Below are 115343 nucleotides of genomic sequence, written 5' to 3'. Positions count from 1 at the left end.
TACTACCATAATTTCGTAACTCATATTTTAGAAGGAGAACTGCAAAGGAGGATATATGCTCTTGCAGATCAAGATATTCCTATCACTGCCAAAGTCCTCAGTGAACAAAAGCTTTCATTACTTTCCGATTTCTGGGGAGATGCAGTAGAACTAGATGAAGGAGCTGCATTAACATGGATGCGTCAACCACATTATTATATGGGACTTTATCCATACACATATTCAGCAGGTTTAACAGCTTCTACAGCAGCTGCAAAACAAATCGCAGTAGAAGGGAAACCAGCAGTCGAAAAATGGTTGTCAGCTCTTAAGGCAGGAAGTACCTTAACGCCACTGGAGTTAATGAAGCAAGGAGGAGTAGATATGTCTACTCCAGAACCGATAAAAACCGCTGTCGCATATGTAGGTTCATTGGTAGATGAGTTAGAAAACAGCTTTTCATAAGGTTCTTTTCGAAAAAAATCGTAACTATCAAGTTATTAAAAGTCGGTTTTGGACTTTTTTCTAGCATGTTGTTCACGAATGTTGCCATTACTTTTATTCTTCATGCAAGAAAAAAGTGGACGAGTCACGATATTTGCGAGTTTCTTGTCTCTTTCACAAACGCACATAGTTTGCAAATGTCTACCGAATAAAAAGGGGCTGGGACAAAAATGTTTTAGTCTAAGACAAAACCGAACTTATTTGAGTGATTGATCAAATATGTTCGGTTTTTTAGTATAAAAATATGCTTTTATTTTTCAGATTACACTAGCGGTTGATTGGAGGGCAAGACATAGACTCCTGCGGGAGAAGTGGCCAATGTGAGACCCCGCAGGCGAAGCCGAGGAGGCTCGGGTCACCCGCGGAAAGCGAAGTCTTGCACGGAAATCAATAGCGGTATTTATTGTCGGCCATTATATTGTTCGTCTTTTTGTTTGTGTTCTTTAGTTTTGTCCCAGCCTCTTTTTGGAGTTTTTATGATGTCGAGCATTAATTGATAGATTCGTTTTCTGTATGAAACATATTTATAAGGGGAGTTCGAAAATATTAACAAGAGAAATGTCGGGAAATCATCAATAGAAGGAAAAGCCCAAAAACGAAGTGGTATGAAACCCAAAAACAATGGAAGACAACATCGAAAATGTCTTCATTAGCCTAATGAGTCCAAAAGTCCCGGAGGCAAACTATTAGTTCTCGTAAACATAGTTATTAATATATATCCTCTTCCTGTCCAAAGCCCAAAGACAAGACTCAAGATTTTTCCAAACTAACCGATAAAACAAGGGAGATATAAGTAAAGAATGGAAGGGCGAAATGAATGGAAAATCAATCAGGTATATTACTGGACTCAGGAACAAACGAAGTGGAGTTTCTAGAGTTTTTAATAGGGAATACAAGCTTTGGTATTAATGTCTTGAAGGTCAGGGAAATAATTAAACCTTGCCCCATTACAAAAATTCCACACTCACATAAGAATGTTGAGGGAATCATCGAGTTAAGGGGGGAAGTTTTGCCTGTTATTCATTTGCGTCGAGCACTGGAAATCAAAGAAGAAAATGCGCATACTGAAGAGAAATTTATTGTGTCAGAATTTAATGGATTAAAAGTAATCCTACTGGTAGATCATGTTACACAGATTCATAGACTTACCTGGGCTGATATGGAAAAACCATCTACTTTGACCAATGGAATGGAAGACCATTTGACTGGTGTGATCAAGCAGGAAAACAACATGATTTTATTGCTTGATGTGGAGAAAGTGTTGTTTGATATTTATCCAAATATGAGTCAGCAAGCTTTTAATGGGAACGAAGATAATAAATCATTACGGGTTAAGAAGAAGATAATGATTGTGGAGGATTCCCCAATGTTAAGGAAGTTAATTGAAGAAATGTTGATATCATCGGGGTTCCAACAGTTAGTGTTTTATGAGAACGGCAAAGATGCATGGGATTATTTGTCTAGTGAAGTAAAAAACGATAAGCAAGTAGATTTAATTATTACAGACATAGAAATGCCTCAAATGGATGGGCATCATCTTACTAGAAAAATAAAAGAGGATAGTATCTTATCAAAAATTCCGGTCATTATTTTTTCTTCGTTGATTACAGAACATCTAAAGCACAAGGGAGAAATGGTCGGAGCCGACGCACAAATTAGTAAACCACAATTATCCAGTTTAATTGAGACAATGGATTTGTACCTTTTTAACAACTAAAGGAACGAATAAGGAGCACTATTTTAATCAGTGCTCCTTTTTTTATAAGTAACTTTCTCCAAGCTTTTTAAATACAGGTTTTTGGTAATGCTTCTTTTGTGAATGCCCTTGATTTGTTGTTGGATGAAAATTTGTATACCGTTGTAGTAAATTTTTTGCAATGGTTAGCGACATATTTGCCTTCGGGTTCCGATATTGATCATTTAATTCCCCTAGGTGAGGGAGATTTGCAAAGTCTTCTTTTGATGGCGGTAAGTGAAAGTAATATTCCCCAGCCAGTACTAATACATCAGATTGTTGTTGACTGTTTTTTGGATTCCTTGAAAAGTGCAATCCTTTTTTTTCTGCTTTTCCTTCCAGTATTAGCTTCTCCAATGCTTTTCTTTTAAGTGCATAAAGAAACTTTGGGTCAGATGCGGTTTTAGCATGTCTGTTTACCGTAAAGATGGCACGAGAGAGGTTTTCTATAGAAGATTCGATAGGGGAATCAGTCTTTCTTTGATTGGGATAGCTTTGTTTGTGCATAATAGGCTCCTTTCTTTTTTATTATTATAATGGTTCTCTAAGAAAAATGAAAGGAAAGTCCCATTTGTCAGCAGTTTAGTTACAGATTTTCCATAAATACTACGGTCTGATATAAACTCTCGTACCATTTGGAACGATGGAAGCAAGGTTAAGAACATCTTGATTGTACATTCTTATACATCCTTTTGATACGGCTTTGCCAATGGAACTAGGGTTATTTGTTCCATGTATACCATAAGATAGCTTGGAAAGTGAAAGCCACATTGCACCAAATGGACCACCTGGATTTGGCTCTCGGTTTACTATGACGTAATTTCCAACTGGGGTATCGAAAAGCATTCTTCCTACTGCGATGGGATAGGTTTTCACAACTGCCCCATCCTTTTTTAATGTTAGGGTTCTGTTATTAATTGAAACCTCAATCGTATAGGGGATGCTCACAGCTATTGGTAAACCTGGAATAATTATTTGCTGTCCAGGAATGATATAATCTGGATTTGGTATGGGGTTTGCTTGAAGTAACTCAGCTAAAGTCCGCCTGTAGTCAAGTGCAATTGATCGAAGTGTTTCACCCGGCCTGACAATGTGTACAGCCACTAATAACCCTTCCTTTCAGTTAGTTATATTAAAAGAAGCCGCTGCCTCAAGCATCGGCTTAAACGAAACTTAATTCATATTATCTGAAATAATATTGATTTTGATATGGTTGGTATGGTGGGTAATAGGGATACGGTGGTGGATAATATGGTCTTGGTGCTAAAAGAGAACCAACAGCCAAACCTCCAATAAATGGTAGGAAAGGAAAACCGAAACCAAATCCTCCAAATCTATTGTATAGGATATTTCGATTCATTCGGACATACGCCTCCTTTATTGGGTCTTTATAATGTATGGTAATAAAGGGAGCTATGCGCATGTACTAGAAGCCCAAATTAGAGACCAGCCATCACCATTAGCTAAAAATCTAATGATTATTGATCACTTTTTAGTGTAAAGAAAGTTATTTCAGGAGGGACGAGAAAACGATAAGGTTGTCGAGTTGTCCCAAGTCCTTTATTTACATAGAGGGTTAAATTGTTTAAATAATAAAAGTCCTCATAAAATTTAGTACCAAGAGGAGGAGTTATCAAAGGTCCTATAAATGGAAGCTGAATCTGTCCACCGTGGGAGTGTCCAGATAACTGTAAATTTACATGGAACTCTTCAGAAATGGCTTCAGCTACATCCGGTTCATGTGCAAGTAAAATGGTATAAGCATCTTCTGGAATGTTGCGCAACGTCTGACGAAAATCAGGTCGCCCAAGCATTAAATCGTCCACTCCTCCGATGTAAATTCTACTCTTATCAATTAATTCTATATAAGTATTTTCGTTTTTTAATATGGTAAAACCAGAAGCCTCCATAATTTCTTCATATGTTTCAGTACCGTACCCTCCATGATCATGATTGCCATAGATGGCAAACTTACCTAAAGGAGCATTTACTTTTTCCAAAATGTGAATCAGATTATAAGATTGATCATATTCCATTGGATTATCCATTAAGTCACCTGTGAAAAAAACAACATCAGGTTGTTCTTGATTTATTATTTTCACTGCATTTTCAAGGTCTTGCTTATCAAAAAAGTGCCCTACGTGTGTGTCGGAAAATTGAGCTATTTTAATACCGTCAAAGCTTTTCGGGATACTTTTGTGAACGATGGTATGTTTCACCTTATTCATTTGTTTTGGTTCTACATATCTAGCGTAATAATAGCCTACTCCACTAGCTATAATGGCAACAAAAAAGGAGGTGAATATCCTCTTAAAAAAACCTCTTCTAGTTATTTTAGACATACTATACTCAACCTATCTTTAGGAGTTTTCGTTTCTTTTTTCCTAAGAATTCATTATATCATCAAAACTATTAATCTTTCTTGTATTGATGACTAGAAAATTATTGAAAGGAAATCTGTGTAATATTTTTATTATTCTGCAAATTATAGTAGTATTTATATTAAATAGCTGAAAGATCCAAATTGATATAGAAACTTAATACTGGAGGTATGTAAGTTGGGAGAGAAAAAGGTTGTTATCATAACAGGCGGTTCAAGTGGCATGGGAAAATATATGGCAATAAAATTTGCCCAAGAGGGATTTAATGTCGTTATTACTGGAAGAGAGCTAGACCGATTGGAAGCGGCAAAAAAAGAAATTCAAAGAACTGATAATCAAGTTTTGACGATTCAAATGGATGTTAGGGAACCGGAGCATGTTAAGCGTATGATTAAAATGACTGATGATTCATTCAATCGTATTGATGTATTAATCAATAATGCAGCTGGTAATTTTGTTTGTCCTGCCGAAAAGCTTTCTGTTAATGGTTGGAAATCCGTTATTGACATTGTCTTGAACGGAACTTTCTACTGTAGTTCTGCAGTTGGGAATTATTGGATGGGACGTGATGTGAAAGGTAGCATGATAAATATGGTTGCCACTTATGCTTGGAATGCGGGAGCTGGGGTCGCACATTCTGCTGCTGCAAAAGCTGGTGTTCTCTCATTAACTAGGACACTAGCAGTTGAATGGGGAACGAAGTATGGCATTCGCGTAAATGCTATAGCGCCAGGTCCTATTGAAAGGACTGGAGGAGTAGACAAACTGTTGCAATCAGAAAAAGAGGCCGAAAAAATTAGGGATAGTGTTCCTTTGAAAAGGTTTGGCAGACCAGAAGAAATAGCAGAGCTGGCTTTTTTCCTCAGTTCAGAAAAAGCATCATATATTAATGGTGAATGTGTAACAATGGATGGTGGACAATGGCTTCAGCCGTTTCCATTCTAAAATAGCATTTTTCTATATTATGCATGAGATAAAAAGGGTCTGAATCGGTGTGTTTTCTACATTCTTAGGTAATTCATCCTCTGTATTCGTGATATAATAGTTGAAAAAATACAAAGGGGAGAAGAGGATGGATCCACTTGATATCATGGCTAATTTAGACAAGGTATGCCCCTATTATCAAGCTATATTCAATGCCGAGAAGCAAGAGGTGATGGGATATGAAGTATTGGGGAGGATTCAGTTGGATAATAAAGAGGTGGAAAGTTTAGGTCCCTTCTTTCATGATTACTCCATTCCCCTTGAATATCAGAGCGAAGTGGAAAAAGTGGTTATTAATAAAGCATTGACATATTACACAGAAAATAGTTGTAGCTTCAAGCTTTTTTTAAACCAAAATGTTCATTTGTTATTACAGGATCAGGGAGAGTCTTTACTTGAACTATTGCTTTCATTTGTACCGAAGGGGTTAAATCTTGAAAATATTGTAATTGAAATTGACGAGCACTCATCTAAAGAAGATATTGAGTATATTCAGCATATATTCAATTACTATAAAACATATGGAATTCAGCTGGCTATTGCAAATATTGGGGAAGCTGGTGCTAATATGGATAGGATTAGGCGCTTATCTCCCAATATCATGAAGGTGGATTTAAGAATGTTAAGGCAATCATATGAAGTGACATCTCATCAGGATGTATTATACTCCCTAGCAATTCTTTCTAGAAAGATTGGTGCTGCCTTACTGTATGAAAATATTGATGCATCTTTTCAGCTCCAATATGCATGGCGGAACGGGGGACAGTACTATCAAGGAGAGTATCTCCATCAGCCTGGACCTGATTTTATTCAAATTTTGCATGCCAAAAAAGTATTAATCGAGAAATTCCAACAATTCATCCGTTATGAAAAAAGAAAACTCCAAGCAATTCATCATTTTTCGCAGATGCTTGATGCAAAGATACATTCTCTTCCTTCAAAGGATATGCAGCATGATGAGATTGATAGTTGGTTACTTTCCTTGGCAAAACAATTTACCGACATAAGTTTTAGGATGTACGTATGTGATGAAAATGGTTTTCAACTGTCTTCCAACCTATTTAAGGAAGAAGGTATATGGAAGACAGTGGAGTCCTCTAAAGGGAAAAATTGGAGTTGGAGACCTTATTTTTTGGAAAATGTAATGAAAATGAGTATAGATCAAAAAGGGATACTATCAGATCTCTATAGTGATATTAAAACTGGGGAGTCAGTCCGTACTTATTCTTATCCCATATCACGAGGAAGGTTCCTCTATATGGATCTAGCTTATGAATTCTTGTATGAAAACCAGGACCTCTTATAAAACAAGACGTATAGAAAGAATTGTACTGTTTACCTTAAGAGTATAGATTACTCTTGAGAGGTGATACAATGGGTTCTTTTGATTTCATTTTGGCTGTTTTAGCATTAATTATTGTGGTTGGAGCAATGGGGTATACGTATAGAATTGGTAGGCAATCTAATACTCAGACCTCTACTCATGATTCTTCCATTAGTGAAAAAGTTCAAGAACATTATGTTCTGAAAAATCCGGTATTTGTGGCGTTATTGGTAGCAACAATCTTAATCTTGTTATACATTGCTTATGCTGCATTACGTTGGCAATGGTGATGAAGAAATGAACCCCTTCCAAATTGGTAGGGGTTTTTAATGTTTTGGAGGAAAGCCAAAAGGGAAAAACTAAATAAATTGAGTATTTTGTCAGATTTCGTATTTATTTTACGAACGTTTCTAATCCCAGTCAACTAAAGTTATTGATACAATAAGAGCACATCATCTGAGGAGGAGATGGAAATGCATAAGTTTTGGGCAGGTATTCTATTAATTGTATTAGTTGTAATGTTGGGTTCCCATACGGTTTCTGCGGAACAAAAACTGTCAGATGAAGAAATTTTCACTTTCTTGAATGAGGCATATAATTCTCAACTGTCATTAGGAGAAAAGCATCATTCAATGAATGAGATTAAAGAAAAATTAAATGATTATTTCTCTTCAGATTATCAGGATGCTTTTTTAGCTGAACACCTCTTTGAAGAAAAAGAAGGCTTTATTACATATGGTACTGATTTTACACCATACTATATTCCATTTTTCTCTTACAATGAAGAAACAAAAGTATTAAGAGATGAAATAAACGAAATCATTACTGTATATCAATTTTTCCCTGCTGAAGAAAATATGCCGAGCCTCTACGATGACCACTATGAATATATTGAATTAAAAGAAACAGAAACAGGATTAATTGTTACAGACTATGATTTCTCCTATCAGGAACCTGCATTTCTTAGTTATGAGATAAATCCAATTTCCGAAGTCATTAAACCTACTAATGTATCTATATTCCAAACAAATACCAATTCAGTGAGTGTACTTGGTTTTTTTTTCAAGCCGTTTTTATATAACTTCACCTTTCCAATGTTAACCTCAAATGAAATAGATCACCTTAAAAATAAAACCAATCTTGTGACAAGGTAAAAAAACAAAAAAAGAGCGGGTACGCTCTTTTTTTGTGGATAAAAATACTTTAAGTAACTCACCCTTAATGGTATGATGTACTTTCTTACAGGAAATGATGAATGGTTATTCCTCAAAACCTAGCAGTTTTTGTAATAATGCTAGATCAAATCCTTTTACAACATGTTCATCCACTGTTACAGTAGGAGTGGAATACGATTGTAATACATTGACAAGGTGATTCCTTGCCTTTAGGTTTTCTTTAATATTGACCTCATTAAATGAAACCTCGTGGTGTGTTAAAAACTGTTTAACAACCTGACAAGGTGGACAATCAGGCTGGGTATATACTGTGATATTCATAAATGTTCAGCTCCTTGTAAGAAAAAATTCATAACTTTATACATTGAATTGTTGAATTTACTTACAATAAAATAATAAAGTTGTTAGTGAAAAATAATAAATTTCATTTCTACACTCATTTTACTTGATAATTGATGGTTTTGTGTAAAAAAACAAATAAAAGTGAAAGCTAGTTGTAGGAAAGAATAGAAGGAGAGTTGTTATATGTCTTTATTGGTAGGGATAGTAAAAAGACTAAATGATTTAAAAGAAACTTCAGAAGCTGGGAACGAACCAGCACAAAGATACTTTGAAGTTAATGGGGAAAAAGTTTGTAGTGTAAAATTTTTTGATAAAACAGATACATATGAACTGGAAGTTTTTCGAAAAGGTGAAAGTTCTCAAACATACCAATTTGACAATATAGATATGATAGCTATAGAAATTTTTGATTTGATTCATTAAAAAGGTTGTTTATTTTTGGGAGGGTGTAATATGAGTAATAATATCGATGACTATATAGATAGAGGTCTTAAAGGGGATCCAGAAATTAAGCCTGCTGAAAGAAGAGAATTCCTTTCACAATTACGCGAAAGAATAATTCTAGCTTTATCAAGTGGTCAAGTGATGAACAAAATGCCATATAAACCCCTATCAGATTTAATGAAAAAACATCCTTCTTCTCGCCTATTTTTAGATGGAGATTTGAATTATAATCACTTATCCAAGTATATTAGAATGGCAAGTGAAAACGGGATACCTTTTACCATTGTAGATGACAAATCTGCTACTACGAACATTGGATTAGTTTTATCAGCCCAAACTGCTTTAGACAAAGAAGAAATCTTTGTAGCAAAAGAAGAGTTTGAACGACATCTCTAAAGGGAGTGTTCTATATGATACCCACTGTACAATGTCCAAAATGCAATAAGGAAGAAGCAATGGATAAAGTGTTGACAGCACATTCCAACCAAAATGTGTTGTACAAATGTCCGCACTGTGCCTATTCAAAACGACAGATTCAAACAAGTAAAGGTTAAAACCAAGCAACCAAGCATAGTTGCTTGGTTTTTTTGTTGTAAATTGAAGTATAAGCAAAGGAGTATCACGACCATAATGTAGGAAAGGGACATTCGATCCCATTATATAAGAAAAGATTAATTTTTTTAGGGAAAGGGTCATATAAGTATAAGGGAAAGTACGGAAAAAGGAAGTGGCTCAATGGATAATTCTAATAAATTTATTAATATCACCCACGGCTACCTTACTTTTGAACAAGCTTTTGAGAAGATCCTTTTATTTATACAAAAGGATGTGCGAGCCCCTTACCTACTATCAATTGGGACCGATTCTCACGTATATCAACGGGAAACAAAGTTTATGACTGCCATACATCTTCACCGAGTGGGGAAAGGTGCATGGGGATGTGTACGACCTTATATAGCCAAACGAGCTATTCAAAGTCTTCATGAGAAAATATCACTTGAAACGGCATTAAGTCAAGAGGTGGCCACGCTGTTTACAATGGAAAAATTGGAAAAAATAAATAACCTTTTGTTCCCTCATTTGGAGTACGGAGCAGATTTTCGCTTTGAAATACATCTTGATATAGGAAAAAAAGGAGCAACAAAAGACTTTATTCAAGAAATGACTGGAAGAATTACGGCAATGGGATTGGATGCAAAAATAAAACCAGATGCCTATACTGCCTTTTGTTATGCTAATCGCTATACGAAGTAAGTTATGGATGGAAGGGAGCAGAAGAAATGGTGCAATTAACAACAGAGGAAAAAGAATTATTAGTAAGTCTTCTCATTTCAACAGATGTAGCAAAAGAATTTGTATTAAGTGAAATAAACGATATAGAAGTAGGGCAGAAAAAGCTCGAAGCATATACTTATCAAAAATTAATTGAAATTTACGAAAAAATTTCCTGATATGTATCCGTTATAAGAGCCAGTAGGTCTGCAATAAAAAATAAATGTCTCCGACGGAAGACACTCTCGAGGTAATTTGAGGTTGTCTTCTGTTTTTTCGTTTATATATAGAAGTAGTTACTCTTAAATGAGTCTCTAGCTCCAGCGCCTAGCCGTTTCTGCTATTCTATTTCATGTCGAAGAAAGGCGAAAATTTATTTGCGGTAAAAATTCGAGTCCAAGACTAATATATGCTACAATGATATTGGTCAATTATGTCTATATGCATAAAGTATTAGAGAGTAAATAAAGAGAGGAAGAACATTAATGATCAGCCTCCAAAGTAGTAAAGTATTAGGAGCAACAATAAAAGATTTGATAATACCTGCAGAACGAGTGGCACATGTTCAAGTTAAAAACAACTTGGAACATGCACTATTAGTTCTCACAAAAACAGGCTATACGGCTGTTCCAGTCCTTGATGCAAAGTACAAGCTGCATGGACTCATTAGTATCACACATATTATGGATTCAATACTAGGTTTGGAACGAATTGAATTCGAGCGTTTGGAGCATATGGTTGTAGAAGAGGCGATGAATAAAGAGCTCGCAAGCCTATCCATATCTGATACTGTTGAAAAAGGACTCGAGTTATTAGTAGATCATCCTTTTGTTTGTGTACTGAATGATGAAAACATTTTTGAGGGTATTTTAACTAGAAGAACGATACTTGATCGTTTGCATACTCATTTTATTAATAACAATAAAGAACAAGACCTTGAAATTTAAGGTCTTTTTTTTCTTACTTGCTTTGTCCTTAGATTGCTGACTATCAGCAGTCATTTTTTATTGGGTCTTATACAACGTACTTGCCCTAATGTTCAAGATAAGGTTGCATTCCCTTAGATAAAGGGTACAATTTAGATAGACTAACGAAATAGTACATATGTAGATAGAAAGAGGGAAGGGAATGAGCACCGTTACACTAGAGAGAGAAGCGATAAGGAAGGCTTCTTCTAACAAAACAAAAAAGCCGTTTGTGCTTGCTGCTATCATGCTTGCCATGTTTATGGCTGCAATAGAAGCAACGATTGTATCGACTGCAATGCCAGCAATCGCTGCAGATTTGGGAGGTTTTTCTTTATATAGTTGGGTGTTTTCCTCCTACCTATTAATGAATGCAGTTACTGTTTTGATTTATGGGAAGCTTTCAGATTTGTTTGGAAGAAAACCAATTCTTAGTTTTGGAATCATTGTATTTTTAATTGGATCTCTGTTGTGTGGGATGGCACAATCGATTGAAATGTTAATAGTATTTCGATTTATTCAAGGTTTTGGTGCCGGGGCAGTGATGCCAATTGCATCCACAATTGTCGGGGATATGTATACAAAAGAGGAAAGGGCAAAAATTCAAGGTTATTTGTCTAGTGTATGGGGAATTTCTGCAGTTTTAGGGCCAGCCATTGGGGGGCTTATGGTTCAATATGTAAGCTGGAGATTTGTTTTTTGGGTAAATATTCCTCTAGGCATTTTAGCTATCATCGGATTGTATCTGTTTTTACATGAAAATGTAGAAAAAAAGAAGCATTCAATTGATTACGCTGGAGCAGGCTTGCTTTTTCTTTCTGTTAGTACATTCATGCTAGTGATGGTGGAAGGGGGAGTGAGATGGTCCTGGCTTTCGGCCCCAGTCCTACTTTTACTATCCATTTCACTCATAGCTTTTTACCTATTCTTCCTGCAGGAAAAACGTGCAAAAGAGCCAATGATGCCTTTTGACATATGGCAGGAGCGTTCCATTCTAATTGCTAATACAACATCTTTGACTACAGGTGTGATGTTGATTGGAATATCAAGTTTTCTACCTGCCTTTGTACAAGGAGTGATGGAACGACCGCCAATTGTCGCTGGATTTACACTAACGACAATGTCTATTGGTTGGCCAATAGCCGCAATGATAGCAGGCAGGCTTCTATTGAAAATTGGATTTAGGAAAACATCTATCATCGGAGGGGTAGCCTTAATTCTTGGTAGTATAATCTTCATGAGCCTAAGTCCAGAAGATGGACCCGTATGGGCTGCATTTGGTTCATTTATGATTGGAGTGGGTATGGGCTTTTCCACCACCTCCTTTATTGTTTCTATCCAAAGTAATGTTCCTTGGCAGAAAAGGGGAGTGGCAACTGCATCCAATATGTTTATGAGAACACTTGGAAGTACGATAGGAGCTGCCTTATTAGGAGGTATCCTAAATTCACGTATCCTTCAGTATTTACAATCGAATGGAGTGGAACAAGAATTCTCCCTTGATTCCACGACGCTCTTACTAAATGAAGACCAACGGAATATGCTTTCTGATTCAATGAGGGTTATACTACAAGACGGCCTAACCTATGCACTTCATTCTGTATATTTAGTGGTGGCAGGCTTCGCGGTTTTGAGTTTTATTCTTATTCTACTTTTACCAAAAGAAAGTATAAGCAAGCACTGAGTTTTGTAAGCTCAGTGCTTTATTTTTAGGATTTCCATAAATTCAATTCTATTTCCGAAAGGGTCTAAAAAGCTGAATCGAATAATACCTGGTATTGGAATTTCTTTTTTTACATTTATTTGGTGCGATTTAAGGAATTTTTTAACTAATTTAAGATGCTCCACTTCAAAAGCAGGGTGCCGCTTACTTTTCTCTGCTCCCATAGCTTCTGTTCCGATATGAAGTTCAATGTTACCAACACTATACCAAAGACCTCCGTTTTTCAATAAAGATTCGGGCTTTGGTATTTCTTTAAAACCGAGAATATCTGTATAAAATGAACGAGCCGTTTCTTCTTGACCTGTAGGAATACATAATTGAATGTGATGTAATCGTTGTACAGTAATATTCATACGTTTCATCCTTTACCAAAATATTTTATAGGACAAGTAAATAATGAGATAAATAGAAAAGCCGGTTAAAATATTCTTCCAAGGTAGACCATGAAGATGATCTGCTAGCCTTACAGCTGACTGTGCTCCTATCACAGAACCAATACCAAGAGCAACTCCTACTCTCCAATCGAAATGTCCCATTGAAAAATATACAAGAAACGAAACAAAACAACTTGAAAAGGTTTGTAGTCTTGTTAAACCGATACTGTTTATATAGGAGTAACCTGCATTCATAAAAGAATGCATTAAGAGTGTCGCTTGCCCTGGACCGAATAATCCATCATAAGATCCGATACCAATATAAGTCGGATAAAAAAGTTTAGTTTGTTGATCTTTAGGCGCTTTATTTATCATTTTCGACTTTAGAATATTTAAAAGTGTAGCAAAAATTAGGAGGATTAAAGCAATTTTCAAAAGTAATGGTTCATCTAAAGTAGATGCAAGAAATGCCCCTAATACCCCTCCGAGCATAGTGAAGGGAATTATTTTCAAACCGGTTTTTATATCTATTTCTCCTCTTTTCCAAACGGTGTAGAAGCTGGAAAAAGAACTAAATGTATTGGAAAATTTATTAGCAGCTATTGCGGTGTGAATAGGTACACCCAATAACAGCATCGCGGGTAAATTAATTAGACCTCCTCCCCCTCCTAAAGTTCCAATAAATGTTGCAACAAACCCAATCAATGTTAAAAAGATGAAATGTGTTTCCATGACTTTTCCTACCTCTCCTTGACGCTGTTCCCATGTATTATTTTATTATGTAAAATGTGATAATGAAATTATGAATAAATTAAGATATACTATAAGAAAAACTTATAATAAGGGGTTCAAATGAACACTTCAGAATTTCAAATTTTGTCTGTATTAGCGAAGGAAAAAAATATGCGAAAAGCTGCAGAACGACTATTCGTATCTCAACCAGCATTATCGCAAAGACTTCAATCGATTGAAAAAAATTGGAACGTTAAAATTTTCATACGTACCCAAAAGGGGTTAGTAATTACTCCAGCTGGGGAAAAGATTGTAGAGTTTGCAGAAGAAGTTCTAATGAAAGCCGATAAGGTAAAAGAGGATATTACCTCCTTGGATAAAGAAGTTTATGGAACATTAAAAATAGCGGTGGCTACCATTATAGGTCAGTATTGGCTTCCAAAAGTATTAAAGAAATTTATTCAGCAGTATCCAAATGCAAAAGTCTCTCTGATTACCGGTTGGAGTAGCGATATAGTGAAGAGCCTTTATGAAGATGAAGTTCATGTAGGCATTATAAGAGGGAATCCAGAATGGAAGGGAGTTAAGCAGCATCTACTTAGTGACAAGTTATATTTAGTAGATACTGAAATAAATGAGATTTCTGATTTGGAACATACAGAACGTCCATTCATTCAATTTAAAAGTGACTCAACCTATTATCAAGAAATACAGGTTTGGTGGCACAAAAAGTTCCAATCTCCTCCAAAAAGGACTATTGTAGTAGATCAAATTGAAACCTGTAAACAAATGGCATTGAATGGAATTGGATACGCTATTCTTCCATCTATCACTATTCAAGATGATTACGAAAAGATAAAAAAAATACCACTTGAAAAAGATGAGGTTTCTAATTTACATCGTGATACGTGGTTGATTGGATATGAATCTTCTTTTAAATTAAAACAGGTAGAAGCATTTATGGAGATTCTCTCGGCATATCAAAAGTAGCAATTGAAATGTTATTTTTGTAAAAATGCATGATTTCATTGGATAATAAACTTAAGTAGTAGTATGATATATTTTTGAATAACTAGAATGAATTAAGGTGGAAATCAGCAAATGGAATGGAAGAACATTTATCGTGGTATTTTAATTGGTATGTGTGATGTAGTACCAGGAATAAGTGGAGGCACGGTTGCCTTTATTTTAGGTATTTATGAGCGCTTAATTAATGCTATTAGTGGTTTTTTTAGTAAAGATTGGTACAAGCATCTTACATTCTTATTGCCGCTAGGAATGGGAATGGGGATTGCCATCATATCGTTTAGTCATGTGATAGAATTCCTATTGAGGACATATCCTGAGCCTACTCAATTCTTGTTTTTAGGACTTGTTGTTGGTGTACTACCATTATTGGTGAAGGAGTCTAACATTAAAGAAACTTTCAAAGCAAGGCATTATACTTTATTGGTTGTCTCCTTGTTGTTACTTGCATCTATGGCATTCTTACAAGAATCGACTAGACCAATTATTGTGGCATTAGATATGAATACGGCAATTATTTTATTTTTTGCTGGGGCACTTGCAAGTACCAGTATGTTGCTTCCAGGGATTAGTGGATCAATGGTGTTGTTAATATTAGGATTTTATACAACTGCAATTACTGCTATTAAAGATTTTAATTTCCCTATTATTATTGTCATCGGACTTGGGGTAGCAGTTGGCTTTATTTTATCAAGTAAAATGATTAAATATATCCTTGTTAAGTATCCAGTGATGACCTATGCGGCTATAATTGGGCTTGTGACGGGTTCAACTGCCATCATTTATAATGGATTTGCAGAGAGCTTTCTAGGAAACGTCATGTGTGTGATTAGTTTTATTTTCGGATTAATTATTGTACAATTTATTGCTAACACTAATAATAGATTAGTTCAGAAAAGTAGAGCATAATATTTATAGAGGGGCTAAGTCCTCTCTTTTTTTCTGCCTTCCTGGATGAATAATATTTATACTTGTCACAATTTTTGTTGTTTGATAGAGTAAAGGAATAAAGACATAAGATTTAGGAGGACATACATAATGAAAATGATGGATGCAAATGAAATTATTTCATTTATTCAAAACAGTACAAAATCTACACCTGTAAAGGTTTATGTAAAAGGTGATTTGGAGAACGTTGATTTTGGTGCATCTTCTAAAACCTTTTTAAATGGAAATAGTGGAGTTGTATTTGGTGAATGGGCAGAGATAGAAGCTGCACTTAAAGCAAATGAAGCGAATATTGAAGATTTTGTTGTGGAGAATGACAGACGTAATTCCGCCATTCCACTTTTAGATATGAAAGGTATTAAAGCTCGAATTGAGCCAGGTGCGATTATCCGTGACCAAGTCGAAATTGGAGACAATGCAGTAATCATGATGGGTGCATCTATTAATATTGGTGCAGTTGTTGGTGAAGGAACGATGATTGATATGAACGTTGTACTTGGTGGACGTGCAACAGTCGGGAAGAATTGCCATATTGGTGCAGGAACTGTCCTTGCTGGAGTAATCGAACCACCTTCTGCTAAGCCAGTAATTGTGGAAGATGATGTGGTTATTGGTGCAAATGCAGTGGTACTTGAAGGAGTAACGGTAGGAAAAGGTGCAGTTGTTGCTGCAGGTGCCATCGTCATTGATGATGTAGCCCCATATACCGTAGTAGCTGGTACGCCAGCGAAGAAAATTAAAGAAATTGATGAAAAAACAAAATCCAAGACGGAAATCAAACAAGAGCTTCGTCAGTTATAATACAGTAGTTGAAGGCGTGGGTAACAATCCACGTCTTTTTCTTAAGAAAGAACGTATCACTTTTAGAAAATTATACAATTTAGCTCATCGCCATATTCACTTAAGAGAAAGTCATAAAGGTTAAAAAAACCGTCATTCCGACTTTTTCTTATACATGTCAGGATCACCAAGGCGCTTGAACTTTACATAAGAAAGAGGGTTGCGTAAGTGTCCATTATGAATAATCCTTATGTTCAGATAAGAAGGGAACTGCATCAAATACCTGAAAGGGGATTTGATGAAACAAAAACGCAAGGTTATTTACTTCAATATATCCAAAACCTACCCAAAGAACATATTGAATTAAAAACGTGGAAAACAGGTATCTTTTTAAGAGTACAAGGAACTGCTCCGAGGAAGACGATAGGGTACAGAGCGGATATAGATGGATTACCAATTACAGAAGAAACTGGTCTTTCATTTAAGTCACTTCATGAAGGCATGATGCATGCTTGTGGTCATGATTTGCATATGAGTATTGCTCTTGGCATTTTAACACATTTTGCTACTCACCCACCTAAAGATAACTTGTTATTTATGTTCCAACCTGCTGAAGAAGGACCAGGTGGTGCATTACCTATGATACAGACAGATTTTTTTACACAATGGAAACCTGATATGATTATTGCATTGCATATAGCACCTGAATATCCGGTTGGAACGATTGCGACAAAACCTGGTCTCTTGTTTGCGAACACTTCCGAGTTATTTATTGATCTCACTGGGCTTGGTGGACATGCGGCATATCCCCACCAGACTAATGATATGGTGGTTGCTGCATGTTCTCTCGTAACACAACTACAATCCGTTGTGGCGAGAAATGTGGATCCGTTAGATAGTGCTGTTATCACAATTGGTAAAATTACAGGTGGTACAGTTCAGAATATTATTGCAGAACGGGCAAGATTAGAAGGAACGATTAGAACCTTATCTGTTGAAAGTATGAAAAAGGTAAAAGAACGAATTGAAGCGCTTGTACAAGGTGTTGAAATTGGGTACAACTGTAAAACATCGATTGATTATGGAAGTATGTATCATCAAGTAGACAATGATGTGAAACTAACAGAAGAGTTTATGCGTTTTGTTACGAATGAAACAAATGTCAATTTGATAGAAAGTAAGGAAGCGATGACAGGTGAAGACTATGGCTATATGATAGCAAACACGCCAGGTTTTATGTTTTGGTTAGGAGCTGAATCACCTTTTGGTCTTCATCATTCAAAATTAAATCCGAATGAAGATGCGATTGGTGTTGCTATAAACACCATAATTTCATATCTAAATTTTAAAGCAAATTAAGCATCTAACAATCTTTCCTCCTCGTATAATTTTAAAATAATGAGCCAAATTAAGGACGAGGAGGTGGATACATATGCCAAAAATCGGTGTGGAACAATCTTTAACAGATGTACAAGAAGCATTACAAGAAAAAGGGTATGATGTTATACAATTAACAAATGAAAATGATGCCAAAGGTTGCGATTGCTGTGTTGTTACTGGTATTGATAATAATTTAATGGGAATATCTAATAGCGTAACTGCAGGATCTGTCATTGAAGCAAGTGGAATGACTGCAGACCAAATTTGTCAACAAGTGGAGAGCAAAATTAATCATTAAAAAAGAGCCCGAGGGCTCTTTTTTATTTATACCTAATTGGATGCAGGTTCGATTTCTCCGTAAATGGCTTCTTTAATAGCCTTCCTTAATTGCCTTTCAACTGCCCATTGTTCCATATTTTTTGTCCTTGCAATTACCCGAATAACAACCTCTGAACTATCTACACTTTGAACTCCAACTACGTATGGACCTTCAATAATTGTTTCTTTGTTTTCAAGTGCAATCCGCTCACATACACCATGTAATACGTCAATGACACGGTCTAAGTTATCATTAGCAGGGATGGTTATATCTACAAGTGCACGCATAGTTCCTCGTGAGTGATTTGTTAAATTAGAAATCCCTCGATTTGGTACATAATGAAGGGAGCCGTCAAAGTCCCTTATCTTCGTTGTTCGCAGACCAACCTCTTCCACAATTCCTGAAAAGCCAGCAGTTGTGACATAATCATCCACATCAAGTTGCTTCTCTAACAATAAGAAGAATCCTGTTACTACATCGCTCACAATTCCTTGAGCTCCAAATCCGATTGCAAGTCCGACTATACCAGCACCAGCCAAAATAGCACTAGTTCGTAGATCAAACACATTTTCTAGAACCATCACAATTAAGAAAAAAATTAATACATATGTAAAAACATTAATCGATAATTTTTCAAGTGTTTTTGCTCTTCCTGGTGAAATACCTTTTCGATTTGCAGTGCGACTAAACAGACGTGTAATTAATTTTGTACCTAAAGATTTTACAATTCCATATACTATGACAATGACTAATAGTTTGAGCACAATAATACCCACTGCTGTTAAAAGTGCATAAAATTCTAAGTTAAAATTGCCTAATCCCATTTTTCCTCTCCTTTTTAGTTGAGATAATAATTTCTATTATGGAATTATAAAGTATTTTATAGGGAAATCCAAATAATTATCGTAATATCTACAAGGAATGCATTTTATTTTGTTCTCACATAAAAGAATGATAATATAAATCCTTAGGATGATTTTTTTGCAAAAAGGGCATACCAACAAAGGGATTAAAAAGAATGCAAAAACCTAAATTAAATTAATTATTATTTAACATTGACTAAAAATAAGTGGAAGTATATAATAGTCATTGTTGATTATTTTTTTAAATGAGAATTTTCTTTAATATTCTCATTGAAATTACAACTTGGAGGGATTTACAAATGGCAGAACGTATGGTAGGTAAACAAGCTCCACGTTTTGAAATGGATGCTGTTTTATCAAACAAAGAATTCGGAAAAGTAAGCTTAGAAGAAAACATGAAAAACGACAAGTGGACAGTTCTTTTCTTCTATCCAATGGATTTCACTTTCGTTTGTCCAACTGAAATCACAGCTATGTCTGATCGTTATGACGAATTTGAAGACTTAGATGCAGAAATTATCGGTGTATCCACTGATACTATCCATACCCACTTAGCATGGATTAACACAGACCGTAAAGATAATGGTCTTGGTGAATTAAAATATCCATTAGCTGCAGATACAAACCACGCTGTATCCCGTGACTATGGTGTGCTAATTGAAGACGAAGGTATTGCACTTCGTGGTCTATTCATCATCAGCCCTGAAGGTGAACTACAATACCAAACAGTTTTCCACAACAACATTGGTCGTGATGTAGAAGAGACACTACGTGTTCTTCAAGCATTACAAACTGGTGGACTTTGCCCAGCTAACTGGAAGCCTGGACAAGCTACTCTATAATTTTTGTTAACATAGAATAAGGTCTAACGTATCCGTTAGGCCTTTTCTTGCAATACATAATGCTTATATTGGAGGTAATTAGCTTATGAAACTACGCTCCCCGATGCCTGAGTTGTCAGGTGCTACAGAATGGTTAAATGGACAAGTTACAAAAGAAGAATTAGTAGGAAATAAACCAACTCTCATTCACTTTTGGTCTGTCAGTTGTCATTTATGTAAAGAGGCAATGCCACAAGTAAATGAATTTCGAGATAATTACAAAGATAAGTTAAATGTTGTAGCAGTACATATGCCTCGCTCTGAGGATGACCTTAACATGGAGTGTATTAATAAAACTGCAAGTGAACACGATATTACGCAGCCCATTTTTATTGATAACGAACATAAACTAACGGATGCCTTTGAAAATCAATATGTTCCAGCATATTATGTATTTGATGCAGAAGGAAACCTGCGTCATTTCCAAGCTGGAGGCAGTGGAATGAAAATGCTTGAAAAACGTGTTAACCGTGTTCTAGGTGAAAGTGAAAAATAATGTTAGATAAAAAAAGGATTATCCTTAAATGGGTAATTCTTTTTTTATCTAATCAATCTTACGGAAAGTGCATTTGAAAGTCCTCGACAATCTATCTGTTAACTAAAGTAGAATATAAATCGATGTAATCTTCATAGCATTATCTTTATAAGGTAATTCTTTTGTATGGTCTGGCTTCTCCGTCTAAAGACGTAGAAAATTTCCAACTTCTTATCCCATTCCAAATGTAAAATAAAGCGATACAATTAGTGTATAAATAATTTAAATTTTTCCGAAAAAGACTGGATAATTATTTCGAAAGTCGATATATTAGATACTATCTTATATTTTCCAGCATGAGTAAACAAAGGAGGGAATACATGTGGAGACATTTAAGAAGTTAAAGGACTTCTATTGGCCTTATCGTAAAAGCTTTTACTTGTCCTTAGTTTTTTTATTACTAGTAACGGTCATAACGGTCATTTACCCAGTAATATTACAATTGACAATTGATGAGGTAATTAGTAAGCAACAATTCCACTACATACCTTATATTGCAATAGGGTTTCTTGGAATAATGGCTTTAAAAGGGGTATTTACGTATTACAATCAGTTTTTAGGAGATTTATTTGGAATACGGTCGGTGTATCGACTTCGAAATGAATTGTATGAAAAACTGCAATTTTTACCATTTAGATATTATGATAATGCAAAAACAGGAGATTTGATGTCAAGACTAACTGCGGATGTAGAGGGATTCCGATTTTTCTTGTCTTTTGGTTTTGCAGAATTGATTCGATTTGTATTACTTGTGACTATTAGTTTAAGCTTAATGTTTTATTATTCAGTAGCGCTGACCTTCGTAACACTAATTGCTATGCCTTTTCTTGCATTCATTACTTACCGATTTGACAAAAGGGTGCATCCTGCATTTCGTGGTATTAGGAAGTCTTTTGGAAAATTAAACACGAATGTACAAGAAAATATTAGTGGTATTAATACAGTAAAATCACTTTCAAGAGAAGATTATCAAATAGGGAAATTTAACAATTCTAATGAGGATTATAAAGATAAGTACATCACAACAGCAAATATTTGGGCAAAGTATTTCCCTCTCATGGAATTTATCGGGAACGCCTGTGTAGTAGGGTTAATTTCATTTGGTGGTTATTTAGTCATTAACGGAACATTAACAGCTGGTGGACTAGTAGCATTTTTCTCACTAATCTGGTATATCGTATGGCCAATTGCAAACCTTGGTTTCGTTATTAACCAGTTTTCACAGGCTAAAGCATCTGGAGAAAGGCTTCTAGAAATATTAGATGCAAATGAAGATATTCAAGATCACCCAGAAGCAAAAGATGTTTCAAAACTAAACGGTCATGTAACGTTTGAAAATGTTACATTTCAATATCCTAATGAAGATAAAAAAGCACTTGAAGATGTTACGTTTGATGCACCACCAGGAAAGCAAATAGGATTAATTGGTGCAACTGGTTCTGGAAAAACAAGTATAACTCAGTTGATTACCAGATTTTATGAACCTCAATCTGGTAGAATTCTAGTGGACGGCGAAGAAGTTAAAAATTATTCATTATATACATTGCGCAATCAAATTGGCTTTGTACTTCAGGAATCGTTTTTATTCTCATCTACCATTAAATCAAATATTGCCTATGGAAGGCCGAATGCAACGATGGATGAAATTGTCCGTGCAGCCAAGATGGCTCAAGCCCATGATTTTATAATGGAGTTGCCAGATGGCTATGATACGATGCTTGGCGAAAGAGGTATGGGACTTTCTGGTGGACAAAAGCAAAGGATAGCCATAGCCCGTGCTCTTATTCTGGATCCTAGTATTCTAGTATTGGACGATGCGACGAGTGCTGTAGATATGCAAACAGAGTTTAATATTCAAAGAGAGCTTAAAGGAGCATTATCAGGAAGGACTACATTTATTATTGCTCATCGAATATCTTCCTTAAAACATGCAGATGAAATTTTAGTGTTAGAGGAAGGTAAAGTAATTGAAAGAGGAACACATGACGAACTCGTAGGGAAAAATGGCGCATATCGTCGTATATATGATATTCAGTATAAAGACCAAAAGGCGGTTTTGGCAACTCAGACTAATTAAAGGCAGGTGAGAAAACATGCGTAGAAAGCACAAAATTGAATTAAATGATAATGTAAAGAAAAGATTCTATTATTCTACTGATCAAGCAATTGAAAAGCCATTTAATTGGAAGCAGATGTGGCGTTTATTAGCATATATGAAACCATATTCAAAAACATTGCTGCCACTTGCAATAATTACGATGCTTATTGCAACAGGAGTTCGATTAGCTATTCCAATAATAATAGGGAAATATCTGTATGATGATGCAATAGCACAAAAGGATATGGATCTTTTAACGAAACTTGCTATTGTTGTAGGAGCTTTGTATCTAGTTTCCTATGTTGCTAATGCTTTTAGAATACGATGGATGAATATGCTTGGACAAAAAGTCATCTATGATTTGCGAAAACATCTGTTTTCACATGTACAAGGTCTCTCACATAGGTTTTTTGACCAGCGTTCTGCGGGCTCTATTCTTGTTAGAATAATGAATGATATTAACTCTCTGCAAGAATTATTTACGAACGGTGTCATTAATCTGTTAATGGATTTTATCTTATTAATAGGTATAGTAGTAATCTTGTTTATTTTAAGTCCAGAGCTTGCTACAGCCATCCTTATAATATTGCCACTAATGTTCTTCATTTCTACAAGTCTTCGACGAAAAATTAGAAGAGCTTGGCAAGACGTTCGCATCAAGCAAGCTATGTTAAATTCCCATTTAAATGAGAGTATTCAAGGAATTCGCGTTACACAATCTTTTACTCAAGAACGTGAAAATATGGGCTTTTTTGACCGTATTAATTCTGAGAACTTTGAGTCTTGGAAAAACGCAACAAGACAAAATGCTATCTTTAGACCGTTTGTAGAAATGACAAATGCAGTTGGTACAGTGATACTTATCTGGTTTGGTGCGTATTTAATTCAAGTAAACCTAACAGGTGGATCTAGCTCTTTAACAGTTGGGGTGTTCATCTCCTTCGCTTTTTACTTAGGGATGTTTTGGGAGCCAATTTCAAGGCTTGGACAGCTATACAATATGCTTTTAGTTGGGATGGCCTCTTCAGAACGTATCTTTGAATTTTTAGATGAGAAACCAATTGTTGACGAAAAAGAGGATGCAGTTCAAATCGAGACTATCAACGGTGAAATTGAATTTAAGGATGTAGAATTCTCATATGATAGTAAAAGAAAAGCACTGAATAAAATTTCTTTGAAGATGGAAGCTGGCCAAACAGTAGCATTAGTTGGGCATACTGGTTCAGGGAAAACAACCATTGCGAATTTAATTTCTCGTTTTTATGATGCAACTGGAGGAGAAGTATTAATTGATGGTCATAATATCAAAGATATTTCTCTAAAAAGTTTACGATCTCAAATTAGTGTTGTTTTGCAAGATACATTCATATTTTCTGGAACAATCAACGACAATATCCGCTTTGGTCGTCCAACAGCAACAGATGAAGAAGTCAAGGCTGCTGCGGAAGCGGTGGGTGCTAATGCTTTCATTGAAAGATTAAAGAACGGGTATGAAACAGAGGTAGAGGAAAGAGGAAATGTATTATCTGTTGGTGAAAGACAGTTGATTTCCTTTGCCCGCGCTCTTTTAGCAGATCCGAGCATAATTATTCTTGATGAAGCAACAGCAAGTATTGATACGGAAACCGAAATGCAAATTCAACAGGCGCTTAAACAACTTTTGAAAGGGCGAACAGCAATCATTATTGCACATCGACTTTCTACCATACGTGAAGCAGATAATATTATTGTTCTTGATCATGGGAACATTATGGAACAAGGAAACCATGACCAACTTATGAATCATGAGGGCATTTATTATCGTCTAGTAAAAGCACAATTTACGATGTTAGACGTAAGTTGACTAATAAGAAAAAGTAAAAATAAAGATCAAATCTTAGTATGATTTGGTCTTTATTTTTTGGTGAAAATTACAACATTCTTTTTGCCTTCTAGTTTAAATTGAAATTGCCGATAATATATTTACATTTATTATAGAGTAGATTATTGTGGTAAAATATATAAAAAATCTCATTAAGTCCATTCATTGGAGGAAGTATTTTGAATAGAAAAGAGTTTGCCGTAATTGGGTTAGGTCGTTTCGGAGGAAGTATGGTAAAAGCTCTAAGTGATGAGGGTGTAGAAGTACTTGCCATTGATAATGATGTAGAAAAAGTAAACCAATTTGCCCACATCGCTTCACATGCAGTAGTAGGAGATACTACAGATGAAGCTGTTCTGAAGAGTTTAGGTATTCGTAATTTTGATCATGTCATAGTGGCAATTGGTGATAATATACAAGCAAGTATACTTACCACGTTAATTTTAAAAGAATTGGGTGTAAAAAAAGTTACGGTAAAAGCTACTAATGATTATCATGAAAAGGTGCTAAAGAAAATTGGTGCAGATCAGGTTGTACATCCAGAAAGAGATATGGGAAGGCGTATTGCCCATAATATCGTTTCTAATAATGTCTTAGATTATCTGGAGTTATCTGATGAACATAGTATAGTGGAAATTGTAGCGAGCCGCAGACTTGACGGATTTACACTCATTGATTTAGATATCCGGGCTAAATATGGTATAAACATAGTAGCTATTAAGCGTGGTAGGGAAATTATCGTATCGCCACAGGCAACAGATGTTATTCTAAAGGGTGATATATTAATTGTTATTGGTGCAGATAAGGATATAAATAGGTTTGAAAAGAAGCTAGTAGAAGAGTAAAAGATTATCCAGTAAGGTTTTTTCTTACTGGGTATTTTTTTGTGTAAGGAAAGTTTAACTGACCTACAGTAGTTATTTCGTAGTGTTTAGGTCCATAAAAAAACTGTAGACAACCTTTAGGTTGACTACAGTCTGAATTCCCTAATAGTATGGGGAAGTGATTTAGACTTCCATAATGATTGGGAGAATCATTGGACGGCGCTTCGTTTTTTCATATAGGAACGGTGCTAGCGTATCTGTGATTTCATTTTTAATTTCAGACCACTGTGTTGTACGGCGCTCCATAATTTTATTTAAATGTTTGGAAATCAGAGCTTGTGCATCATTTATTAGATCACCTGATTCTCTCATATAGACGAAGCCACGTGAAATGATATCTGGTCCAGAAGCAATCTTGAAGTCCTTCATATTGATGCTTACCACCACGACTACTAGTCCTTCTTCAGAAAGAATTCGGCGGTCGCGTAATACGATATTTCCGATGTCGCCAATTCCGTTTCCATCAATATATACATTGCCAGATGGAATTTTTCCTGCTACTGAAGCTTCATCTTCACCAAGAGCTAAGACTTCTCCATTATCCATTACAAAGCAGTTTTCGACTGGAACACCGCAATCAACAGCAAGTTGCTTGTGGGTAATTTGCATACGATATTCCCCATGAATCGGCACGAAGTATTTTGGTTTGATTAGGCGTAGCATCAGCTTCTGTTCTTGTTGTCCACCGTGTCCGGAAGTGTGAATATCGCTTAATGAACCATGAATAACATCTGCACCTGCACGGAACAGCATATTGATAGTACGGTTCACACTTAAAGTGTTACCAGGAATAGGAGAGGACGAGAATACCACTGTATCTCCAGGGATTATTTGAATTTGTCGGTGTGTACCATTAGCAATTCTTGACAGTGCTGCCATTGGTTCACCCTGACTACCCGTACATAAAATGGTAACCTTATTTGCTGGTAATCGGTTAATTTGATTTGCTTCAATAAATGTATCTTTAGGAGCACTAATATACCCAAGGTCTTGTCCAATATTTATAGCAGCTTCCATGCTACGGCCAAAAACAGCGATTTTTCTTCCGTGAGCAACAGCAGCCTCTGTCACTTGTTGAAGGCGGTGAATATTGGATGCAAAAGTAGCAAAAATGACCCTTCCATCAACCTTACGGAATATATCCTGAATACTGTCACCTACTTTTCGTTCAGACATGGTGAAATCAGGAATCTCACTGTTGGTACTATCGGAAAGAAGACAAAGGACACCTTCCTTTCCTATCTCAGCCATTTTTGTTAGATTGGCAGGCTCACCTACAGGAGTAAAGTCAAACTTAAAATCACCAGTGTGTACGATATTTCCTTGTGGAGTTTTAACAACTACTCCATAGGAATCAGGGATACTGTGTGTAGTACGGAAAAAAGTAACAGATGTTTTACGGAACTTAATGATGTCATCTTCTTGAATTTCAATTAATTTAGCTTTACGTAAAAGTCCATGTTCTTCTAGTTTATTTTTTATTAGTCCAAGTGCTAATTTGCCTCCATAAACCGGTATATCCACTTCACGTAAAAGGTATGGAATTCCACCAATATGATCTTCGTGACCGTGAGTAACAAAAAGACCTTTGATTTTTTCCTGATTTTTCACTATATATGTGTAATCTGGTATAACATAGTCTATTCCCAGTAATTCGTCTTCAGGGAATTTAATACCGGCATCGATTAGGATGATTTCATCCTGAAACTGGACTGCATAGGTGTTCTTCCCGATCTCACCTAGACCGCCTAAAGCGAATACCGCAGCTTGGTTGTTTTTTACAAATTTCATTGTCTATCAAATCTCCAATACTTTAAAGTTTTCTGATTGTTTTTCATACTCATAGAAATTCCCTGAAACTTCTTGGATGAACTCAATGTTGTATGGTTTGTCATAAAGTTTTCTGCGAACTTCATAAACTGCTGAAGCTTCCACATAAAGAGCTTCCGTTTTTTCTCTTACAGGTGCTTCTGTAATGTCTTCTTGATAATAAACTTTAAAAATCATTCAAATCTCTCCTTAATAAATTCTTTCTTAATTTTCAGCTGCTCTTGGAAGCAGTGAAGTTTGTATCTATAGTTATTTGTTGAGTGGAATATGTGTTGAAGTGTCCGGCGAACCTAAAATGTTCTTGATCCTATGCACATAACCCAAACAAAAAGACAACGCATATTGAAAAAACATCCTATCAAGGTGGCTATGTATGTAAAAAGCCGTACAATGGCAATTGTGCCGTTCGTAACCTTTATTATATACGATAAGAACGAATAATTCATGTATTTTACTGGTACGAGGTTCTATTCTATATTTCCCATCGTATTCTTTTGCATACTTTACCAATATTGACCAAGGTTATATTTATTATAATTATCCTTTTTTTCTTTGTAAAATTTAGTTTATATAAATATGTAAGAGTCCTCCAAATGAAGGACTCATTAAGTGAAGTCTTAGGCTATCGTTTTTCTTTTGAGTATATCATTCATTCTCCGCAGCAGTTTCCTTCGTAGTCTTCTTAACATTAGAATTTCACTCCTTGTACGTTTAATTCGTTCTGTTTGTTATTAGTTAATATGCATCAAACAGCAAAAAACTTTACTGGAAAAAATACGAAATTAGGTACAAAGGGCATGAAAAGATACATTGAATTTGTGCATACTGCGTATGGTTAACTACAGAGTAACATATAAATGTTCTATTGGGAATAAGCCAAAGTAGTATTTGTTACGCGCTTTCAAGCAAATTTATATTGACAGTAATCCTTTCATTCATGTAGTTTAAAATAAACTTATTTCGAAACACTAAAGAATTAAGGTGGTAAACATGATGAAACGATTATATTTGGCTTTGTTGACTTTAAGCTTGATATGGGGAATGTCCTTTTTGTTTATAAAATTACTTTTGTTGGACTTAGGTGTTCTAGGGGTAGTATTTTGGAGATGTTTTTTTGGTGCAGTAACTTTGCTAATACTTCTAATTGTTCAAAAGAAGTTAAGTGGACTAAAAAAAATACCTATTACTCCGATATTTTTCATTGCACTTCTAAATAATGCACTTCCGTGGGCACTTATTGCCATAAGTGAGACAAGTATTAGTAGTAGTATGGCTTCTGTCATAAATGCTACTACTCCAATTTGGACAATAATAATCGGTTATTTTATATTCTCAAGTAAATTGGAAAGAATGCAATGGTTGGGGATTACTGTAGGCTTTTTTGGAATTCTTGTTTTGCTTGAGCTTAATATCGTTCAATTGTTTCACGACAATTTACTTGGAGTTGGGACCATGCTTGGCGCTACAATCTGTTATGGTTATGGTGCACACCTTAGCAGAAAATACCTTCAAAATATTCCTATTACCATCATTTCTTTTGCTACCCTTGCAATGGCAGGGATAATATCGGGAATAGTAATGCTTTTTTTTCAACCAGATGGATTTGTAGCCATTGGAAATTCTATCACAATTGCTTCTTTAATAGGTTTAGGTGTGTTCGGTTCAGGAATTGCCTATCTTCTATATTATTATATGGTGAAAGAAGGAAGTGCGGAGTTTGCATCACTTGTTACTTACCTTGTGCCAATTACTGCAATGGTTTGGGGGAGTTTTCTTTTACAAGAAGAAATAACATTTCATATGCTTTTTGGTTTAATTCTCATCTTTAGTGGTGTATATTTATCTTCATATAAAACAAAAGCAAAAAAACAAAATACTGTAAAAAAAATTGCAGTTTAAAAAGTAAGGTGGTAGTGATGGAAAACGAAAAGAAAATTGTGTTTTTTGATATAGATGGAACTTTGCTTAACCATGAGAAGGAATTGCCACAATCAACGAAGGACGCAATCAAGGAATTAAAAGACCAAGGTGTATATGTGGCAATTGCTACAGGAAGAGCACCATTCATGTTCGAAGATTTACGTGAAGAGTTAGACATTCAATCTTATGTAAGCTTTAATGGGCAATATGTAGTTTTTGAAGGAGAAGTAATCTATAAAAATCCACTAGACCCAAATAAAATGCGCACTCTTCTTCAATTTTCTGAAAAGATGCAACACCCTCTCGTATTCATGAATCATGAAACGATGAAGGCAAATGTAGAAAATCACTTTTATATCCATGAAAGTATGGGGAGTTTGAAATTTACACACCCTGAATTTGGTCCATCGTTCCTTGATGAAACAGAAATTTACCAAGCTTTACTGTTTATTGAAGATAATGACCAACAAACATATGTAAAAGAGTATGGAGACTTCCACTTTATACGTTGGCACCAGTATTCGACTGATATTCTCCCAAAAGGTGGCTCAAAGGCGATAGGTATTCAAAGAATGCTCGAAAAAATCCCCTTCAAAAAAGAGAATGTCTATGCATTTGGAGACGGTTTAAATGATGTGGAAATGATTAGCTTTGTCGCAAATGGTGTAGCGATGGGGAACTCCCATCCTGAACTGTTGAAAGTTGCAAAGCATGTTACTAAAGATGTTGGTGAAGATGGAATTTGGCATGGTCTTAACAGTTTCGGATTAATAAAACAAAAGGCTTGATCATTTTGATCGAGCCTTTTGTTTTATAGCGTTATTGATATGCTTAATCATTTCTCCGGGTTTTTCTCTTAAGTCTGTATTGCAAATTGTTGTTGGGCAATTAAATAAGGAACCCGGAATATGCCATGCTCTTTTCCTGCATTTAGATTAATGTAGAGGAAATAAAAAGAACTGAACCCGACTTTTAACTGGTTATTAGCAACTACCATTTAGAATAGGGGGTACGAAGTGGCTCTTATCTATTAAGAAAGGCTGCAAAAGGCCAAGGTTCGATTATTACCTTTCAATAGGTATTGCACCTTCGATTGGTTGAAATGGGTTGTTTTGATCAATATGATCGTAAAACATTACTCCATTTAAATGATCTATTTCGTGCTGGAAAACAATGGCTATCAACCCTTTTAACCGTAATTTTACCTCTTCACCTTCTGTATTTACGGCTTTGACAGTTACTCGTGCGTATCTTGGAACAAGTCCTGGTACTTCTCGATCAACGGATAGACATCCTTCACCTGTAGTAAGATAACTTCTTTCCACAGAATGACTAACTATTCTAGGGTTAAGTAATTTGTAACTATGTAGATTTCCGGATTCGTCTCTTGCGTGAATGGCAATCATTTTTTTACTAATATTGATTTGCGGCGCTGCGAGGCCTATTCCTGGACGCAAGTCATGTTGCATAGAAATCTCAGGGTTTTGACTGTTTTGTAGATATTCAAGCATCATATCCAGTGTGGCAATGTCCTCTAAAGTAGGAGGAAGCACTACATCATCAGCTACCCTTCTTAGTGTGGGATGCCCTTCCTTAATTATGTCATTAGTTGTTAACATACATGTCACTCCTATCTTAATTATGTACTTACTATACTCTATTCAACTCGTAAGATGGTAGTAAGATGTTTAAAAAGATATGATACTAATTTTATGCAAGAGATTGGATTTTAATATTGTAAAAATTAACAATAAAATTTATAGTAAAAGAGAAGAAATGTTAGGGGGATTTAAATTGCAATTTTTGAAAAAAAGTTTTAGTGTTTTAGCTCTTATGATTCTTTTATCAGGCTGTGTGAACGGGGAGTCACCAGAACAAGAGATATTCGAGACTCTTGAAAAGGTAGTAGAATTAGAAGCTAGCTTTGAGGAGCAACAAGAACCATTATTAGAATTGGAAAGAGAAGAATCCGAAATTTATGAGGAAATATTGAGTCTAGGAATGAAAGAGTTTGATCAAATTGTCAAATTGTCTCAAGAAGGACTTGTACTTGTAGAACAAAAAGAAACAGCTATACAAAATGAAAAGAAAAGTATTGAGGAAGCCCGAGAACAATTTGAAGAAGTTAAAGCTTCTATTGAAAAGCTAGAGGATGAGGATTTAAAGGAAGAGGCCCAGTCATTGTATCAACTAATGGAACAACGCTATGAAGCTTATATGGTTCTATGGGATCATTACATGGCAGCTATAGGAATTGAAAAAGACCTGTATGACCTATTCCAAACTGAAGACTTAACGTTAGAGCAACTTCAGTTACAGATTAATAACCTGAATGAAAGATATGATAAAATCAATGAAGCGAATGAATCATTTAATTCGTTTACAGAGCAATATAATGAAGCGAAAATAAACTTTTATCAAAAAGCAGGACTAAATGTATCCTATGATAATTAATTTATTTTTCTACTGAAGCGTTTAGCTATTAATGTGTAAATAGGTTTCGACTTACATGAGGCGACATAACCTTTATTTTAAACTAAATGAAGAAAAAAGCTGCGGGCCATTTCTTGTATAAACTTCAACGGCTACAAAATAAAAAAATAAATTACAGATGAAATAATCCAATGTGCGTTACGGCATTGGGTTGTTTTTTGTTTTATAACACTTTTCCCACCTCTTTGAAGTATCATATGAATTTTTCTAGTTTTATATGTCAGAATAATCTTTCTATAGGGAATGGTTAAGTTTTCATAATGCAGGGAAAGGATTAAATAGCATCGATTTGCTATTATAAAATAACGAGTATTTCTTATTGTAGAAAATAACTAATGACTTTGTGTAACAGAACACATAATTGTAATAGTACAGATTAATTATCAGAAAGTTTATTATATTTAAACGTAGTTAAAAACAAAGAAATTGACGGATAGAACTTGTGTATTATAAACTTGACCTTGGTGAATAGTTGTATTAATATTTTTTATGGGAAGATTAATACAGATAATAAAAATCACAGCAGATACAAACATATCAGCTGTGTGTGGAAAGTGCTAGATATGTTATCACATTGCAAACAGAAAAATGTCTTTTTATATATGGTTTTGGGTAACCTATTGTTTGTATGTGGAATGTATAATATAGCTCTCTTAATAGAAAGGAAGAGGTGACGTAGATGGCTGCAAAAACAAAAAATGCAAAGTTTGATCCAAAGCAGCAGTTAGCGAAAGTGGAAGAACAGTTCCAGACGTTTCAAATCTTAAATGAAGAAGGCGAAGTTGTAAATGAAGCAGCAATGCCCGATTTAAGTGATGATCAACTAAAAGAATTAATGCGTCGTATGGTATACACTCGTGTGCTTGACCAACGTTCTATTAGCTTAAACAGACAAGGGCGTTTAGGTTTCTATGCACCAACAGCTGGACAGGAAGCTTCTCAGTTAGCTTCACAATTTGCATTGGAAAGTGATGATTTCATTCTTCCTGGTTACCGTGATGTACCACAAATGATTTGGCATGGTTTACCATTATACCAAGCTTTCTTATTCTCCCGTGGCCATTTCCATGGAAACCAAATGCAAGAGAATCTTAACCTGTTGCCACCTCAAATTATTATTGGTGCTCAAATAATTCAAACAGCAGGCGTTGCATTAGGACTTAAGAAAAAAGGTAAGAAGTCTGTAGCAATTACATACACAGGAGATGGTGGTGCATCCCAAGGTGACTTCTATGAAGGTTTAAACTTCGCAGGAGCATACCAAGCACCAGCAATTTTTGTCGTTCAAAACAATCGTTTTGCAATTTCCACTCCAGTTGAAAAGCAATCTGCTGCAGGTACTATTGCACAAAAAGCTGTAGCAGCTGGAATTCCTGGTATCCAAGTAGATGGTATGGACGCATTAGCTGTTTATGCTGCAACTCGTGATGCACGTGAACGCGCTGTAAATGGAGAAGGACCGACACTTATTGAAACACTAACATACCGTTATGGTCCTCATACAATGGCAGGAGACGATCCGACTCGTTACCGTACTTCTGATCTTGATAATGAGTGGGAAAAGAAAGATCCTCTAGTTCGCTTCCGCAAGTTCTTAGAGAAGAAGGGAGTCTGGAACGAAGAAGAAGAAAATAAAGTTATCGAAGAAGCAAAAGAAGATATTAAGAATGCTATTAAGAAGGCAGACGAACAACCGAAACAAAAGGTAACCGACTTAATCTCTTTCATGTACGAAGAGCTTCCTTATAACTTAAAAGAGCAAAATGAAATTTATAAAGAGAAGGAGTCGAAGTAAGCCATGGCGCAAATGACTATGATTCAAGCAATCACTGATGCGTTACGCACAGAATTGAAAAACGACGAAAACGTCTTGCTTTTCGGTGAGGATGTTGGCCAAAATGGTGGGGTTTTCCGTGCAACAGAAGGTCTTCAAGCTGAATTCGGAGAAGATCGCGTATTTGACACGCCTCTTGCAGAGTCAGGGATTGGTGGACTTGCGATTGGCCTTGGTGTTACTGGCTTCCGCCCTGTAATGGAAATCCAATTTTTTGGTTTTGTCTATGAGGTTATGGATTCAGTGAGCGGACAGCTTGCACGTATGCGTTACCGTACTGGAGGGAAATGGTCTTCTCCTGTTACAATCCGTTCTCCATTTGGTGGGGGAGTGCATACACCAGAACTTCATGCAGATAGTTTAGAAGGACTTATGGCACAGCAACCTGGATTAAAAGTTGTCATTCCTTCCACTCCATATGATGCAAAAGGTCTTTTAATTTCTGCTATTCGTGATAATGACCCAGTTGTGTTTTTAGAGCACATGAAATTGTATCGTTCATTCCGTCAAGAGGTACCGGAAGAAGAATATACGATTGAAATTGGAAAAGCAGATGTAAAGCGTGAAGGTACAGATTTAACGATGGTAACTTACGGTGCAATGGTTCATGAGTGCTTAAAAGCTGCAGAACAATTAGAAAAAGACGGTGTTTCTGCTGAAGTTATCGATTTACGTACTGTTAGTCCACTGGATATTGATACGATTATTGCTTCTGTTGAAAAAACAGGACGTGCGATCGTAGTTCAGGAGGCACAAAAACAAGCGGGTATTGCTGCAAACGTAGTGGCAGAAATCAATGACCGTGCAATTTTAAGCTTGGAGGCTCCTGTATTACGTGTAGCTGCTCCAGACACTGTATTCCCATTCTCTCAAGCGGAAAGTGTTTGGCTACCAAATCATAAAGACGTTTTAGAAACAGCTAAAAAAGTTCTAAACTTTTAATTATTATTACTAATAATCCGGATACATGAATTAGAAAGTCCATTCTTAGCTTTGCAGAGAGTGGGCTCTCCATTTTAATTTTTAGTAGCTAGGTAATTGCTACAACATGCTATCTAATATAGGAGGTTGAATACTGTGGCATTTGAATTTAAACTGCCAGATATCGGTGAAGGTATCCATGAAGGTGAAATAGTTAAATGGTTCGTGAAACCAGGTGACGAAATCGAAGAAGATGATGTGCTAGCAGAAGTACAAAATGATAAAGCGGTTGTTGAAATTCCATCTCCTGTTAAAGGGAAAGTATTGGAACTAAAAGTTGATGAAGGAACAGTAGCAACTGTCGGACAAACTATTATCACTTTAGATGCACCAGGTTACGAAAACCTTAAATTTAAGGGAGATGACCATGGTGACGACGAAGCTGCAGAGCCTCAGAAGAACGATAAAACAGAGGGGCAAGTGCAGTCAACAGCTGAAGCTGGTCAAGATGTGAAAAAAGAAGAAGCACCAAAAGATGAGCCAAAAGGTGAAACTGGAGCAGGTGCTCAAGCACAAGTGGAAGTTGATCCTAATAAACGAGTAATTGCGATGCCATCTGTACGTAAATATGCTCGTGAAAAAGGCGTGGAAATCCGTCAGGTTCAAGGGTCTGGTGATAATGGACGTGTACTAAAAAGCGATATCGATGGATTCTTATCAGGTGGAGGAACAAAAGCTGACGAGACTTCAACAGTTGATGCTGCTCCTGCACAAGAAGAAACTAAAGAAACGAAAAAGGAAAAGCAAGCTATTCCTGCTGGTCAATATCCAGAAACCCGCGAGAAGATGAGTGGAATGCGCCGTGCAATTGCGAAAGCAATGGTTAACTCTAAGCACACTGCACCACACGTGACACTTATGGATGAAATTGATGTGACAGACCTTGTTGCTCACCGTAAGAAGTTTAAAACAGTTGCAGCTGACAAGGGTATTAAGTTAACATTCTTACCATACGTAGTTAAAGCACTTACATCTGCGTTACGTGAGTATCCGGTACTTAATACATCTCTTGATGATGCAACTGACGAAATCGTGCACAAGCATTATTACAACATCGGTATTGCTGCTGATACAGAAAAAGGTTTACTAGTACCTGTTGTGAAAGATGCAGATAGAAAATCCATCTTCTCTATTTCTAATGAAATTAACGAGCTTGCAGGTAAAGCCCGTGATGGTAAGTTGGCTTCTGAGGAAATGAAAGGTGCATCTTGTACCATTACAAATATCGGTTCCGCTGGTGGGCAATGGTTTACTCCAGTAATTAACCACCCTGAAGTTGCAATTTTAGGTATCGGCCGTATCGCTGAAAAACCTGTAGTGAAAGACGGAGAAATAGTAGTAGCTCCAGTTCTTGCATTATCACTAAGCTTTGACCATCGTATGATTGATGGAGCTACTGCTCAGAATGCGCTTAACCACATCAAGCGTCTATTGAATGATCCACAACTATTGTTAATGGAGGGGTAATAAATGGTAGTAGGAGATTTTGCAATTGAAGTAGATACGCTTGTCATCGGTTCGGGTCCTGGCGGATATGTTGCGGCAATCCGTGCGGCCCAACTGGGACAAAAAGTTACGATTGTAGAGAAAAATACTCTTGGTGGAGTATGTCTTAATGTTGGATGTATTCCTTCCAAAGCGTTAATTTCCGCAGGACACCGCTTTGAAACTGCTAAACATTCTGACGACATGGGGATTACTGCTGAAAATGTAAAAGTAGATTTCTCAAAAGTTCAAGAATGGAAAGCTGGAGTAGTTAAGAAACTAACTGGCGGTGTAGAAGGTCTACTTAAGGGGAATAAAGTAGATATAGTCTCAGGTGAAGCATACTTTGTAGACGGTAATACCGTTCGTATCATGGATGAAAATTCAGCACAAACATACAAATTTAACAATTGTATTATTGCAACAGGTTCTCGTCCAATTGAAATTCCAACTTTCAAATACTCTAAACGAGTACTTGATTCAACTGGTGCATTGGCTCTTCAAGATATTCCGAAGAAACTAGTTGTAATCGGCGGTGGATACATTGGCACGGAGCTTGGTACTGCTTATGCTAATTTTGGAACAGAAGTTGTTATCGTAGAAGCAGCAGATGAAATTTTAGCTGGCTTTGAAAAGCAAATGAGTTCACTTGTAAAACGTAACCTGAAGAAAAAAGGAAACGTGGAGATTTTCACAAAAGCTATGGCTAAAGGTGTCGAAGAGACAGAAGCTGGCGTGAAAGTAACAATTGAAGTAAAAGGTGAAGAACAAACAATTGATGCTGATTACGTACTTGTTACAGTTGGTCGTCGTCCAAATACGGATGAGCTTGGCCTTGAGCAAGTAGGTGTGGAAATGACGGATCGTGGAGTTGTGAAAATCGACAAACAATGCCGTACAAGCGTTCCAAACATCTATGCAATCGGTGATATCGTAGATGGACCACCACTTGCACACAAAGCATCTTATGAAGGTAAAATCGCTGCAGAAGCAATTGCAGGAGAGCCATCTGAGATTGATTACTTAGGTATTCCAGCTGTGGTATTCTCTGAGCCAGAACTAGCATCTGTTGGATATACAGAAGCTCAGGCAAAAGAAGAAGGACTTGAAGTAGTTGCGGCTAAATTCCCATTTGCAGCAAATGGACGTGCTCTTGCACTGAATGCTACTGACGGATTCTTAAAGCTTGTAACACGTAAAGAAGACGGTTTGATTATTGGTGCTCAAATTGCCGGTTCAAGTGCATCTGACATGATCGCTGAACTTGGATTAGCAATCGAAGCTGGTATGACCGCTGAAGATATTGCAATGACAATCCATGCTCACCCCACATTGGGCGAGATTACAATGGAAGCAGCAGAAGTTGCAATGGGTAGCCCAATTCATATCGTTAAATAAAATGTTGAAAAATAGCCTCCACAGTTGTGGGGGCTATTTATTTTTTCGAAAAAAAAAGCAGACATTACAACTAATTTCTAATAAGTTGTAATGTCTGCTTTAATAGCTTCCTCAATAGAAACAACTATTTGTTCCTTTGGCTGGGGACCTTCTATCTGAGTCAATATTTCATTCTGATGTACGACAACGATAGTTGGAGTTGATGTAACATTAAACTGCCTAAACAATTTCTTATCACCTTCAGAATGTACGACATTTATATTAGTAACATCAGTAGGAAAAGCGCTTTTTATATCAATTATCGCATCATAATAAGTACCTTCAGCTTTTGTGTCAGAATCATCTGTGAAAAAAACTAATGTATGTGATTCTTCCGGAAACTGAACATGGTTTATAGCTAGGTTTTGCTGGCAAGAAGATAAAAATAAAAAAGACAAAATAACAACGATAACAGTGCCCCTCATCATGGCAATCCTCACTTTCGATAAAAATGGGGATGGAATGTATCTATGTATAATAATTTCCCTTATTTGGTGCTATTCTACCACTAAAAATAGTGTTATTTGTACTTGTCATACATTTGTTACAAAATTGAAAAATATGGCTATCGTTAAATGCATATTTATTAAAAGCAGTTTTTGCTTCCTGTAATGTATTTGAGACCTATCCAATGTGCTTTTTTCATACAGTAAATTAAAAGAAACGGTTATTTTTAGTGGGGAATGCAAGAAAAAGGTCAGAATCCGACGTTTTACCCGTTATTAGCAACAGTCTTTTAGAAAAGAACGTCAATAAAAAGGTTTTTATTCACTTGAAAAGGGCTAAATATATACAAATACGCTTTTTAAGGAGCTACTTTTATGAAAAGCTATGTGGTATTTTTAATCCAAAATTGTTGTTGGGGAACTTACAGCATAATAGAATGGTTTTCTGTTAGAGATAAAATACAGATGAAACTAATCCTTTTAGGTATTTTTATCTATTTATGTTATACATTGGCTAGAGCGTTAATGAATAAGAAAAAGCAAGCCGTATGGACGACTGCTATTAGCTTTATTTTTTATTTTACATTTCAAAGTCTATTTTACTATTTTGTATTTAAGTAACAAAAAGTGTTACATGATATTTCCCTTTTATAGAAAACATTAGTATGATAATTAGATAAACTTACATATGGAGGAAAGAAAGATGATGAAGAAATGGATTATAACCTCGATGTTATTATTCCTCCTTTCTGCGTGTAGTCCAGCATTGGATGCGAATGAACAATCCTCTGAACAGCCATCTTCCGATCCAGCCAAGAATTCTCAGACAGATCAGGAATCGGAGAATCAATCCAATCAACTATCTGAAATCACAGAAGGAGAAGAGGAAATAAATGAAGAAATGGATGAGGGTGTTAGCGGTGATCATTCTAAAGTAACACCACAGTATTATGTAGATTCAACTAACTATTCAGTAAAACCTATTGATGATGCTGAACCATCAGTGGTTCTATTAACGATAGACGACGCTCCTGATAAGTATGCATTAGATATGGCAAAAATATTAAAAGAGCTAAATGTAAAGGCTATCTTTTTTGTGAATGGTCATTTTATAGAAACGGAAGAAAAAAAGGCTGTTCTAAAAGAAATCCATGACATGGGTTTTCCGATTGGAAATCACACTATGACACATAAATCATTAAATAGTATCACTGAAGAAGACCAATATGAAGAAATTATGACATTAAACGATCGTATTGAGGAGATTATTGGGGAAAAGCCTAGGTTTTTTCGCGCCCCGTTTGGTGGCAATACTGATTATGCTAAAGATTTAGCTGCCAAAGAAGGTATGATATTGATGAACTGGACATATGGGTATGACTGGGAGCCAGGATACATGGAGGCAAGTGCATTGAAAGACATAATGATTAATACAGAAGCACTAAGCAATGGAGCGAATTTATTAATGCATGATCGAGAATGGACGAAAGATGCTTTATCTGAAATTGTAATAGGTCTTCAAAATAAAGGTTACAAAATATTGGATCCAGACTTAATCGGTAATGAATGAAAAAATTATTAATGACTCTTTATTTTCAAAGTTTAGACACCCTGTAATAAGATTTTCCCTTTGTGGTTGATATGCAACATTAATTATTACAAAAAGAATCCCGCTTTCGATGAAAAGCGGGATTCTTTAGCGTTTATAATAATACATAATACTGCCTGTAAATAATGTTAATTGAGCATCCAATTTTTTAGCTAAAAACTTGCATAGTTCATTTGCCTTACCTTTATCTCCATGTGTGCTTTGATCATGAAGTGTAACTTGTATGTAAGATAGCGGTGGTTCATCCTCGCTTGAATTGGTATCTTGAGTCCCTACACCTATCAATATCATGCGATAACGGTCTTCAGTTCCTTTTAAATAAAACCAAACACCTTTGCCTTCTGGTTTTTCTTTAATTTCATAGGGAAAGGCTGCTTGACTATATTCCCAACCGAGTTGCTTACCGGTTTTGGAAGTAATATCTTTATAGTAGTGTAATAGCTCCTTTACACCTTCTAACGTGATCGTTTTCTGTTTAGATTTTTCCATAAGATTTATATAAGCACTACTAGCCACATTTAATCACTCCTAAGAAAAACACGATTCCATTCACTTCTATTCTAGCATTTGTAGAAATGCGCTGACAATAACTAAGTGAAAATTATTGCAAGTCAAACAACTTGTAAGTTATAATAATATTCTGAATAACCAAAAAAATCAAGGAGGGTACAATATGAACTTATTTGACAAGCTTTATGACAACAATGAAAATGTTCCTGTTCGCTTTGTTGGATTTACTACAAAAGATGTCAGGTATGATTTTGGTATTGTGTACACGAACCTTTTTTTTGGTAAACCACTAGTTATCTGTATGCAGACTGGCCTTTCCTCTCTCCTCGACTCTAAAGATATTACGGACCTAAACCACCTTCAACATGTATTCCGAATCGATTCAAAAGAGCAAGCAGAAGACCTTGCAGAATTTTTTTCCGAAGCCATTCCATCTATACCATTTCAGGAGCAGTACTAATTATGTCCAAAATCTTTCAGTGAAGCCAGCGTCCAATATAAATTGGCGCTCGTTTCTTTTTTTTTGCTGTTTCATATAGGTTTAAAGGTAATTTTATTCTATACAACATATTCTCGGGATAGATATATTCTTATAACTATGTCTTTGTTAAATATAATGTTGTTTTTACTATGACGAAAGGAATCCTTATACTTTGAAGCCCATTTCTTTGTTAATGGCTTCTTTAACCAACGTCAATAAATTGAAACTCACTTGGAATTTTTATAATCTTTTTTTTATTCCTCATCATACTTTGGATTACCAGTCCGGTTAGAGAGATAAATAATACAGTAAATACTGACTCATAGCCTATTTCCTGATTAGAAAAATTGCGGTAAGCAGATAGCGTCATTGAGATAGAACTCATTATTAAAGTAAATATTATTAACGGATGAATTTTAACTTTTCCCATTAAACTATCCCCTTTCTTTTTAATCTATCCTGCACCGTTGTGTAAAAATATCATTATTTAGTAAACTTAGATTTTCACATGTTTGGATTTTTTTGGATTAAATTCCCTTTCATATTCGTATTATTAATTGTGACTTATTTCTAAGGCAAAATAATTAAAAGGTCACAATAATAGAGAAAAAAATTAATTGTGTTATACAATTTAATTATTGACATAACACATTAACAGGTTTATCATTAATTTAATAATATAAAACGCTTTCAATAATTGCTAATGAACAACAAAATAACTTTCGAAAAGAGGTTGAAAGGGTATGGGTACAATAATTTGTCAAATTTGTAACTGCGCAGTAGATCACTTTGAGGATGAAAAGGTTACCACTTATTATGCAAAATGTGTTGATTGCCAGTGCACTGAAAAAAACGAAGAACTAGCATAACTATAAGAGGCCCATCCTAATGGATTGGGCCTCTGTTTATGTTTATCGTATAGCTCTATGTTCTTTTATGACTCTCAAGTGCTTTAGGTCGTAATCTTCAGGTCCTTGTACAGGAAGTCCGACTTCTATTGTTTTTCTTATATAAGCAAGGTTTTCTTCCGTTATTATTTCTCCTGGTGTAAAAATTGGAATGCCAGGGGGATATACCATAATAAATTCTGCAATAATTCTTCCTGCAGATTCTTCAAAAGGTACTACTTCTGTTTCTGAATAAAACGCATCTCTTGGAGCAATGGCCAACACAGGTATATCGGGAAGTAAGACTTTTACTTCATTTTCTGCATTGCCTGCTTGATGACTATATTCAGCTGAAAGCTCCTGAAGTGCTTTTAACAGGATGCCTGTTTCTACTTCGGTATCACCCGGTGTTACGATGCAGAGGATATTATATAAATCAGATAGTTCAACTTCCAGATTGTAATTTCTCCGAAGCCATTTCTCTACATCATAGCCAGTTAAGTTTAATTTCTTCACAGATATAATTAACTTGGTAGGATCGTAATCAAATGTTGCTTTTCTCCCAAGAATTTCTGGTCCAACACAATAGAGATACTCTATTGTGTTAATGGCACTTCTTGTATTTTCAGCAAGCTGAATAGTTTTGTCAATTAATTGGTGTCCCTCTGTCGCTAAACGTTTTCTTGCAACATCCAATGAGGCAAGTAAGAGGTATGATGTGGAAGTGGTTGTCAACATACTTAGAATACTTTGGATCCGATTTACGTTCACAATGCCTTCTTTAACATTTAAAATGGAGCTTTGTGTCATGGAACCACCTAGTTTGTGCACACTTGTTGCTGCCATATCAGCACCTGCTTGCATCGCAGAAAGTGGCAGTGCTTCATGAAAATGGATGTGAACGCCGTGAGCTTCATCAACAAGGACAGGTACATTGAACGAATGTGCAATCTCGACAATCTGGATTAAATCAGCAGAAACGCCAAAATAAGTAGGATTGATTACTAATACACCTTTTGCATCAGGGTGTTGTTGTAATGCTTTTTCCACTGCATCAGTTGTGATTCCATGTGAAATTCCTAATTCTTTATCTACCTCAGGGTGAATGAAAATTGGGACAGCCCCAGAAAACACGATTGCAGACATAACTGATTTATGGACATTTCTTGGAACAATAATTTTTTCTCCTGGTCCGCAAACGGCCATAACCATTGTCATAATTGCTCCGCTTGTCCCTTGTACAGAAAAGAAGGTATGGTCTGCACCGAAAGCTTTCGCCGCTAAATCTTGTGCATCTTTAATTATTCCTTTTGGATGATGTAAGTCATCAAGTGGACCTATATTAATTAAATCTATTGATAAAGCATTGTCTCCAATAAATTCACGGAATGCAGGATCTATTCCTGTTCCTTTTTTATGTCCAGGGATGTGAAATTGAACTGGATCCTTTTTTGAATGGTTTAACAGTCCAGTAAATAATGGTGTGTCATTTTGAGAATATGTCAACTTAACTTTGCACCTCTTTAAAAAGAATGGATTTAATTATAATAACGCATCTAAAAAGATAGAACAAATAAAGACGTAAAACAAATGAATTATAGCATTTATCCTGTTGGTTGCAAAGATTTTTCTTTAGTAAAAAAACAGGAGTTTTTGACTGTAAGAAGAAGTTATAAAAGGGACGACATCGTGGAGAGGTGAAGAGAAAATGAAATGGAATACTCGTGTTACAGATCTTTTAGAAATAAAGTATCCAATTATACAGGGAGGACTTGCATATTTAGCTTATGCGGAGCTAGCTGCAGCTGTATCAAATGCAGGAGGACTTGGTCAAATTACTGCTATGAGCTTGGAAACTCCAGAACTATTACGAGAAGAAATTAAAATGACTCGAAAGTTAACAGATAAACCTTTTGGAGTTAACTATGCGATTGGTCAGCATGGAAGACCCTTTGAACATATGCTCGAAGTTGCAATAGAGGAACAGGTGCCTGTTATTTCTATGACAGGCGGAAATCCCTCCCCCATATTTAAACGTTTAGAAGCGGTTCCTTGTAAAAAACTTGTTCTTGTTGCTGCTACGCGACAAGCGCAAAAGGCAGAAGAACTTGGAGCAGATGCAGTCATGGTAGTCGGACAAGAGGGTGGAGGACATCTCGGTAAGAATGACTTAGGGACAATGGTGCTTGTACCGAAAGTTGTAGACTCCCTTTCCATACCTGTCATTGCATCAGGTGGTATTGGCGACGGGAGAGGGTTAATGGCAGCCCTATCGCTCGGTGCTGATGGTGTTGAGATGGGGACAAGATTCATTGCGACACAGGAATGCCTTCATGCACATCCCGTCTATAAAGACCTTCTTATTAAGGGTACGGAGAATGATACTGTCGTAATAAAAAGATCTCTAGGTGCACCAGCAAGGGCAATTAAAAATGAGTGGACAGATCAAATATTAACAATAGAGAAAGAGGAAAGTGGATATGAAGGTCTGAAAGAGCTTATAAGTGGAATAGCAAATAAAAAATTGATCTATGAGGGTAATTCAAAGGAAGGTTTTGCATGGGCTGGGCAAGTGATGGGATTGATTCAGGATGTTCCTACAGTCGAATCGCTTATTTCCAGAATGATTGCAGAGGGGGAGAAAATTAGAGAAAGATGGACAACCTAAAGAAAAAAGGTGGTATACTGTTCTTTTCATGAAATTAAATGAGGTGGTCTAATGGAGTTTTCATACCCAATGTCATACGATTGGTCAACCGACGAGCTTATTGACGTAATTGCATTTTATGAAGCGGTTGAGAAGGCCTATACAAAAGGAGTGGAACGAGACCATATTTTGGACTTGTACCGCCGCTTTAAAGAAATTGTTCCAAGTAAAGCACAAGAAAAAAACTTGGGGATGGAATATGAGGAAATGAGCGGATTCTCGATTTATAAAGCGATGAAGAAGGCTAAAGAGATGCTGTCTGGAGAGATAGTTAAAGTGTCTTGAAGTCAGTGAAGGAAAAGCTAATGCATTTATGTGCATTGGCTTTTTTCATGTACACATTTTTATCTAATAATAGCAACTATGACAAGTTAGAAATGCTAAAGAAATAAATATAAAAGAAAACCAGATAAATTAATACCTGGTTTTAACCTTTATTTAGACCTTTTCTTTTGATAAGTTGTACAACCCACGTAATGTTTGGAATGCTTCCTCTATTCTTGCTATTGTCTCGTCACCAGAAAGTTTGATTGCTTCCTCCATCGGAATTTGGATTCCACATAAAATTTCTGCTTTTTTGACAGTTTTAAGTCGTTTAAATAATTCTTTATGTTGTTCTTCTGTCAAGTCACTTTGAGGGATCACTTCTGGTTTCGTATGGTCTTTTGACCAAACATAATTAGAGGGAATTTCCTTACGTATTTTTTTAACGTCTTTTAACAATGCTTCCCCATATTCTTCTTTCATTGGTGCCTCATAAATTACTGCGAACCAAATAAATACATGCGTTTCCCATAATCCAATCTGAAAGTGCGGAAGCATTTTATAGCCACGTTGATTATTGGCAAAAGCTACCCACGAGTCTTTTGGTGCATTTATGGTGCGCCGTGCATGTTTTGCAACATGGTAATGAATTTCATCCCCTGTCATAGCCGTTAGCGAAGGTGAAAAGTATTCTCCCAACAGCTCAAACTTAGGTTGGATTTGAACTTTTAAGGCTTCCATTCTTTCTTCAAGCCCTTTCACTTTAAACACGTCAAAATCTTTCTTTTTGAAACCATTAAATTTTTTCTTTACCATATGATATCACTCCATCAACTTGTCATTCTTGTATGTAAAAATAGTTCACTATTCAAGCTTTTATAAACATATTTTAGCACAGCACTTTTCGAGTTCCAAAGATTTAGCAACTAGATTTTGCAATTGCTATATCAAATAAAAAGTAAGCTAGGTACCTGCACATTTTAGTTACCAACTTTATATCTTTTCATATGATATAGCAACCATTTAAATAATGAATGTATTTAGAAAAGCGGAATCGCGTCGGTCAGCCCCGGATAGTGGAAGACGAGTAAGCGAGAAGATTGATAAACCTTCTTGGAGAATTGATTAATGACTTCAAAGGGCAAAGCGCTGGAGCTAGATGCTGATTTAACTCCAAAAACTTATACTTTCTTAATCTGTTACTAAGAAAAAACTGAGGGAGGGAATGATATGAAACAAGTAGCTACACCTTGGAAAAAAAGAAAAGAAGAGAATCATCGAGCGGTCTTGAAGCTGGAAATAGATTATGAACTTGCAGTGCTTTATGAAGCCATCCAAGATAGTGACCAAGATAAAATGAAAAAATCGAAATCCAAGCTGGAGCAATTACGAAAAGAAATGTTGAGTTTAGGGGTTTAGTAGCAATAGCTACAGAGCGAACCTGTACGAGGTTCGTTTTTCTATGTGTCACAATCAAATGAAAGGATTTTTCTGTAAAATAAGGATTTGAAGATATCGCAATTATCTACTGAAATATCGCATCCATAACTCTGTTTCAGATTACTTGATTTTCACTGCCTGTTTCAGTAAGCTAAAAACTACATATAAGGAAAAATTCTTTCGATCGTGATTTTTAATTTTGAAGGGCAGGGTAATTTACATGAATTGGTCGGATATAGACACGAATGCAAAAAAATGGACTAGAGAAGCAGGGGAGAGAATTCGCTCTTCTTTCAGTCAGGAATTAATGATACATACCAAAACTTCACCTGACGATCTTGTTACTAATATAGATCGTGATACAGAACAATTTTTAATTGAAAAAATAAGAGAAACCTATCCTGATCACCAAATTCTTGGAGAGGAAGGATTAGGCGATAAGCTTGATAAATTGGATGGTACGGTATGGATAATTGATCCTATCGATGGAACGATGAACTTTGTCCATCAACAAAGAAACTTTGCGATTTCAGTTGCGGTGTATGAGGATGGAATAGGAAAAATTGGGTTGATTTATGATGTAGTGCATGATGAGCTTTATCATGCTAAACCAGGGGAAGGTGCATTCTTAAATGACATCCGTCTTCCGCAATTGGAGGAAGTGGAGGTTGAAAAAGCAGTTATCGCGCTCAATGCCACATGGGTTACGGAAAATAAAAGGATTGATCCCACTATTTTAGCTCCCTTAATAAAAAGAGTGAGGGGAACAAGGTCATATGGTTCAGCTGCATTAGAAATGGCGTATGTTGCTACAGGGCGAATAGATGCATATATTACACTTAGATTATCCCCGTGGGACTTCGCAGCAGGTTTAATAATGGTTCAGGAACTAGGCGGGAAAGTCACTACCTTATTAGGCGAGCCATTAAATCTCCTCGAACAAAATAGTGTTTTTGTAAGTAAGCCAGGTTTACATGAAGAGATATCTAAGGATTATCTTTCTAAACTAAAATAACTGGTTGAACTATTCCTATGTAAGTGCGTCTTTTTATGCCAAGGGAACGAGAACCAATAGAATAAAAAAAGCCGTGGTGTTTTTTCCCCCATGGCTTTTTTTCAGACAAATGTACTTTACAACTGCCCGCTTTCTCTCATTTTCTTTTTCGTTTTAAAGCCAAAGCCCATAACTAGAGCGAATAATACAAATGCCCCAATGATGCCAAGTGTGCTTCTTTCGCCAATCGCAATTCCGACAAGCCCTAAAGAAACAGCTGCAAGGACTGCAAAAAGAATAAAAATCCATTTGATATTTTTCATGAAAACAACTCCTTTGTGTACAAATAAACATCTGTAATTTATTTTACATAAGTCCTTGCGTCTTTTCTACTATGTTTGTGGTATAATACTAAAGTTATTAAGTTGTAAAATTAGGGAGATGAAATAGTGAACATCCGCAATGATATTCGTAACATCGCAATTATTGCTCACGTTGACCATGGAAAAACAACGTTAGTAGACAAATTGCTGCATCAAGCTGGGACGTTTAGAACGAACGAACAGGTTGCAGAACGTGCCATGGACTCTAACGACTTGGAAAGAGAACGTGGGATTACTATATTAGCCAAAAATACTGCAATAAACTATAAGGAAACACGAATTAACATCATGGATACTCCAGGACATGCCGATTTCGGTGGTGAAGTAGAGCGTATCATGAAAATGGTTGATGGCGTTCTATTAGTAGTGGACGCATATGAAGGTTGTATGCCTCAAACACGTTTCGTGTTAAAAAAGGCATTAGAGCAAAACTTAACACCAATCGTTGTAGTTAATAAAATTGATCGTGATTTTGCCCGTCCAGCAGAAGTCGTAGATGAGGTAATTGATTTATTCATCGAACTTGATGCTTCTGAGGAACAATTGGAGTTTCCGGTTGTGTATGCTTCTGCAATTAATGGAACTGCAAGCACAAATCCTGAAAAGCAGGATGAAAACATGGAAGCTATCTATGAGGCAATTATTGACCATATTCCTGCGCCAGTTGACAATAGCACTGACCCATTGCAATTTCAAGTTGCACTGCTTGATTACAATGATTACGTGGGACGTATCGGAGTCGGTCGTGTATTCCGCGGAACCATGAAAGTTGGTCAACAGGTGGCACTAATGAAACTAGATGGCTCTGTAAAACAGTTCCGTGTTTCAAAGTTGTTTGGATTTATTGGGTTAAAGCGTGTGGAAATTGAAGAAGCAAAAGCAGGAGATCTTGTAGCTGTTTCTGGTATGGAAGATATCAATGTGGGGGAAACGGTATGTCCTGTAGATCAACAAGAAGCATTACCGGTACTTCGTATTGATGAACCGACGTTACAGATGACATTCCTTGTAAATAATAGTCCTTTCGCAGGTAAAGAAGGTAAATTTGTAACAGCACGAAAAATTGAGGAACGTTTGGAAGCGCAGTTGGAAACAGACGTAAGTTTACGAGTAGATCCAACAGATTCACCTGATGCATGGGTAGTATCTGGACGTGGAGAATTACACTTGTCAATCTTGATTGAAAACATGCGCCGTGAAGGATTTGAGTTACAAGTTTCAAAACCTGAAGTAATTATTAAAGAAATTGATGGGAAAAAATGCGAACCAGTTGAGCGTGTTCAAATTGACGTTCCAGAAGATTATACTGGAGCTATCATGGAATCCATTGGTGCCCGTAAAGGTGAAATGGTAGATATGATTAATAATGGAAATGGGCAAGTTCGCCTAATTTTCATGGTGCCATCTCGTGGTTTGATTGGATATACAACAGAATTCTTATCTCTAACAAGAGGATACGGAATTATTAACCATACGTTTGACAGCTATTTACCAATGACTCCTGGTCAAGTTGGTGGACGTCGTCAAGGTGTGCTAGTTTCCATGGAAGCTGGAAAAGCATCCACATATGGTATTATGGGAATTGAAGACCGTGGAGTTATTTTCGTAGAGCCTGGGACAGAAGTTTACGAGGGAATGATTGTTGGTGAGCATAATCGTGAAAACGATCTTGTCGTAAACGTATGTAAAATGAAGCAGGCAACTAACGTTCGTTCTGCAACGAAAGATCAGACTGTTAGTATGAAAAAGCCTCGTCTTATGACCTTGGAAGAATCTTTAGAGTATTTAAATGAAGATGAGTATTGTGAAATTACGCCACAATCCATCCGTCTTCGTAAGAAACTCCTTGATAAAAACGAGCGTGAAAGATTAGCGAAAAAGAAAAAGTATGCTGAAGCATAAAATTGTGAATTTGTAAGACCAATGGGAGAGAAGGTGAATACTTAATGTTCACCTTTGCCTTTCATTTAAACTATTCATGGAAATGGGGGATAGACAATGGATGTAACAGAAAGACTATCATTTTTTGCCAGTCTTTACCGTGTCGATGAAAACCCTGATGTGGGTATGTGGTACTTGTATTTTACCATTTTAGGTCTGTCTATTCTTGTTTATAAGCTAGGATTTGCATTGAAGTTACCAATACTGAAATCGGTCATCATTTATATTTTTCTTGCTTTAGGAAGTACTGTTCTGTCATTTTTGGGTATATTTCTACCCGTTGCAGAGGGCTTGGTAGTAGCGGCTTTGATCTTAATCATTTATAAAATAAGGCTTCACCGCTCCAAACAAGTGGAAAGTTCTGAAACTTAAGGGGGCATAATTTTTATGAGGTCCATTCAGGATACACTCTATAATTGGCTTACCATTAAAGTAGTTTTCGAAGCAAGGCCAGAAGACAAGTCTGCAAAGGATACGATGGAACTCTTTGAAGGAATCCTTCTGGAAGATCATAAGCTATCAAATATCATCGTAACAAAAGAAGAACCGATGTATTTTGTAGCGTATGAAAAAGATGGGGAACGACATAAAGTCAGATTTCCAATAGAATTAATTGATGTTATGCTGGAGCAGATTCAAAATGAACCAGATAAATATATTAATTATGAATAGAAAAGGATAGCTTGCATCTAGCGTTTTATCTAGATAAGAGCTATCCTTTTTTGAATAGGTTATTGATTGTGGGAAGGAAAATTGCAAATAATATGTGTCCGACTGTCCAGAGAAAAATGGCAGTTCCGTTTGTAACCGAAGGCGTCTCCTTTATTGCTAAGCTTGTTAACGGAAAATATAATAAAATGGTTGGAGTGGTAATCAAAATAGAGGTTAAATATTGCCTTGATTTTTGGTAAATATGTAACTTGCTTATTATTAAGGAGTATAAAACCCCTACAATAACAGCTATAACAAGGTGAAAACAAAACTCGGTAAACTCCGAGTACTCCTGATTTCTAAGAAAGGGTATAAAATCTACATTCAATAACAGCACATATACCTTATTTGTGGTAACAGTCTCCATCCATTTCAAAGATAAGCCCATAATAATGCCACTAATTCCCCCTGCAATAGCACCTCTTAATAACACCTTACCACTCGTCCTTGTTTTGTTTTTGTTCAAAAAGTCTGAAGTTACCTGTTGCTTTTCTTTCATTTGTTTTTTTCTCGATTCTTTCATTGCATCCATCACACATATATGTATGAATGGGTCTGTTTCGAAGCCTTTTTGCTATCAAAGTTTCGTCATCAATACTTTCAATTTTATCGCATATTACACATTTAACTCTCATATGACACCTCGTTTATTCTATCTATATAAATCAGTATAGCATAATAAAGAATAAATGAAGAAAGAATGGAAAAATCAAGAAGAACTAATCATATTGTTCAACCTGTTTCTTCTCAATCAAGAAAATGATATGATTTAAGAAAACGAAGGGGGGATGAACGGAAAATGCCCAACCTTGTAGAAAACGTATTAATTGACCCATTGATTACAGCACTGCAAAAGGAGTTACTTGTAACAATAAGTACTGTCGATCACGAAACAGGAGGACCTAACGTTTCAGCTGTTTCTTGGCTTTATGCAATGGATGCACGAACGATACTTCTAGCAGTAAATGCCTCTTCGCGAATTGTGGATAATATTCTTCATCATCATAATTTGGTCGTGAATGTAATGGCAAATGAATCGGTCTACGCAATTTATACCCAAGCAAAGGTTAAGCAAAAGCGAATGGAAAATGTACCTTTGAACTTATCACTCCTTCAACTTAATATTCAAGAGGTAAGGGATGTTATGTTCTATGGTGCGAAAATAAGTTCAACCCCAGCATTTGAAAAAACATATGATTTGGAAGCTGCCAAAAAATTGGACCAGCAAGTGATGGATTCTCTACGAAAATTCACATGAATACAGATTATTCATTAAGATAAAAGGTAGCCCTTCTGTCATAAAGGACAGAAGGGCTACCTTTTTTAATCTTGCTTTACTTTTTTGTTCCGACTTTCATCTTTGTAATGATTGGATTGTTTTTGCTGTTGTTGCTCTAATTCATTTTTTTCGTCTTGTTGAAGCTGTGGATTGTTTTGTTCTGTCGGATTCGGTGCTGTTGGTTCCTTAAGGTCTAAAGGAATTTCTGGCATTACCCGGCCAACAATTTCAGCAAGTTCTTCCAAAATTCCTGTAACAGGTCTCCCGTTTTGGATATCTCTTCCCATTTCTTGAAGTCTTACATATGAATCTGCATCAGCTAAAACAACTGCAGTTGCCCCGTAAGGATCACTTTTAAGACTTTCGGCAACCGAGTACTTGATTGTGCTGACTCTATCACGATTCAAATCAGAATTCACATCAATTCCCACCACTGCGTAAGGTCCTAGTACTACTGCTGTTGCATCGTTCACATTTGGTACTCTTGAGGCAAGCCGCACTAGATGTGCAGATACTTCTTGACCTGTTTTTCTGTCTGCTTGTACATCAGCAGAATCCTTTACGTGGATAAGTCTCGAGTTATCACCAGTGTTGGTTATGTTCCGGGGTTGATTATTCATACAACCAGTTAGAACAAATACAGTGGCTATTGTCATTATTATATATTTTCTCAAAGTATTTCACTCCTCCTGAGATTGTTTCCATTTTCAACTGACTTGATTTTATTGTTTATTTGTTCTTCTATCTTTATTCATACCAACATATATTTTATCAACGGTCCGTCCATCATATATGGCCAAGTAATTACCCATTAGTTTAGAAATGGGTCATATTATTCGAGGCGGATGCCTTAATTCAAGCCAAAAAGACAATAGAAAGGCTGAGAGTAGGAGGCGGCAGATTGGGTAAAGTATATGTTTTAGACACAAATGTATTATTACAGGATCCATACGCAATTTATTCCTTCGGAGATAACGAGGTAGTAATTCCAGCAGTAGTATTGGAAGAGGTGGATTCGAAAAAAAGATACATGGATGAAATAGGAAGAAATGCAAGACAGGTCTCCAAAATCATTGATTCTTTAAGAAATACTGGAAAGCTCCATGAAAAAATACCACTACATAATGGTGGTGCATTACGCATTGAATTAAACCATCGCAGCTTCCATGAATTGCAGGAAATTTTTGTAGAGAAAACGAACGATAATCGAATATTGGCAGTTGCAAAAAATCTCTCCCTAGAAGAACAAACAAAAGAGCATGGGCGGGTCGTTATTTTGGTAAGTAAAGATGCACTTGTAAGAGTTAAGGCAGATGCTATAGGTTTAATTTCGGAAGATTTTCTTAATGATAGAGTGGTGGAAATCGATCATATATATAAAGGCTTTTTGGAGATGTATGTCCAAACAGAATTGTTGAATACTTTTTATGTAAAAGGAGAATTAAAGGCAGGGGAACTTGCGAATCATCCATTTTATCCTAATCAATTTATTATTATGAAAGATGCATTAGGAGGTTCAGCATCCGCAATAGGTACAATTGATTCTTCTGGGGCAAAGGTAAAAAAACTGATATTTGAGCAAGAGCATATTTGGGGGATTCGCCCGAGAAATGTTCAACAAATAATGGCATTTGAGATGTTATTACGTTCTGATATTCCATTAGTTACTTTAACTGGGAAAGCAGGGACAGGAAAAACGTTACTTGCTCTTGCTGCCGGCTTAATGCAAACAGAAGATTTAAACAGGTATAAAAAGCTTCTTGTGGCCAGACCTATTGTCCCTGTTGGAAAAGATATTGGATTTCTGCCAGGAGAAAAAGAAGAGAAGTTAAGACCATGGATGCAACCTATTTATGACAACTTGGAATATCTTTTCAATACGAAAAAACCTGGGGAATTGGATGCAATTCTTGCTGGGATGGGCTCTATTGAAGTAGAGGCGCTTACCTATATAAGAGGAAGAAGTATACCGGAGCAGTATATAATTATTGATGAAGCACAAAATTTAACGAAGCATGAGGTGAAAACGATTTTGACAAGGGTTGGAGAGAGGAGCAAAATCGTTTTGATGGGGGATCCTGAACAGATTGATCATCCATACTTAGATGAATATAATAACGGCTTAACTTATGTGGTGGAAAGATTTAAGGACCAAAAGCTTGCAGGTCATGTCAAGTTGGTTAAAGGAGAGCGATCTCACCTAGCAAAATTGGCGGCAGACCTATTGTGATATTATCATTTAGGAAAAATATTGAACAAGAAAAAGAGGCTGCTAGAAACCACATTTATCATGACTTTTTAACAGCCTCTGAATACATTGATAACCCCTAAAAACCCCGACAATCTTTATTAGGACCGAGTCACCAATTGACCAACTCTTATTATCAAAATCCCAATAGTTTTTCCATTAGTTCATTAGGGGCGACAAAATTATTTAACTATAATCCTGTGCACATGAGTTAAAGGGGTGTTTCTATTTGATCCATCATTTAAATATACATGAACAGGACCTGTATCCCTTAGCGGTTTTCCTTTGATGGAAAATGCTAAAATCACTTCTTGTGCCGTAGGAATATCCACTTCCAATTCGTTTCCTTCTCCAACAAAAACTATTGAAGTCGATTCTGGCTTAGGTTCTGCATTATACAAAAATGGGGCGAATTTAATCCCGAAAGTACCGGTTAGAAGTTTTTCTTTCTCAAACTTTTTCTCCGTTTTCAAAGTTGGAGGATGAACTGCTCCTTCTCTTATTTCTCTATCCCAATGTTTTGAAACTTCTTTTGTATATGTTTCAAGTTCATCTACTTCTAATTTCTTTTCTTCTGCAAAATATGTATCAAGATCAATTCTTCTGTCATCAAAAATCCAGACACCTGGATCTAGTGTGATGGAGAAATTGACGTTTCCTTCTATTCTAATGATGCCGTCCAAAGATGTTCCCTCCCTTGTAATCCTTTTCATTATTATACTTCTTCTGTGTTTTTTTGTCATGTAATGGGGAATCTAATAACTACTTACACAAATTAATTAATCAAATTTAAAGGATGTTGTACCTATGGCTTGTAGAAGTGAAGAAGAATTACAATCTCTAGTGGATGATGCAAAGAAGGTTTATTTTGAGGGGAAAGTCGCCAATTACATACCAGCCTTACAAAGGGAAAGCCCAGATTATTTGTCTTGTGCCATCGCATATCCTGATGGAAATTGTATATCTGCTGGAGATATCAAAAAACAGTTTACACTTCAAAGTATATCAAAAATTATTACCCTCGCGCTTGTTCTTATAGATTTTGGTCCTGAACATGTCTTTCATCGGGTAGGGATGGAGCCGACTGGAGACCCTTTCAACTCGATTATCAAATTGGAAACATCCTCAAAGGCTAAGCCCTTAAATCCAATGATAAATGCTGGTGCCTTAGCTGTTACCTCCATGATAAAAGGTAGGAATGCAGGAGAGAAAGTAGAGTACATCATTGATTTTGTCAAAAAACTGACAAATGAAAGTGACATTGATTATTGTGAAGAAGTTGCTATATCTGAATTTACTACTTCCTTTTTAAATAGATCCCTTTGTTATTATATGAAGGGAGATGGAGTGATCCATGGAAACGTGGAAGAGATTATGGAAGTATATACAAAACAATGTGCAATAAGAATGAACTGTCTTCAGCTTGCAAGGGTTGGATTGATATTTTCAATGGATGGTGTGAGTCCATATACAGGGGAACAGATTATTCCAAAGGATATCGCTAGAATCTGTAAAACATTTATGGTCACATGTGGCATGTACAATGCATCTGGTGAATTTGCCATAAAAATAGGTATTCCTGCTAAGAGTGGAGTTTCAGGAGGAATTATGGGATCAGTCCCAGATCGTATGGGGATTGGAATATTCGGTCCTGCCTTAAATGAAGTAGGTAACAGTCATACGGGAATGAAATTACTTGAATTACTACAGAAAAAATTTGATTTAAGTATGTTTTAATCCTCAAAGGAGTTATCCATCTTGCATTTTTTCGAAATTAACGATAATATTTAACAATAGGATAGGTATTTGTACGTAAACGGAGGGATCGATATTGGCATCAGAAATCGTGGTCGATCATCGTGAAAAAGCTATTTCGCTTTTAAAAGCCGATTCAGATAAAATATTAAAGCTTATTCAAGTTCAAATGGACAATCTAACCATGCCACAATGTCCGCTTTACGAAGAAGTGCTTGATACACAGATGTTCGGTTTATCTCGTGAGATGGACTTTGCTGTTCGACTCGGATTAATTACGGAAAAGGAAGGGAAAGATATCCTTTCAAAATTAGAGATAGAGCTTTCTGCATTATATGAAGCATGGGAAAGAAATTAACACATAAAACGCTCAATCAGACAACGATCTGATTGGGCGTTTTTGCTAATAGAAGGGTCTCTTCCATTAAGATGGGCTTTCGTAAATTAATAAAATAATGATATTCCATCTATACTTATACGAAAAAGAGGAAAAATATCGAAACTTGATGTATAATTGCATTTATAATTGAAAAAATATTCTAAACTTTTCCAGGCGAGAAGTAGCTACTAGGGGGAGACAAAATGACGAAAAAAATCAATAAGATTCTTGTTGCCAACCGCGGCGAGATTGCAATTCGTGTTTTTCGAGCTTGTACGGAATTAAATATTCGTACAGTTGCTATTTACTCCAATGAGGATATCGGTTCCTTCCATAGATACAAGGCGGATGAAGCGTATCTTGTGGGAGAGGGAAAGAAGCCGATTGATGCATACCTTGATATCGATGGTATTGTTGAAATAGCGAAAGCTAATAATGTGGATGCCATTCATCCTGGGTATGGATTTTTATCGGAAAATATCCATTTTGCAAGGAAATGTGAAGAAGAAGGAATTATTTTTATCGGACCTTCCTCCAAACATTTAGATATGTTTGGTGATAAAGTCAAAGCAAGAACACAGGCTCAACTAGCAAACATCCCGGTCATTCCAGGGACTGATGGTCCTGTTCATTCATTGGACGAGGTCATGGATTTTGCAGCTACGTATGGATACCCATTAATGATTAAAGCCGCACTTGGTGGTGGAGGTCGCGGAATGAGGATTGTTCGTAGTAAGTCTGAGCTTAAAGACTCATTTGAACGTGCAAAGTCTGAAGCGAAAGCTGCTTTTGGTAATGATGATGTTTATGTGGAAAAATTAATAGAAAATCCAAAGCATATTGAAGTGCAGATTCTAGGTGACCATCATGGTGAAATTATCCATCTATTTGAACGTGATTGCTCGATACAAAGACGTCACCAAAAAGTGGTGGAGATTGCACCAAGTGTATCTCTTTCTGAGGATTTAAGAGAAAGAATCTGTCTCTCAGCAGTAGAATTAATGAAAAATGTTGATTATATTAATGCTGGTACAGTTGAGTATCTAGTTTCCGGTGACGAGTTTTTTTTCATAGAAGTTAACCCGCGTGTACAAGTTGAGCACACCATTACTGAAATGGTAACTGGAGTTGACATCGTTCAATCCCAAATTCTTATTGCTGAAGGACATGCTTTACATAGTAGCAAATTGGGGATACCTAGCCAAAACGAAATTAGAGTGAATGGTTATGCCATACAATCTCGTGTAACTACAGAAGACCCTCTAAATGGATTTATGCCAGACACGGGTAAAATTATGGTATACCGTTCTGGAGGAGGTTTCGGGGTTCGATTGGACGCCGGAAATGGCTTCCAAGGTGCTGTCATTACTCCTTACTATGACTCGCTTTTAGTGAAGTTATCTACTTGGGCACTGACATTTGAGCAAGCGGCAACTAAAATGGAAAGAAATCTAAAAGAATTTCGTATTCGCGGAATAAAAACAAATATTCCTTTCTTGGAAAATGTGGTAAAACATCCGAAATTCATGAATGGAGAGTATGATACGTCCTTTATTGATACAACTCCAGAGCTCTTTGTTTTTCCTAAACGAAAAGACCGAGGAACGAAAATGCTCACCTATATCGGGAATGTTACAGTTAATGGGTTTCCCGGAGTTGAGAAAAGAAAGAAACCAATTTTTACAAATCCGCGCATGCCAGATGTATCTCGTATAACTGAAATACCTAGCGGAACGAAGCAAATTTTGGACGAGCGGGGTGCAGATGGACTGGTAAGTTGGGTAAAAGATCAGAAAAAAGTATTGTTGACTGATACAACATTCAGAGATGCACATCAATCTCTGCTTGCTACCCGGGTCCGGACAAACGATTTAAAGCATATTGCAGAACCAACTGCAAAATTGATACCTAACCTATTTTCTATCGAGATGTGGGGGGGTGCGACGTTTGATGTAGCATATCGTTTTTTAAGTGAAAATCCTTGGGACCGATTGCTAATATTACGTGATAAGGCACCAAATGTATTATTCCAGATGCTACTTCGTGCTTCTAATGCTGTAGGATACAAAAACTACCCTGATAATTTAATTAAAGAATTTGTAGAAAAATCTTCTCACGCGGGAATTGATGTTTTCCGAATTTTTGACAGTTTGAATTGGGTGAAAGGTATGACCTTAGCTATTGATGCCGTCCGTAATTCAGGAAAGCTGGCAGAAGCTTCGATTTGCTATACAGGTGATATTAATGATCCGAGCAGAACAAAATATGACTTGCAATACTATCAAAAGATGGCAAAAGAATTAGAAAATAGTGGAGCTCATATTTTAGCAATTAAAGATATGGCTGGGCTGCTTAAGCCTCAATCTGCATATCGATTAATATCAACCTTGAAGGAAACTGTCGATATTCCAATTCACCTTCATACGCATGATACGAGCGGAAATGGGATTTATCTGTACGCAAAAGCGATTGAAGCTGGTGTTGATATTGTGGACGTTGCAATCAGTTCGATGGCTGGCCTGACCTCACAGCCAAGTGCCAATTCTCTTTATTATGCACTGGAAGATATGGATAGAAAACCAGATGTATCCATTGATGCACTAGAACAATTGTCCCATTATTGGGAAGATGTAAGGAAATATTATAGTGATTTTGAAAGTGGGATGAATAGTCCTCATTCAGAGATTTATATGCATGAAATGCCAGGTGGACAATATAGTAACCTGCAACAACAGGCAAAAGCTGTTGGCCTCGGCGCACGATGGGAAGAAGTAAAGGAAATGTACCGTAGAGTAAACGACATGTTTGGAGATATTGTTAAAGTGACTCCGTCCTCCAAAGTAGTTGGAGACATGGCATTGTTTATGGTACAAAACAATCTTTCTGAACAAGATGTTATCGAGAAAGGTGAAACTATAGATTTTCCTGATTCTGTAGTGGAGCTTTTTGAAGGATATTTGGGTCAACCTCATGGTGGATTTCCTAAAGAACTTCAACGTGTAATTCTGAAAGGACGTACGCCGATTACAGTCCGTCCAGGGGAACTATTAGATGATGTTGATTTTGAAGCAGTTAGAAATGAACTATTTGAAACGCTAAACCGCCAAGTGACTAGTCATGAGATGATTGCATATGCATTATATCCAAAAGTCTTTTTGGATTATCAAAAAAAATATGAGCAATATGGAAATGTTTCAGTGCTAGATACTCCGACATTTTTCTTTGGAATGAGACTTGGAGAAGAAATTCAGGTAGAGATAGAACAAGGAAAAACCTTAATGGTGAAGCTTGTTTCTATTGGTCAGCCACAGAAGGATGGAACAAGGGTTGTGTACTTTGAGTTAAACGGTCAGCCTCGTGAAGTACATATTAAAGATGAGAGTGTCAAGTCTGATGTGGTTTCCAAGACGAAGGCAGATTCAACTAACCCAACACACATTGGAGCAACCATGCCTGGGACGGTAATTAAAGTGCTTGTTGAAAAAGGGGAAAAGGTAAAAAGAGGAGATCATCTGATGATTACTGAAGCGATGAAAATGGAAACGACTGTACAAGCCCCATTTAGTGGAACAGTAAAAGAGATTCACGCTGCCCAGGGAGAAGGAATTGCTACGGGTGATTTGTTAATTGAAGTAGAACAGGTGTAAGCAAGACTTCAGATGAAAAAAGGAGAGGGTTCTATCACCCTCTCCTTTTTTGTTTACACCCTATAAAGATTTAGTTGTTTGTTTATGCATTTTCAGTTGATTAGAGTTATTTCTAGATACAAGCATAAGTAGGTAACTTAATACTCCAAATAAACAAGAAATAATTAAGGCGTGAAGAAGGGCTACAATAATATTTAAATTAGTGATAACGATTAAAGCGCCAGTTGTTGCCTGTAATAGTACTAGGATGGAAGAAACGATCCAACCATAATAGATAACCGGTTGATGCTTGTATCTTTTAATTGCAAGGACGGTAATACTCACAATCCAGATGACAATTAATCCAGCTGCAGCTCGGTGTCCCATTTGAATCCATTCATGCATTTGAGTAGGAATCCCAAGTCCATTACGTGTACAGCTGGGCCAACTTGGGCATGCTAAGCTTGCGCCAACATGTCTAACAAGTGCTCCGCTATATACGACAATATAACAATAGGAGATAATTCCGATAATATGGAAGGACATGCGACGATCAACTATCAATGTTTCTGCATCGAATTTCTTGTCCACTTCGAAAATGAGAAGGGTAAGAAGAAAAACAGATGCAAATGATACAAGTGATATTCCGAAATGAAGTGCCAATACTGCTGAAGATTGACCCCACATCACCGCTGCTGCACCAATGAGTCCTTGTAGAATAAGGACGAGAATGGATACAAGGGCTAAAAATTTTGTTTCTCTTTTATGCCCAATTGTTTTCCATGTCCAAATGGCAAGAGTTAGAACCATTATTCCTGCTAATGTTGATACAAGTCGGTGACTTAATTCTACTATTAATGCAAAGTCAATAGAGCTAGGTATTAGCTCGCCGTGGCATAGTGGCCAAGATCGTCCACAACCCATTCCAGAACCAGTTTTTGTAACAAGAGCTCCTCCAATTAAAACAAAAAGCATGACTATAGAAGTGCAAACGGCGAACCATTTTAATAATTTGTACAACAGATTCACCTTCTCAAAAAGAAATTGATTTCCCTTATATTAAAATAGATGTAGAAATGGTAAAATAATAAACGTCCTCCCAATACTACACAATACATCGATAAATGACAATATTCTGCATAGGTAAAACTACTAGAAATTATTATCGTGAAAAAGGTTGAATTATGTAGTGGAGTTTGCTAGAAATATATAAGGGTAACTAGTAAAAGCTTTTTCCATATAGGGACAAATACTAACATTACCTATTATATACCGTTTTAATTAACGTAGGTAACATTCTTAATAGGTGACACAAATTAGTCATATTTTCTTCAAATATAATTCACAAAGCGAGAAACAAATATGATTTAATATACAAAGAGAATGTTACGTTAGTATTACGTACTAACAGTATGCAAAACTATAGAAGATTTCGGTAGTGAAAACGCATTCACGAAATCTATTTCCTGTTAGTTTGCATGGAGGTTCAAAGGAGGTATATTAATGGCAAATTTGAGGACCTTGGACCAGGTAAATGCATCAGGTTCAGTATCAGATGACCGTCCTCAAGCAATGGAAGTTGCTCCATCAAGATGGAAAGACTTTTTAGCGCTAATAAAAATTGGGATAGTAAATTCAAATTTCATCACTACATTTACTGGTCTTTGGTTAGCAATATACTTTACACAAACAAATGGGTTTCTTGCTAATTTAGATATCGTACTACTTACAATGATTGGTTCTTCTCTTGTTGTCGCAGGATCTTGCAGCCTCAATAATTTTATTGATCGAGATATAGATCACCTCATGTCAAGAACGAAAAACCGGCCGACAGTAACGGGAAGAATGGATCCGAAATGGGCACTGTTTGTAGGGCTCGCATTGACTGGAATTGGAACGATAATATTGGCATTTACCACGATAACCGCAGCAGTGATTGGTTTGATTGGTACTTTCACATATGTGGTTTTATACTCAATGTGGTCGAAAAGAAAGAATACACTCAACACAGTAATTGGTAGTGTGTCGGGTGCTGTACCTCCTTTAATTGGTTGGGCAGCTGTAGATCCGAGCCTTTCACTAATTGCATGGATTTTATTTTTGATAATGTTTGTATGGCAAATCCCTCACTTTTTAGCGATTGCTATCAGACGCTGTGAGGAGTATCGCAGTGCAGGCATTCCGATGCTTCCTGTAGTCCATGGATTTGCAATTACAAGAAGACAAATGATCGTTTGGGTTGCTTGTTTATTACCCTTGCCGTTTTGGTTGTTTGACCTAGGGGCAGGTTTAATCGTTCTAGCAACCATTTTAAACGTCGGTTGGTTAGCTTTAAGTCTAGCTGGCTTTAAAATGAAAAATGAAATGAAATGGGCAACCTTGATGTTTGTCTATTCACTTAACTATCTCACCATTCTATTTGTTTCAATGATAGTTGTAACCATTTTCTAAGCATAAAGACAGCTATTCCTTTATAATGAGTAGCTGTTGATTTTCCAAAATACCAGAAATAAAGGGTGAAAGTATAAATCCTGTGGTATAGTAAACAGTGAGTGCAAAAATTGTCCTTTTTGGTAACGCTATTATAAAGATAGCTGTTATAAAAACACACTGTTTTATTGGAAAATAGTGCAATTTTTAAAGATGTTGTGCCGATAATAACGGAGAAAGATCCGAAGGGTACATAACTACATGATTAGATTCTTTCTCTAGGCTTGAAGGAATTTATCAATACATTCTACTTCACTTAATAAATATGAAAGAGGGGTTTGATTAGGCTATGAAGAAATGGCTACCTAATTGGCGTATCGTGTCACTACTTAGTGTGATGGCGCTATTCTTAGCAGGCTGTGGTAAACCGTACTTATCTACACTTCAGCCGGTTGGTGAAGTGGCAGATATGCAAAAATCACTGATTTTGTTAAGTTCCGCAATTATGATTCTTGTTGTAGTTGTGGTTTCTATCATCTTCGTATACGTTGTGGTGAAATTCCGTCAGCGTAAAGGCGAAAAAGATATCATTCCAAAACAAGTGGAAGGAAGCCACAAGCTTGAAATTACCTGGACTGTTATACCGATTTTATTACTTCTTATTTTAGCAGTTCCTACTGTGTCTTACACATTCCAACTTGCAGATGTAGCAAAAATGGATGAGGAAGATTCAGACGCACTTGTAGTTAATGTTACTGCACATCTTTACTGGTGGGAATTTGAATACCCAGGATATGGAGTAGTAACTAGTCAGGATTTGTATGTTCCAACAGATGAGAGAATTTACTTTAACTTGGAAGCAAGTCAAGTAAAACACTCTTTCTGGATTCCATCCGCAGGTGGGAAAATGGATACAAACACAGATAACACTAACCGTTTTTGGTTAAGCTTTGATTCTGAGCGTGTAGGTCAAGGAGAAGCGGAAAGCATTTTCCATGGGAAATGTGCTGAGCTTTGTGGACCATCACATGCATTGATGGATTTCAAGGTTAAGCCAGTGGCACGTGCAGACTTCGATCAGTGGATTGAAAATATGCAGGCTACAGAACATACGGCTGAAACTGAACTTGCACAAGCAGGGGAAGAGATTTTTAACCAAAGCTGTATTACTTGTCACGCAATTGGAGCAGATGCCCAGAGTGATGCAGGCGTTGCACCTAACTTAACAAACTTCGGAGACCGCGAAAGAATTGCTGGGATTTTAGAACATACCCCAGAAGAATTGGCTAGATGGCTTAAAGATCCTGAAGATGTTAAACCAGCAAACTTGATGACAAATACGTATGGTGAGCTGAATGCTCAAGAAGTGGATGCACTTGTTGAATACTTAATGTCCTTGAAAGTGGACGAAGAATAGAATTCTTTTGAAAGGGAGGTTACATTGTGAGTACGTTAGCACAGAAAAAAGGATTTGGCGCAACTGTTTGGGATTATCTTACAACAGTTGACCATAAGAAAATTGCCATCCTTTACCTTATTGCCGGCGGATTCTTCTTTATCGTCGGTGGCTTGGAAGCGATGTTTATTCGTATCCAGCTGGCTATTCCTAACAATGACTTTTTAGCTGCGGGTCTTTATAATGAAATTCTGACCATGCACGGAACAACAATGATATTCCTGGCAGCGATGCCTTTATTGTTTGCGTTTATGAATGCTGCTGTGCCATTACAAATCGGTGCTCGTGACGTAGCGTTTCCATTCCTGAATGCGTTAGGTTTTTGGTTATTCTTCTTTGGGGGAGTATTTCTTAACCTAAGTTGGTTCATGGGTGTTAATGGACCTGGAGCACCAGATGCTGGATGGACATCTTATGCATCTTTATCACTTGCTTCAGAAGGTTCTGGGATTGACTTTTATGCATTAGGTCTACAAATATCGGGTATTGGTACCTTAATTGGTGGTATTAACTTCTTAGTTACCATCATTAATATGCGTGCACCTGGAATGACTTATATGCGTATGCCATTATTTACATGGTCTACGTTTGTAGCTTCTGCACTAATTCTTTTCGCTTTCCCTCCTTTAACAGTAGGGTTGGCACTATTGATGTTTGACCGTTTATTCGGAACAGCTTTCTTTGATCCAAACCTTGGTGGTAACACGATTATTTGGGAACATCTATTCTGGATTTTTGGACACCCAGAAGTATACATATTGATCTTACCAGCATTCGGTATTTTCTCTGATGTATTTTCTACATTCTCGAAAAAACGTCTGTTCGGATATTCTTCAATGGTATTTGCAACAGTACTTATTGGTTTCTTAGGATTCATGGTATGGGCTCACCACATGTTTACAACTGGACTTGGTCCAATAGCAAATGCCATATTCGCTGTTGCTACAATGGCAATTGCAGTTCCTACAGGAATTAAAATCTTTAACTGGATGTTCACCATGTGGGGTGGACAACTGCAGATTAACACAGCAATGCTATGGTCTATTGCGTTTATTCCGAGTTTCGTTCTTGGTGGGGTTACAGGGGTAATGTTAGCATCAGCAGCAGCTGACTATCAATATCACGACTCTTACTTCGTAGTAGCTCACTTCCACTATGTAATTGTTGGTGGGGTAGTATTCGGTCTATTTGCAGGACTTCATTACTGGTGGCCGAAGATTTTTGGTAAAATCCTTGATGAGACTCTTGGAAAAATCACATTTTGGCTATTCTTTACTGGTTTCCATTTAACATTCTTTATCCAGCATTTCCTAGGCTTGATGGGGATGCCGCGTCGTGTATTCACGTTTGGAGAAGGTTTAGGATGGGATTTATCTAACTTAATTAGTTCTATTGGTGCTGCTTTCATGGCAATTGCCACAGTAGTATTGGTTATTAATATTGTGAAAACGTCTCTTAGTAAACAACAGGTTGCTGGAGATGCATGGGGTCATGGTCGTACACTTGAATGGTCCATCCCTTCGCCACCACCAGAATACAACTTTAAGCAGACTCCACTTGTACGTGGTTTAGATCCACTTTGGGTTGAAAAAATGGAAGGGAAGAAAGGTATGACACCTGCTGAGCCTGTTGGCGATATCCATATGCCAAATGGTTCTATCATCCCATTTATTATTTCACTTGGATTGTTTATTTCTGCATTTGGTATTCTGTTCAAAAATGCATTCGCATGGGGTATCCCAGTGATGATTATCGGGTTAGCCATAACATTTATTGCTATGTTCTTCCGTTCTATTATTGATGATCATGGGTACCATATTCATAAAGAAGATCTTCTTGCAGAAGATGATGACAAGGGGGCGAAGCTATAATGCATACTGAAGAGAAATTAACAGCAGAAACTTTTCCAGCTTCGCCTGAAAAGGCAACCCTTGAAGGCAAGAATAAATTCTTAGGTTTCTGGTTGTTCCTAGGCGGGGAAACCGTTCTATTTGCTTCACTTTTTGCAACGTATTTAGCACTTAGTGGACCGGATTCGATTGTAGCTGGTCCGGATAAAAAAGAATTGTTTGACCTAGGGCTTGTTTTTGCAGCAACCATGATTCTTTTAACAAGTTCTTTAACAAGTGTGTATGCAATGTATCACATGAAGAACTTTAACTTTAAAAAGATGCAGTTATGGCTTGGAATCACATGGCTTTTAGGATTCTCATTCTTACTCCTAGAGATTTATGAGTTTAATCATTATATCCACTTAGGTCATACAATCACAAGTAGTGCATTTGGTTCTGCATTCTATGTTTTAGTTGGTACTCACGGTGCCCACGTATTATTTGGTTTATTATGGATTGGAACATTAATGATTCGTAACATGAGACGTGGCTTGGATCTATACAACGCTCCAAAGTTCTATGTAGCTTCACTATACTGGCATTTTATTGACGTTGTATGGTTATTCATCTTTACTGTAGTATACTTAATGGGGATGGTGTGATGACTGATGGCAAATACTCATTCAAATACAGGTAACCCAAAAGTAGATTTAGAATATCGTCGTAAGAAAAGTAAAGAGGAAATGAAGTATCAGGTTGTATCCTTCGTACTAATGATTTTCCTTACATTATTGGCATTCTTAGCAGTTGGTGCTGAAATGTCCAAGTACTTTATCGTACCGTTCATCATTTTGATGGCGATCGTTCAATGTATATTCCAATTGTATTACTTCATGCATATGAATCATAAGGGTCATGAAGTGCCAGCGTTATTCCTATATTCTGGTTTGGCGGTTGGATTAATTACTATATTGGCATTCTCTACCATTATTTGGTGGTAATATTAAAGGCAGCCTCATTGCAGGCTGCCTTTTTTTGAAAATAAAACATATAAATAAACATCAAATTGATTTGTCACAAATTCATGTTTCCTTGTACCATTTTCCTTTGTATTTTGTCCAAATCATGACATTTCCTGAACTGTTCATAGACGCTTCCCAATCCGCATTGAAGGGGCTTGTATTTCTATAGTATAATGTTCATAAGCTAAATGGGGATGTTTATAATCTCCGTACAATTGAGGTGACTGCAAAAATGATTGGCAACTTAGATATGTTTGGATTCCAGGCATTGTGGAGTCCTTATTTATTGACATTTACGATACTTTCCATCCTTTTCTATTTCTATATTACTGGTAAAGGTAGACATCGTTTTAAAGATTCAGAAGCAATTTCTAACAAACAGCGTGCATTCTTTTTAAGCAGTATGATTTTGTTTTACTTAGTAAAGGGCTCACCAGTTGATCTATTAAGTCACTTAATGTTAAGTGCGCATATGACACAGATGGCGGTTCTTTATCTAGTGATTCCCCCTATTCTTTTGATGGGATTACCAGCTTGGATTCTTCGCAAAGTAATTCATTTTCCTGTGATAAAGCCGGTTTTTAGGTTTATTTCTAAGCCATTAATTGCATTACTGTTTTTCAATGTGCTTTTTTCGCTCTATCATATTCCAGTAGTTTTTGATACTGTAAAAGTCGATATGTTATATCATACTACCTATATGGTGGTCATGTTTATTGGCGCTTTCATCATGTGGTGGCCACTTGTTAATCCACTTCCTGAGGAACAACGTTTATCTGGTATTAAGAAAATTGGTTACATAATGGCAGATGGTATCCTGTTAACACCTGCTTGTGCGCTAATCATTTTTGCGGATCAACCACTATACGCAACTTATTCAGAACTTACCGCTTGGCTTGCGGCATTAGAGTTGTGTGTTCCAGCTGGTACGTTAAGTGGTCTTGATCTTGGAGGACCGGAAAGATTTAATGCATTACCACTTGTTGAAGATCAGCAACTTGGTGGAGTTATTATGAAGGTTATTCAAGAGATTATGTATGGTAGTATTCTTGCTTACGTATTCTTTAGTTGGGCTAGAAAAGAACGAGAAAAAGAGGAAATCGATCTTAATAAAGCAATGCACCCAAAAACTGCAGAGTAATATAGCAAAAAAATGAGGCAGCAGCAAAGCTTTGTTGCTGCTTTGTTTTTGATATGTACAGCGTTGAGAGGAGAAAAATATGGGTTATTCTATTCCTATAATGCCAACTATAAGTACTTTTTTTATTGTAATTAGTGCAATATTTGTTGCAATTGGTTGGTATTTGATCATTAAAAGAAGGCTGGAAGCACATAAAAAAGCGATGTTTTTCGCCGCAATTTTTGCCATTATGTTTTTTATCATTTATTCTTCGAGAACAGTATTTATCGGCAACACTAGTTTTGGTGGTCCAGAAGAGATAAAAGTCTATTACACGATATTTCTCCTCTTCCATATAACACTTGCAACAGTTGGTGCAGTGCTAGGTATCACGTCGCTTTTGACAGGTTACAAAAACAATCTTGCTAAACATCGTAAGCTTGGTCCAGTAACTAGTGTTGTCTGGTTTTGTACAGCAATTACTGGTGTAGCCGTTTATTTACTTTTATATGTTATTTATCAAGGTGGGGAAACTACATCAGTTTTTAGAGCTATTCTTGGTTATTAACAGTAGGTTGATTTCATGACCATCGTATTCTTTTGATGTTGACAAATCTAATTTTATTTAATTATCCTGTGAAAAGTAAGTGAATGGTATCACAAGCAATCAAAGATAGTGTTTGGATTTTGATCCAAGCACTTTTTTTATGTGGTTTTTGAGCAAGCACTAACTGAGAATGGAATGCATAAATTGAGAACAACGGTAGTGATGGAATATTCAAAGCATTAACAAATAAAGGAGGTCTATAAGTGAAAATAGCTAAAGGGGAAAAGCATGAGGTAAGCACTCTAATTCTTCAAACCATCATTTTTATATGTGTAACGGAAGAAACGAATGTGAAAATATTGCCTCCAAGGTTCATGAAGAAGTTTTATGCAATCATCAATAAAGAATTCCAACATTCTGCCGTAATACATTTTGCTGATGAGAAAGTAATTGATATAGATCTTTTTATTGCGGTTGAATATCATCAGCCGATACTTGAAGTATGCAGAATGTTACAACTCAAAATTAAAAATGAAATAGAAATTCTCACTGGCTATCATGTTAGAAATGTGCACATTTCTGTTGATGGTTTATGGAAAAAATAAAAAGGTGATACATTGTAATCTACAATAGTCAATCACCTTTTAAAAATTATTATTTTAATGCATTAATACGCTCTTTTGCTTGATTTAATAATGATTTGGATGTGGAAACAATATTCGCTGGAAATTGTTCTCCTTCACCATATTCTACACCGTGTGGATAATAGTGCTTCCCTAAAAGTGGAGTAAGCAGGCTAATCACTGCATGTGATCCCCCAACGTCCCCCTCAATTGTATAACCTTGAACACGCAAATAAAATACGCCTTCTTTTGTCTCGAACTTTCTATCATAAGTAACTCGTTCGTAATCCCATTGGCCAGCTAGATCAAAGCCTAAGTTTTCCATGATATCAGTTAGACGTGATAATTCTACTTTTTCATTTTCTAAACCTGTATTTTCAATTTTCATTTATGTACACTCCTTTTTCTATCTCATTACTTCTAGATAAAGTATGCTCCTTGTTTATAATAGTACGAAAGCGCATAACTTTCAACAACGAAAAAGTAATCACGCCTTGTCAAAGAAAATAATTTGGAAAAAGTCATGATTTTGTAGAAAATGGTGAACCTAATAAAACGGGAAGGGAATATTCTTATCCTCTTCCAAACTTTTATCTGTTATGTATGAAGAAAATATTGGAGGTTAAGGAAATGGAAACAGTTCGCTCTATTATGACAACAGATGTAGATTGCTGTACCCCTCTTGACAATGTGTTTGAAGTTGCTACGAAAATGAAGGATCTTGATGTAGGTGCTATTCCAATAGTAGAAAATGATAAATTAATTGGAATGATTACAGACAGAGATTTGGTGGTGAGGGGTATTGCAGAAAAACATCCAGGGTCTAATCAAGTGACAAATGTTATGAGTGATCATTTAGTGACAATCGGACCGGATGCAACACTTTCGGAAGCTTCCAACTTGATGTCAGAACATCAAATTAGGCGTTTACCTGTTGTAGAAAATGATCAATTAATTGGCATGGTATCTCTAGGTGACTTGGCTGTTCATCATTATTCTGATGATCAAGCAGGAGAGGCACTTAGTCAAATCTCAGAAGAATAATTAATACAAAGACCAGTTCCTTTAAATGGGACTGGTCTTTTTCTTGAAATATGAATTTATCTAAAAGGACGGTGTATCCGCGTTTATATTTGATGAGAATGCAAGTTTTAGTTATGATTAATAGTATTCATTTCGTTCCCAAAGGGTATAGATAGATTAATCTAGTTATTTTACTTCGAAATAAATAGAATGAAATCTATTCTAGCAAAGTATAATGGTAGAAAAGGGAGGGAGAGAATACATGAGGGGACTTTTTTTCTTACTTTTTATTGCATTTTGTCTATATTTATTTGTAAATGTAGAGCCTCATCAAATAGAAAGAATAATAAAAGAACAACCATTGAGTGGTCAGATATTCACTGAGCGAGAGGAAGCAGAAGATAAAGTCTTCACGCAGGCTGACATTCAAAAGAATGAGCAAGTCGAAAACATTTCTACTTATATGGGAGAAGGAACGGACGTAATAATAGATTCGTTTGGAGAGCCAGATAGAAAAGATCTATCAGCATTTGATTATGAATGGTGGATATACAACTCTAACTTTAATAACTATATTCAGATTGGAATAATAGATAATCGAGTCGTTACGATATTTAGTACAGGCAGTGAAAGTAATAATGGAGCAATGGAAATAGGGGAAAACTACGATACGCTTAATGAAAAGTTTGACTTTTCGGATAGTGTGACGGTAGAGCATGAAGAGGGATCCTATCAGTTTATCATTAAATCAGAAGAGAGTACCATGCGTCCATTGATAAAATTAGAAGATTTCTATGTACAGCTGTACTTTGATGACATCGACAAAACCTTATCAAGTGTCCGTTATCTTGACTCTGAAACCTTGATAAAGCAAAGACCTTATGAATTAGTTTATAGGGGTCCATTGTTGGAGGCAAAGGAATTATCTCAAGAAGAGTTGGAGAGAGTGGAAGCAGGGAATGCACAGCAGATTCTTGATTTTACAAATATTATTAGAGAACGATTTAACCTTTCCGCTGTTGAATGGGATCAAGACGTAGCGGAGGTAGCGTTCTTTCATAGTAAAGACATGAGAGATAGTGACTATTTTTCCCACACATCTCCAACACGAGGCAGCCTTACAGATAGACTTATGGAGGGGGATGTACCATTTCGTCTGGCTGGGGAAAATATTGCAGCCAAGTACGTAGATGGAATAGCAGCTACAGAAGGCTGGTTAAATAGCGAAGGACACAGGAACACTTTGTTAAATTCACAATTTACTCACCTTGGGGTGGGAGTGAGTGAAAATTATTATACGCAAAACTTTATCCAAATATGGTAGTTAAAAACCAGACACTTTAATGTCTGGTTTTTATTATGAATTTACCTATTGTAAAGCCATTATTCTCATTCCATTGCCCTAATAACTCAACAGATTGGCCAACAATAAGGGAAGGAGGAATAGAATTATCTTGACAAGGCTGTTTGTAAATAGCCGTATATTTTCCTTTTTTACTTTTAATATGGAGTATGGTTTCTAATGAATACAATTCATGATAAAACCGTTTTTTATCAGTATGAACCGTTAATATTTCACCTTCCAATCTAGCTTCAAGAGGGACTTCTGTCAGTCTTCTCCACTTTTCTAGCTGCTTTTGCTTTTCTTTTTTTGTTATCCAAAAGAAATAGATGATCAAGATTGGTATGACGATTGCAGTTACCATAGCGCCACCCTTTAGTTTATTTTTTTGGAATGATAAAAAAGCTTCCCGTTGCATGGGCAATTAAAACTTCATCGTCACGAAAAACCTTACCTTCCATTACCATTATCTTAGACCCTTTATGTATGACAGTTGCAACGCATATAAATGAACTACCAATTCCTTTTGCAACATAATTTATTTTCATTTCTGTAGTAACAGCGGCTTTATCACTTGGTAATAGCTTAAATGCGAGAGTTCCCATTGCAGAATCCAAAAGAGTAGCGGTAAGTCCCCCATGCAATATATCTAATGAGTTTTGAAGAAGTATTGAATTATCTATATCCATCGTTAATGTACCTGGTTCATCAAACTTACTGGAGATTCCCATCAAAGCACCAATATGGGTACCATTCTTTCCTTCCCTTTTTCTCTTCATGCTTTGTAGATACAAAGCAGCAGTTTCCTTTTCTTCTTCTGATGCATCCTTCAAAAAGTTATCCCATTGCTGTATGATTTCCATCTTTATCCTACTTTCTGACTTAGTCTACATCCATCTTATCAATTGTCAGGAGGTAAAGGAAAGTAAAAATAGGCGAACGCTTTTTCTTTTTTTCAATAAAATAAATATAGGCATATATACAGGAATGGGGTGAGAGAATGGCAACGAAAGAACAACATCCAAGTATTGCTAAGTTCAAAGATTTTGTAAAAAGGCATCCCAAGCTATCTGAAGAAGTGAAAGGTAAAAAGAAAACTTGGCAAGAGTTATTCGAAGAGTGGTACTTACTCGGTGAAGAGGATGAAAGTTGGAAAAGCTATCGAGTTGATGGGAAGGATGAAGAAGGAAAAGGAAGTAAATCCGATGTTATTCCTCAAATATTGCAATCGTTAAAGAAAATGGATGCTAACCAAATACAGTACTACTTAAATAACGCAAACTCTGCCATAGGAAATATTCAGCAGCTTATACAGCAGTTTTTACCACAAACTACAAAGGGTACATCTACTTCATCAGGTGTGAAAAATCCTTTTTCGTTTCGAAAAGATTAGGAATGGATGAGATGTATGCGAAAAGATATTTATGATTATATTCAAAAAAAGAAGTCATTAAAAAGCTATATAAGAGAACAGCCCTTATGGTATCGAACACTTTCAAGAAACCCAGAGAAATTAGATGATTTTGAATTAGCATCTATGCATTATTATAAACAAACCATTCCACATAAAGTAGAAAGATTTCAAAATTCCGTACAAATGGCATCGATGATGGTCCATATGTTTCAATCAATGAAAAATATGGATTAGTATGATAAATTATTTCATTCTTTTGGAATAGAATGGGAACTCCTTTCTAAAACTAGAAATAATGTCAAATGGAAAGGAGTATTCTTATGCGAGTTATTTGGACGAGCTTCATTTGCATTCTCTTTATACTCACAGGCTGTAAGGAGGAACAACAAAAACCAAAATCCATGGTAGAAACTGATGTAAATGTCATGGAAGTTCTTTCCCATTCCTCCTCAAGCAATCAGAAAATGAATATGAGAGTTCATCATTCGATAAAAGGTAATGATGTATATTTGGAATGTATTGTAACACCCAATTTTCATTTTGTAGAAGGAAAACAGGAGAAAAAGCATGGGGAAGGTATGGTAGTAGTATTTCTTGATAATAAACAGATAGGTTCCTTTACTAAGGGTGCTTTTGTAATAAATGATATTCCTAAAGGTAAGCATGAACTAACTATTACCTTACTTCACAATGACAAAAGTGAATATGGAATAAGTGAAAAATTAGAAATTGATATTGAGTAGTGGGTTATTACACAACTCTAGTAAAACATGATATGATGGTCTTGGAGGTGTATTCCATGATTGCTACTGTAGAGCATGTAGAAATAGTAGAGAAAGCAGAACAATTGGCGAAGATGATATGGCGATCAGAGCTTGCTGAAGACTATCACCGCTGTTTATATAACTTACAAAATGACGATGTCGCCCAAGAGCTTATTCGTTCATTTGAGAAAATGAAAGAAAAATATGAAGAAGTTCAACGATTTGGAAAATATCATCCCGATTATCGCAAAGTAACTTTGGAAACAAGAGAGCTGAAGCGTAAGTTGGACCTTCATGATACTATTCATGCATTTAAAGAAGCGGAAGACACCATTCAAAAGGTTTTGGATGAAATAAGTGTGCTTATTGGAAAGTCTGTTTCTGAAAATGTAAAGGTACCAACAGGCAATCCATTTTTTGACTCCCTTTCAAGTTGTGGCGGTGGCTGCGGCACTGGTGGAGGCTGTGGTTGTAAGGCAAGTTGATGTCTATTCCATTTAGGAGTTGCTTCTATATAGGCAGCTCCTTTTATTTGTTATCTTTTCTAAGCCGAATGCAATCCTCACAAAGGTTCCCGCAACAAAACATTTTTTCCTGTGGAACAAAAAATCGATGTCTATAAACAAAGATCTGTTCTTGTCGCCTAACAAAATGAGTTTCAGTGGTGACTTTTTTCTTAAACATAGCCTTTTTAGAACAGACATGAATAAAGGATAGTCCTTTTTTTTCCCAGCTATCCGAGTGCTCTGGTAGTACTTCCACATACAAAAAAGGAATACCAGTTATTTTTTTTCGAAAACAGTCCTTCACAAGCCCATTTTCATTTAAATCTGCTAAGAAAATATCCCAAACCATCTCCAGTTCGATTTCTCTCACCCTTTTCATTAAATAATCTGTTGATTCCTTTATTTTAACAGTGTCATAATATTTCCATCCATGCTAAACTATAATAATAGTTGTATTATTAGATTAGTTTTTTTCACAAAATTTGCATTGTAGGTACTTATCCAGCATGAAAGGGTTTATTTTTCCCCGAGCAAAAGGCAATTTGTTACCTATAGCACAAATTTTTACGAAAAAAGCTTTGATAAAAGGGAAGATTTAAAAAGGGGTAAATGTATGTTATCACAAAGACAAGGTATAATAGTTTGGCTACATTCCTTAAAACAAGCAAAATTATTAAGACGCTATGGAAATGTTATTTATATATCTAAAAAGCTAAAGTATGTATTATTTTATTGTAATCTTGAAGAAGCAGAAAGCCTTTTAGAAAAACTGAATAAACAATCTTACATAAAAAAAGTAGAACTTTCGCCTAAGCCAACTATAAAAACCCATTACGAAAATTCCAGACCAGATAAAGCCAAGGAATATGACTATAAAATGGGACTATAAAAATTAGCAGTACAAAATCGTATATAGATATGTTTTGTACTGCTTTTTGTTTCTACAGAATAACATACATCATTACTTAAGCGCGGGAATATAATGGTTTAACCTAAGAATTCCAATTAAATATTGGAAGTATAAATCTTTCTCCGCAAATGAAATGGAAGGTTTCACGTCAAATTGAATAACTGTTTTTCCTAATTCTTCGGCAAGATTTAAAAATAATTCTGACCGCTTATTCGGTTGTTGTTGATAATTTGGAATCCCTTCTAAACAAGTATATAATGCTTGAAAATCTCCAGGATTAGTTGGTTTCATAATAACAATTAAAGACGAAAGTTTTCGACCATTCTTTTCTGTATGCAGCATCATCATGTGTTGCAATCTATCTTTATTATGTTTTGCTAATTCCATTAGTTCATATATATCGGAATAACCTTCTCCTAGTTCGATAAATCGTTGTATCATTTTCAATTTCTCCTCTCAAAGAACAGATCACACTTTTCCCAACACATACTTTATCATGTTACTGCTCAAAATTGAAGAGCAACTCAAATATGGAAGGAGTGCATCATCATGATGGGCGTTACATTTATTCTTATTACCTCATTAATATTATTATATTTTTATGATCATCTTTTTGGCACGGTAAAATCAAAACGCACAATGAATGTTCCAATTAAAGGGGTACTGGTTACAGGGATATTATATTATCTTGTTTCAAAAGAGCTTATGAATCAAGAGGACGCATTGGAATTCGAGAATGCTACATTAGAGGAAGTGGAGTTATTCGTCACTACGAAAAATATCTTAACAACGGAAGAATGGGGCAATCTTTGTTTGGAGCAATGTAAACTTCATTTAGCCAATGATATAGATGTAGATATACCATGTTAATGAAAAAATGTGTTTTCACAAACAACCTTGATAGTAAGGGGAAATATTCAAAACAACATTCAAATATTTACAAATAAATAGCAACAATCATTTAAAAAAACAAAAAAACCCTGCTTGGAAACCCATGCAGGGTCCTTCTATCCCTTGATAAAAACCAAGGTAAGAAGGCAAAGGGAGAGGAGAAACCGGAGGAAGAACTTATGGGGAAACGTAAGTCTTCTCCGCGGTTGGCAACAACATCACACAAAGGATGTTGTTACCATTAAGTATGAACCAAATAGAGGGAAGCTATACACAATTGTTGAAACTAGAAAAATGTCTAAGAAAAACTTTTGACATGCATGTCGAATATGATAGGATAATGTTGATTAGCAATCTAGAAATTAAAGAATGGTGAGAAAATGAGAGTAGTTTCAGGAAAATGGAAAGGTAGACAGTTGAAAGCGGTTCCAGGTATGAATACTAGACCTACTACTGATAAAGTAAAAGAGGCAGTATTTAATATTATTGGGCCATATTTTGATGGTGGGCTTGCTTTAGATTTGTTCGGAGGAAGTGGCTCATTAGGAATCGAAGCCATCAGCAGAGGAATGGACAAAGCGATATTTGTTGATAAAGATGGAAAGGCAATCCAAACCATTAAACAGAATGTCGAAAACTTCAATATCGCAGAACAAGTTGAAATATATCGAAATGATGCTTTAAGAGCTTTAAATGCAATTAAAAAAAGAGAGATTCAATTCGATCTTATCTTACTCGATCCACCATACAAAAAGCATCAGCTTGAAGAATTGATACATAAAATTAGTGAATATAATCTTTTAAATCAATCGGGAATTATAATGGCCGAGCATAGTAACGAGGTTATTTTACCCGATGATATTGGAGATTTTATTAGAACTAGAGTAGAAACTTACGGTATTACAGTAATATCCGTTTACCAGAATCGTGAGGAATCAAAGGGGGAATATTGATGGCGAGTGTAGCGGTTTGTCCTGGGAGTTTTGACCCGATTACATTTGGGCATATTGATATCATAAAAAGGGCTTCGAAAGTGTTTGATAAAGTATACATCTGTGTTTTAAACAATTCTTCTAAGAATCCACTTTTTACAGTAGAAGAAAGAGTTCAATTAATTAAAGATGTGACGGGAGAATTCGGTAATGTGGAAGTGGAAGAGTTCCATGGATTATTGATTGATTACGCCCATAGTAAGAATGCAAGTTCGATAGTGAGGGGATTACGAGCAGTATCTGACTTCGAGTATGAAATGCAAATCACTTCCATGAACAGGGTGTTGGATGAAAGCATCGAGACACTTTTTATGATGACCAACAACCAATATTCCTTTTTGAGCTCCAGCATCGTAAAAGAAGTAGCAAAGTATAATGGTTCAGTATCGGAGCTTGTACCGCCAGTTGTAGAACAGGCATTAAGAGTGAAATTTCAACATACTTAATACACGGAGGGACTTCTTTTGGAAGTCCTCTTTATATGAATATCTTACAGAATGTCGGTGTTGGATTGCTCAAGGCGCAAATGTTTTTCTCCTTGTTTTATTAAATAGTAAAATAACATATATCCATAACATAAAAATGGTAAACAAAGGTCCATAAAGTTGGAAAGCACTTATTATATTCTCCCATAAACCTTCTCTAATGATCGGTGCAAAAACAGGTAGATCATTTGTTGCACCTTCAAATCCCCCTAATTGTTTATTAAGCGGATTCCAAAGTAAAAATGCGATGAACGCCGCAAACGTCCCATGCAATATTCTTGCAATGAAAAAAGGCTTGAACCGGATATCTGTCTCTGCCAATATACTCGCAACTTGTGCTTGTACAGAAAAGCCACTAAAAGCTAGAAAAAAACTAGTAACTATTATTTGATCAACCAATGGGACATTTTTTATTTCACTAGTTAGCTTTCCTCCTAGTGTGATTTCAAATAAACCAGAAATCAATGGGTAACTTAAGTCCTTGGAAATATCTAATATACCTAATACGATACTAATAATTGCTGCTAAAACAGCTGTAATCGAAACCAATGACAGCATACTATTTAAGACAGAAAATAGTATTAAAAATCCACCAACCATTAAAAGAGTTTGAATGGACGAGAGAACGGCATCACCTAATAGTTTTCCTAAAGGTTTATTATGCTTCATTCTCGTTTTATGCATTTCTCTTATCGCTCTAGTTAGTGAAAGTCTAGTTGGTTTAGAAGAGACTGCACTACTTGATTGACTATGATCTCCGTGAAATCGCATTACAAGTCCTACACAAAAGTTTCCTAAATAATGAGCGGCTGCCAAAATAATACCGAGTTTTGGATTATGGAAAAACCCTACTGCTATTGCCCCAAAGATGAATAAAGGATTGGAGGAATTGGTAAAAGAAACGAGACGTTCCCCTTCTATTCTTGATATCTGTCCTTCCTGTCGGAGACGAACAGTCAGCTTTGCACCAGAGGGGTAACCAGAAGCCATTCCCATTGCCCATACGAAACCACCAACTCCAGGAACACGAAATAACGGTCTCATAAAAGGCTCTAACCATACACCGATGAATGCTACTACACCAAACCCGATGAGCAACTCACTGATAATCATAAACGGAAGGAGAGAAGGGAACACAATTTCCCACCACATATTTAGTCCTCTTACACTTGCCTCAAATGAAGCTTTTGGATTAAGTATAAGTGACAGGGTAAGGAGGGAAATAATAATGGCAAAGAATATGGTTTTTAGCACCGATCTATTCAACAAACAAACCTCCTCAAAATAATAAAGCGAAAAGGATCTACTTTCTTTTTTGTACAAGAATGATTCCGTTTTTGTTAGAATAGTATTAATTACCTGTATTCAATAGGCAGTCCAATTTGCATGCTTGTCCGAAATGTTAGCAAGTTCATTAGTTGTCTTTTTCAATATACGTACAAGAGGTATTCATTTAGAACATAAATATCCCAAGTCCTTGGAGTTTGTTCACCAAGGTATGGGAGAAGCGTATGATAGATAATAAAAGGTATCTTACGGGAAGGTATGTTACCGAAGATTGCTGTCAGACAGAGTTGGTTGTAAACAACATGAGGTGATAACTTGAAGGAGCCAAAAATTGGGGTTGCATTGGGGTCAGGTGGTGCCAGAGGATTTGCACACCTTGGAGCTTTAAAAGTATTAAGGGAAGAAAATATACCGGTTGATCTGATAGCTGGAAGTAGTATGGGCGCTCTTGTGGGAAGCTTTTATGCGATGGGTCATGATATGGAACGTCTCTATAAAATAGCAACTGCCTTCAAGCGAAAGTATTACTTGGATTTTACAGTGCCCAAAATGGGATTTGTTAATGGTAACCGTGTAAAAGAACTTATCAGAATGTTTACCCAAAATAAAAACATTGAGGATTTGGATATTCCTTTGTCTATCGTTACAACAGATTTGGAGAAAGCAGAAAAAGTAATCTTGACACATGGGCCAATTTCTGAAGCTGTAAGAGCAAGTATCTCCATACCAGGTATATTTGTTCCTGAAAAATTAAACGGTCGATTATTGGTAGATGGTGGAGTGGTAGACCGAGTTCCTGTAAGTGTTGCAAGGGATATGGGAGCAGATATTATTATTGCTATTGACGTTTCTCAGGTTAAAACCAATGAGCCAGTGGATTCCATCTTTGATGTCATTTTACAAACAATAGATATCATGCAGAATGAACTTGTAAAAAAGAGTGAATTGGAAGCGGACATCATGATTCGACCACCAGTTGCTCATTACAGTTCCCGTGCTTTTACAAATATCGAAGAAATCATTCGTATTGGTGAAAATGCGACCAGACTACAAATTCCACTAATCAGAAAGTCACTGAGGGACTGGAAGGAGAAACATCAACATGAAAAATAACGGTTTTATGAAATATTTGTTTATAGGAATTATCCTTGCGGTAGTGTTAAATTTTGTTACTCTACCGTATTATGTTACAAGACCTGGAGATGCCCAAGAGCTAAGACCACTTGTTAATGTGGAAGGTGGTTTTCAAGATGAAGGCAGATTCTTATTGACGACAGTGAAAATGGGTAAGGCGAATGTTTTCACCTACTCTTTAGCGAAACTAAGTGATTATCAAAATATATTCCCAATTAACCAAATAAGAAATGAAAATGAAACAGATGAAGAATATTCCTATCGCCAACTACATATGATGGAAAGTTCAAAGGAAACCGCCATAAAAGTTGCATATGAAAAAGCGGGAAAACCGGTGGAACTACTTTCAAGAGGAGTATATGTTTTTAGTGTGAAGGAAGGACTAGCTGCAGATGGAAAGCTGATTATTGGGGATAGAATTACTCAAATTGATGGAGTGAAAACTACTACTGCTGAAAAATTGATGGATATTATTAATTCAAAAAATATCGGCGATGAAATTGATATTTCGTATGACCGAGATGACAAAGAGGAGAGTGTTAAGATTACTCTTGGAGAACATCCAGAAGATCCAAACAAGGCAGGAATTGGGATAAGTCTTCTTACGGATTATGATATACAAATGGATCCTCCTATTACGATTAATACCGCACAAATAGGGGGGCCTTCTGCGGGATTGATGTTTTCATTGGAGATATATAATCAACTAGTAGAAGAAGATGTTGCTAAAGGCTATCAAATAGCTGGAACAGGTGCTATCAATGAAAATGGAGAAGTACTTCGAATCGGAGGCATTGCTCAAAAAATAGTTGCTGCAGATAATGCTGGAGTTGATATTTTCTTTGCACCAAATGAAAAGGGTTCAGAAAACTCTAATTATCAGGAAGCACTTATAGCTGCTGAAGACATAAAGACAAAAATGAAAGTTATTCCCATTGACACGTTTGATGATGCAATTGATTACCTAGAGAAGTTACAACCAAAGTCAAAATAAAATAGAAAGGGTGCAAGGATACGGTTGAAGTATATTTGCACCCTTTTTTGTATTCTATGTTACATCTATAAAAACCTTATAAAAATTTGTTTTCCACTTCATCAAAACGAATCGGTGGTTTGGAAAACTCCTGTAACATCCAATTACTTCTTGTAGGTTCAGAAAACTTCATTGCATACGTGTTTGTTGCACGAACATCCATCTCTAACATTTGGCTGTCAAAACCAGATATCTTGGATAAGAGTGGGATCTCCAACTCCTTTTTGATTTCTCTTAAATAGGCTTGCCCTTTTCTGCTCATTCCTAAGAGACGAACGTACTCACTATGACTTTGTGTCATAACTCGATGCATGGTCTCCTTCTTTGTATTTGTTAGGATGTGGGTGCATATTCTTTGAAGTCTTGTCCATGTGTATCGTTTTGTTTTAAGTTTTGTCATGAATTCTAAGAAGGAATGACTTTCTTTGATAATTTGTTGTAAACGGTGCTCGATACCTTCTTCCACTTCATAGATTTCAGAAAGCTCTGATGATGTGCTACAAAGAATTCGAAATTTCAATAAAGAGAAATAATCCTCCCATTGATGGAAACTCCCTGTTTGTTTTATATAACGGTTCAGCAGTTCATATGTAGGTTTTGGGACAAAGCGCTGGACTTTTTCAATATCTCCGTCATGATCAAAAAGATGCTTCCGGATACTAGTTGCACTTGCAATAGGGGAATCATTGAATTCAGGGTCATGATAACCAGCATTAGTACGTCCAATAGTGAATGCAGAAATTTCGCTCTTTTGCTCCCTAATTGATTTTACATAATGGTAGCCAAGGATATTATTAGGTTTAGTTAAATCCAACACATTTTCTCTTCCATCCATAAGCTGTTGGAATGCAAGCGAAGAGGCTTTAGGAAAACTATAACCCTTATTGATGAATTCCTTAACAAGTAAATCATAAAGTGGTTTTTGTTCTTCCATTATTATGGTAGTTCTTTCAAAATCGCCAATATTTCCTTGTTCACTACCAAAGCAAACATTGGTACACTTTAAAGCACTCAAAATGGATATGGACCCGTTAGCAAACACTTCAGCTTTCTGGGTTGCAAAGGCATAGGGCAGTTCCACTACGATATCTACACCGTTAGTCAATGCCATTTTAGTCCTTGTCCATTTACTTACAAGGGCAGGCTCTCCGCGTTGTAAAAATTGCCCACTCATAACTGCAATGACAACATCGGGATCGGTTGTATGCTTAGATTGTTCTAAATGGAAAAGGTGCCCATTGTGGAAGGGGTTATACTCAACAATAACGCCTAAGGATTGCATATTTCACCTACTTTGTTATACTTTCCAAGAAAGTCCATTATTCCACTACTTTTATTGGATATCTTGTATGATGACTATAATTATAATTCAAAGATAAAAATTACTCTATAAATGTGGTCAAGATATCTATTTGTATAAGTATTAAAAGTTATGTCCATAATGCTATCCCATAAACGCGAAAAAATTTAACTTTGGGAAATTGATCAAGGATATTATTTAAGTCTTATAAACGTATAAATTCTCACAATCAAACAGTGGCAAATAATCCTCTTCCACAAGAATTAAGACGGCTTGTACCATATTTTTAAAGTTTTTATAGTTTTTTCTGTCGAATTGTAGGATAATACTTAGACGAAACCTTATAACCTGTTCAAATCAGACATTTTGTCCGTTCAGGGGTGTAAAGAAAAAACATTGACAAATAATCTTACGAAAGCTATAATTACTTTTGTTGCCTTGAGGTGAATATCATGTTGAAATGGACATTATTCCAATTAAATCAGCTTCAGCATAAAGGGTTAGAAATAAATGAAACTGTTGATGTAAGTGAAATTACGTCACACAGTGATATACGTTCTGTTGGACCTGTTCATGTAACTGGAAGAGCTGATTTAAGTTCAAAAAAAGCTACGTTTCATTTAACAATGGAAGGTAGTATGGTTTTACCATGTTCACGTACTTTAGTAGATGTGGACTATCCTTTTACAATAAAAACAACTGAAACATTCTTATTCCAGCCTGGAGAATATGAAAGTGATGATGAAGAATTGCATACGGTAGAAGGTGATCAAATTGATTTATTACCTATTATCCAAGAATCAATTATTCTGGAAGTACCTATGCAAATATTCAGCGATTCTCCCGACAAGGAAAAGTCAGCTCCTCAATCTGGAAGAGACTGGGAAGTGGTGACGGAAGAGGAAACTAAAGAAAAAGTGGATCCTCGCCTTGCAGGTCTGGCTAAGTTTTTTGAGAAAGACAAAGAGTAGAAATTACATTATTTAATGGACACTCATTTTTTTAAGGAGGTGGGAAGAATGGCTGTACCTTTTAGAAGAACGTCTAAAACTGTAAAAAGAAAACGTCGTACACACTTTAAACTACAAGTTCCTGGTATGGTAGAATGCCCAAGCTGCGGTGAAATGAAATTAGCTCACCGTGTATGCCCAGCATGCGGTACTTACAAAGGAAAAGAAGTAGTAAATAAATAATAAAAAAAGCATGAGGCTACTGCCTTGTGCTTTTTTTATTTTGTCTCTTTTCCAAAAATACTGTAGAAGGGCACGACAATCGCTTATGACGAATTACTTGTAAAGCTGTAAGAGCAACTAATGATGAGATAAAAGCCTTTATATATTAATAAAGAAAAAAATAACTAATTCTTGTATTTTTGTTGTTATCCTATTATTCTTTTAACCATCTTGAAAACATAATAATGTATACTTTTAATCAGCATATAAAAAAGTTAGACTAAAGAAAAATTACATAAGGGTGATTGTGGTGGTATCAAAGGTAGATAAATATTTAGATGAACATAATATTTTCTGGTTTAAAATAAACAGGCCTGAGAAAAGAAATGCCATTGATTATGATGTCATGTCTGAGTTATGTGAAGCAATATCATTTGTATCACGTAATGAAAAAATTCGTGCTTTTTTCATTACTGGAGAAGGCACTAAGTCGTTTTGCTCAGGCGGTGACCTTTCTATTTTTCATGCCTTACATACTAAAGAGGAAGCTTACGAAATGTTATCTCGAATGGGAGAAACCCTTTATTCATTATGTACACTTCCTGTACCCACATATGCGATAATCAATGGCACCGCAATTGGTGGGGGATGCGAAATTGCAGCAGCATGTGATGTACGCATTGCATACTCTGATAGCAAAATGGGTTTTGTACAAGGGAACCTGGGCATTACAACTGGATGGGGTGGAGCAAGCATGTTAATGGAAAAAGTAACTCATCCACATGCAGTTATGATGTTAAACTCTACAAAAGTATATACCGCTAAGGAGGCAAAGGAGTTAGGGTTTGTCCAAAGAGTAATCTCCGAGGAGCAATTACCACTGTTACATGAAGAGGTTAAAGCTTCCTCTAAGGTACTAAGAAGCTATAAACAAGCAATTATCATGAAGTGGAAACAAAGCCAACTAAAACAAAGAATGCTAGCGGAAATAGAGCAATGTTCTATCCTTTGGGAAATGGAAGAACATCATCAAGCAGTAAGAAGTTTCTTGGAAGGTAAAAAATAAGGTTTAATCAAAAGCTTTTTGATTACAAGATTAGTCTATCTTTCCTACTACTCGCATATGTATAGGATAAAAAGTGAGTTGGGGGGATAGAGATATGTCTACGGTTCGTCAAGATGCTTGGACACAAGATGAAGATTTACTATTGGCGGAAGTTGTTTTACGATATATACGAGAAGGCGGTACTCAATTGACAGCATTTGAAGAAGTGGGAAAAAAGCTGTCAAGAACATCAGCAGCATGTGGATTCAGGTGGAATTCCTATGTTAGAAAGCAATACGGGGCAGGTATAGAACTTGCTAAAAAGCAGAGAAAAGAGCTTAAAAAAGAGCAAGCAATCCAACAATATTTGCCTGTTGATGAGAAGTATAGTTCTATTGATAATAAGTTGTATGCAACCGATAATCTTACAATCTCGGCAGTTATAAGTTATTTGAACCATTTGGAACAATTGGAAAACGAGTACTCCAAAATAAAAGAAGAAAATCAAGGCTTAAAAAGTAAGGTAGATACACTAGAAAAAGAGTTGAAAATGTTGGCTGAAGCAAAACTAGAACTTGAGTCTTCCATGAATCTTGTTGAAGAGGATTACCGAGCTTTAATAGAAATAATGGAACGGGCAAGGAAAATGGTGGTTCTCCAGGATGAAGATAAAAACAAAAAAGTAAAATTCCAAATGGACCGGAATGGCAATTTAGAACGTGTCGAAAAATAATATTATCTTTCAACCACTCTACTATTGGGTGGTTTTTTGGTGTTTAGCGAAATAAAAAGGCTTTTTTCGAAAAATTTGTTGCTATTAGACTGTAAAAAGTCAGCTTCTGGACTTTATGTTTGGATGTTACTTAATAATTTAAATGCAGGAAAAGAACAAAGCAGTACGAATTTTAAGTGTTCCTTATTTTATTCGGAAAAGTAACAAAGTTTGCGAATGCAGCCAATAATAATTAACTTATTGGATAGCTGTAACTTGGAATAGCCGCGTCCAGATCAAGTTGGACAAAGTTCGTACAGCGCAAAAATTAGGGCTAATTTGAGTTAAATTCATGGAGATTCTAGTCCTCTTAAGAACAAACCAAGTAGTATCTAGACTTTCAGAACTTTGGTGTTATTTTATGGTAATAAATTGAATGTGAGGGGAAGATTTTTCTTTATTATTTTCTTGTTTAACTTTAGCAGTATATAAAAAATATTTCTGAAGCTTAACCATTTTCAAGTTTCACGTTTCGCATTGGTGATAAAATAAGCCATATTGCACAAAGTGCTAAGCCAGTTGCGGAAATCATTAAGACATAATGGGACCCATATTCATTAGCAATAAATCCTCCTAAAGGTGCACCAATAATGATCATGCTACGGTTAATAGAACGCATGGTTGTATTCATTCGTCCCTGCAATTGTAATGGTGTAATTGACTGTCTATAACCCATCTCATTTGGACCTTCTACTCCCATAGCAAGACCATAAAAAAATTGTCCTACCATAAGCATAATAATTGCACCAACTTCAGAAATAAATTGAATTGGGTGAGCTAAAATAATGAGAACAACAGCAGGGCAATAAAGTATTCGGGCAATGGAAATTGCTTTTCCAACCCCTAACTTTATACCAATGGAAGGAGAAAATGTTGCCCCAACTACGGCTCCAATTCCTGCAACTGCTAATGTAACTCCGAGAATAAATGAACTCAATCCTAATTCAAGGAGTACATAAGTAATGAAGACAGTTGTGGTCATACTGTGAAAAAGAAACCAAACATGTGTATTAAAGGCTAATATACGTAGATATTTGTGTCGATAAACCCAACTTACACCTTCCTTCAATAATTGACCGATAGATATGGATGAAACAGGAGTAGGTGCTTTATTTGGTTGTTTAAGGAAATTCATAAGAATTCCTGAAATTAAATAGGTTGCTGAATTTATAAGGAGAGTAAATGGGGCGCTAATTAAAGCAGTAATCCAACCTGCTAAGGCTGGCCCACTAGTTTCTGCTACTGCGGCACTTTGTTCTAAACGAGCATTAGCTCTAGTTAATAAATGTCGAGGAACAAATTGAGGTATTAAAGATTGAGATGCAGCGTCATTAAATATGGATAGAATTCCAAAAAATATCATTATTAATGCAAGGTACAATATGTTAATGAGGTCTAAACTGTAAAGTAAAAAAATGAGTACTAGTAAAATACCACGTCCAATATCCGTTGTAACGAGAATGAATTTTCGGTTAACTCTATCAATTAACACCCCTGCCAATAATCCAATAAAAACGTATGGTAACCACCTTGAAGCATTAATCCAACCAACATCCAAAGCGGTACCGTTTTGATTCACAACAATGAAAACTTGTAACGCAAAAGTAGTAATATACGTCCCAAAATAAGTACTCGTTGATGCAATCCAAAAAACACTGAACCCATTGACTGAACTAAGTTTCATCAACTTTTCTTCCTTTCGAATATCAATTGTAAATGGATACTTCGCTTTTCAAGTTATATAGATAATATGTTAAAAAAGATTATCTAGCATATCAGCTGTTTCCTGTTGTTTATTTAGATATTAATGACAATATTTATTGTATAATAATTCTATAGGAAGAATAAGGAGTGAACCGTGTGACTAATATGTATGATGAACAATCAGCCGAGAAACATCCCATTTTACTCTTTGACGGTGTGTGCAACCTGTGTAACACTGCTGTTTCTTTTATTATAAAGCGTGATCCGAACGCTGTGTTCAAGTTTACCTCCTTACAATCTGATGAAGGTCAAAAACTATTACAAAAACACGGTTTATCAACCGAAAGCTTTGACAGCTTTTATTATGTACATGGGGATGAGATGTACTCCAAATCTACAGCAGCACTAAAGGTTGTCAGAAAGCTGGATGCTCCGTGGAAGTTCTTGTATCCACTAATATTTCTGCCAAAGCCTATTAGAGATATTATTTATAGCTTTATTGCCAAAAATCGTTACAAATGGTTTGGTAAAAAAGATCAGTGTATGCTACCGAGCCCAGATATAAAGAAAAGGTTCTTATAAAAAAAAGAGGTTGCCTACTTTCATCTCATTGAGACGTATAGGCAACCTCTTTTTTGTTATTCAGCCTCTTCTTGTTCAACATTCTCTTTTGATGTGGAGAGAGTGGATCTATCTTGTGCACTTACTCCTTCTGGATACCAGACAATCGGATTTTCTCCAAGGTCACGGTGCACATCATAATGAACCGATGTAAAACCTAAACGATCCCAGAAGTCTGCAGACTTAATACGTGGATTTGTTTTAATAGGAAGACCAAAACCTTTTGCAAATTCTACAAGCTCTTTCCCAAATCCTTTACGCTGGAAATTTGGGAGTACTTCAAGCTTCCACAATTCCAAATAGTCTTGTTTTGGTTCAAAATATTTGTCATGGTCTTTAGATACTTGATAAAGACTCATTCTCGCAACAAGTTTTTCTCCATAATAAATTCCATAGAATGGAGAGTCACTATCGTTTTCGATAATATTATCCTGAAGGTCTTCAAGCATAGACAACTCTTGTATACCGTATTCTCTGAACTGCTTAAATTCTTCTAATGTTTTATAGTTAATTGATAGCTTCTTTACCGTCATGTCAATTCCCCCTCGACTATCTTTTGAATAAAGCGCTTACTACTATACTTATTAAGTAAAATAGTTTATTTTAATAATAATTATATAACAAAAAAACAAAAAATTCTGCAATAATTTTAGTAAGCGTTTGCAAAAGTGAGCAGGAAAACAAAGAATTATGTAGAAATAATAGTTGGAGGAGACTTCTGCATATGTAATTTGTTGGAGTATAAGGAAATAGGAATCACTGCTTGAACAGCTTCAGCGCCTAGCCGCTCAAAGTCAATAAGACAAACTGTGGAGAAGGTGAAAAGCAATATTCTCGTCTTATGCCTGTCAGGGCTGATCAAGGCGCTTGCGTTTTTCTTAGAAAGGGGAGATCTCAGTGCGAAAAATATTGATTGCTAATCGAGGAGAGATTGCAGAACGAATAATCCGTACTTGTAATCGACTAGGAATTGAAACAGTCGCTTTGTTTTCGGATGCAGATAAAGACATGCCATATGTTCAACAGGCAACAGTGGCAAGACACATAGGGGAAGCTCCCCCTCAAGCATCTTATTTAAATGTCGATCGAATCATAGAAATTGCACTAGAGGAAAAGGTGGATGGCATTCATCCTGGGTATGGCTTCTTATCGGAAAATGGAGGATTTGCAGAATCTCTGGCTAAAGCGGACCTAACTTTTATTGGTCCCAGTGTTGACGTAATCAAATTAATGGGTGATAAATTATCATCAAGAAGAGCAATGATAGAGGCAGGTGTACCTGTAGTGCCGGGCTCAGATAAGCCTTTGGATTCTATGGAGGAGGCTTGTGAAATAGCTGAAAAAATTGGCTTTCCTGTAATGTTAAAAGCTAGCGGCGGCGGTGGAGGAATAGGGATGCATCGCTGTGAAAACAAGCAGGATATCGAGAAGTCATTTGATCAAACGAAGAAACGGGCAAAAGCATATTTTAAGAATGAAGATATGTTTATTGAAAAATATATCGGCGCAGCAAAACATATTGAAGTTCAAATCTTTGGTGATAGCCATGGAAACATTGTACATATGTTTGAAAGAAACTGTTCTGTTCAGAGAAGAAACCAAAAAGTAATAGAAGAAGCACAAAGCCCTCAATTAAGTGATGAGACAAGAAGGAAAATTTGTGAAGCCGCAGTGAAAGCAGGAAAAAAAGTTAATTATAAAAATGCAGGTACAGTAGAGTTCATTATGGATGAGAATGAAAACTTTTATTTTCTTGAAATGAACACAAGACTACAAGTAGAGCATCCGGTGACAGAATCCATAACAGGTTTGGACCTGGTAGAATGGCAAATAAACGTGGCAAGGGGAATGGAATTGCCGCTAACGCAACAGGAAATTAAAAGCAATGGCCATGCAATAGAGTTCCGTCTTTATGCGGAAGATCCTGTTAAGTTCTTTCCATCACCAGGATTGATATCAAGTTGGCATCTTCCGGAGGTAGAAGGAGTAAGGATAGATAGTGGGTATGGTCCAAATCTAAAAGTTACACCGTTTTATGACCCCATGATTGCTAAAATCATAGTATCAGCTGAAACGAGAGAAAAAGTAATCAATCGGTCCTTGGAATATTTAAAAGGAGTTGAGGTGGAAGGAATTAAAACCAATCTTCCATTCCTAATCCGCTCTCTTGGGTCAGAAGATTTTAAATCTGGAGAATATCATACAGGGTTTGTACAATCCTTAAAACCAATAAACGCATAATAAATTGCTAACAAGAAACAGGGAGGGAATAATATGAAAAAGTTAGAAGCATCAATGGCAGGTACAGTATGGAAAGTATTAGTGGAGGTTGGAGAGGAAGTCAAAGCTGGTCAAACCGTTATCATTTTAGAATCTATGAAAATGGAAATTCCATTAGAAGTAATGGTGGACGGTAAAGTTGCATCCATATCAACTGCAGAGGGAGATTTTGTAAATGATGGGGATGTTTTATTGGAACTTGAATAGAAACCGTAGACAATAATAATGGAAGAAACGGGGAATATGAATGATAAAGACAGCGAGTGATCTAGAACAGGAGTTTCAAGCAACGGTTGACACGATAAAAAGTGGAGGCAGTGAAAAATATCATACAAAGCTTAAAGAACAAAATAAGCTGTTTGTACGTGAGCGACTTGCTCTATTATTTGACGATGGCCAGTACGAAGAAGATGGTTTGTTTGCAAACAATAAAGCAAAAGGTTTACCAGCTGATGGAGTAGTTACAGCAATTGGCAAAGTGAACGGCCAGACAGTATGTGTCATGGCAAATGATTCTACTGTGAAAGCAGGATCATGGGGTGCAAGGACTGTAGAAAAAATTATTCGGATTCAAGAAACGGCAGAAAAGCTGATGGTTCCGATTCTTTATCTTGTAGATTCTGCAGGTGCTAGGATTACTGATCAATTGGAGATGTTCCCTAACAGGCGCGGGGCAGGGAAAATATTTTATAATCAAGTGAAACTTTCCGGGATGATCCCTCAAATATGTTTATTGTTCGGACCATCTGCTGCAGGCGGAGCCTATATTCCAGCTTTTTGTGATATCGTTGTCATGGTAGATGGAAATGCTTCCATGTATTTAGGTTCTCCAAGGATGGCGGAAAAAGTTATTGGGGAAAAGGTCACCCTTGAAGAAATGGGCGGGGCTAGAATGCATTGCTCAATCAGTGGGTGTGGAGACATCCTTGCTGCAACGGAAGAAGAAGCTATTGATCAGGCAAGACAATACTTAACCTATTTTCCTGCTAGCTATCAAGAAAAAACAAAAGAAGTCGAATCTATAGTGCCAAAAGAGGGCAGATCCCTTACGGATATCATACCCGTAAATCAAAATGCCCCATTTGATATGTATGAAGCCATAGACCAACTCATTGATGCAGATAGTTGGTTTGAAATAAAGAAGTTATTTGCACCAGAATTGATTACTGGTTTTGCCCGGATAGATGGGAAGGTAGTAGGCATTATCGCCAATCAGCCAAAAGTAAAAGGTGGAGTTCTTTTTGTCGACTCTGCTGATAAAGGCGCAAAGTTTATTCAGCTATGTGATGCATACCACATCCCTCTTTTGTTCTTAGCAGATGTTCCTGGTTTTATGATTGGGACAAAAGTAGAAAGGGCAGGAATAATTAGGCATGGTGCAAAATTAATTGCTGCCATGAGTTCTGCTACTGTTCCCAAAATATCAGTTGTTGTTCGAAAGGCATATGGTGCTGGTCTATATGCGATGGCGGGACCTGCTTTTGAACCTGATTGTTGCATAGCCTTACCTACTGCTCAAATTGCCGTAATGGGACCTGAAGCAGCTGTGAATGCAGTTTACTCCAATAAAATAAATGAAATAGAAGATCCGAAAGAAAGAATGGCATTTGTCCAGGAAAAACATCAAGAATACAAGGAGCATATAGATATTTACAAACTTGCATCAGAAATGATTGTAGATGATATTGTGCAAGCGGAAGACTTGAGAGAAGCACTAATCAGTCGTTTCCATTATTATTCTAGTAAACAGATGAATTTTTCGCATCGAAAACATCCCGTATACCCGGTTTAATTAATTTGTCTAATAAGCTAATTAGTGCTCAAGTCTTTTCTATCAAGACTTGAGCATTTTTCTTTAAACGTATTCAACAAATAAGCATTAATTGGTACAATAACAAGAAATAGGTAAAAAGAAGGAGTAATCATGAAGATTGGAATAATTGGTGGGGGAGCAATTGGTCTTTTATTTGCCTTCCATTTAAGCAAATTGTTTCCTGTTACCCTCTATGTAAAACGACAAAGTCAACTTTCCCTAATACAAAACAACGGTATTACGCTTATCAATGATTCTGTTAATGAAAGTAGGGAAGTATCTGTTACCCTTTGGAACCCCGCAACCACTTTAGAGGAAGATGTTTTGATTATTGCTGTAAAACAGTACTCACTTTTGAACATTATTCCATCACTTAAAGAAATAGCTAAAAACAAAGTAGTGCTATTTTTGCAAAATGGGATGTCTCACCTTGAAATGATGGAGTCATTACATCAGCCGCATCTTCTTGTTGGTGTGGTAGAGCATGGTGTGAAAAAAAAGAATGATGCTACAGTGGAATGGACTGGAATCGGGCGCACAAAAATTGCTGCAATGGAGAAGTATACTTTTTCTAAAGAGATTCCTTTTATTACAAGTTGGGCTGACGAGCTTAAAGCGGTATTTCCGGTTGAGTGGAATCCAGATTACTATAAAATGATGATTGAAAAACTGTTAGTTAATGCAGTAATAAACCCTTTAACAGCATTGTTCAATGTCAAAAACGGGGAATTGCTCAAAAATCCCTATTTCAGAGAAACGATGAAAGAGCTATTTGAAGAGATTAGTTTTTTAATTTCTCCAATGAATCGAAAAAGCATGTGGGAGCACGTTGTGAACATATGTAACAGTACATCAGAAAATTGGTCATCCATGCAACGAGACATAATAGAAGGAAGAAAAACGGAAGTAGATGCCATTCTGGGATACATTTTAATAAAAGCAGCTAAAGAGGAAAAGAAAACGCCAATCACAGCGTTTTTATATCACAGTATTAAAGGGTTAGAAAAAGAGAATACAAGCTGTATAAAAAACATCTAGTAAGTTTCATCTGCTTGTGAAAAAATCAAAGTTTATGAAACGAGGTAGACGTTTATGTCTAATATTTTTGCTAGTCTTTTGGCAACGGTTGTGTCCATTCCGGTCCTAGCATTGCTCCTGTTCTACACTCTGGCCCGCTTTGTAACTAAGAGCAATAGGAGATCTTTTCATTTTGCGATAGATAGTTCAACAATTATATTTATTATTTCCGTCCATTTTTTGATAATAATTATTTGGCAACAATCTATGCTCTGGATTATTCTCACCGTATTATTGGGAGTAGCTACATTAATGGTAATCGGGAATTATCTTATCAAGGAAGAAATAAATGTAAAACGAGTATTCAAGGGATTCTGGCGTGTTAATTTTTTGCTATTCTTTTTCAGTTATTTTTTTCTGTCAATCTTCGGTGTCATGAAAAGGTTGTATGAAGCATTTGTGTAAGCAAGATTTTTTGAAAGAAGGGAAATCAATGCTATACTCATGGAGACATTATCACATTTGAAAGATCAGAAAGGACGTACTTTATGAACGTAGTAGAATTACTTCTCCCTACTATCAATAAATTTTCATCAGCATATTTAAGGGGAGAAGAGAAAATCCTCCGTTTCTTCACTTATAATCCCCATTCAAAATATACATATGAAGCTAGAAAAGAACATCTTAAAACGAGAACCTATAGAAGAACTGAACTTGCAGCGTATTTACAGGATTATAACAAAACCTATCAAGCGGATAGCGCTACGATGCAAAATATTACTCGACTAACGGATGAGGATGCATTGGTAGTAATCGGAGGGCAGCAAGCTGGACTAATGACAGGGCCATTATATACAATCTCCAAAATTGTAAGTATCATTAAGCTTGCTAAGGAACAGGAAAAACAACTAGGAGTTCCAGTTATTCCTGTTTTTTGGATTGCTGGTGAAGATCATGACTTTCAAGAAGTTAACCATGTTTATTCTCCTAAACACACTGAAATGGAAAAGCTTTCGTTTTCAATAAAAGGTTCTGGGAAAAAAATGGTGTCTGATTTGAGCTTTGACAAAGAAGCTATGGAAAAATGGGTGAAAGAAGTCATAAAAGCTTTTGGAGAAACGGAATATACAAATGATGTTATCGCGCATCTTGAGACTGCCATTCATGATTCCAATAATATCGTTGACTTTTTTGCTTATATAATTACTTCATTATTTAAAGGTACTGGATTAGTTTTAGTAAATGCCTCTGATAGCAGATTGAGAAAAATAGAAACTCCCTTTTTTCAGGAAATGCTAAACAATCATGAAAAGATTACTTCAGGAATCTTACAATCACAACAAGAATTAAATGAGCTAGGGTTTAATCCATTACTGGAAGTCGATGAGGACTCCATGAATTTGTTTTACCATCAAAATGGGGAACGAGAACTCATATACAGATCTGAAAATGGTAGCTATGCACTATCAAAACATTCAAATTGGTCAATATCGATAGAAGAACTACATAAGCTCATCGAAGAATATCCTGAGAAATTCTCCAATAATGTAGTAACGAGGCCGCTGATGCAGGAATTGCTTTTTCCAACACTTGCGTTCATTGGCGGTCCAGGTGAAATCAGCTATTGGGCGGAGCTAAAGCGATGTTTCGAATCACTTTATATGGAGATGCCACCCGTTGTTTCTCGAATTTCACTTTCATTTCTAGAACGAGATATTGAGAGCGCAATGCAAGATATAGAAGAATCGCTACAAGATATTCTCATGAGTGGCTTAGAGGAAAAAAAGAAGGCATGGTTAAATCAAGAGGAATTGCATCAAATGAATGAAAACTTATCTAATTTCCAACAACAATATGGAGAAGTCCATAAAAAATTCAGAGAAGTAGGAAATGCGATGGAGCCGCATCTTGAGCATGTATTTGAAAAAAATTGGCGTTTAATAGACAGACAATTTGATTTCATTCAACGATTAATTGAACGTTCAGCCTATGAAAAACATGAGCATATTATGAAAAAGTTTGAAAAAGTGGAGCTAGCTCTCCGACCAGGAAAGATGCCTCAAGAAAGAGTATGGAACATATACTACTTCATCAATAAATATGGAATGGATTTTGTTCAGAGATTATGTGAGCTCCCATTAGACCATAATGGCAAACACAAAGTAATTCGCCTATAAAGTTAACTATAAGAGTATAGAAATTTTGAACAAATCTGATAATCCCTAACTAGAAAGCACATGAGGAAACACAATCTGTTTTCCTCATGTGCTTTTTTTGTTTGGCATGTTTTTTAATACTCGTAAAAGGTTGGCTCATGGACTTGATGGATGAAAGTCTGTCCGTTTTTTTAAAATAAAAGAAGGAACTGAGCACGACTGTTACATCATTATTTTCTACATTCAAAAAATAGCAGGGGATCCCGCTTTTTTTTATGGTCTTTTTTCTGACAATTCTAAAAATAAAAAGGGTCGTTTTAGTAGATTTAGTGAAGAATGACAGGGATTCCTGTTTTTATTTAGTCAGAAACAGTCATGTTCAACGGTAATTCGTTCTTTTGTCAAAAAATGTTGTAAAAAGATGAAAAACGAAAAAAAAGTAGGCTTAAAGGATTTTCTTTTAGGGAAGAGAATAGTACAATAAAGTAAGTGGTGAGAAGTGGGGGATTGTGGGGGGAAGTAGAAGAAAGGTGGGGGAACCTGATGTTCATGGGAGAATACAATCATACAATCGATACAAAAGGGCGTATGATCGTGCCTGCAAAATTCCGTGATCATTTAGGAGAAACCTTTGTTCTTACACGAGGTCTTGATAAATGCCTATTCGGCTATCCTCTCTCCGAATGGAAAACAGTAGAAGATAAACTGAAGCAGCTTCCACTTACCAAAAAGGATGCCCGTGCTTTTACAAGATTTTTCTTTTCTGGTGCCGCAGAATGTGAATTGGATAAACAGGGACGTGTAAATATCGCGACCCCCCTTGTTCAATATGCTCAGCTTGAAAAAGAGTGCGTTGTAATCGGAGTATCTAATAGAATAGAAATTTGGAGCAAGGAAAATTGGAGTATTTTTGTGGAAGAGTCAGAAGATTCATTCGCAGAGATTGCAGAAAACCTTGTGGATTTTGACTTATAAAAGGGTTTAATTACAGTTTGGATAAAACACATATACCAGTGGGAAAATAACCAGTAAGAGAATTTAGCTATCATCAAAGAAGAATGCAGCTAAGAGCTAGAAGGGCGTGAAATATGTTTCACCATGTCACAGTTTTATTAAATGAAGCAGTAGATGGACTCGCAATTAAAGAAGATGGTATTTATGTGGATTGTACACTTGGCGGGGCTGGGCATAGTTCTGAAATTGTCAAAAGGCTTTCTGAAAAGGGGAAATTAATTGCTTTTGACCAAGACGAGAATGCACTAGAACATGCAAAAAGTGTGCTACATAATTATTTGGACAGAGTCATTTTTATTAAAAGTAATTTTAAACATTTAAAGGAAAAGCTTTATGAACTTGGAATTACGAAAGTAGATGGGGTGTTGTTCGATTTAGGAGTTTCTTCTCCGCAATTGGATACACCGGAACGTGGCTTCAGCTACCATCATGATGCACCTCTTGATATGAGAATGGACACTAATAGTCCATTGAGCGCTTATGATGTGGTTAATAGTTGGCCATATGAAAAATTGGTACGTATCTTTTTCCAATATGGAGAGGAAAAATTCTCTAAGCAAATTGCAAGAAAAATAGAAGAATATCGAAAAACAAAACCAGTTGAAACAACATTGGAGCTGGTGGAACTCATTAAAGATGGGATACCTGCACCTGCAAGAAGAACAGGTGGTCATCCTGCGAAACGTGTTTTTCAAGCGATAAGAATTGCAGTAAATGATGAACTTGGAGTTTTTGAAGATGCTATTCATCAGGCTATTGATGTATTAAAACCTGGAGGAAGGGTTAGTGTCATAACATTCCATTCTCTTGAAGATAGAATGTGCAAAGTAGCTTTCAAGGAAAAAAGTCAACTTCCAGAGCTACCGCCAGGACTTCCTATTATTCCTGAAGAGTTTCAGCCAATACTAAAGCTTATTACAAGAAAACCGATTCTTCCTAGTGAGGAAGAGCTTGAAGTAAATAAACGTGCTAGATCAGCCAAATTACGAATCGCTGAAAAAATAAAAGACTAACTTGATTGAGGGGGAAGAAGAATGAGTAATTTAGCACATAAAATTCAGCGGCAGCATGAAGAACGTAGACAGCAATTACCAAAAACCAAAACACTTGTGAAAAAACGCTCCAAGATCACGTTCGGGGAAAAAATGTTAGGATGTATGTTTATTGGACTAGTTACATTTGGTTCTTTTAATATCGTTACGAATCACGTTGAAATTTATCATATTAATAGTGAAATCCAATCGCTTGAAGGATCTATGGAAGCACAATTAAAGAAGAATCGTGAGCTTGAATTACGCGTAGCAGAAGAAAGCAGCTATGAAGTAATCTTAGAAAAAGCAAAAAAATTAGGCCTTACATTAAACGAAAATAATGTGAAGAATGTAGGGAACTAATGAATACACAAAATCTCGTTCATAAAAAAAGAATACATGTTGGAGCAGCTCTTTTACTTGGTTTATTTGCGTTGCTCTTTTTTCTATTAATTGGGCGATTTTTCTTCCTTCAAGCAACCGGAGAAGCACACGGACATGATCTATCTATAGAAGCAAGTGAAAGATACAATGTAAATAAGAAAATCAATGCATCTAGAGGTGCGATTTTAGATAGAACGGGTAAGCCGATAGCAGAGGACACTCCTTCCTTTAATTTAGTAGCAGTCTTAGACAAAACGATGACAACAAATAAAGAAAAACCGCGACATGTTGTCGATCCAAAAGGCACTGCTGACAAATTAGCTTCTATATTAGAAACAGACTCAAATGAATTATTTGAAAGATTATCTTCAGATAGAAAACAAGTGGAGTTTGGTGCAGTAGGTCGAGACCTACCTTTATCTAAGAAACAAGAAATTGAGGATTTAGAACTTCCCGGTATAGCCTTTGTTGAAAATGCAAAAAGGTTTTATTTTAACGGAAAGTTTGCCAGTCATGTTATTGGTTTTGCAAGAGCAGATGATGAAGGTGAAATTAATGGAGTCAGTGGACTAGAGAAAATGCTGGAAGAGGAATTAAAGGAGCAGGACGGGTCATTATCTGTTAAAACAGATAATAAAGGAATAAAACTTTCTATGAATTCAGATGTATCTTACGTCCCGGCAATAAATGGTAATAATGTGTATCTGACACTTGATAGAACCATTCAAACTTTTTTAGAAGAAGCGATGAACAATGTCGTCAAAGAATATGAACCAGAACGGATAATCGCCATTGTCGCTGATCCGAAAACAGGGAAGATTCTAGGTATGGGCTCTAGGCCAACCTTTGATTTAAATACAAGGGAAGGTCTCACGGATAACTGGAATAATGATGCAATATCCAATCGATTTGAGCCAGGTTCAACGATGAAAATCTTTTCACTGGCAGCAGCAATTGAGGAGGGGGTTTATCAAGGTTCAGAGTTATATCAATCAGGGGCTTACAAGCTACCGAATGACCCTATACCTGTTTATGACCATAACAGATCTGGCTGGGGATTGATTTCTTTTGAAGAAGGAGTTCAACGCTCATCAAATGTTGCGTTTGCCCTACTTGCTGAAAAAATGGGAACAGACACACTTCTAGAATATATTAAATCATTTGGTATGGATGAACCGACTGGAATTGATCTACCGGATGAAGTAACAAGTAGCATCAATTATCATTATTATCGTGATCGAATATCAACTGCTTTTGGACAAGGGTCTGCATTTACACCTATTCAACAAATTCAAGCAGCAACAGCAATTGCGAACAAAGGAAAAATGATGCAACCATATGTAATTGAAAAGATCGTTAATCCAAATACAAACCAAACGGTTGTCGAAAACAAACCGAAGGCAAAAGGTAGTCCAATCTCAGAAAATACGGCATCGAAAGTACTTGAGGTCTTAGAATCGGTCGTAAGTTCAGAGAACGGTACAGGGAGACCATATAGCATTGAAGGGTACTCAGTAGCAGCAAAAACGGGAACCGCACAAATTCCGGGTCCTGGTGGGTACCTTTCAGGTCATGGGGAATATATCTATTCAATCATTGGAATGGCACCTGCTGATGATCCGGAATTATTGATGTATGTAGCTGTAGAGAAGCCAAAAATTGCCCAACATGAAAATGGTGCTGGTCCTGTATCTGGGGTATTCAACTCTGTTATGAAAAGAAGTTTACAGTATCTTAGTATTAAACCAGATGAGAACCAGTCTCTAACTCCAAAAAAGCAAAATATAGGTGTGAAAGTACCAAATCTTGTAGGTAAATCTATTCAAGATGTATCTTCGGAAAGTCAAGCACCAAACTATGTCGTGGTTGGAGAAGGTTCAAAAGTCTTAAAGCAAACACCACAAGCTGGGCAAGAAGTAATTAAAGGAGAAAAAATCTTTTTGGTTACTGAAGAGTCACCCTCACTGCCAGATATGACAGGTTGGAGTCTACGGGATGTTAGAAAACTTGCAAACATACTTGAACTTGATACTAAAATAGAAGGTAACGGTTATGTTCATCAACAAAGTATAATGCCAGGTACGCCTGTTGAAAAAGGAAATCAACTAGTAGTTGAGCTTCATTCAAATAGACCACTTCCGGAAGCAAATGAGGCGGAACAATCAGATGATAGTAGTGAAGAGGCAGATGAAGAATAAAGAATAACAATGGTGTGCAAAGGGATTATATGTCTCCTTCTGCACACCATTTTTTGCTAGCTTTTGAGTCTAGCCATTTCGAGTTCATTAACTAACTTATCCGTCCAAAATATAAAATCAACTTTCTGGCAGGATTGTCTTATCCCTCTCGGGGTTAAACGAGGCTCTTTTAGCTTTTTGAAATGAGTATCCATGATAATGTTCTAACCCATTTCGTACAAGCATATATTACTACGAATATTAAAGGGGGTTCATTTGAAATGAGGGTATCTCATGTTACGGTTCGTAGAAGATTAACCATCGTTCTTCTAGTAGGAATTCTGCTTTTTAGTATTATTGATATGAGATTAGGATATGTACAATTTGCGCTTGGTGATATGCTGACAGATCGGGCTCGGGATTCATGGAGCAGGAATATATCGTTTGAGCCTGAAAGAGGTGAAATCCTTGATCGTAATGGAGTTCCACTCGCTACAAATGTTAGTGCACCAACCGTTTTTGTAGTACCAAGACAAATAACAGATCCAAATGAAACAGCTGAAAGACTGGCAGCTGTCTTAAATATGCCAAAGGAAAAGTTGTACAAGCTTCTTACTAAAAAATCATCCATGGAAAAAATAAACCCTGAAGGCAGAAAAATTTCACATGAAAAAGCCAAAGAAATAAGAGCACTTGGATTAAAAGGGGTATATATTGCGGAGGATTCCAAAAGACATTATCCATTTGGAAGTTATCTCTCACATGTATTGGGTTTTGCTGGTATAGACAATCAAGGCCTAATGGGCTTGGAACTATATTATGACAAACAATTAAAAGGGGAAAAGGGACATGTTCAGTTCTATTCAGACGCAAAGGGAAGGAGAATGCCTGATATCCCTGATGATTACGAAGCTCCTCAGGACGGGATGGATTTGAGGTTGACAATTGATTCGAAAGTCCAAACGATCATAGAGCGAGAACTGGATCTTGCACAAGAGTTATATAATCCCGATGGAATCATTGCGATTGCCATGAATCCCAATAATGGGGAAATCTTAGGAATGTCAAGTAGACCTGACTTTGATCCGGCAAAATTTCAGGATGTTGCACCTGAAATATATAACCGTAATTTGCCAGTTTGGAGCACATATGAACCCGGGTCCACTTTTAAAATAATTACGCTATCTGCAGCTTTGGAGGAAAGTAAAGTAAATCTCACAAATGATACCTTTCATGACGGTGGCGCTGCCATTGTAGACGGAGCTAGGTTGCGTTGTTGGAAAAAAGGAGGACATGGCCATCAAACTTTTCTTGAAGTGGTCCAAAATTCCTGTAACCCCGGTTTTGTTGAATTAGGTCAACGCTTAGGTGAAGAGACTTTATTTAAATACATTAAATCATTTGGATTTGGTGAAAAAACTGGAATTGACCTTGCGGGAGAAGGTAAAGGAATACTATTTAAACCAGAACAATTAGGGCCAGTTGAATTAGCTACAACCGCATTCGGTCAAGGTGTATCTGTAACTCCGATCCAACAAGTTGCTGCTGTATCGGCAGCTGTGAATGGTGGCATACTGTATACCCCTTACATCGCAAAGGAATTTATTGACCCTGTAACAGGTGATGTAGTTTCTAGAAAAACACCGGTAGAAAAAAGACGAGTAATCTCTGAAGAAACTTCAAGTCAGGTAAGATATGCCCTTGAAAGCGTGGTTGCCCAAGGGACGGGAAGAAATGCCTTTGTAGAAGGGTATAGAGTTGGTGGAAAAACTGGTACAGCCCAAAAGGTAAAGGATGGTAAATATTTAGAAAATAATCATATCGTTTCATTTATTGGGTTTGCTCCAGCAGATGATCCTCAAATTGTCGTATACTTAGCTGTGGATAATCCGAAAGAAACTGTGCAATTTGGTGGAGTTGTAGCAGCGCCGATAGTTGGGAATATAATGGAGGATAGCCTAATTGAACTTGGAGTAGATAAGAGAAAAGGGCAAATTGAAAAGGAATTGAAATGGCCAGATGTACCGCTTGTGGAAGTTCCTGATTTAAAAGGTATGACACGTAAAGAACTTTTGCAACAACTGGTCACACTTCAACTGGATATTAGTGGAGATGGTGATACCGTCGTCCAACAAGCACCTGCTCCAGGAACAAAAGTAAAAGAAGGCTCCACGGTCAGAGTTTACCTTTCTGGAAAAGATTAAACAACGATAAGTTATGAGAAAAGAGATTCATTTACCTTTAGGACATGGAAAAGCGATTATTTTTCTTTATCGTTCCTTGGTTTATTTTTCCTAAATAGGATAGAATGGAGATAAAGAGATTATTAGGGATAAACGCTTTTCCTGTTCATTGATGAAGAAAAAAACAATTAGGTTTGGAGAATGCTAAAGGAGTTAGATTCACATGAAACTTCAAGAGCTAATACAGAATTTGCACCGATATGAAGTGTCATCTAGGGAAAATCCAGATATCACTTCGCTTGCAATGGATTCCCGGAAGACAAAAAAGGGGAGTTTATTTTTTGGTATCAAAGGGTACACGGTTGATGGGCATGATTTTGCTTTTGAGGCAGTAGAAAATGGAGCCGTGGCAATTATTTCTGAGAGAATGCTGGATGTTAATGTACCCGTAATAGTTGTACCAGATACAACTAGGGCAATGGCTATTTTAGCAGATGTTTTTTACGGACAGCCGACACATAAACTTAAACTCATTGGTGTAACAGGTACTAATGGAAAAACGACGACCACTCATATTATTGAAGCCATCTGTCAACATCACCAACTGAAAACAGGAATGATAGGAACTATCTATATGAAAATCGGAAACCAGGCTTTTCCTGTTAAAAATACCACTCCAGATGCATTAACACTTCAAAAATCATTTCAGCAAATGATAGAGAATGATGTGGATACAGTTGTGATGGAGGTATCTTCACATGCCCTTCATATGGGGAGGGTTCATGGCTGCGATTTTGATGTAGCGGTTCTCACCAATCTAACCCAAGATCATTTAGATTATCACCATACTATGCAGGAATATCAATTCGCAAAGTCACTATTATTTTCTTCTCTCGGGAATATATATAACCAAAAGAAACCAAAATTTGCTGTTTTAAATTCCGATGATCCGTCTAGTGAGTTTTTCAAGAGGGCTACCGCTGCTCAGGTACTCACTTACGGAATCAAGCAGAAAAGTGACATCATGGCAAAGAATGTAGTGACATCTGCCAAAGGAACAACATTTGATTTGGTTTATGACAACAAAGTCATCCCTATCCATTTAAAATTAGTAGGGAAATTTAGTGTTTATAACGTGCTTGCAGCTATAAGTGCATGCTACGTTTCAAATATACCGATGAGCACCATCATTCCAGTGATCGAAAGTGTCACTGGGGTCCCAGGTAGATTTGAGGTCATTGAGGGTGGACAGGATTTTACAGTAATTGTCGACTACGCACATACTCCTGATAGTCTTGAAAATGTGCTGAAAGCTACTAAACAACTATCAGATAAAAATATCTATTGCATTATTGGTTGTGGAGGGGACAGGGATCGATCTAAGCGTCCATTAATGGCTGCCGTGGCTGTTAATTACGCTAATAAAGCTGTATTTACTTCGGATAACCCACGCTCGGAGGATCCCGAACAAATTTTCTCTGATATGAGAGCTGGGGTATTGGACAGAAATTATGAAGTGGTGGAAGATCGACGCAATGCAATTTATAAGGTGATTAGTGAAGCGGAAAAAGGAGATGTCGTGCTTATTGCAGGAAAAGGGCACGAAACATATCAGCTAATTGGTGATAGAACAATTGAATTTGATGATAGAAAAGTAGCACTTGAAGCAATACATTCCAAGATAAGTTCATAGACATTAAAGGTAGGTACCATTTAACACATATGCTCTTTTCTAAAAGTTTGTGCTAGTTTGTGCTATTAAGTAGTGTGGGTTTTGCTTTCTATCCATAAATTATTTGAAAGCTTGTCTTTTATTTCAAACACTTCCAAAAACGCCAAGGCAACAAATATTCCGCAAACATCCCATATAGATTCGGCTATTTCGTTAGTCACTTTTTTTCCTAAAATTTGTCCGTGATTTAATGAAATAGTTTTGTTTTTGCTAGAAAAATTAAAAAAAGTATTTCCATGTCACAGAAAAACAGATAGAATTTATGTTTGGTACACCTTTTTAGCAGTAAATTGTTAAATGACGGTATTAAACGACATTTTCGTTGAAGTAATACCTAACAATAAAATTTTGGAGAGGAGGGAATAACGATGCAACAACAAGTTGTACTATTTGCAATCGTTATGTCTTTTTTAATTACTGTACTATTATCGCCAATTTTTATTCCCTTCCTGCGAAGACTAAAATTCGGTCAGAGCATCAGGGAAGAGGGACCACAATCTCATCAGAAAAAAACCGGCACACCAACAATGGGAGGTATCATGATTCTTCTTTCCATTGTGGTGACAACTCTTATGATAACTGGCTATTTTGCGGAGACTTCTGTAGAAACGTATCTTTTACTATTTGTCACTTTAGGTTACGGACTTTTAGGTTTTCTTGATGATTTTATCAAAGTTGTCCTAAAACGAAATCTTGGATTAACTTCCTTGCAAAAACTAATTGGACAGATCGTTATTGCAGTCATTTTTTATTTTGTGTTTGTCCAGTTTGAATTTTCAACAGCGGTAAGTATACCTGGCACAAGTATTTCCATTGAACTTGGCTTTTTCTATGTTCTATTCCTAATATTCTGGTTGGTTGGGTTCTCTAATGCCGTCAATTTGACTGATGGTTTGGATGGCCTTGTTTCCGGAACAGCAGCTGTTGCATTTGGAGCTTTTGCGATAATGGCGTGGTATCAATCACAATTTGAGGTTTCCATCTTCGCAGTAGCTGTAGTAGGTGCACTTTTAGGTTTCCTAGTGTTCAATGCTCATCCTGCAAAAGTGTTTATGGGAGATACGGGATCATTGGCTCTTGGAGGAGCAATTGCAACTGTAGCTATTTTGTTAAAGCTTGAACTCATTCTTATTATTATCGGTGGTATATTTGTCATTGAAACACTTTCAGTTATTATTCAAGTTATTTCCTTCAAAGCAACTGGAAGAAGGGTATTTAAAATGAGTCCTTTGCACCATCACTATGAACTTGTTGGTTGGTCAGAGTGGCGAGTGGTTGTTACATTCTGGACTGTTGGGTTATTGTTTGCAATGTTAGGAATATATCTTGAGGTGTGGATCTAATATGAAAGAAATCAACCAATATAAAGAAAAAAATGTACTTGTACTTGGTTTGGCAAAAAGTGGAACAGCTACAGCGGAATTGTTACATAATCTAGGTGCAAATGTTACAGTCAATGATAGAAGCCCAATTGAAGATAATGAGCAAGCACAGTATCTAATATCCAAAGGTATCACTGTAATCGGTGGAAGTCACCCATTGAGTCTTCTGGATCAAAAGGTAGATGTTATCTTCAAAAATCCTGGAATTCCTTATAGTAATCCCTTACTCAAAGTAGCGATGGAAAAAGAAATCTCTATTTTGACTGAAGTAGAGCTTGCTTATCAAATTAGTGAAGCGCCTTACATTGCAATTACAGGATCAAATGGTAAGACGACAACTACTACAATCATAAATGAGATACTTGCAACGGATGAGAAAAAGCCTCTCGTGGCAGGTAATATCGGCAATGTTTCTGTAGAAGTTGCGCAAAATGCAGAAAATGATAATGTGATGGTTACAGAGCTGTCTTCCTTTCAATTGATGGGGATTGAAACATTTCGACCAAAGATAGCTATATTGTTAAATATTTTTGAAGCTCATTTAGATTATCATGGTAGTTTGGGAGAGTATGGAAAAGCTAAAGCGAGAATATTCATGAACCAAACGAAGGAAGATTATACTGTTGTAAATGTGGATGATGAAATCGTCATGGAGCTTGTAAAAGAAGCCAGTTCTACAATTATTCCTTTTTCAACTACGAGAAAGGTAGACGGAGCATATATTGAAGACGGTATTGTTTACTTTCAAGGAGAAAGTATTATCAAAGTAGACGAGATTGTATTACCTGGCAAACACAATCTAGAGAATATACTTGCAGCAATTTCTGCGGTTAAACTATATGGTGGTTCCAATGAATCAATTATCCATGTACTTACAAGCTTTACTGGAGTTAAACATCGCTTGCAATTTGTAGATAGAATAAATGAAAGAAAGTTCTATAATGATTCGAAGGCTACAAACATCCTCTCTACTCAAGCTGCCCTCTCATCCTTCGATGAGAATGTCATTTTGCTTGCTGGAGGTCTCGATCGCGGAAATGACTTCGATGAACTTATTCCTTACTTAAAAAATGTTAAGTCGCTTATTACATTTGGAGAAACAGCCCTGAAATTAATTAATACAGCTGAGGCAGCTGGAATAAAACATATAAAACATGTCGATAATGTGGAAAAAGCCGTACCGGTGGCTTATGAAATGTCTGAGAGTGGAGATGTTATATTATTATCCCCTGCATGTGCCAGTTGGGATCAATATAAAACATTTGAACAACGTGGTGACATTTTTATAAATGCCGTGCATAAGCTTAAGTAAGGGCTTGGCCACATGAACAAAGGCTTTGTTCTGATTGTTATCCTGACCTATCCAAGGGGACGGATAACATACGGACAAAGCCTTTTTTGGCAAAAAAGTGAATGTGCTAACTTTATTCCATTCTGTTGCCCTAATACATGTTGTAGAGGTGTTTTCCTTTGTCTAAGAAGCGTTCAACTCCAGATATAATCTTAATACTTACCACTTTGACCTTGTTAGCGGTCGGCCTGATAATGGTCTATAGTGCCAGTGCAGTTTGGGCTGATTATAAGTTCCAAGACACATTTTTCTTTGCTAAAAGACAGTTATTATTTGCAGGACTTGGAGTTTTGGCGATGTTTTTTATTATGAATGTGGATTATTGGACATGGAGGACTTGGGCAAAGCTTTTAATCCTAGCCTGTTTTTTTCTGTTAGTCATAGTATTGATCCCTGGGATTGGAATGGAACGTAATGGATCAAGAAGTTGGATAGGAGTTGGGGCATTTTCTATTCAACCTTCAGAGTTTATGAAAATAGCGATGATTGCCTTTTTAGCAAGATATTTAAGTGAAAATCAAAAGAAGATTACATCCTTCCGAAAAGGACTTGTCCCTAGTCTTTCTCTCGTATTTTTGGCATTTGGAATGATAATGTTACAGCCTGATTTAGGAACTGGGACAGTGATGGTTGGTACATGTATAGTGATGATTTATGTAGCAGGAGCAAGAATCAGTCATTTTGTCGGTCTTGGACTTGTTGGATTAGGAGGATTCGTTTTACTTATATTATCAGCTCCATACCGAATCAAAAGGATCACCTCATTCCTAAACCCATGGGAAGATCCTTTGGGCAGTGGGTTTCAAATTATTCAATCACTATATGCAATAGGTCCTGGTGGGCTATTAGGACTTGGACTTGGACAAAGCAGGCAGAAGTTCTTTTACTTACCTGAACCACAGACGGATTTTATCTTTGCCATTTTGGCAGAGGAACTAGGATTTATTGGTGGTTCTTTTGTGGTATTACTCTTTGCATTGTTGTTATGGAGAGGAGTTAGAATAGCACTTGGAGCACCAGATTTATATGGGAGCTTTTTGGCAATAGGTATTATTGCAATGATTGCCATCCAGGTTTTCATTAATGTAGGAGTGGTTACTGGCCTGATGCCTGTTACTGGAATCACCTTACCATTTTTAAGCTATGGAGGTTCTTCGCTAACCCTCATGCTTGTTGCAGTGGGTATACTTCTTAACATAAGTCGATATGCTAAATATTAACCCTTTCTTGTTTCAGGTATTTACTTGGAACAAGTTTTTTTGATTAGGAGTTTAATCATTTACTAGTAGCATCTAAATGCTTGTCGTGAGCCAAGGGCTTCTGCTTTTTGAATTGTCTAGCTTCAGGTCCTAGCCCCTCAAGGTCATATGCCAATGGGTCAAGAAGGTGAAAGCCATCCTTCATGCCGCCTTGTCTAATGCTTGTCGGGGCTGACCAATGCGCTTTCGATTTTATTGTAATATGACAAAAGATAAAAATTTGATTACAATAATTAATATTCGTTGCACATATTATGCAACGGATATACTATTAATGTATTGTGGTTATCACAATCAAAAAGACAAACCGTTTTTCATGAAAGTTTTATAGAAATGTTATAAAACTGGTTTATAAGGTAGGACAAGAGGGTAAACGTATATAGCCTTTTTCATCCCTACATAATTTTTGCAAAACGAGCTCGTGATAGGCATTTGTACCGTAATTTTTTATGGTGCATACACTATATAATATGAAATGGTCAGACTATGCTTAAAACGATAAATTATTCATGATAATAAACTTGTCATATGAACGTGTGTTTAGGAGGATTTACTATTGGAACAGTTATTAAGGGAATTACAAGAAAAGGAAGTTGGGAAGGTAATGCCAAATGAACCTTTGGCAAATCATACAACTATGAAAATCGGAGGACCAGCTGACATTCTAGTAGAGCCTGGAAGTTTAGAAAAGCTTCAGGAAATAATGAAACTGATTGATAAACATCAGGTGAAATGGACAGCAATCGGGAGAGGGTCGAATCTGCTCGTTTCCGATTTAGGTATTGAAGGCGTTGTTATTAAGTTAGGAAAAGGTATGGACAATTTGGAGTTGAATGGAAATGAGGTTTGGGCTGGAGGGGGATACTCCTTAATAAAGCTTGTTACCATCATAAGCAAAAAAGGACTGTCAAACTTGGAATTTGCTGCAGGAATTCCTGGGACAGTTGGTGGTGCTGTATTTATGAACGCCGGGGCACATGGGTCAGATATGTCCAAAGTGTTAAAAAAAGCGCATATTCTTTTTGAAGATGGGACGATGGAATGGTTGACTCCCGAAGAGTTAAAGTTTTCATATCGCACATCACTACTTCAGAAGGAAAGACCAGGTATTTGTTTGGAAGCTGTATTAACAGTGGAAGAAGGAAATCGGGATGAAATTGTATCACTTCTTCAAAAAAATAAGGATTACAGACGTGATACTCAGCCTTTCTCCTATCCATGTGCAGGTAGTATTTTTAGAAACCCACTTCCTGAATATGCAGGTCAATTAATTGAAAAAGCAGGTTTAAAAGGATATAAAATAGGCGGTGCAAAAGTCTCGGAAATGCATGGAAACTTTATTGTAAATGATGACAAAGCAAAGGCACAGGACGTATTAGCTCTAATTCAGTTCATAAAAAGAACCGTATTGGAGAAATATAATGTGAGTCTAGAAACGGAAGTTGAAATTATAGGAAGAAAATAGTAGTTTTTCTCCTTTTTTCATCCCCACCTATGATATAATTATGCTAGAAAATTAAGGCATATTAACAGCGTAGCTTCTGCCGCGCGGTGGGGTGAATTTGTTTTTAATGGATAAAGGGAAAGTAGTGACACTTGAAGATCGAGTTCCAAAAATTAAGCAATTGAGAAAACAAAAAGCAAATAGAAGATTGATTATTTATTTGTCTTTGTTTTTCATTTTGTTGGCTTTGATTATTTATTCTCAATCACCTTTGAGTAAGGTAGCAGTAATCGAAGTGACTGGAAATAATCATGTCTCAAAAGAAGAAATCATTAATTTAGCCGAAATTACAAAAGAGACAAGCATTTGGCGTGTAAATGAGGAGAAAAAATCAGAATTAATTTTGGAGCATAAAGAAATTGCAGAAGCAACCGTTCAAAGGAAGTTTCCAAATAGTGTTGAGATAAACGTAAAAGAAAATAATCGTGTGGCTTATATATATGAAAGCAATAACTATTATCCTGTTATGGATAACGGCAAAATGCTATCGGTACTTGAAATAGGAAATCACTTGCCTGATGATGCGCCATTGATGATGAATTGGAGAAATGGTGAAATGGTAGAGTACTTTATTGGTGAACTTATTAAGCTCCCACAGTCTATTATTAATTCGATTTCGGAAATACATCATACTCCAACTGAAATTGATGCAAATCACATTACACTGTTCATGAATGATGGTTTTGAGGTAAGTGCCACCATTAGGGGATTTTCAGAGAAAATGATTGCATACCCTTCCGTTGTTGAACAATTGGATCCGTCTGTTAAGGGAGTTATCAACTTGGAGGTCGGCACTTTCTTTAAACCGTATGAATCAGTTGAAGAGGAAGAGGATGGTACAGATGAAAATGACGGGTAAGCATGTTATTCTCTCTCTTGTCTGTCTTGTTTTGGGATTTATCATCTCCTACTCCTATCAACTAACTAAAGAGGAAGAAACGAATGTCACAGACAGACAATGGCAGCGTGACAGAGCAATTCGGGAGACCTTAATCAATACAGAAGAGCGAAACCTAGAACTTCAACAAGATCTTCAGCAAAAACAAGAAGAAATTCGTTCAATTGAAGAGGAGCTAGCAACAGGGGAGCAACTATTGTTTAACCTAGTTGAAGATGTGGACAAGCTTCGGATGTACAATGGCGAAGTGAAGGTACAAGGAAAAGGTGTGGAAGTTACATTATCCGATGCATCTTATGTTCCAACTGAGGAAAATGTTAATAACTACATCGTACATGAAAGTCATGTCTTTAAAGTTATGAACGAACTGTTTATCTCTGGAGCAGATGCAGTAGCTATTAATGGTCAAAGAATAACGAAAGATTCTTATATCGTATGCAACGGTCCGGTTATTACAATTAATGGGAATCAATATCCAGCTCCATTTGTTATTTCTGCAATTGGAGATCCGGTAGTGTTGGAACCTGCTCTCAATATTCTTGGTGGCGTCAAAGACCAGCTTGTAGCCGATAATATTACTGTGAAAATCCAAAAAAAGGACCTTGTGGTTCTAGATCCTGTTATTCGATAAGCATCTTATGGCTTATGAGGTTAGGTGTTCTATGTGGACAAACAAAAACTTAGTTTTACTATTATTACGATTATTGTCGGTTTAATGATTGCTATTCAGTTTCAAACTGTAAAACAACCACTCATTCGTGACACCCGTGATACTTGGCAGCTTCGAAGTGACTTGAAACGGGAACAGGAAATACAGTCACAAATAATTCAGGAAATTAGAAAGTACGATAAAATGATTCAAGAGTATTCGAGAGAACGGGATGAATCAAAAGGTAATGTTGTAAGAGATACTTTAGACGAACTAAGGAAAGAAGCAGGATTAACAGAAATGAATGGACCTGGAATAAAAATAACTGTGAAGCCCATATTTGATGAAAATGTTTTAGGAAGGCCAAATGAAAACATTTCTGCCGATCTTTTGAGAAGATTTGTTAATGAATTGAATTCCTATGGTGTTGAGGAGATTAGTATTGCGAATCAGCGAATTGTAAATCATACGATAATTCGTGAAATTAATGGGAGAACAAAAGTGAATAATGCGTGGATTCCAAACGACAATTTTGAGATTATCATGATAACAAGTGATCCGACTAAATTGTATAATCGCTTGCAGGTTTCCAGAGCGATGGATGAGTTTGCCATTGAAAACCTTTTGCTGGAAGTTTCCACTCCAATCAATCAAGTAACGGTGCCAGCGTATGATGAGCAGATTCGCATAAAGTTCATTGAACCTGTTAAATCAGGGAAGGAGGGGAACTAAGAATGTGGCTCCCTCTCCTTGGTTTAATCATAGGAATCGTTTTAGGGCTTTATTCGGAAATACGTGTCCCAGATGAGTATTCAAACTATTTATCGATCGCTGTTCTAGCAGCACTGGATACTTTGTTTGGAGGAATACGGGCACATCTGCAAAATAATTATGATGATAAAGTATTTGTATCTGGTTTTTTCTTTAATATTTTACTTGCAGCAAGTTTAGCTTTTCTAGGTGTACATCTTGGTGTAGACTTATATTTAGCTGCTGTATTTGCTTTTGGAGTAAGGCTTTTCCAAAACATTGCAGTTATTAGAAGAATACTATTGTCAAAATGGTCCCTTTCAAAAGAAAATAAGAAAAAAAATGATTTTTAAAAAGGGAAAACATTATATGTGTGGAATACTTTCTAATATAATATGTTTTAATACTTGTTGTTCGTAAATAAGGTTGTATAGGAGTAGAAGGAGGTGCCATAGAATGAACAGCAATGAAATTTACGTAAGCTTAGACATCGGTACATCCAGTGTTAAAGTAATCATTGGTGAGATGGTTAATGATACTTTAAATATAATTGGAGTCGGTAATGTAAAATCAACAGGATTAAGAAAAGGATCAATAGTAGATATAGATGAGACAGTTCATTCCATAAATAAGGCAATCGAACAGGCTGAGAGAATGGTTGGAATGCCAATAAACAGAGTGGTAGTAGGAGTTACAGGTAACCATGTCCAACTTCAAGATTGTCATGGAGTAGTGGCAGTTTCTAGTGAAAACAGAGAAATTGGGGACGAAGATATTGCTCGTGTCATAGATGCAGCACAAGTCTTTTCCATTCCACCAGAACGAGAGATAATTGATTGTATACCAAAACAGTTTATTGTAGATGGATTAGATGAAATCAATGATCCTAGAGGTATGCTTGGTGTTCGTCTCGAAATGGAAGGAACTATTATTACAGGTTCTAAAACAGTATTACATAACTTATTGCGTTGTGTTGAAAAAGCAGGCCTAGAAATAACTGATATATGCCTCCAGCCCCTTGCGGCAGGATCTATCGCCCTTTCTAAGGATGAACGGAATTTAGGTGTTGCCCTTGTGGATATTGGGGGTGGATCGACAACTATCGCTGTTTTTGAAGATGGATTCTTAAAAGGTACAAGTGTTTTACCAGTCGGAGGAGAATATATCACAAAAGATATTTCGATTGGATTACGTACTTCCACTGAAGACGCAGAGAAAATAAAACAAAAGCATGGTCATGCATTTTATGATCATGCATCAGATGAAGAAGTTTTTAGTGTACCTATTATCGGTAGCGATCAACATCAACAGTTTAGTCAACTTGAAATTTCTGATATTATAGAAGCTAGAATGGAAGAGATTTTTGATCTTATCCAAGAAGAGATTAAGAGATTAGGAGTCCGAGAGATACCTGGTGGCTTTGTATTGACAGGTGGAGTTGTGTCAATGCCTGGTGTGTTGGAGCTTGCCCAACTGATTCTTAATAACAATGTCAGAAAAGCAATTCCAGACTATATCGGTGTAAGGGAGCCTCAGTATACTACGGGTGTTGGACTAATCCAATTCGCCTATAAAAATGCGAAACTGCAAGGTAGAAAAATCGAAGCTACTTCAACATCAATAGAACACACAGAAAAACGTAGTAGCAAACAAACTCAGCAAAAAGGAAAACAGACAAAACCTGTAAAAGAAGAAGAAAAAGTCGGTAACAAAGTGAAAAAATTCTTTGGCTTGTTTTTTGAATAAGCTTTGTTACAGATAGTGTAGATAGTAATTTATATCAGCATTTGATTGGAGCGCACTGGCAGATACTACCGATTGCCAGAATCCAGCTAAAGAATTAACAGAGATTTTTTTAAGAATAATACGGGTTTTGTATTGGTAGTACTTTAGAGAATTAGGAGGAACAGTCATGTTAGATTTTGATAATAGTATTGATCAATTAGCTACCATAAAAGTAATCGGAGTTGGTGGAGGCGGTAACAACGCTGTAAACCGTATGATAGAGCATGGTGTTCAAGGTGTCGAATTCATTGCAGTAAATACAGACGCTCAAGCTCTTAATTTATCCAAAGCAGAAGTGAAGATGCAAATCGGTGGCAAACTGACTCGCGGTCTAGGTGCAGGTGCAAATCCTGAAGTTGGAAAAAAAGCTGCTGAAGAAAGTAAAGAGCAACTCGAAGAAGTATTAAAGGGTGCTGACATGGTATTCGTAACCGCTGGAATGGGAGGCGGTACAGGTACAGGAGCAGCACCTGTAATCGCACAAATTGCGCGTGATCTTGGTGCATTAACTGTTGGTGTTGTTACAAGACCATTCACATTCGAAGGTCGTAAACGTGCAACTCAAGCAGCTGGTGGAATTGCTTCGATGAAAGAAGCGGTGGATACGCTAATCGTCATTCCTAACGATCGTTTATTAGAAATTGTTGATAAAAATACACCGATGCTTGAAGCATTCCGTGAAGCGGATAATGTTTTACGTCAAGGTGTCCAAGGTATTTCTGATTTAATCGCTACACCTGGTTTAATCAACCTAGACTTTGCAGATGTAAAAACAATAATGAGCAATAAAGGATCTGCATTAATGGGTATTGGTGTTGCTACAGGTGAAAATCGTGCGGCAGAAGCAGCGAAGAAAGCTGTATCATCCCCACTACTGGAGACATCTATTGATGGTGCTCAAGGTGTGCTGATGAATATTACTGGCGGAACAAACCTGAGTTTATATGAAGTACAAGAAGCTGCAGATATCGTTGCATCTGCGTCTGACCAGGAAGTTAATATGATATTTGGATCAGTTATCAATGAAAACTTAAAGGATGAAATTATCGTAACTGTCATTGCGACTGGTTTTAGTGAAGCGGAAATTAATCATTCTAAACAAGGAGCTCGTCAGGTATTCGGTGCACAAAAAGCTCCAGCTCAAAAGCCACAAAACCAACAACGTGAGGTAAGACGTGAAGAACCTGTTCATCAGCAACAGGAAGAGACACGCCGTCCTCAACAAGTTCAACAACAAGAAGAAACGTTAGATATCCCTACGTTCCTTCGAAATCGAAACCGTCGTCGCTAATTATATACATTTTAAAACCAAGCCTATTGTTGGCTTGGTTTTTTTTTTGCTGATATAACAAATTAAACTATAGTTAAACCGAGTGACATTTTCTGTAAGGCAGATAAGATCTTTGTGTAATATAGAATTATTAAAGTAGGTAATGACTACTTGTGTAAAGCCGATAAGAAAAAATTTGAAATTTAATAAGCAGACTATTCCAAACCAAATTAAACGGTTTTGTTTTTTTCTTTCAATGAACTTCTCAATCATCCGACAAATAAGCAAAAAATGCTTCAAAAATTGTAATCTACCACCTGCAGAAACTGACAGACTTTCTACTAGTACTCCATTATACTAAGTTCAAATATTAATGCTATAAAAGAGGGAATCAATTTGACAGTGTATTTAGATGCCATTTGGCTGTTGAACTTTGCCTTTGATTTTTTGCTTTTAAAGATGACTGGCATTATTTTAAAGCGTCAAGTAGCGACATGGAGGTTAGTAGCAGGAGCATTTATAGGTTCAGTAATTGTTGTGTTAATGTTTACACCAGCGCAATTCATGGTAACACATCCTTTTATGAAAATTCTTTTTTCACTCGCAATGGTTTTTGTTGCCTTTGGGTTTCACCGATTAAAGTCATTTTTAGAAAATTTAACTGTATTTTATGTAACCACTTTTGCAACAGGTGGTGGAATGCTAGCTGTTCATTATGCACTTCAAGTCGATCAGCGTTTTGCCAATGAAACTATCATGACTCTAACAAGTGGTTTAGGGGATCCTGTATCATGGCTTTTTGTTTTAGTAGGGTTTCCAATCCTTTTATACTTTTCTAGGAAACAATTTGACTCCATTGAAACAAGAAGATTTAAATATGATCAATTGGCTTCCATTACGATCAGCATTGAAGGAGAAGTGATTACGCTAACAGCTCTACTTGACAGTGGGAATCAGCTATTCGATCCCATTACAAAAAGCCCTGTTATGATTGCAGAAATTTCTGCTCTTCAACCCCTCCTAACAGAAGAACTGATACAAGCTGTTGACTCTGTAACAAGAACTCAGGCTTGGCCCACTTTCACACAAAATACGAAATGGGTTGACAGGATCAGGATAATACCATACCGAGCCGTAGGAAAGGAAACAACATTAATGTTGGCTATAAAGCCTGATAAAGCAATCATTCATCATGACCATAAAAGTTATGAAACAACAAAATTTCTGCTTGGACTAACAAAAACCAAGCTCTCATCAGAGGGAGATTATATTTGTATCATCCATCCAAAAATGCTTCAAGGTGTAGTAGTAGAGGATGTTTCCTGATAGGTACAAATCATTGTTGAACTATATCTTTATTAACAATTTTAAAAGGAGGAATCAGTTTGGGTAAAATTAAAATAAAAATTACGTATCTATGGTATAAACTATTAATAAAGCTCGGTATAAAAACTGATGAAGTTTTTTATATAGGGGGAAGCGAAGCGTTACCACCTCCTTTATCTAAAGAAGAAGAAGCTCATTTATTGGTTAAATTACCTAAAGGTGATCAGGCGGCAAGATCTATCCTTATTGAACGAAATTTACGATTAGTTGTTTATATTGCTAGAAAGTTTGAAAATACAGGCATTAACATTGAAGATTTGATTAGCATCGGGACAATTGGATTAATAAAAGCCGTAAATACATTCAATCCTGAAAAAAAGATTAAGCTTGCCACTTATGCATCCCGCTGCATTGAAAATGAAATTCTGATGTATTTAAGAAGGAATAATAAAGTGCGTTCTGAAGTTTCCTTCGATGAGCCCCTCAATATTGATTGGGATGGGAATGAGCTTCTCCTTTCTGATGTGTTGGGTACAGATGAAGACATTATTACGAAAGACCTTGAAGCAAATGTTGATCGTAAGTTGCTTTTAAAGGCGCTGGAATCGTTAAATGATCGTGAGAAACAAATCATGGAATTAAGATTTGGATTAATTGGAGGAGAAGAAAAAACGCAGAAAGATGTAGCAGATATGTTAGGAATTTCACAATCTTACATATCAAGATTGGAAAAAAGAATCATAAAAAGATTAAGAAAAGAATTTAATAAAATGGTGTAAAAAAATATTTTTTATGATAAATTGTCAGT

At 36.4% G+C, this 115343-nt stretch carries 126 protein-coding genes (1 of these 126 cut by a window edge); 94 read left to right on the top strand and 32 right to left on the bottom strand.

Annotated elements, in window-relative coordinates:
* Both pepF and LRP81_RS03455 read left to right on the top strand, forming a co-directional pair.
* A protein-coding gene (gene pepF, locus LRP81_RS03460) for an oligoendopeptidase F (protein ID WP_230499842.1) crosses the window boundary here: on the top strand, positions 1–444 show its 3' portion. Its footprint begins 1368 nt before the window's first position; only the last 444 of its 1812 coding nucleotides appear in the window; its start codon lies beyond the left edge, outside the window; it ends in the stop codon at positions 442–444.
* 856 nt (positions 445–1300) lie between these two features.
* On the top strand, positions 1301–2200 hold the full coding sequence (locus LRP81_RS03455; RefSeq protein WP_230499841.1) for a chemotaxis protein: 900 nt from the start codon (positions 1301–1303) through the stop codon (positions 2198–2200).
* Between the two features lie 42 nt (positions 2201–2242).
* Here LRP81_RS03455 and LRP81_RS03450 read toward each other — a convergent pair whose 3' ends face one another.
* The 4 genes from LRP81_RS03450 to LRP81_RS03435 all read right to left on the bottom strand — a co-directional run bounded on the left by LRP81_RS03450 (position 2243) and on the right by LRP81_RS03435 (position 4560).
* Positions 2243–2725: a YkyB family protein gene (locus LRP81_RS03450; protein ID WP_230499840.1), complete on the bottom strand. Its 483-nt coding sequence runs from the start codon at positions 2723–2725 to the stop codon at positions 2243–2245.
* Between the two features lie 99 nt (positions 2726–2824).
* Positions 2825–3322 carry a L,D-transpeptidase family protein gene (locus tag LRP81_RS03445; RefSeq protein WP_230499839.1) on the bottom strand — a complete coding sequence of 166 codons (498 nt, stop codon included), beginning with the start codon at positions 3320–3322 and terminating at the stop codon, positions 2825–2827.
* A gap of 79 nt (positions 3323–3401) precedes the next feature.
* Positions 3402–3578 carry a hypothetical protein gene (locus LRP81_RS03440; RefSeq protein WP_230499838.1) on the bottom strand — a complete coding sequence of 59 codons (177 nt, stop codon included), beginning with the start codon at positions 3576–3578 and terminating at the stop codon, positions 3402–3404.
* 118 nt (positions 3579–3696) lie between these two features.
* The gene (locus tag LRP81_RS03435) at positions 3697–4560 is read right to left on the bottom strand and encodes a metallophosphoesterase (protein WP_230499837.1); all 864 of its coding nucleotides are present in this window, start codon (positions 4558–4560) and stop codon (positions 3697–3699) included.
* 216 nt (positions 4561–4776) lie between these two features.
* Here LRP81_RS03435 and fadH point away from each other — a divergent pair, with 216 nt between their 5' ends.
* The 4 genes from fadH to LRP81_RS03415 all read left to right on the top strand — a co-directional run bounded on the left by fadH (position 4777) and on the right by LRP81_RS03415 (position 8061).
* Complete coding sequence (gene fadH, locus LRP81_RS03430; RefSeq protein ID WP_263458224.1) at positions 4777–5544, top strand: 2,4-dienoyl-CoA reductase; 768 nt, start codon at positions 4777–4779, stop codon at positions 5542–5544.
* A gap of 127 nt (positions 5545–5671) precedes the next feature.
* Complete coding sequence (locus LRP81_RS03425) at positions 5672–6889, top strand: EAL domain-containing protein (RefSeq protein WP_230499836.1); 1218 nt, start codon at positions 5672–5674, stop codon at positions 6887–6889.
* A gap of 68 nt (positions 6890–6957) precedes the next feature.
* The gene (locus LRP81_RS03420) at positions 6958–7197 is read left to right on the top strand and encodes a hypothetical protein (RefSeq protein ID WP_230499835.1); all 240 of its coding nucleotides are present in this window, start codon (positions 6958–6960) and stop codon (positions 7195–7197) included.
* A 183-nt stretch (positions 7198–7380) separates the two neighbouring features.
* Positions 7381–8061, top strand: a complete 681-nt coding sequence (locus tag LRP81_RS03415; protein WP_230499834.1) for a DUF3993 domain-containing protein — start codon at positions 7381–7383, stop codon at positions 8059–8061.
* Between the two features lie 105 nt (positions 8062–8166).
* On the opposite strand, the gene LRP81_RS03410 is transcribed toward LRP81_RS03415, so the two are convergent.
* On the bottom strand, positions 8167–8403 hold the full coding sequence (locus tag LRP81_RS03410) for a glutaredoxin domain-containing protein (protein WP_230499833.1): 237 nt from the start codon (positions 8401–8403) through the stop codon (positions 8167–8169).
* Between the two features lie 204 nt (positions 8404–8607).
* On the opposite strand from LRP81_RS03410, the gene LRP81_RS03405 reads away from it, so the two are divergent.
* The 6 genes from LRP81_RS03405 to LRP81_RS03380 all read left to right on the top strand — a co-directional run bounded on the left by LRP81_RS03405 (position 8608) and on the right by LRP81_RS03380 (position 12789).
* A complete protein-coding gene (locus tag LRP81_RS03405; protein ID WP_230499832.1) occupies positions 8608–8847 on the top strand; it encodes a YkuJ family protein in 240 nt (79 codons plus the stop codon).
* A gap of 30 nt (positions 8848–8877) precedes the next feature.
* Positions 8878–9264 carry a YueI family protein gene (locus LRP81_RS03400; RefSeq protein WP_230499831.1) on the top strand — a complete coding sequence of 129 codons (387 nt, stop codon included), beginning with the start codon at positions 8878–8880 and terminating at the stop codon, positions 9262–9264.
* Positions 9265–9603: 339 nt separating this feature from the next.
* Positions 9604–10122: a ribonuclease H-like YkuK family protein gene (locus LRP81_RS03395; RefSeq protein WP_230499830.1), complete on the top strand. Its 519-nt coding sequence runs from the start codon at positions 9604–9606 to the stop codon at positions 10120–10122.
* Positions 10123–10148: 26 nt separating this feature from the next.
* A complete protein-coding gene (gene abbA, locus LRP81_RS03390) occupies positions 10149–10319 on the top strand; it encodes an antirepressor AbbA (RefSeq protein ID WP_230499829.1) in 171 nt (56 codons plus the stop codon).
* Between the two features lie 306 nt (positions 10320–10625).
* On the top strand, positions 10626–11087 hold the full coding sequence (gene cbpB, locus LRP81_RS03385; RefSeq protein ID WP_230499828.1) for a cyclic-di-AMP-binding protein CbpB: 462 nt from the start codon (positions 10626–10628) through the stop codon (positions 11085–11087).
* 181 nt (positions 11088–11268) lie between these two features.
* Positions 11269–12789: an MDR family MFS transporter gene (locus LRP81_RS03380; protein WP_230499827.1), complete on the top strand. Its 1521-nt coding sequence runs from the start codon at positions 11269–11271 to the stop codon at positions 12787–12789.
* 11 nt (positions 12790–12800) lie between these two features.
* Here the strand turns inward: LRP81_RS03380 and LRP81_RS03375 are convergent, their stop codons facing one another.
* Both LRP81_RS03375 and LRP81_RS03370 read right to left on the bottom strand, forming a co-directional pair.
* A complete protein-coding gene (locus LRP81_RS03375) occupies positions 12801–13181 on the bottom strand; it encodes a VOC family protein (protein WP_230499826.1) in 381 nt (126 codons plus the stop codon).
* 12 nt (positions 13182–13193) lie between these two features.
* Positions 13194–13934, bottom strand: coding sequence for a sulfite exporter TauE/SafE family protein (locus tag LRP81_RS03370; RefSeq protein WP_230499825.1), 741 nt, complete (start codon positions 13932–13934; stop codon positions 13194–13196).
* Positions 13935–14054: 120 nt separating this feature from the next.
* Here LRP81_RS03370 and LRP81_RS03365 point away from each other — a divergent pair, with 120 nt between their 5' ends.
* The 5 genes from LRP81_RS03365 (at position 14055) to LRP81_RS03345 (ending at position 18366) form a co-directional block, all read left to right on the top strand.
* Complete coding sequence (locus LRP81_RS03365; protein ID WP_230499824.1) at positions 14055–14924, top strand: LysR family transcriptional regulator; 870 nt, start codon at positions 14055–14057, stop codon at positions 14922–14924.
* Between the two features lie 111 nt (positions 14925–15035).
* Positions 15036–15869 (top strand): DUF368 domain-containing protein, encoded by an 834-nt coding sequence (locus tag LRP81_RS03360; RefSeq protein WP_230499823.1) that lies wholly within the window; start codon positions 15036–15038, stop codon positions 15867–15869.
* 129 nt (positions 15870–15998) lie between these two features.
* Positions 15999–16709: a 2,3,4,5-tetrahydropyridine-2,6-dicarboxylate N-acetyltransferase gene (gene dapD, locus LRP81_RS03355; protein ID WP_230499822.1), complete on the top strand. Its 711-nt coding sequence runs from the start codon at positions 15999–16001 to the stop codon at positions 16707–16709.
* A 216-nt stretch (positions 16710–16925) separates the two neighbouring features.
* Positions 16926–18047, top strand: coding sequence for an N-acetyldiaminopimelate deacetylase (locus LRP81_RS03350; RefSeq protein WP_230499821.1), 1122 nt, complete (start codon positions 16926–16928; stop codon positions 18045–18047).
* Positions 18048–18120: 73 nt separating this feature from the next.
* The gene (locus LRP81_RS03345) at positions 18121–18366 is read left to right on the top strand and encodes a YkuS family protein (protein WP_230499820.1); all 246 of its coding nucleotides are present in this window, start codon (positions 18121–18123) and stop codon (positions 18364–18366) included.
* Between the two features lie 32 nt (positions 18367–18398).
* On the opposite strand, the gene LRP81_RS03340 is transcribed toward LRP81_RS03345, so the two are convergent.
* Positions 18399–19211: a mechanosensitive ion channel family protein gene (locus LRP81_RS03340; RefSeq protein ID WP_230499819.1), complete on the bottom strand. Its 813-nt coding sequence runs from the start codon at positions 19209–19211 to the stop codon at positions 18399–18401.
* 338 nt (positions 19212–19549) lie between these two features.
* On the opposite strand from LRP81_RS03340, the gene LRP81_RS03335 reads away from it, so the two are divergent.
* The 5 genes from LRP81_RS03335 (at position 19550) to LRP81_RS03315 (ending at position 25470) form a co-directional block, all read left to right on the top strand.
* Positions 19550–20092 carry a peroxiredoxin gene (locus LRP81_RS03335; RefSeq protein ID WP_230499818.1) on the top strand — a complete coding sequence of 181 codons (543 nt, stop codon included), beginning with the start codon at positions 19550–19552 and terminating at the stop codon, positions 20090–20092.
* Positions 20093–20177: 85 nt separating this feature from the next.
* Complete coding sequence (locus LRP81_RS03330; RefSeq protein WP_230499817.1) at positions 20178–20627, top strand: TlpA family protein disulfide reductase; 450 nt, start codon at positions 20178–20180, stop codon at positions 20625–20627.
* Between the two features lie 361 nt (positions 20628–20988).
* Positions 20989–22743, top strand: coding sequence for an ABC transporter ATP-binding protein (locus LRP81_RS03325; RefSeq protein ID WP_230499816.1), 1755 nt, complete (start codon positions 20989–20991; stop codon positions 22741–22743).
* Between the two features lie 16 nt (positions 22744–22759).
* Positions 22760–24607, top strand: a complete 1848-nt coding sequence (locus LRP81_RS03320) for an ABC transporter ATP-binding protein (protein WP_230499815.1) — start codon at positions 22760–22762, stop codon at positions 24605–24607.
* Positions 24608–24804: 197 nt separating this feature from the next.
* The gene (locus LRP81_RS03315; protein WP_263458223.1) at positions 24805–25470 is read left to right on the top strand and encodes a potassium channel family protein; all 666 of its coding nucleotides are present in this window, start codon (positions 24805–24807) and stop codon (positions 25468–25470) included.
* 162 nt (positions 25471–25632) lie between these two features.
* Here LRP81_RS03315 and rnjA read toward each other — a convergent pair whose 3' ends face one another.
* Both rnjA and LRP81_RS03305 read right to left on the bottom strand, forming a co-directional pair.
* Entirely contained in the window at positions 25633–27300 is a 1668-nt protein-coding gene (rnjA, locus tag LRP81_RS03310; RefSeq protein WP_230499814.1) for a ribonuclease J1, read from the bottom strand.
* Positions 27301–27306: 6 nt separating this feature from the next.
* Positions 27307–27516, bottom strand: a complete 210-nt coding sequence (locus LRP81_RS03305) for a DNA-dependent RNA polymerase subunit epsilon (RefSeq protein ID WP_230499813.1) — start codon at positions 27514–27516, stop codon at positions 27307–27309.
* Between the two features lie 816 nt (positions 27517–28332).
* Here LRP81_RS03305 and LRP81_RS03300 point away from each other — a divergent pair.
* The gene (locus LRP81_RS03300; protein ID WP_230499812.1) at positions 28333–29238 is read left to right on the top strand and encodes a DMT family transporter; all 906 of its coding nucleotides are present in this window, start codon (positions 28333–28335) and stop codon (positions 29236–29238) included.
* Positions 29239–29255: 17 nt separating this feature from the next.
* Positions 29256–30047 carry a Cof-type HAD-IIB family hydrolase gene (locus LRP81_RS03295; RefSeq protein ID WP_230499811.1) on the top strand — a complete coding sequence of 264 codons (792 nt, stop codon included), beginning with the start codon at positions 29256–29258 and terminating at the stop codon, positions 30045–30047.
* Between the two features lie 276 nt (positions 30048–30323).
* Here the strand turns inward: LRP81_RS03295 and def are convergent, their stop codons facing one another.
* Positions 30324–30878: a peptide deformylase gene (gene def / locus LRP81_RS03290; protein ID WP_230499810.1), complete on the bottom strand. Its 555-nt coding sequence runs from the start codon at positions 30876–30878 to the stop codon at positions 30324–30326.
* Between the two features lie 175 nt (positions 30879–31053).
* Between def and LRP81_RS03285 the strand changes: the two genes are divergently transcribed.
* The 5 genes from LRP81_RS03285 to lpdA all read left to right on the top strand — a co-directional run bounded on the left by LRP81_RS03285 (position 31054) and on the right by lpdA (position 37450).
* On the top strand, positions 31054–31713 hold the full coding sequence (locus tag LRP81_RS03285; RefSeq protein WP_230499809.1) for a YkyA family protein: 660 nt from the start codon (positions 31054–31056) through the stop codon (positions 31711–31713).
* 718 nt (positions 31714–32431) lie between these two features.
* Complete coding sequence (gene pdhA, locus LRP81_RS03280) at positions 32432–33547, top strand: pyruvate dehydrogenase (acetyl-transferring) E1 component subunit alpha (protein ID WP_230499808.1); 1116 nt, start codon at positions 32432–32434, stop codon at positions 33545–33547.
* Between the two features lie 3 nt (positions 33548–33550).
* Complete coding sequence (locus LRP81_RS03275) at positions 33551–34528, top strand: alpha-ketoacid dehydrogenase subunit beta (protein WP_230499807.1); 978 nt, start codon at positions 33551–33553, stop codon at positions 34526–34528.
* Positions 34529–34663: 135 nt separating this feature from the next.
* Positions 34664–36034 carry a dihydrolipoamide acetyltransferase family protein gene (locus LRP81_RS03270; protein WP_230499806.1) on the top strand — a complete coding sequence of 457 codons (1371 nt, stop codon included), beginning with the start codon at positions 34664–34666 and terminating at the stop codon, positions 36032–36034.
* Between the two features lie 3 nt (positions 36035–36037).
* A complete protein-coding gene (gene lpdA / locus LRP81_RS03265; RefSeq protein ID WP_230499805.1) occupies positions 36038–37450 on the top strand; it encodes a dihydrolipoyl dehydrogenase in 1413 nt (470 codons plus the stop codon).
* A 77-nt stretch (positions 37451–37527) separates the two neighbouring features.
* On the opposite strand, the gene LRP81_RS03260 is transcribed toward lpdA, so the two are convergent.
* Positions 37528–37917 carry a thioredoxin family protein gene (locus LRP81_RS03260; RefSeq protein ID WP_230499804.1) on the bottom strand — a complete coding sequence of 130 codons (390 nt, stop codon included), beginning with the start codon at positions 37915–37917 and terminating at the stop codon, positions 37528–37530.
* A 393-nt stretch (positions 37918–38310) separates the two neighbouring features.
* Here LRP81_RS03260 and LRP81_RS03255 point away from each other — a divergent pair, with 393 nt between their 5' ends.
* On the top strand, positions 38311–38556 hold the full coding sequence (locus LRP81_RS03255; protein WP_230499803.1) for a hypothetical protein: 246 nt from the start codon (positions 38311–38313) through the stop codon (positions 38554–38556).
* Positions 38557–38638: 82 nt separating this feature from the next.
* Positions 38639–39505 (top strand): polysaccharide deacetylase family protein, encoded by an 867-nt coding sequence (locus LRP81_RS03250; RefSeq protein ID WP_317987027.1) that lies wholly within the window; start codon positions 38639–38641, stop codon positions 39503–39505.
* 126 nt (positions 39506–39631) lie between these two features.
* On the opposite strand, the gene LRP81_RS03245 is transcribed toward LRP81_RS03250, so the two are convergent.
* Complete coding sequence (locus LRP81_RS03245; RefSeq protein WP_230499802.1) at positions 39632–40060, bottom strand: DUF1885 family protein; 429 nt, start codon at positions 40058–40060, stop codon at positions 39632–39634.
* Positions 40061–40217: 157 nt separating this feature from the next.
* Between LRP81_RS03245 and LRP81_RS03240 the strand changes: the two genes are divergently transcribed.
* The gene (locus tag LRP81_RS03240) at positions 40218–40514 is read left to right on the top strand and encodes a DUF3055 domain-containing protein (RefSeq protein ID WP_230499801.1); all 297 of its coding nucleotides are present in this window, start codon (positions 40218–40220) and stop codon (positions 40512–40514) included.
* A gap of 223 nt (positions 40515–40737) precedes the next feature.
* Here the strand turns inward: LRP81_RS03240 and LRP81_RS03235 are convergent, their stop codons facing one another.
* The gene (locus tag LRP81_RS03235; RefSeq protein WP_230499800.1) at positions 40738–40965 is read right to left on the bottom strand and encodes a hypothetical protein; all 228 of its coding nucleotides are present in this window, start codon (positions 40963–40965) and stop codon (positions 40738–40740) included.
* A 313-nt stretch (positions 40966–41278) separates the two neighbouring features.
* On the opposite strand from LRP81_RS03235, the gene LRP81_RS03230 reads away from it, so the two are divergent.
* Complete coding sequence (locus tag LRP81_RS03230) at positions 41279–41404, top strand: GapA-binding peptide SR1P (RefSeq protein ID WP_230499799.1); 126 nt, start codon at positions 41279–41281, stop codon at positions 41402–41404.
* A gap of 42 nt (positions 41405–41446) precedes the next feature.
* Here the strand turns inward: LRP81_RS03230 and LRP81_RS03225 are convergent, their stop codons facing one another.
* On the bottom strand, positions 41447–42928 hold the full coding sequence (locus LRP81_RS03225) for an aminotransferase class I/II-fold pyridoxal phosphate-dependent enzyme (protein ID WP_230499798.1): 1482 nt from the start codon (positions 42926–42928) through the stop codon (positions 41447–41449).
* Positions 42929–43130: 202 nt separating this feature from the next.
* Here LRP81_RS03225 and LRP81_RS03220 point away from each other — a divergent pair, with 202 nt between their 5' ends.
* Together LRP81_RS03220 and LRP81_RS03215 are read left to right on the top strand one after the other, a co-directional pair.
* Positions 43131–44090: an NAD(P)H-dependent flavin oxidoreductase gene (locus LRP81_RS03220; RefSeq protein WP_230499797.1), complete on the top strand. Its 960-nt coding sequence runs from the start codon at positions 43131–43133 to the stop codon at positions 44088–44090.
* 51 nt (positions 44091–44141) lie between these two features.
* Positions 44142–44414, top strand: a complete 273-nt coding sequence (locus tag LRP81_RS03215; RefSeq protein WP_230499796.1) for a UPF0223 family protein — start codon at positions 44142–44144, stop codon at positions 44412–44414.
* Between the two features lie 153 nt (positions 44415–44567).
* Here the strand turns inward: LRP81_RS03215 and LRP81_RS03210 are convergent, their stop codons facing one another.
* Positions 44568–45209, bottom strand: a complete 642-nt coding sequence (locus tag LRP81_RS03210; protein ID WP_230499795.1) for a YktB family protein — start codon at positions 45207–45209, stop codon at positions 44568–44570.
* Positions 45210–45623: 414 nt separating this feature from the next.
* Here LRP81_RS03210 and LRP81_RS03205 point away from each other — a divergent pair, with 414 nt between their 5' ends.
* Complete coding sequence (locus LRP81_RS03205) at positions 45624–45812, top strand: hypothetical protein (protein ID WP_230499794.1); 189 nt, start codon at positions 45624–45626, stop codon at positions 45810–45812.
* 241 nt (positions 45813–46053) lie between these two features.
* Complete coding sequence (locus LRP81_RS03200) at positions 46054–46848, top strand: inositol monophosphatase family protein (RefSeq protein ID WP_230499793.1); 795 nt, start codon at positions 46054–46056, stop codon at positions 46846–46848.
* 116 nt (positions 46849–46964) lie between these two features.
* Here the strand turns inward: LRP81_RS03200 and LRP81_RS03195 are convergent, their stop codons facing one another.
* The gene (locus tag LRP81_RS03195; RefSeq protein ID WP_230499792.1) at positions 46965–47150 is read right to left on the bottom strand and encodes a YlaF family protein; all 186 of its coding nucleotides are present in this window, start codon (positions 47148–47150) and stop codon (positions 46965–46967) included.
* A 126-nt stretch (positions 47151–47276) separates the two neighbouring features.
* Here LRP81_RS03195 and typA point away from each other — a divergent pair, with 126 nt between their 5' ends.
* The 3 genes from typA to LRP81_RS03180 all read left to right on the top strand — a co-directional run bounded on the left by typA (position 47277) and on the right by LRP81_RS03180 (position 49823).
* Positions 47277–49112, top strand: a complete 1836-nt coding sequence (gene typA, locus LRP81_RS03190) for a translational GTPase TypA (RefSeq protein ID WP_230499791.1) — start codon at positions 47277–47279, stop codon at positions 49110–49112.
* A 96-nt stretch (positions 49113–49208) separates the two neighbouring features.
* A complete protein-coding gene (locus LRP81_RS03185) occupies positions 49209–49523 on the top strand; it encodes a YlaH-like family protein (RefSeq protein WP_230499790.1) in 315 nt (104 codons plus the stop codon).
* A 15-nt stretch (positions 49524–49538) separates the two neighbouring features.
* Complete coding sequence (locus LRP81_RS03180) at positions 49539–49823, top strand: hypothetical protein (RefSeq protein WP_230499789.1); 285 nt, start codon at positions 49539–49541, stop codon at positions 49821–49823.
* Between the two features lie 40 nt (positions 49824–49863).
* On the opposite strand, the gene LRP81_RS03175 is transcribed toward LRP81_RS03180, so the two are convergent.
* Both LRP81_RS03175 and LRP81_RS03170 read right to left on the bottom strand, forming a co-directional pair.
* Entirely contained in the window at positions 49864–50295 is a 432-nt protein-coding gene (locus LRP81_RS03175) for a hypothetical protein (RefSeq protein ID WP_230499788.1), read from the bottom strand.
* 1 nt (position 50296) lies between these two features.
* Positions 50297–50497, bottom strand: a complete 201-nt coding sequence (locus LRP81_RS03170; RefSeq protein ID WP_230499787.1) for a YlaI family protein — start codon at positions 50495–50497, stop codon at positions 50297–50299.
* Positions 50498–50661: 164 nt separating this feature from the next.
* Here LRP81_RS03170 and LRP81_RS03165 point away from each other — a divergent pair, with 164 nt between their 5' ends.
* A complete protein-coding gene (locus LRP81_RS03165; RefSeq protein WP_230499786.1) occupies positions 50662–51120 on the top strand; it encodes a pyridoxamine 5'-phosphate oxidase family protein in 459 nt (152 codons plus the stop codon).
* Positions 51121–51185: 65 nt separating this feature from the next.
* Here LRP81_RS03165 and LRP81_RS03160 read toward each other — a convergent pair whose 3' ends face one another.
* The gene (locus LRP81_RS03160; protein ID WP_230499785.1) at positions 51186–51815 is read right to left on the bottom strand and encodes a YhcN/YlaJ family sporulation lipoprotein; all 630 of its coding nucleotides are present in this window, start codon (positions 51813–51815) and stop codon (positions 51186–51188) included.
* Positions 51816–52042: 227 nt separating this feature from the next.
* On the opposite strand from LRP81_RS03160, the gene LRP81_RS03155 reads away from it, so the two are divergent.
* The gene (locus LRP81_RS03155; RefSeq protein ID WP_230499784.1) at positions 52043–53371 is read left to right on the top strand and encodes a PhoH family protein; all 1329 of its coding nucleotides are present in this window, start codon (positions 52043–52045) and stop codon (positions 53369–53371) included.
* 200 nt (positions 53372–53571) lie between these two features.
* On the opposite strand, the gene LRP81_RS03150 is transcribed toward LRP81_RS03155, so the two are convergent.
* Positions 53572–54072: a peptidyl-prolyl cis-trans isomerase gene (locus tag LRP81_RS03150; protein ID WP_230499783.1), complete on the bottom strand. Its 501-nt coding sequence runs from the start codon at positions 54070–54072 to the stop codon at positions 53572–53574.
* Positions 54073–54196: 124 nt separating this feature from the next.
* On the opposite strand from LRP81_RS03150, the gene glsA reads away from it, so the two are divergent.
* The 3 genes from glsA (at position 54197) to pyc (ending at position 59170) form a co-directional block, all read left to right on the top strand.
* On the top strand, positions 54197–55126 hold the full coding sequence (gene glsA, locus LRP81_RS03145; RefSeq protein WP_230499782.1) for a glutaminase A: 930 nt from the start codon (positions 54197–54199) through the stop codon (positions 55124–55126).
* Between the two features lie 94 nt (positions 55127–55220).
* Entirely contained in the window at positions 55221–55502 is a 282-nt protein-coding gene (locus LRP81_RS03140; RefSeq protein WP_230499781.1) for a YlaN family protein, read from the top strand.
* A 224-nt stretch (positions 55503–55726) separates the two neighbouring features.
* Complete coding sequence (gene pyc, locus LRP81_RS03135) at positions 55727–59170, top strand: pyruvate carboxylase (protein ID WP_230499780.1); 3444 nt, start codon at positions 55727–55729, stop codon at positions 59168–59170.
* Positions 59171–59230: 60 nt separating this feature from the next.
* Here pyc and LRP81_RS03130 read toward each other — a convergent pair whose 3' ends face one another.
* Complete coding sequence (locus tag LRP81_RS03130) at positions 59231–60169, bottom strand: COX15/CtaA family protein (protein WP_230499779.1); 939 nt, start codon at positions 60167–60169, stop codon at positions 59231–59233.
* 483 nt (positions 60170–60652) lie between these two features.
* On the opposite strand from LRP81_RS03130, the gene cyoE reads away from it, so the two are divergent.
* The 8 genes from cyoE (at position 60653) to LRP81_RS03090 (ending at position 68161) form a co-directional block, all read left to right on the top strand.
* Complete coding sequence (gene cyoE / locus LRP81_RS03125) at positions 60653–61600, top strand: heme o synthase (protein WP_399206930.1); 948 nt, start codon at positions 60653–60655, stop codon at positions 61598–61600.
* A 328-nt stretch (positions 61601–61928) separates the two neighbouring features.
* Entirely contained in the window at positions 61929–62996 is a 1068-nt protein-coding gene (gene coxB / locus LRP81_RS03120; RefSeq protein WP_230499778.1) for a cytochrome c oxidase subunit II, read from the top strand.
* 26 nt (positions 62997–63022) lie between these two features.
* Complete coding sequence (ctaD, locus tag LRP81_RS03115; protein ID WP_263458222.1) at positions 63023–64906, top strand: cytochrome c oxidase subunit I; 1884 nt, start codon at positions 63023–63025, stop codon at positions 64904–64906.
* Positions 64906–65529, top strand: a complete 624-nt coding sequence (locus LRP81_RS03110) for a cytochrome (ubi)quinol oxidase subunit III (protein WP_230499777.1) — start codon at positions 64906–64908, stop codon at positions 65527–65529. The genes ctaD and LRP81_RS03110 overlap by 1 nt, the downstream gene beginning before the upstream one ends.
* 6 nt (positions 65530–65535) lie before the next feature.
* The gene (gene ctaF / locus LRP81_RS03105; protein WP_230499776.1) at positions 65536–65868 is read left to right on the top strand and encodes a cytochrome c oxidase subunit IVB; all 333 of its coding nucleotides are present in this window, start codon (positions 65536–65538) and stop codon (positions 65866–65868) included.
* A gap of 253 nt (positions 65869–66121) precedes the next feature.
* Complete coding sequence (gene ctaG, locus LRP81_RS03100) at positions 66122–67030, top strand: cytochrome c oxidase assembly factor CtaG (RefSeq protein ID WP_230499775.1); 909 nt, start codon at positions 66122–66124, stop codon at positions 67028–67030.
* A 79-nt stretch (positions 67031–67109) separates the two neighbouring features.
* Positions 67110–67577 (top strand): DUF420 domain-containing protein, encoded by a 468-nt coding sequence (locus LRP81_RS03095; RefSeq protein ID WP_230499774.1) that lies wholly within the window; start codon positions 67110–67112, stop codon positions 67575–67577.
* Positions 67578–67819: 242 nt separating this feature from the next.
* Positions 67820–68161: an Asp23/Gls24 family envelope stress response protein gene (locus LRP81_RS03090; protein WP_230499773.1), complete on the top strand. Its 342-nt coding sequence runs from the start codon at positions 67820–67822 to the stop codon at positions 68159–68161.
* A gap of 49 nt (positions 68162–68210) precedes the next feature.
* On the opposite strand, the gene LRP81_RS03085 is transcribed toward LRP81_RS03090, so the two are convergent.
* A complete protein-coding gene (locus LRP81_RS03085) occupies positions 68211–68567 on the bottom strand; it encodes a YugN family protein (protein ID WP_230499772.1) in 357 nt (118 codons plus the stop codon).
* A gap of 242 nt (positions 68568–68809) precedes the next feature.
* Here LRP81_RS03085 and LRP81_RS03080 point away from each other — a divergent pair, with 242 nt between their 5' ends.
* Positions 68810–69223, top strand: a complete 414-nt coding sequence (locus tag LRP81_RS03080; protein ID WP_230499771.1) for a CBS domain-containing protein — start codon at positions 68810–68812, stop codon at positions 69221–69223.
* A 241-nt stretch (positions 69224–69464) separates the two neighbouring features.
* Entirely contained in the window at positions 69465–70526 is a 1062-nt protein-coding gene (locus tag LRP81_RS03075; protein ID WP_230499770.1) for a CAP domain-containing protein, read from the top strand.
* 16 nt (positions 70527–70542) lie between these two features.
* On the opposite strand, the gene LRP81_RS03070 is transcribed toward LRP81_RS03075, so the two are convergent.
* Together LRP81_RS03070 and LRP81_RS03065 are read right to left on the bottom strand one after the other, a co-directional pair.
* Positions 70543–70908 (bottom strand): hypothetical protein, encoded by a 366-nt coding sequence (locus tag LRP81_RS03070; RefSeq protein WP_230499769.1) that lies wholly within the window; start codon positions 70906–70908, stop codon positions 70543–70545.
* Between the two features lie 16 nt (positions 70909–70924).
* A complete protein-coding gene (locus LRP81_RS03065) occupies positions 70925–71407 on the bottom strand; it encodes a PaaI family thioesterase (protein WP_230499768.1) in 483 nt (160 codons plus the stop codon).
* Between the two features lie 137 nt (positions 71408–71544).
* On the opposite strand from LRP81_RS03065, the gene ylbD reads away from it, so the two are divergent.
* The 4 genes from ylbD (at position 71545) to LRP81_RS03045 (ending at position 73207) form a co-directional block, all read left to right on the top strand.
* Entirely contained in the window at positions 71545–71937 is a 393-nt protein-coding gene (ylbD, locus tag LRP81_RS03060) for a YlbD family protein (RefSeq protein ID WP_230499767.1), read from the top strand.
* A 15-nt stretch (positions 71938–71952) separates the two neighbouring features.
* Positions 71953–72192, top strand: coding sequence for a YlbE-like family protein (locus tag LRP81_RS03055; protein WP_230499766.1), 240 nt, complete (start codon positions 71953–71955; stop codon positions 72190–72192).
* Between the two features lie 86 nt (positions 72193–72278).
* Positions 72279–72701 (top strand): hypothetical protein, encoded by a 423-nt coding sequence (locus LRP81_RS03050; RefSeq protein WP_230499765.1) that lies wholly within the window; start codon positions 72279–72281, stop codon positions 72699–72701.
* A gap of 56 nt (positions 72702–72757) precedes the next feature.
* Positions 72758–73207, top strand: coding sequence for a YlbF family regulator (locus LRP81_RS03045; RefSeq protein ID WP_230499764.1), 450 nt, complete (start codon positions 72758–72760; stop codon positions 73205–73207).
* Positions 73208–73250: 43 nt separating this feature from the next.
* On the opposite strand, the gene LRP81_RS03040 is transcribed toward LRP81_RS03045, so the two are convergent.
* The gene (locus tag LRP81_RS03040; protein ID WP_230499763.1) at positions 73251–73607 is read right to left on the bottom strand and encodes a hypothetical protein; all 357 of its coding nucleotides are present in this window, start codon (positions 73605–73607) and stop codon (positions 73251–73253) included.
* A 234-nt stretch (positions 73608–73841) separates the two neighbouring features.
* Here LRP81_RS03040 and LRP81_RS03035 point away from each other — a divergent pair, with 234 nt between their 5' ends.
* Positions 73842–74117, top strand: coding sequence for a YlbG family protein (locus LRP81_RS03035; RefSeq protein ID WP_230499762.1), 276 nt, complete (start codon positions 73842–73844; stop codon positions 74115–74117).
* A gap of 72 nt (positions 74118–74189) precedes the next feature.
* Here LRP81_RS03035 and LRP81_RS03030 read toward each other — a convergent pair whose 3' ends face one another.
* Positions 74190–74579, bottom strand: coding sequence for a DUF7147 family protein (locus LRP81_RS03030; protein ID WP_230499761.1), 390 nt, complete (start codon positions 74577–74579; stop codon positions 74190–74192).
* 108 nt (positions 74580–74687) lie between these two features.
* Between LRP81_RS03030 and LRP81_RS03025 the strand changes: the two genes are divergently transcribed.
* The 3 genes from LRP81_RS03025 to coaD all read left to right on the top strand — a co-directional run bounded on the left by LRP81_RS03025 (position 74688) and on the right by coaD (position 76467).
* A complete protein-coding gene (locus LRP81_RS03025; RefSeq protein ID WP_230499760.1) occupies positions 74688–75008 on the top strand; it encodes a hypothetical protein in 321 nt (106 codons plus the stop codon).
* Positions 75009–75409: 401 nt separating this feature from the next.
* A complete protein-coding gene (rsmD, locus tag LRP81_RS03020; RefSeq protein ID WP_230499759.1) occupies positions 75410–75982 on the top strand; it encodes a 16S rRNA (guanine(966)-N(2))-methyltransferase RsmD in 573 nt (190 codons plus the stop codon).
* A complete protein-coding gene (gene coaD / locus LRP81_RS03015; protein ID WP_230499758.1) occupies positions 75982–76467 on the top strand; it encodes a pantetheine-phosphate adenylyltransferase in 486 nt (161 codons plus the stop codon). The genes rsmD and coaD overlap by 1 nt, the downstream gene beginning before the upstream one ends.
* A gap of 69 nt (positions 76468–76536) precedes the next feature.
* On the opposite strand, the gene ylbJ is transcribed toward coaD, so the two are convergent.
* Positions 76537–77772, bottom strand: coding sequence for a sporulation integral membrane protein YlbJ (ylbJ, locus tag LRP81_RS03010; RefSeq protein WP_230499757.1), 1236 nt, complete (start codon positions 77770–77772; stop codon positions 76537–76539).
* A 336-nt stretch (positions 77773–78108) separates the two neighbouring features.
* Between ylbJ and LRP81_RS03005 the strand changes: the two genes are divergently transcribed.
* Positions 78109–78906 (top strand): patatin-like phospholipase family protein, encoded by a 798-nt coding sequence (locus tag LRP81_RS03005; protein WP_230499756.1) that lies wholly within the window; start codon positions 78109–78111, stop codon positions 78904–78906.
* Positions 78896–79921 carry a SepM family pheromone-processing serine protease gene (locus tag LRP81_RS03000; RefSeq protein WP_230499755.1) on the top strand — a complete coding sequence of 342 codons (1026 nt, stop codon included), beginning with the start codon at positions 78896–78898 and terminating at the stop codon, positions 79919–79921. The genes LRP81_RS03005 and LRP81_RS03000 overlap by 11 nt, the downstream gene beginning before the upstream one ends.
* A 76-nt stretch (positions 79922–79997) precedes the next feature.
* Here LRP81_RS03000 and LRP81_RS02995 read toward each other — a convergent pair whose 3' ends face one another.
* A complete protein-coding gene (locus LRP81_RS02995; protein WP_230499754.1) occupies positions 79998–81242 on the bottom strand; it encodes a nucleotidyltransferase in 1245 nt (414 codons plus the stop codon).
* Between the two features lie 473 nt (positions 81243–81715).
* Here LRP81_RS02995 and LRP81_RS02990 point away from each other — a divergent pair, with 473 nt between their 5' ends.
* The 4 genes from LRP81_RS02990 to LRP81_RS02975 all read left to right on the top strand — a co-directional run bounded on the left by LRP81_RS02990 (position 81716) and on the right by LRP81_RS02975 (position 84210).
* Positions 81716–82231, top strand: a complete 516-nt coding sequence (locus LRP81_RS02990) for a YceD family protein (protein WP_230499753.1) — start codon at positions 81716–81718, stop codon at positions 82229–82231.
* A gap of 48 nt (positions 82232–82279) precedes the next feature.
* Complete coding sequence (gene rpmF / locus LRP81_RS02985; RefSeq protein ID WP_230499752.1) at positions 82280–82453, top strand: 50S ribosomal protein L32; 174 nt, start codon at positions 82280–82282, stop codon at positions 82451–82453.
* A gap of 286 nt (positions 82454–82739) precedes the next feature.
* Positions 82740–83498 carry an enoyl-CoA hydratase/isomerase family protein gene (locus tag LRP81_RS02980; RefSeq protein ID WP_230499751.1) on the top strand — a complete coding sequence of 253 codons (759 nt, stop codon included), beginning with the start codon at positions 82740–82742 and terminating at the stop codon, positions 83496–83498.
* Positions 83499–83592: 94 nt separating this feature from the next.
* Positions 83593–84210, top strand: coding sequence for an RsfA family transcriptional regulator (locus LRP81_RS02975; protein ID WP_230499750.1), 618 nt, complete (start codon positions 83593–83595; stop codon positions 84208–84210).
* Between the two features lie 487 nt (positions 84211–84697).
* Here the strand turns inward: LRP81_RS02975 and LRP81_RS02970 are convergent, their stop codons facing one another.
* Positions 84698–85933, bottom strand: coding sequence for an MFS transporter (locus LRP81_RS02970; protein ID WP_230499749.1), 1236 nt, complete (start codon positions 85931–85933; stop codon positions 84698–84700).
* A 185-nt stretch (positions 85934–86118) separates the two neighbouring features.
* Here LRP81_RS02970 and LRP81_RS02965 point away from each other — a divergent pair, with 185 nt between their 5' ends.
* Positions 86119–86535 carry a thiol-disulfide oxidoreductase DCC family protein gene (locus tag LRP81_RS02965; protein ID WP_230499889.1) on the top strand — a complete coding sequence of 139 codons (417 nt, stop codon included), beginning with the start codon at positions 86119–86121 and terminating at the stop codon, positions 86533–86535.
* Positions 86536–86591: 56 nt separating this feature from the next.
* Here the strand turns inward: LRP81_RS02965 and LRP81_RS02960 are convergent, their stop codons facing one another.
* Positions 86592–87107 carry an N-acetyltransferase gene (locus LRP81_RS02960; RefSeq protein WP_230499748.1) on the bottom strand — a complete coding sequence of 172 codons (516 nt, stop codon included), beginning with the start codon at positions 87105–87107 and terminating at the stop codon, positions 86592–86594.
* Positions 87108–87471: 364 nt separating this feature from the next.
* Between LRP81_RS02960 and LRP81_RS02955 the strand changes: the two genes are divergently transcribed.
* From LRP81_RS02955 to spoVE, 15 genes are all read left to right on the top strand, one after another.
* A complete protein-coding gene (locus LRP81_RS02955) occupies positions 87472–88815 on the top strand; it encodes an acetyl-CoA carboxylase biotin carboxylase subunit (protein WP_230499747.1) in 1344 nt (447 codons plus the stop codon).
* A gap of 33 nt (positions 88816–88848) precedes the next feature.
* Positions 88849–89061, top strand: coding sequence for an acetyl-CoA carboxylase biotin carboxyl carrier protein subunit (locus LRP81_RS02950; protein ID WP_230499746.1), 213 nt, complete (start codon positions 88849–88851; stop codon positions 89059–89061).
* Positions 89062–89101: 40 nt separating this feature from the next.
* Positions 89102–90646: an acyl-CoA carboxylase subunit beta gene (locus LRP81_RS02945; protein ID WP_230499745.1), complete on the top strand. Its 1545-nt coding sequence runs from the start codon at positions 89102–89104 to the stop codon at positions 90644–90646.
* A gap of 132 nt (positions 90647–90778) precedes the next feature.
* Positions 90779–91705, top strand: a complete 927-nt coding sequence (locus LRP81_RS02940) for a 2-dehydropantoate 2-reductase (RefSeq protein ID WP_230499744.1) — start codon at positions 90779–90781, stop codon at positions 91703–91705.
* Between the two features lie 54 nt (positions 91706–91759).
* Positions 91760–92149 (top strand): DUF3397 domain-containing protein, encoded by a 390-nt coding sequence (locus tag LRP81_RS02935; RefSeq protein WP_230499743.1) that lies wholly within the window; start codon positions 91760–91762, stop codon positions 92147–92149.
* Positions 92150–92232: 83 nt separating this feature from the next.
* Positions 92233–93861 carry a bacillithiol biosynthesis cysteine-adding enzyme BshC gene (gene bshC / locus LRP81_RS02930; RefSeq protein ID WP_230499742.1) on the top strand — a complete coding sequence of 543 codons (1629 nt, stop codon included), beginning with the start codon at positions 92233–92235 and terminating at the stop codon, positions 93859–93861.
* A 522-nt stretch (positions 93862–94383) separates the two neighbouring features.
* Entirely contained in the window at positions 94384–94815 is a 432-nt protein-coding gene (mraZ, locus tag LRP81_RS02925; RefSeq protein ID WP_230499741.1) for a division/cell wall cluster transcriptional repressor MraZ, read from the top strand.
* A gap of 113 nt (positions 94816–94928) precedes the next feature.
* The gene (gene rsmH, locus LRP81_RS02920) at positions 94929–95867 is read left to right on the top strand and encodes a 16S rRNA (cytosine(1402)-N(4))-methyltransferase RsmH (protein ID WP_230499740.1); all 939 of its coding nucleotides are present in this window, start codon (positions 94929–94931) and stop codon (positions 95865–95867) included.
* A gap of 21 nt (positions 95868–95888) precedes the next feature.
* Positions 95889–96248 (top strand): cell division protein FtsL, encoded by a 360-nt coding sequence (ftsL, locus tag LRP81_RS02915; protein WP_230499739.1) that lies wholly within the window; start codon positions 95889–95891, stop codon positions 96246–96248.
* Positions 96248–98467 (top strand): penicillin-binding protein, encoded by a 2220-nt coding sequence (locus LRP81_RS02910; RefSeq protein WP_230499738.1) that lies wholly within the window; start codon positions 96248–96250, stop codon positions 98465–98467. Before ftsL ends, LRP81_RS02910 begins: the two co-directional genes overlap by 1 nt.
* A 260-nt stretch (positions 98468–98727) precedes the next feature.
* Complete coding sequence (locus LRP81_RS02905; protein WP_230499737.1) at positions 98728–100650, top strand: stage V sporulation protein D; 1923 nt, start codon at positions 98728–98730, stop codon at positions 100648–100650.
* 202 nt (positions 100651–100852) lie between these two features.
* Positions 100853–102322, top strand: a complete 1470-nt coding sequence (locus LRP81_RS02900) for a UDP-N-acetylmuramoyl-L-alanyl-D-glutamate--2,6-diaminopimelate ligase (RefSeq protein ID WP_230499736.1) — start codon at positions 100853–100855, stop codon at positions 102320–102322.
* A gap of 407 nt (positions 102323–102729) precedes the next feature.
* Positions 102730–103704, top strand: coding sequence for a phospho-N-acetylmuramoyl-pentapeptide-transferase (gene mraY, locus LRP81_RS02895; protein ID WP_230499735.1), 975 nt, complete (start codon positions 102730–102732; stop codon positions 103702–103704).
* 1 nt (position 103705) lies between these two features.
* The gene (gene murD / locus LRP81_RS02890) at positions 103706–105055 is read left to right on the top strand and encodes a UDP-N-acetylmuramoyl-L-alanine--D-glutamate ligase (protein ID WP_230499734.1); all 1350 of its coding nucleotides are present in this window, start codon (positions 103706–103708) and stop codon (positions 105053–105055) included.
* Between the two features lie 158 nt (positions 105056–105213).
* Positions 105214–106314: a stage V sporulation protein E gene (gene spoVE, locus LRP81_RS02885; protein WP_230499733.1), complete on the top strand. Its 1101-nt coding sequence runs from the start codon at positions 105214–105216 to the stop codon at positions 106312–106314.
* A 55-nt stretch (positions 106315–106369) separates the two neighbouring features.
* Here the strand turns inward: spoVE and LRP81_RS23215 are convergent, their stop codons facing one another.
* On the bottom strand, positions 106370–106498 hold the full coding sequence (locus LRP81_RS23215) for a hypothetical protein (RefSeq protein ID WP_263458221.1): 129 nt from the start codon (positions 106496–106498) through the stop codon (positions 106370–106372).
* 411 nt (positions 106499–106909) lie between these two features.
* On the opposite strand from LRP81_RS23215, the gene murB reads away from it, so the two are divergent.
* From murB to sigE, 9 genes are all read left to right on the top strand, one after another.
* Positions 106910–107818, top strand: coding sequence for a UDP-N-acetylmuramate dehydrogenase (gene murB / locus LRP81_RS02880; RefSeq protein ID WP_230499732.1), 909 nt, complete (start codon positions 106910–106912; stop codon positions 107816–107818).
* A 106-nt stretch (positions 107819–107924) separates the two neighbouring features.
* A complete protein-coding gene (locus tag LRP81_RS02875) occupies positions 107925–108716 on the top strand; it encodes a cell division protein FtsQ/DivIB (RefSeq protein WP_230499888.1) in 792 nt (263 codons plus the stop codon).
* Positions 108700–109386 (top strand): DUF881 domain-containing protein, encoded by a 687-nt coding sequence (locus tag LRP81_RS02870; protein ID WP_230499887.1) that lies wholly within the window; start codon positions 108700–108702, stop codon positions 109384–109386. Before LRP81_RS02875 ends, LRP81_RS02870 begins: the two co-directional genes overlap by 17 nt.
* Positions 109387–109419: 33 nt before the next feature.
* Positions 109420–110136 (top strand): DUF881 domain-containing protein, encoded by a 717-nt coding sequence (locus tag LRP81_RS02865; protein ID WP_230499731.1) that lies wholly within the window; start codon positions 109420–109422, stop codon positions 110134–110136.
* Between the two features lie 2 nt (positions 110137–110138).
* Positions 110139–110507, top strand: a complete 369-nt coding sequence (locus tag LRP81_RS02860; protein ID WP_230499730.1) for a small basic family protein — start codon at positions 110139–110141, stop codon at positions 110505–110507.
* A gap of 103 nt (positions 110508–110610) precedes the next feature.
* Positions 110611–111900 (top strand): cell division protein FtsA, encoded by a 1290-nt coding sequence (ftsA, locus tag LRP81_RS02855; RefSeq protein ID WP_230499729.1) that lies wholly within the window; start codon positions 110611–110613, stop codon positions 111898–111900.
* Positions 111901–112066: 166 nt separating this feature from the next.
* Positions 112067–113230, top strand: a complete 1164-nt coding sequence (ftsZ, locus tag LRP81_RS02850) for a cell division protein FtsZ (protein ID WP_230499728.1) — start codon at positions 112067–112069, stop codon at positions 113228–113230.
* A gap of 381 nt (positions 113231–113611) precedes the next feature.
* The gene (spoIIGA, locus tag LRP81_RS02845; protein ID WP_230499886.1) at positions 113612–114535 is read left to right on the top strand and encodes a sigma-E processing peptidase SpoIIGA; all 924 of its coding nucleotides are present in this window, start codon (positions 113612–113614) and stop codon (positions 114533–114535) included.
* 59 nt (positions 114536–114594) lie between these two features.
* Complete coding sequence (gene sigE, locus LRP81_RS02840; RefSeq protein ID WP_230499727.1) at positions 114595–115314, top strand: RNA polymerase sporulation sigma factor SigE; 720 nt, start codon at positions 114595–114597, stop codon at positions 115312–115314.
* Positions 115315–115343 lie beyond the last annotated feature (29 nt).

It is taken from the genome of Sutcliffiella rhizosphaerae, assembly GCF_917563925.1.
GTDB lineage: Bacteria > Bacillota > Bacilli > Bacillales > Bacillaceae_I > Sutcliffiella_A > Sutcliffiella_A rhizosphaerae.
Note: the sequence above shows the minus strand (reverse complement) of the source record. Positions and strands in the feature narration are given on the sequence as shown.

Excerpts from the sequence above, each read along its gene's own strand:
- mraZ (WP_230499741.1), top strand. The coding sequence starts at position 94,384 with ATGTTCATGGGAGAATACAATCATACAATCGATACAAAAGGGCGTATG.
- LRP81_RS03400 (WP_230499831.1), top strand. The coding sequence starts at position 8,878 with ATGAGTAATAATATCGATGACTATATAGATAGAGGTCTTAAAGGGGAT.
- LRP81_RS02905 (WP_230499737.1), top strand. The coding sequence starts at position 98,728 with ATGAGGGTATCTCATGTTACGGTTCGTAGAAGATTAACCATCGTTCTT.
- LRP81_RS03040 (WP_230499763.1), bottom strand. The coding sequence starts at position 73,607 with ATGAAAAGGGTGAGAGAAATCGAACTGGAGATGGTTTGGGATATTTTC.
- LRP81_RS23215 (WP_263458221.1), bottom strand. The coding sequence starts at position 106,498 with ATGAAGGATGGCTTTCACCTTCTTGACCCATTGGCATATGACCTTGAG.
- LRP81_RS03300 (WP_230499812.1), top strand. The coding sequence starts at position 28,333 with ATGAAACGATTATATTTGGCTTTGTTGACTTTAAGCTTGATATGGGGA.
- LRP81_RS03240 (WP_230499801.1), top strand. The coding sequence starts at position 40,218 with ATGAACTTATTTGACAAGCTTTATGACAACAATGAAAATGTTCCTGTT.
- LRP81_RS03055 (WP_230499766.1), top strand. The coding sequence starts at position 71,953 with ATGCGAAAAGATATTTATGATTATATTCAAAAAAAGAAGTCATTAAAA.
- ctaG (WP_230499775.1), top strand. The coding sequence starts at position 66,122 with ATGATTGGCAACTTAGATATGTTTGGATTCCAGGCATTGTGGAGTCCT.
- LRP81_RS03070 (WP_230499769.1), bottom strand. The coding sequence starts at position 70,908 with ATGGTAACTGCAATCGTCATACCAATCTTGATCATCTATTTCTTTTGG.
- rnjA (WP_230499814.1), bottom strand. The coding sequence starts at position 27,300 with ATGAAATTTGTAAAAAACAACCAAGCTGCGGTATTCGCTTTAGGCGGT.
- ftsZ (WP_230499728.1), top strand. The coding sequence starts at position 112,067 with ATGTTAGATTTTGATAATAGTATTGATCAATTAGCTACCATAAAAGTA.
- LRP81_RS03170 (WP_230499787.1), bottom strand. The coding sequence starts at position 50,497 with ATGAGAGTTAAATGTGTAATATGCGATAAAATTGAAAGTATTGATGAC.
- LRP81_RS02935 (WP_230499743.1), top strand. The coding sequence starts at position 91,760 with ATGTCTAATATTTTTGCTAGTCTTTTGGCAACGGTTGTGTCCATTCCG.
- LRP81_RS03025 (WP_230499760.1), top strand. The coding sequence starts at position 74,688 with ATGATGGGCGTTACATTTATTCTTATTACCTCATTAATATTATTATAT.
- LRP81_RS03095 (WP_230499774.1), top strand. The coding sequence starts at position 67,110 with ATGGGTTATTCTATTCCTATAATGCCAACTATAAGTACTTTTTTTATT.
- LRP81_RS03320 (WP_230499815.1), top strand. The coding sequence starts at position 22,760 with ATGCGTAGAAAGCACAAAATTGAATTAAATGATAATGTAAAGAAAAGA.
- LRP81_RS03335 (WP_230499818.1), top strand. The coding sequence starts at position 19,550 with ATGGCAGAACGTATGGTAGGTAAACAAGCTCCACGTTTTGAAATGGAT.
- LRP81_RS03000 (WP_230499755.1), top strand. The coding sequence starts at position 78,896 with ATGAAAAATAACGGTTTTATGAAATATTTGTTTATAGGAATTATCCTT.
- lpdA (WP_230499805.1), top strand. The coding sequence starts at position 36,038 with ATGGTAGTAGGAGATTTTGCAATTGAAGTAGATACGCTTGTCATCGGT.
- LRP81_RS02860 (WP_230499730.1), top strand. The coding sequence starts at position 110,139 with ATGTGGCTCCCTCTCCTTGGTTTAATCATAGGAATCGTTTTAGGGCTT.
- LRP81_RS03425 (WP_230499836.1), top strand. The coding sequence starts at position 5,672 with ATGGATCCACTTGATATCATGGCTAATTTAGACAAGGTATGCCCCTAT.
- LRP81_RS03180 (WP_230499789.1), top strand. The coding sequence starts at position 49,539 with ATGAGGTCCATTCAGGATACACTCTATAATTGGCTTACCATTAAAGTA.
- LRP81_RS02900 (WP_230499736.1), top strand. The coding sequence starts at position 100,853 with ATGAAACTTCAAGAGCTAATACAGAATTTGCACCGATATGAAGTGTCA.
- LRP81_RS02950 (WP_230499746.1), top strand. The coding sequence starts at position 88,849 with ATGAAAAAGTTAGAAGCATCAATGGCAGGTACAGTATGGAAAGTATTA.
- LRP81_RS03110 (WP_230499777.1), top strand. The coding sequence starts at position 64,906 with ATGCATACTGAAGAGAAATTAACAGCAGAAACTTTTCCAGCTTCGCCT.
- LRP81_RS03200 (WP_230499793.1), top strand. The coding sequence starts at position 46,054 with ATGAATTGGTCGGATATAGACACGAATGCAAAAAAATGGACTAGAGAA.
- LRP81_RS03365 (WP_230499824.1), top strand. The coding sequence starts at position 14,055 with ATGAACACTTCAGAATTTCAAATTTTGTCTGTATTAGCGAAGGAAAAA.
- LRP81_RS03330 (WP_230499817.1), top strand. The coding sequence starts at position 20,178 with ATGAAACTACGCTCCCCGATGCCTGAGTTGTCAGGTGCTACAGAATGG.
- LRP81_RS03405 (WP_230499832.1), top strand. The coding sequence starts at position 8,608 with ATGTCTTTATTGGTAGGGATAGTAAAAAGACTAAATGATTTAAAAGAA.
- LRP81_RS03410 (WP_230499833.1), bottom strand. The coding sequence starts at position 8,403 with ATGAATATCACAGTATATACCCAGCCTGATTGTCCACCTTGTCAGGTT.
- LRP81_RS03035 (WP_230499762.1), top strand. The coding sequence starts at position 73,842 with ATGTTATCACAAAGACAAGGTATAATAGTTTGGCTACATTCCTTAAAA.
- LRP81_RS03395 (WP_230499830.1), top strand. The coding sequence starts at position 9,604 with ATGGATAATTCTAATAAATTTATTAATATCACCCACGGCTACCTTACT.
- LRP81_RS03350 (WP_230499821.1), top strand. The coding sequence starts at position 16,926 with ATGAATAATCCTTATGTTCAGATAAGAAGGGAACTGCATCAAATACCT.
- LRP81_RS03185 (WP_230499790.1), top strand. The coding sequence starts at position 49,209 with ATGGATGTAACAGAAAGACTATCATTTTTTGCCAGTCTTTACCGTGTC.
- LRP81_RS02970 (WP_230499749.1), bottom strand. The coding sequence starts at position 85,933 with ATGAAACTTAGTTCAGTCAATGGGTTCAGTGTTTTTTGGATTGCATCA.
- murD (WP_230499734.1), top strand. The coding sequence starts at position 103,706 with ATGAAAGAAATCAACCAATATAAAGAAAAAAATGTACTTGTACTTGGT.
- LRP81_RS03065 (WP_230499768.1), bottom strand. The coding sequence starts at position 71,407 with ATGGAAATCATACAGCAATGGGATAACTTTTTGAAGGATGCATCAGAA.
- LRP81_RS03255 (WP_230499803.1), top strand. The coding sequence starts at position 38,311 with ATGAAAAGCTATGTGGTATTTTTAATCCAAAATTGTTGTTGGGGAACT.
- LRP81_RS03260 (WP_230499804.1), bottom strand. The coding sequence starts at position 37,917 with ATGATGAGGGGCACTGTTATCGTTGTTATTTTGTCTTTTTTATTTTTA.
- ylbD (WP_230499767.1), top strand. The coding sequence starts at position 71,545 with ATGGCAACGAAAGAACAACATCCAAGTATTGCTAAGTTCAAAGATTTT.
- ftsA (WP_230499729.1), top strand. The coding sequence starts at position 110,611 with ATGAACAGCAATGAAATTTACGTAAGCTTAGACATCGGTACATCCAGT.
- cyoE (WP_399206930.1), top strand. The coding sequence starts at position 60,653 with ATGGCAAATTTGAGGACCTTGGACCAGGTAAATGCATCAGGTTCAGTA.
- cbpB (WP_230499828.1), top strand. The coding sequence starts at position 10,626 with ATGATCAGCCTCCAAAGTAGTAAAGTATTAGGAGCAACAATAAAAGAT.
- LRP81_RS02945 (WP_230499745.1), top strand. The coding sequence starts at position 89,102 with ATGATAAAGACAGCGAGTGATCTAGAACAGGAGTTTCAAGCAACGGTT.
- LRP81_RS03030 (WP_230499761.1), bottom strand. The coding sequence starts at position 74,579 with ATGATACAACGATTTATCGAACTAGGAGAAGGTTATTCCGATATATAT.
- LRP81_RS03165 (WP_230499786.1), top strand. The coding sequence starts at position 50,662 with ATGCCCAACCTTGTAGAAAACGTATTAATTGACCCATTGATTACAGCA.
- LRP81_RS03345 (WP_230499820.1), top strand. The coding sequence starts at position 18,121 with ATGCCAAAAATCGGTGTGGAACAATCTTTAACAGATGTACAAGAAGCA.
- LRP81_RS03205 (WP_230499794.1), top strand. The coding sequence starts at position 45,624 with ATGAAACAAGTAGCTACACCTTGGAAAAAAAGAAAAGAAGAGAATCAT.
- def (WP_230499810.1), bottom strand. The coding sequence starts at position 30,878 with ATGTTAACAACTAATGACATAATTAAGGAAGGGCATCCCACACTAAGA.
- LRP81_RS02995 (WP_230499754.1), bottom strand. The coding sequence starts at position 81,242 with ATGCAATCCTTAGGCGTTATTGTTGAGTATAACCCCTTCCACAATGGG.
- LRP81_RS03230 (WP_230499799.1), top strand. The coding sequence starts at position 41,279 with ATGGGTACAATAATTTGTCAAATTTGTAACTGCGCAGTAGATCACTTT.
- rpmF (WP_230499752.1), top strand. The coding sequence starts at position 82,280 with ATGGCTGTACCTTTTAGAAGAACGTCTAAAACTGTAAAAAGAAAACGT.
- LRP81_RS02940 (WP_230499744.1), top strand. The coding sequence starts at position 90,779 with ATGAAGATTGGAATAATTGGTGGGGGAGCAATTGGTCTTTTATTTGCC.
- pyc (WP_230499780.1), top strand. The coding sequence starts at position 55,727 with ATGACGAAAAAAATCAATAAGATTCTTGTTGCCAACCGCGGCGAGATT.
- LRP81_RS03415 (WP_230499834.1), top strand. The coding sequence starts at position 7,381 with ATGCATAAGTTTTGGGCAGGTATTCTATTAATTGTATTAGTTGTAATG.
- dapD (WP_230499822.1), top strand. The coding sequence starts at position 15,999 with ATGAAAATGATGGATGCAAATGAAATTATTTCATTTATTCAAAACAGT.
- LRP81_RS03275 (WP_230499807.1), top strand. The coding sequence starts at position 33,551 with ATGGCGCAAATGACTATGATTCAAGCAATCACTGATGCGTTACGCACA.
- pdhA (WP_230499808.1), top strand. The coding sequence starts at position 32,432 with ATGGCTGCAAAAACAAAAAATGCAAAGTTTGATCCAAAGCAGCAGTTA.
- LRP81_RS03370 (WP_230499825.1), bottom strand. The coding sequence starts at position 13,934 with ATGGAAACACATTTCATCTTTTTAACATTGATTGGGTTTGTTGCAACA.
- LRP81_RS03360 (WP_230499823.1), top strand. The coding sequence starts at position 15,036 with ATGGAATGGAAGAACATTTATCGTGGTATTTTAATTGGTATGTGTGAT.
- LRP81_RS03380 (WP_230499827.1), top strand. The coding sequence starts at position 11,269 with ATGAGCACCGTTACACTAGAGAGAGAAGCGATAAGGAAGGCTTCTTCT.
- LRP81_RS02910 (WP_230499738.1), top strand. The coding sequence starts at position 96,248 with ATGAATACACAAAATCTCGTTCATAAAAAAAGAATACATGTTGGAGCA.
- LRP81_RS03075 (WP_230499770.1), top strand. The coding sequence starts at position 69,465 with ATGAGGGGACTTTTTTTCTTACTTTTTATTGCATTTTGTCTATATTTA.
- LRP81_RS03195 (WP_230499792.1), bottom strand. The coding sequence starts at position 47,150 with ATGAAAAATATCAAATGGATTTTTATTCTTTTTGCAGTCCTTGCAGCT.
- coaD (WP_230499758.1), top strand. The coding sequence starts at position 75,982 with ATGGCGAGTGTAGCGGTTTGTCCTGGGAGTTTTGACCCGATTACATTT.
- LRP81_RS03340 (WP_230499819.1), bottom strand. The coding sequence starts at position 19,211 with ATGGGATTAGGCAATTTTAACTTAGAATTTTATGCACTTTTAACAGCA.
- LRP81_RS02870 (WP_230499887.1), top strand. The coding sequence starts at position 108,700 with ATGAAAATGACGGGTAAGCATGTTATTCTCTCTCTTGTCTGTCTTGTT.
- LRP81_RS03220 (WP_230499797.1), top strand. The coding sequence starts at position 43,131 with ATGAAATGGAATACTCGTGTTACAGATCTTTTAGAAATAAAGTATCCA.
- LRP81_RS03080 (WP_230499771.1), top strand. The coding sequence starts at position 68,810 with ATGGAAACAGTTCGCTCTATTATGACAACAGATGTAGATTGCTGTACC.
- LRP81_RS02975 (WP_230499750.1), top strand. The coding sequence starts at position 83,593 with ATGTCTACGGTTCGTCAAGATGCTTGGACACAAGATGAAGATTTACTA.
- LRP81_RS02960 (WP_230499748.1), bottom strand. The coding sequence starts at position 87,107 with ATGACGGTAAAGAAGCTATCAATTAACTATAAAACATTAGAAGAATTT.
- ctaF (WP_230499776.1), top strand. The coding sequence starts at position 65,536 with ATGGCAAATACTCATTCAAATACAGGTAACCCAAAAGTAGATTTAGAA.
- ftsL (WP_230499739.1), top strand. The coding sequence starts at position 95,889 with ATGAGTAATTTAGCACATAAAATTCAGCGGCAGCATGAAGAACGTAGA.
- LRP81_RS03375 (WP_230499826.1), bottom strand. The coding sequence starts at position 13,181 with ATGAATATTACTGTACAACGATTACATCACATTCAATTATGTATTCCT.
- mraY (WP_230499735.1), top strand. The coding sequence starts at position 102,730 with ATGCAACAACAAGTTGTACTATTTGCAATCGTTATGTCTTTTTTAATT.
- LRP81_RS03440 (WP_230499838.1), bottom strand. The coding sequence starts at position 3,578 with ATGAATCGAAATATCCTATACAATAGATTTGGAGGATTTGGTTTCGGT.
- LRP81_RS03455 (WP_230499841.1), top strand. The coding sequence starts at position 1,301 with ATGGAAAATCAATCAGGTATATTACTGGACTCAGGAACAAACGAAGTG.
- LRP81_RS03450 (WP_230499840.1), bottom strand. The coding sequence starts at position 2,725 with ATGCACAAACAAAGCTATCCCAATCAAAGAAAGACTGATTCCCCTATC.
- coxB (WP_230499778.1), top strand. The coding sequence starts at position 61,929 with ATGAAGAAATGGCTACCTAATTGGCGTATCGTGTCACTACTTAGTGTG.
- LRP81_RS03420 (WP_230499835.1), top strand. The coding sequence starts at position 6,958 with ATGGGTTCTTTTGATTTCATTTTGGCTGTTTTAGCATTAATTATTGTG.
- LRP81_RS03295 (WP_230499811.1), top strand. The coding sequence starts at position 29,256 with ATGGAAAACGAAAAGAAAATTGTGTTTTTTGATATAGATGGAACTTTG.
- rsmD (WP_230499759.1), top strand. The coding sequence starts at position 75,410 with ATGAGAGTAGTTTCAGGAAAATGGAAAGGTAGACAGTTGAAAGCGGTT.
- LRP81_RS03045 (WP_230499764.1), top strand. The coding sequence starts at position 72,758 with ATGATTGCTACTGTAGAGCATGTAGAAATAGTAGAGAAAGCAGAACAA.
- LRP81_RS03305 (WP_230499813.1), bottom strand. The coding sequence starts at position 27,516 with ATGATTTTTAAAGTTTATTATCAAGAAGACATTACAGAAGCACCTGTA.
- LRP81_RS03235 (WP_230499800.1), bottom strand. The coding sequence starts at position 40,965 with ATGGGAAAAGTTAAAATTCATCCGTTAATAATATTTACTTTAATAATG.
- glsA (WP_230499782.1), top strand. The coding sequence starts at position 54,197 with ATGGCTTGTAGAAGTGAAGAAGAATTACAATCTCTAGTGGATGATGCA.
- LRP81_RS03250 (WP_317987027.1), top strand. The coding sequence starts at position 38,639 with ATGATGAAGAAATGGATTATAACCTCGATGTTATTATTCCTCCTTTCT.
- rsmH (WP_230499740.1), top strand. The coding sequence starts at position 94,929 with ATGTTTCACCATGTCACAGTTTTATTAAATGAAGCAGTAGATGGACTC.
- LRP81_RS03435 (WP_230499837.1), bottom strand. The coding sequence starts at position 4,560 with ATGTCTAAAATAACTAGAAGAGGTTTTTTTAAGAGGATATTCACCTCC.
- LRP81_RS03215 (WP_230499796.1), top strand. The coding sequence starts at position 44,142 with ATGGAGTTTTCATACCCAATGTCATACGATTGGTCAACCGACGAGCTT.
- LRP81_RS03050 (WP_230499765.1), top strand. The coding sequence starts at position 72,279 with ATGCGAGTTATTTGGACGAGCTTCATTTGCATTCTCTTTATACTCACA.
- LRP81_RS02875 (WP_230499888.1), top strand. The coding sequence starts at position 107,925 with ATGGATAAAGGGAAAGTAGTGACACTTGAAGATCGAGTTCCAAAAATT.
- LRP81_RS03085 (WP_230499772.1), bottom strand. The coding sequence starts at position 68,567 with ATGAAAATTGAAAATACAGGTTTAGAAAATGAAAAAGTAGAATTATCA.
- abbA (WP_230499829.1), top strand. The coding sequence starts at position 10,149 with ATGGTGCAATTAACAACAGAGGAAAAAGAATTATTAGTAAGTCTTCTC.
- bshC (WP_230499742.1), top strand. The coding sequence starts at position 92,233 with ATGAACGTAGTAGAATTACTTCTCCCTACTATCAATAAATTTTCATCA.
- LRP81_RS03210 (WP_230499795.1), bottom strand. The coding sequence starts at position 45,209 with ATGGTAAAGAAAAAATTTAATGGTTTCAAAAAGAAAGATTTTGACGTG.
- LRP81_RS02965 (WP_230499889.1), top strand. The coding sequence starts at position 86,119 with ATGTATGATGAACAATCAGCCGAGAAACATCCCATTTTACTCTTTGAC.